General features: G+C 57.2%; 116 protein-coding genes, 1 tRNA gene and 1 riboswitch (2 of these 118 running past the window's edge). Of the genes, 35 read left to right on the top strand and 82 right to left on the bottom strand.

The genetic code is table 11. From position 1 onward, the window contains the following. The 3 genes in view from ACZ5D1_RS07210 to ACZ5D1_RS07200 are tightly spaced (at most 22 nt apart) and all read left to right on the top strand, a layout consistent with a single transcriptional unit that may run on beyond the window. Positions 1 to 148: the 3' portion of a FlgO family outer membrane protein gene (locus ACZ5D1_RS07210; protein WP_464556385.1), read on the top strand. It extends 695 nt beyond the left edge of the window; 148 of the gene's 843 nt are visible here — the last part of the coding sequence; its start codon lies off the left edge, out of view; its stop codon occupies positions 146 to 148. A 10-nt stretch (positions 149 to 158) separates the two neighbouring features. Beyond that, positions 159 to 464, top strand: a complete 306-nt coding sequence (locus tag ACZ5D1_RS07205) for a hypothetical protein (RefSeq protein ID WP_011368104.1) — start codon at positions 159 to 161, stop codon at positions 462 to 464. Positions 465 to 486: 22 nt separating this feature from the next. Then, positions 487 to 1,083, top strand: a complete 597-nt coding sequence (locus ACZ5D1_RS07200) for a FlgO family outer membrane protein (protein WP_464556383.1) — start codon at positions 487 to 489, stop codon at positions 1,081 to 1,083. Positions 1,084 to 1,147: 64 nt separating this feature from the next. Here ACZ5D1_RS07200 and ACZ5D1_RS07195 read toward each other — a convergent pair whose 3' ends face one another. The 8 genes from ACZ5D1_RS07195 to tig form a co-directional block, all read right to left on the bottom strand. Next, positions 1,148 to 2,464 carry a TRAP transporter large permease gene (locus ACZ5D1_RS07195; RefSeq protein ID WP_464556537.1) on the bottom strand — a complete coding sequence of 439 codons (1,317 nt, stop codon included), beginning with the start codon at positions 2,462 to 2,464 and terminating at the stop codon, positions 1,148 to 1,150. Continuing rightward, complete coding sequence (locus tag ACZ5D1_RS07190) at positions 2,464 to 2,943, bottom strand: TRAP transporter small permease (RefSeq protein WP_027181174.1); 480 nt, start codon at positions 2,941 to 2,943, stop codon at positions 2,464 to 2,466. The genes ACZ5D1_RS07195 and ACZ5D1_RS07190 overlap by 1 nt, the downstream gene beginning before the upstream one ends. A gap of 75 nt (positions 2,944 to 3,018) precedes the next feature. Then, on the bottom strand, positions 3,019 to 4,032 hold the full coding sequence (locus ACZ5D1_RS07185; RefSeq protein WP_464556381.1) for a TRAP transporter substrate-binding protein: 1,014 nt from the start codon (positions 4,030 to 4,032) through the stop codon (positions 3,019 to 3,021). Position 4,033: 1 nt separating this feature from the next. Beyond that, the gene (locus ACZ5D1_RS07180; RefSeq protein ID WP_464556379.1) at positions 4,034 to 4,666 is read right to left on the bottom strand and encodes a TetR/AcrR family transcriptional regulator; all 633 of its coding nucleotides are present in this window, start codon (positions 4,664 to 4,666) and stop codon (positions 4,034 to 4,036) included. A gap of 149 nt (positions 4,667 to 4,815) precedes the next feature. After that, positions 4,816 to 7,275: an endopeptidase La gene (lon, locus tag ACZ5D1_RS07175; RefSeq protein ID WP_011368110.1), complete on the bottom strand. Its 2,460-nt coding sequence runs from the start codon at positions 7,273 to 7,275 to the stop codon at positions 4,816 to 4,818. Positions 7,276 to 7,440: 165 nt separating this feature from the next. Beyond that, positions 7,441 to 8,694 carry an ATP-dependent Clp protease ATP-binding subunit ClpX gene (gene clpX / locus ACZ5D1_RS07170; RefSeq protein WP_011368111.1) on the bottom strand — a complete coding sequence of 418 codons (1,254 nt, stop codon included), beginning with the start codon at positions 8,692 to 8,694 and terminating at the stop codon, positions 7,441 to 7,443. Positions 8,695 to 8,706: 12 nt separating this feature from the next. Next, the gene (gene clpP, locus ACZ5D1_RS07165; RefSeq protein WP_011368112.1) at positions 8,707 to 9,309 is read right to left on the bottom strand and encodes an ATP-dependent Clp endopeptidase proteolytic subunit ClpP; all 603 of its coding nucleotides are present in this window, start codon (positions 9,307 to 9,309) and stop codon (positions 8,707 to 8,709) included. 343 nt (positions 9,310 to 9,652) lie between these two features. Next, positions 9,653 to 10,969 carry a trigger factor gene (gene tig, locus ACZ5D1_RS07160; protein WP_011368113.1) on the bottom strand — a complete coding sequence of 439 codons (1,317 nt, stop codon included), beginning with the start codon at positions 10,967 to 10,969 and terminating at the stop codon, positions 9,653 to 9,655. Positions 10,970 to 11,320: 351 nt separating this feature from the next. On the opposite strand from tig, the gene ACZ5D1_RS07155 reads away from it, so the two are divergent. Both ACZ5D1_RS07155 and ACZ5D1_RS07150 read left to right on the top strand, forming a co-directional pair. Then, complete coding sequence (locus ACZ5D1_RS07155) at positions 11,321 to 12,673, top strand: ISNCY family transposase (protein WP_011366651.1); 1,353 nt, start codon at positions 11,321 to 11,323, stop codon at positions 12,671 to 12,673. A 309-nt stretch (positions 12,674 to 12,982) separates the two neighbouring features. Continuing rightward, positions 12,983 to 13,252: a hypothetical protein gene (locus tag ACZ5D1_RS07150; RefSeq protein WP_011368114.1), complete on the top strand. Its 270-nt coding sequence runs from the start codon at positions 12,983 to 12,985 to the stop codon at positions 13,250 to 13,252. A 327-nt stretch (positions 13,253 to 13,579) separates the two neighbouring features. Here ACZ5D1_RS07150 and ACZ5D1_RS07145 read toward each other — a convergent pair. From ACZ5D1_RS07145 to rpsL, 35 genes are all read right to left on the bottom strand, one after another. Continuing rightward, positions 13,580 to 13,664: transfer RNA gene (locus ACZ5D1_RS07145), tRNA-Leu, on the bottom strand. A gap of 97 nt (positions 13,665 to 13,761) precedes the next feature. Further along, the gene (selD, locus tag ACZ5D1_RS07140; protein WP_464556376.1) at positions 13,762 to 14,814 is read right to left on the bottom strand and encodes a selenide, water dikinase SelD; all 1,053 of its coding nucleotides are present in this window, start codon (positions 14,812 to 14,814) and stop codon (positions 13,762 to 13,764) included. Between the two features lie 25 nt (positions 14,815 to 14,839). Further along, positions 14,840 to 15,733, bottom strand: coding sequence for a selenium metabolism-associated LysR family transcriptional regulator (locus ACZ5D1_RS07135; RefSeq protein ID WP_027181176.1), 894 nt, complete (start codon positions 15,731 to 15,733; stop codon positions 14,840 to 14,842). A gap of 1,404 nt (positions 15,734 to 17,137) precedes the next feature. Next, positions 17,138 to 17,626, bottom strand: a complete 489-nt coding sequence (rplQ, locus tag ACZ5D1_RS07130) for a 50S ribosomal protein L17 (protein ID WP_011368118.1) — start codon at positions 17,624 to 17,626, stop codon at positions 17,138 to 17,140. Continuing rightward, a complete protein-coding gene (locus ACZ5D1_RS07125; protein WP_011368119.1) occupies positions 17,616 to 18,662 on the bottom strand; it encodes a DNA-directed RNA polymerase subunit alpha in 1,047 nt (348 codons plus the stop codon). The genes rplQ and ACZ5D1_RS07125 overlap by 11 nt, the downstream gene beginning before the upstream one ends. A gap of 12 nt (positions 18,663 to 18,674) precedes the next feature. After that, the gene (gene rpsD / locus ACZ5D1_RS07120; protein WP_011368120.1) at positions 18,675 to 19,301 is read right to left on the bottom strand and encodes a 30S ribosomal protein S4; all 627 of its coding nucleotides are present in this window, start codon (positions 19,299 to 19,301) and stop codon (positions 18,675 to 18,677) included. 17 nt (positions 19,302 to 19,318) lie between these two features. Then, positions 19,319 to 19,708 (bottom strand): 30S ribosomal protein S11, encoded by a 390-nt coding sequence (gene rpsK / locus ACZ5D1_RS07115; RefSeq protein ID WP_011368121.1) that lies wholly within the window; start codon positions 19,706 to 19,708, stop codon positions 19,319 to 19,321. Between the two features lie 142 nt (positions 19,709 to 19,850). After that, a complete protein-coding gene (gene rpsM / locus ACZ5D1_RS07110) occupies positions 19,851 to 20,219 on the bottom strand; it encodes a 30S ribosomal protein S13 (protein ID WP_011368122.1) in 369 nt (122 codons plus the stop codon). An 18-nt stretch (positions 20,220 to 20,237) separates the two neighbouring features. Next, on the bottom strand, positions 20,238 to 20,351 hold the full coding sequence (gene rpmJ, locus ACZ5D1_RS07105) for a 50S ribosomal protein L36 (protein ID WP_011368123.1): 114 nt from the start codon (positions 20,349 to 20,351) through the stop codon (positions 20,238 to 20,240). Positions 20,352 to 20,472: 121 nt separating this feature from the next. Beyond that, on the bottom strand, positions 20,473 to 21,237 hold the full coding sequence (map, locus tag ACZ5D1_RS07100; RefSeq protein ID WP_011368124.1) for a type I methionyl aminopeptidase: 765 nt from the start codon (positions 21,235 to 21,237) through the stop codon (positions 20,473 to 20,475). 2 nt (positions 21,238 to 21,239) lie between these two features. Continuing rightward, on the bottom strand, positions 21,240 to 22,553 hold the full coding sequence (gene secY, locus ACZ5D1_RS07095) for a preprotein translocase subunit SecY (RefSeq protein ID WP_011368125.1): 1,314 nt from the start codon (positions 22,551 to 22,553) through the stop codon (positions 21,240 to 21,242). Between the two features lie 2 nt (positions 22,554 to 22,555). After that, positions 22,556 to 23,005 (bottom strand): 50S ribosomal protein L15, encoded by a 450-nt coding sequence (rplO, locus tag ACZ5D1_RS07090; protein ID WP_011368126.1) that lies wholly within the window; start codon positions 23,003 to 23,005, stop codon positions 22,556 to 22,558. Beyond that, entirely contained in the window at positions 23,005 to 23,175 is a 171-nt protein-coding gene (rpmD, locus tag ACZ5D1_RS07085; protein WP_011368127.1) for a 50S ribosomal protein L30, read from the bottom strand. Before rpmD ends, rplO begins: the two co-directional genes overlap by 1 nt. An 11-nt stretch (positions 23,176 to 23,186) precedes the next feature. After that, entirely contained in the window at positions 23,187 to 23,678 is a 492-nt protein-coding gene (gene rpsE, locus ACZ5D1_RS07080; RefSeq protein ID WP_011368128.1) for a 30S ribosomal protein S5, read from the bottom strand. Between the two features lie 18 nt (positions 23,679 to 23,696). Continuing rightward, complete coding sequence (rplR, locus tag ACZ5D1_RS07075; RefSeq protein WP_011368129.1) at positions 23,697 to 24,059, bottom strand: 50S ribosomal protein L18; 363 nt, start codon at positions 24,057 to 24,059, stop codon at positions 23,697 to 23,699. Between the two features lie 15 nt (positions 24,060 to 24,074). Beyond that, positions 24,075 to 24,614: a 50S ribosomal protein L6 gene (gene rplF / locus ACZ5D1_RS07070; protein ID WP_011368130.1), complete on the bottom strand. Its 540-nt coding sequence runs from the start codon at positions 24,612 to 24,614 to the stop codon at positions 24,075 to 24,077. Positions 24,615 to 24,625: 11 nt separating this feature from the next. Beyond that, positions 24,626 to 25,006, bottom strand: coding sequence for a 30S ribosomal protein S8 (gene rpsH / locus ACZ5D1_RS07065; protein WP_011368131.1), 381 nt, complete (start codon positions 25,004 to 25,006; stop codon positions 24,626 to 24,628). A gap of 18 nt (positions 25,007 to 25,024) precedes the next feature. Next, complete coding sequence (locus ACZ5D1_RS07060; protein WP_011368132.1) at positions 25,025 to 25,210, bottom strand: type Z 30S ribosomal protein S14; 186 nt, start codon at positions 25,208 to 25,210, stop codon at positions 25,025 to 25,027. Between the two features lie 12 nt (positions 25,211 to 25,222). Then, the gene (gene rplE / locus ACZ5D1_RS07055; protein WP_011368133.1) at positions 25,223 to 25,762 is read right to left on the bottom strand and encodes a 50S ribosomal protein L5; all 540 of its coding nucleotides are present in this window, start codon (positions 25,760 to 25,762) and stop codon (positions 25,223 to 25,225) included. Positions 25,763 to 25,773: 11 nt separating this feature from the next. Continuing rightward, the gene (gene rplX, locus ACZ5D1_RS07050; protein ID WP_011368134.1) at positions 25,774 to 26,097 is read right to left on the bottom strand and encodes a 50S ribosomal protein L24; all 324 of its coding nucleotides are present in this window, start codon (positions 26,095 to 26,097) and stop codon (positions 25,774 to 25,776) included. Between the two features lie 9 nt (positions 26,098 to 26,106). Beyond that, complete coding sequence (rplN, locus tag ACZ5D1_RS07045; protein WP_011368135.1) at positions 26,107 to 26,475, bottom strand: 50S ribosomal protein L14; 369 nt, start codon at positions 26,473 to 26,475, stop codon at positions 26,107 to 26,109. Positions 26,476 to 26,484: 9 nt separating this feature from the next. Next, a complete protein-coding gene (rpsQ, locus tag ACZ5D1_RS07040) occupies positions 26,485 to 26,751 on the bottom strand; it encodes a 30S ribosomal protein S17 (protein ID WP_011368136.1) in 267 nt (88 codons plus the stop codon). A 1-nt stretch (position 26,752) separates the two neighbouring features. Further along, entirely contained in the window at positions 26,753 to 26,941 is a 189-nt protein-coding gene (gene rpmC, locus ACZ5D1_RS07035) for a 50S ribosomal protein L29 (protein WP_011368137.1), read from the bottom strand. Position 26,942: 1 nt separating this feature from the next. Continuing rightward, positions 26,943 to 27,356, bottom strand: a complete 414-nt coding sequence (gene rplP / locus ACZ5D1_RS07030; protein ID WP_011368138.1) for a 50S ribosomal protein L16 — start codon at positions 27,354 to 27,356, stop codon at positions 26,943 to 26,945. Beyond that, the gene (rpsC, locus tag ACZ5D1_RS07025; protein ID WP_011368139.1) at positions 27,356 to 27,997 is read right to left on the bottom strand and encodes a 30S ribosomal protein S3; all 642 of its coding nucleotides are present in this window, start codon (positions 27,995 to 27,997) and stop codon (positions 27,356 to 27,358) included. The genes rplP and rpsC overlap by 1 nt, the downstream gene beginning before the upstream one ends. A gap of 8 nt (positions 27,998 to 28,005) precedes the next feature. Next, positions 28,006 to 28,338, bottom strand: a complete 333-nt coding sequence (gene rplV / locus ACZ5D1_RS07020; RefSeq protein ID WP_011368140.1) for a 50S ribosomal protein L22 — start codon at positions 28,336 to 28,338, stop codon at positions 28,006 to 28,008. Between the two features lie 14 nt (positions 28,339 to 28,352). Further along, positions 28,353 to 28,634 carry a 30S ribosomal protein S19 gene (rpsS, locus tag ACZ5D1_RS07015; RefSeq protein WP_011368141.1) on the bottom strand — a complete coding sequence of 94 codons (282 nt, stop codon included), beginning with the start codon at positions 28,632 to 28,634 and terminating at the stop codon, positions 28,353 to 28,355. 9 nt (positions 28,635 to 28,643) lie between these two features. Further along, on the bottom strand, positions 28,644 to 29,474 hold the full coding sequence (rplB, locus tag ACZ5D1_RS07010) for a 50S ribosomal protein L2 (RefSeq protein ID WP_011368142.1): 831 nt from the start codon (positions 29,472 to 29,474) through the stop codon (positions 28,644 to 28,646). A gap of 3 nt (positions 29,475 to 29,477) precedes the next feature. Next, positions 29,478 to 29,768: a 50S ribosomal protein L23 gene (rplW, locus tag ACZ5D1_RS07005; RefSeq protein WP_011368143.1), complete on the bottom strand. Its 291-nt coding sequence runs from the start codon at positions 29,766 to 29,768 to the stop codon at positions 29,478 to 29,480. Between the two features lie 13 nt (positions 29,769 to 29,781). Continuing rightward, entirely contained in the window at positions 29,782 to 30,402 is a 621-nt protein-coding gene (gene rplD, locus ACZ5D1_RS07000; protein WP_011368144.1) for a 50S ribosomal protein L4, read from the bottom strand. 16 nt (positions 30,403 to 30,418) lie between these two features. Beyond that, positions 30,419 to 31,048, bottom strand: coding sequence for a 50S ribosomal protein L3 (gene rplC, locus ACZ5D1_RS06995; protein WP_011368145.1), 630 nt, complete (start codon positions 31,046 to 31,048; stop codon positions 30,419 to 30,421). Between the two features lie 12 nt (positions 31,049 to 31,060). Beyond that, a complete protein-coding gene (gene rpsJ / locus ACZ5D1_RS06990; protein WP_010938597.1) occupies positions 31,061 to 31,378 on the bottom strand; it encodes a 30S ribosomal protein S10 in 318 nt (105 codons plus the stop codon). A gap of 723 nt (positions 31,379 to 32,101) precedes the next feature. Then, positions 32,102 to 34,183 carry an elongation factor G gene (gene fusA, locus ACZ5D1_RS06985; RefSeq protein ID WP_464556365.1) on the bottom strand — a complete coding sequence of 694 codons (2,082 nt, stop codon included), beginning with the start codon at positions 34,181 to 34,183 and terminating at the stop codon, positions 32,102 to 32,104. 18 nt (positions 34,184 to 34,201) lie between these two features. Next, positions 34,202 to 34,672 (bottom strand): 30S ribosomal protein S7, encoded by a 471-nt coding sequence (rpsG, locus tag ACZ5D1_RS06980; RefSeq protein WP_011368147.1) that lies wholly within the window; start codon positions 34,670 to 34,672, stop codon positions 34,202 to 34,204. 15 nt (positions 34,673 to 34,687) lie between these two features. Next, positions 34,688 to 35,059, bottom strand: coding sequence for a 30S ribosomal protein S12 (gene rpsL / locus ACZ5D1_RS06975; protein ID WP_011368148.1), 372 nt, complete (start codon positions 35,057 to 35,059; stop codon positions 34,688 to 34,690). A gap of 624 nt (positions 35,060 to 35,683) precedes the next feature. Between rpsL and sat the strand changes: the two genes are divergently transcribed. Continuing rightward, complete coding sequence (gene sat, locus ACZ5D1_RS06970) at positions 35,684 to 36,967, top strand: sulfate adenylyltransferase (RefSeq protein WP_011368149.1); 1,284 nt, start codon at positions 35,684 to 35,686, stop codon at positions 36,965 to 36,967. Between the two features lie 442 nt (positions 36,968 to 37,409). Here sat and ACZ5D1_RS06965 read toward each other — a convergent pair whose 3' ends face one another. After that, on the bottom strand, positions 37,410 to 38,063 hold the full coding sequence (locus ACZ5D1_RS06965) for a M48 family metallopeptidase (RefSeq protein WP_464556362.1): 654 nt from the start codon (positions 38,061 to 38,063) through the stop codon (positions 37,410 to 37,412). 149 nt (positions 38,064 to 38,212) lie between these two features. Between ACZ5D1_RS06965 and ACZ5D1_RS06960 the strand changes: the two genes are divergently transcribed. From ACZ5D1_RS06960 to dsrP, 7 genes are all read left to right on the top strand, one after another. Next, a complete protein-coding gene (locus ACZ5D1_RS06960; RefSeq protein ID WP_273195499.1) occupies positions 38,213 to 39,226 on the top strand; it encodes a hypothetical protein in 1,014 nt (337 codons plus the stop codon). Between the two features lie 217 nt (positions 39,227 to 39,443). After that, a complete protein-coding gene (locus tag ACZ5D1_RS06955; RefSeq protein ID WP_011368152.1) occupies positions 39,444 to 39,974 on the top strand; it encodes an RsbRD N-terminal domain-containing protein in 531 nt (176 codons plus the stop codon). Between the two features lie 30 nt (positions 39,975 to 40,004). Further along, positions 40,005 to 41,009 carry a sulfate reduction electron transfer complex DsrMKJOP subunit DsrM gene (gene dsrM, locus ACZ5D1_RS06950; RefSeq protein ID WP_464556359.1) on the top strand — a complete coding sequence of 335 codons (1,005 nt, stop codon included), beginning with the start codon at positions 40,005 to 40,007 and terminating at the stop codon, positions 41,007 to 41,009. A gap of 9 nt (positions 41,010 to 41,018) precedes the next feature. After that, positions 41,019 to 42,629 (top strand): sulfate reduction electron transfer complex DsrMKJOP subunit DsrK, encoded by a 1,611-nt coding sequence (dsrK, locus tag ACZ5D1_RS06945; RefSeq protein WP_011368154.1) that lies wholly within the window; start codon positions 41,019 to 41,021, stop codon positions 42,627 to 42,629. A gap of 2 nt (positions 42,630 to 42,631) precedes the next feature. Then, a complete protein-coding gene (gene dsrJ / locus ACZ5D1_RS06940; RefSeq protein WP_464556357.1) occupies positions 42,632 to 43,012 on the top strand; it encodes a sulfate reduction electron transfer complex DsrMKJOP subunit DsrJ in 381 nt (126 codons plus the stop codon). Beyond that, positions 43,012 to 43,788, top strand: a complete 777-nt coding sequence (gene dsrO, locus ACZ5D1_RS06935; RefSeq protein WP_011368156.1) for a sulfate reduction electron transfer complex DsrMKJOP subunit DsrO — start codon at positions 43,012 to 43,014, stop codon at positions 43,786 to 43,788. Before dsrJ ends, dsrO begins: the two co-directional genes overlap by 1 nt. Positions 43,789 to 43,799: 11 nt before the next feature. Continuing rightward, positions 43,800 to 44,963 carry a sulfate reduction electron transfer complex DsrMKJOP subunit DsrP gene (dsrP, locus tag ACZ5D1_RS06930; RefSeq protein ID WP_011368157.1) on the top strand — a complete coding sequence of 388 codons (1,164 nt, stop codon included), beginning with the start codon at positions 43,800 to 43,802 and terminating at the stop codon, positions 44,961 to 44,963. Positions 44,964 to 45,376: 413 nt separating this feature from the next. On the opposite strand, the gene hydF is transcribed toward dsrP, so the two are convergent. From hydF to ACZ5D1_RS06865, 13 genes are all read right to left on the bottom strand, one after another. Beyond that, positions 45,377 to 46,579, bottom strand: a complete 1,203-nt coding sequence (gene hydF / locus ACZ5D1_RS06925; protein ID WP_464556354.1) for a [FeFe] hydrogenase H-cluster maturation GTPase HydF — start codon at positions 46,577 to 46,579, stop codon at positions 45,377 to 45,379. Further along, entirely contained in the window at positions 46,572 to 47,585 is a 1,014-nt protein-coding gene (gene hydE, locus ACZ5D1_RS06920) for a [FeFe] hydrogenase H-cluster radical SAM maturase HydE (protein WP_011368159.1), read from the bottom strand. The genes hydF and hydE overlap by 8 nt, the downstream gene beginning before the upstream one ends. 100 nt (positions 47,586 to 47,685) lie before the next feature. After that, complete coding sequence (gene hydG / locus ACZ5D1_RS06915; RefSeq protein WP_011368160.1) at positions 47,686 to 49,095, bottom strand: [FeFe] hydrogenase H-cluster radical SAM maturase HydG; 1,410 nt, start codon at positions 49,093 to 49,095, stop codon at positions 47,686 to 47,688. Positions 49,096 to 49,108: 13 nt separating this feature from the next. Continuing rightward, a complete protein-coding gene (locus tag ACZ5D1_RS06910; protein ID WP_011368161.1) occupies positions 49,109 to 49,366 on the bottom strand; it encodes a TM1266 family iron-only hydrogenase system putative regulator in 258 nt (85 codons plus the stop codon). 101 nt (positions 49,367 to 49,467) lie between these two features. Further along, positions 49,468 to 49,809: an iron hydrogenase small subunit gene (locus tag ACZ5D1_RS06905; protein ID WP_011368162.1), complete on the bottom strand. Its 342-nt coding sequence runs from the start codon at positions 49,807 to 49,809 to the stop codon at positions 49,468 to 49,470. A gap of 9 nt (positions 49,810 to 49,818) precedes the next feature. Beyond that, a complete protein-coding gene (locus ACZ5D1_RS06900; RefSeq protein ID WP_011368163.1) occupies positions 49,819 to 51,138 on the bottom strand; it encodes a [FeFe] hydrogenase, group A in 1,320 nt (439 codons plus the stop codon). Positions 51,139 to 51,624: 486 nt separating this feature from the next. Next, a complete protein-coding gene (locus tag ACZ5D1_RS06895; RefSeq protein ID WP_464556350.1) occupies positions 51,625 to 53,277 on the bottom strand; it encodes a hydantoinase/oxoprolinase family protein in 1,653 nt (550 codons plus the stop codon). After that, positions 53,261 to 54,358 carry a 4-hydroxythreonine-4-phosphate dehydrogenase PdxA gene (gene pdxA, locus ACZ5D1_RS06890; protein ID WP_455696251.1) on the bottom strand — a complete coding sequence of 366 codons (1,098 nt, stop codon included), beginning with the start codon at positions 54,356 to 54,358 and terminating at the stop codon, positions 53,261 to 53,263. Before pdxA ends, ACZ5D1_RS06895 begins: the two co-directional genes overlap by 17 nt. A gap of 102 nt (positions 54,359 to 54,460) precedes the next feature. Then, positions 54,461 to 55,366, bottom strand: a complete 906-nt coding sequence (locus tag ACZ5D1_RS06885; RefSeq protein ID WP_011368166.1) for an isoaspartyl peptidase/L-asparaginase family protein — start codon at positions 55,364 to 55,366, stop codon at positions 54,461 to 54,463. A 305-nt stretch (positions 55,367 to 55,671) separates the two neighbouring features. Beyond that, positions 55,672 to 57,588, bottom strand: coding sequence for a 1,4-alpha-glucan branching protein GlgB (gene glgB, locus ACZ5D1_RS06880; RefSeq protein ID WP_027181185.1), 1,917 nt, complete (start codon positions 57,586 to 57,588; stop codon positions 55,672 to 55,674). Between the two features lies 1 nt (position 57,589). Continuing rightward, the gene (gene glgA / locus ACZ5D1_RS06875; protein WP_011368168.1) at positions 57,590 to 59,053 is read right to left on the bottom strand and encodes a glycogen synthase GlgA; all 1,464 of its coding nucleotides are present in this window, start codon (positions 59,051 to 59,053) and stop codon (positions 57,590 to 57,592) included. Between the two features lie 23 nt (positions 59,054 to 59,076). Beyond that, complete coding sequence (locus ACZ5D1_RS06870) at positions 59,077 to 59,547, bottom strand: NUDIX domain-containing protein (protein ID WP_011368169.1); 471 nt, start codon at positions 59,545 to 59,547, stop codon at positions 59,077 to 59,079. A gap of 365 nt (positions 59,548 to 59,912) precedes the next feature. After that, positions 59,913 to 60,548, bottom strand: coding sequence for an L-threonylcarbamoyladenylate synthase (locus ACZ5D1_RS06865; protein WP_464556346.1), 636 nt, complete (start codon positions 60,546 to 60,548; stop codon positions 59,913 to 59,915). A gap of 136 nt (positions 60,549 to 60,684) precedes the next feature. Between ACZ5D1_RS06865 and ACZ5D1_RS06860 the strand changes: the two genes are divergently transcribed. Both ACZ5D1_RS06860 and ACZ5D1_RS06855 read left to right on the top strand, forming a co-directional pair. After that, positions 60,685 to 61,152 (top strand): 23S rRNA (pseudouridine(1915)-N(3))-methyltransferase RlmH, encoded by a 468-nt coding sequence (locus ACZ5D1_RS06860; protein WP_011368171.1) that lies wholly within the window; start codon positions 60,685 to 60,687, stop codon positions 61,150 to 61,152. 53 nt (positions 61,153 to 61,205) lie between these two features. Then, on the top strand, positions 61,206 to 61,424 hold the full coding sequence (locus tag ACZ5D1_RS06855; protein ID WP_011368172.1) for a hypothetical protein: 219 nt from the start codon (positions 61,206 to 61,208) through the stop codon (positions 61,422 to 61,424). On the opposite strand, the gene ACZ5D1_RS06850 is transcribed toward ACZ5D1_RS06855, so the two are convergent. Further along, complete coding sequence (locus tag ACZ5D1_RS06850; RefSeq protein ID WP_011368173.1) at positions 61,385 to 62,074, bottom strand: 16S rRNA (guanine(527)-N(7))-methyltransferase RsmG; 690 nt, start codon at positions 62,072 to 62,074, stop codon at positions 61,385 to 61,387. The genes ACZ5D1_RS06855 and ACZ5D1_RS06850 overlap by 40 nt on opposite strands. Positions 62,075 to 62,291: 217 nt before the next feature. Between ACZ5D1_RS06850 and ACZ5D1_RS06845 the strand changes: the two genes are divergently transcribed. The 8 genes from ACZ5D1_RS06845 to ACZ5D1_RS06810 all read left to right on the top strand — a co-directional run bounded on the left by ACZ5D1_RS06845 (position 62,292) and on the right by ACZ5D1_RS06810 (position 69,523). Then, a complete protein-coding gene (locus ACZ5D1_RS06845) occupies positions 62,292 to 63,236 on the top strand; it encodes an ACP S-malonyltransferase (RefSeq protein ID WP_011368174.1) in 945 nt (314 codons plus the stop codon). A 152-nt stretch (positions 63,237 to 63,388) separates the two neighbouring features. Next, complete coding sequence (argS, locus tag ACZ5D1_RS06840) at positions 63,389 to 65,044, top strand: arginine--tRNA ligase (RefSeq protein WP_011368175.1); 1,656 nt, start codon at positions 63,389 to 63,391, stop codon at positions 65,042 to 65,044. 37 nt (positions 65,045 to 65,081) lie between these two features. After that, positions 65,082 to 65,780, top strand: a complete 699-nt coding sequence (locus ACZ5D1_RS06835) for an SPOR domain-containing protein (protein WP_464556343.1) — start codon at positions 65,082 to 65,084, stop codon at positions 65,778 to 65,780. 88 nt (positions 65,781 to 65,868) lie between these two features. After that, positions 65,869 to 66,678 (top strand): MlaE family ABC transporter permease, encoded by an 810-nt coding sequence (locus ACZ5D1_RS06830; RefSeq protein WP_464556341.1) that lies wholly within the window; start codon positions 65,869 to 65,871, stop codon positions 66,676 to 66,678. Positions 66,679 to 66,690: 12 nt separating this feature from the next. Beyond that, positions 66,691 to 67,512: an ABC transporter ATP-binding protein gene (locus ACZ5D1_RS06825; protein WP_464556339.1), complete on the top strand. Its 822-nt coding sequence runs from the start codon at positions 66,691 to 66,693 to the stop codon at positions 67,510 to 67,512. Between the two features lie 32 nt (positions 67,513 to 67,544). After that, positions 67,545 to 67,991 (top strand): outer membrane lipid asymmetry maintenance protein MlaD, encoded by a 447-nt coding sequence (gene mlaD, locus ACZ5D1_RS06820; protein ID WP_011368179.1) that lies wholly within the window; start codon positions 67,545 to 67,547, stop codon positions 67,989 to 67,991. Between the two features lies 1 nt (position 67,992). After that, positions 67,993 to 68,640 (top strand): Tgt2/MlaC family protein, encoded by a 648-nt coding sequence (locus tag ACZ5D1_RS06815; protein ID WP_027181189.1) that lies wholly within the window; start codon positions 67,993 to 67,995, stop codon positions 68,638 to 68,640. A 34-nt stretch (positions 68,641 to 68,674) separates the two neighbouring features. Continuing rightward, complete coding sequence (locus tag ACZ5D1_RS06810; RefSeq protein WP_011368181.1) at positions 68,675 to 69,523, top strand: MlaA family lipoprotein; 849 nt, start codon at positions 68,675 to 68,677, stop codon at positions 69,521 to 69,523. A gap of 805 nt (positions 69,524 to 70,328) precedes the next feature. Here the strand turns inward: ACZ5D1_RS06810 and ACZ5D1_RS06805 are convergent. Next, complete coding sequence (locus ACZ5D1_RS06805; protein ID WP_011368182.1) at positions 70,329 to 70,646, bottom strand: cupin domain-containing protein; 318 nt, start codon at positions 70,644 to 70,646, stop codon at positions 70,329 to 70,331. A 255-nt stretch (positions 70,647 to 70,901) separates the two neighbouring features. On the opposite strand from ACZ5D1_RS06805, the gene ACZ5D1_RS06800 reads away from it, so the two are divergent. The 5 genes from ACZ5D1_RS06800 to ACZ5D1_RS06780 all read left to right on the top strand — a co-directional run bounded on the left by ACZ5D1_RS06800 (position 70,902) and on the right by ACZ5D1_RS06780 (position 74,246). Next, entirely contained in the window at positions 70,902 to 71,186 is a 285-nt protein-coding gene (locus ACZ5D1_RS06800; protein ID WP_011368183.1) for a LysO family transporter, read from the top strand. Next, complete coding sequence (locus ACZ5D1_RS06795) at positions 71,176 to 71,778, top strand: LysO family transporter (protein ID WP_464556336.1); 603 nt, start codon at positions 71,176 to 71,178, stop codon at positions 71,776 to 71,778. The genes ACZ5D1_RS06800 and ACZ5D1_RS06795 overlap by 11 nt, the downstream gene beginning before the upstream one ends. A 136-nt stretch (positions 71,779 to 71,914) precedes the next feature. After that, on the top strand, positions 71,915 to 72,655 hold the full coding sequence (locus ACZ5D1_RS06790) for a basic amino acid ABC transporter substrate-binding protein (protein ID WP_011368185.1): 741 nt from the start codon (positions 71,915 to 71,917) through the stop codon (positions 72,653 to 72,655). 78 nt (positions 72,656 to 72,733) lie between these two features. Beyond that, positions 72,734 to 73,519, top strand: a complete 786-nt coding sequence (locus tag ACZ5D1_RS06785) for an amino acid ABC transporter permease (protein ID WP_027181192.1) — start codon at positions 72,734 to 72,736, stop codon at positions 73,517 to 73,519. Further along, the gene (locus ACZ5D1_RS06780) at positions 73,506 to 74,246 is read left to right on the top strand and encodes an amino acid ABC transporter ATP-binding protein (RefSeq protein WP_011368187.1); all 741 of its coding nucleotides are present in this window, start codon (positions 73,506 to 73,508) and stop codon (positions 74,244 to 74,246) included. Before ACZ5D1_RS06785 ends, ACZ5D1_RS06780 begins: the two co-directional genes overlap by 14 nt. A gap of 162 nt (positions 74,247 to 74,408) precedes the next feature. On the opposite strand, the gene ACZ5D1_RS06775 is transcribed toward ACZ5D1_RS06780, so the two are convergent. From ACZ5D1_RS06775 to ACZ5D1_RS06765, 3 genes are read right to left on the bottom strand one after another with little or no spacing between them, the layout of a single operon-like run. Next, the gene (locus tag ACZ5D1_RS06775) at positions 74,409 to 77,027 is read right to left on the bottom strand and encodes a bifunctional uridylyltransferase/uridylyl-removing protein GlnD (RefSeq protein ID WP_464556333.1); all 2,619 of its coding nucleotides are present in this window, start codon (positions 77,025 to 77,027) and stop codon (positions 74,409 to 74,411) included. 37 nt (positions 77,028 to 77,064) lie between these two features. Then, positions 77,065 to 77,403: a P-II family nitrogen regulator gene (locus tag ACZ5D1_RS06770; protein WP_011368189.1), complete on the bottom strand. Its 339-nt coding sequence runs from the start codon at positions 77,401 to 77,403 to the stop codon at positions 77,065 to 77,067. A gap of 15 nt (positions 77,404 to 77,418) precedes the next feature. Next, complete coding sequence (locus tag ACZ5D1_RS06765; protein ID WP_464556330.1) at positions 77,419 to 78,624, bottom strand: ammonium transporter; 1,206 nt, start codon at positions 78,622 to 78,624, stop codon at positions 77,419 to 77,421. 313 nt (positions 78,625 to 78,937) lie between these two features. Between ACZ5D1_RS06765 and tpx the strand changes: the two genes are divergently transcribed. Both tpx and ACZ5D1_RS06755 read left to right on the top strand, forming a co-directional pair. After that, positions 78,938 to 79,453, top strand: coding sequence for a thiol peroxidase (tpx, locus tag ACZ5D1_RS06760; RefSeq protein WP_011368191.1), 516 nt, complete (start codon positions 78,938 to 78,940; stop codon positions 79,451 to 79,453). A gap of 267 nt (positions 79,454 to 79,720) precedes the next feature. Next, complete coding sequence (locus ACZ5D1_RS06755) at positions 79,721 to 80,185, top strand: hypothetical protein (RefSeq protein ID WP_011368192.1); 465 nt, start codon at positions 79,721 to 79,723, stop codon at positions 80,183 to 80,185. Positions 80,186 to 80,279: 94 nt separating this feature from the next. Here the strand turns inward: ACZ5D1_RS06755 and ACZ5D1_RS06750 are convergent, their stop codons facing one another. Continuing rightward, complete coding sequence (locus ACZ5D1_RS06750; RefSeq protein WP_011368193.1) at positions 80,280 to 80,519, bottom strand: hypothetical protein; 240 nt, start codon at positions 80,517 to 80,519, stop codon at positions 80,280 to 80,282. Positions 80,520 to 80,685: 166 nt separating this feature from the next. On the opposite strand from ACZ5D1_RS06750, the gene ACZ5D1_RS06745 reads away from it, so the two are divergent. Continuing rightward, on the top strand, positions 80,686 to 82,866 hold the full coding sequence (locus tag ACZ5D1_RS06745) for a Tex family protein (protein WP_027181197.1): 2,181 nt from the start codon (positions 80,686 to 80,688) through the stop codon (positions 82,864 to 82,866). Positions 82,867 to 83,234: 368 nt separating this feature from the next. Here the strand turns inward: ACZ5D1_RS06745 and ACZ5D1_RS06740 are convergent, their stop codons facing one another. The 9 genes from ACZ5D1_RS06740 to ACZ5D1_RS06700 form a co-directional block, all read right to left on the bottom strand. After that, the gene (locus ACZ5D1_RS06740; protein WP_464556328.1) at positions 83,235 to 84,884 is read right to left on the bottom strand and encodes an AMP-binding protein; all 1,650 of its coding nucleotides are present in this window, start codon (positions 84,882 to 84,884) and stop codon (positions 83,235 to 83,237) included. 156 nt (positions 84,885 to 85,040) lie between these two features. Beyond that, positions 85,041 to 85,607: a helix-turn-helix domain-containing protein gene (locus ACZ5D1_RS06735; protein WP_027181199.1), complete on the bottom strand. Its 567-nt coding sequence runs from the start codon at positions 85,605 to 85,607 to the stop codon at positions 85,041 to 85,043. A gap of 241 nt (positions 85,608 to 85,848) precedes the next feature. Then, a complete protein-coding gene (gene dnaA, locus ACZ5D1_RS06730) occupies positions 85,849 to 87,234 on the bottom strand; it encodes a chromosomal replication initiator protein DnaA (RefSeq protein WP_011368197.1) in 1,386 nt (461 codons plus the stop codon). A gap of 329 nt (positions 87,235 to 87,563) precedes the next feature. Continuing rightward, positions 87,564 to 88,310 (bottom strand): FAD-dependent thymidylate synthase, encoded by a 747-nt coding sequence (gene thyX, locus ACZ5D1_RS06725; protein ID WP_011368198.1) that lies wholly within the window; start codon positions 88,308 to 88,310, stop codon positions 87,564 to 87,566. Between the two features lie 71 nt (positions 88,311 to 88,381). Continuing rightward, a complete protein-coding gene (gene ruvB, locus ACZ5D1_RS06720) occupies positions 88,382 to 89,344 on the bottom strand; it encodes a Holliday junction branch migration DNA helicase RuvB (protein ID WP_027181200.1) in 963 nt (320 codons plus the stop codon). After that, entirely contained in the window at positions 89,344 to 89,949 is a 606-nt protein-coding gene (gene ruvA / locus ACZ5D1_RS06715; RefSeq protein WP_011368200.1) for a Holliday junction branch migration protein RuvA, read from the bottom strand. Before ruvA ends, ruvB begins: the two co-directional genes overlap by 1 nt. Positions 89,950 to 90,044: 95 nt before the next feature. Continuing rightward, positions 90,045 to 90,545: a crossover junction endodeoxyribonuclease RuvC gene (gene ruvC / locus ACZ5D1_RS06710; RefSeq protein ID WP_011368201.1), complete on the bottom strand. Its 501-nt coding sequence runs from the start codon at positions 90,543 to 90,545 to the stop codon at positions 90,045 to 90,047. An 88-nt stretch (positions 90,546 to 90,633) separates the two neighbouring features. Further along, positions 90,634 to 91,380 carry a YebC/PmpR family DNA-binding transcriptional regulator gene (locus ACZ5D1_RS06705; RefSeq protein WP_011368202.1) on the bottom strand — a complete coding sequence of 249 codons (747 nt, stop codon included), beginning with the start codon at positions 91,378 to 91,380 and terminating at the stop codon, positions 90,634 to 90,636. A 130-nt stretch (positions 91,381 to 91,510) separates the two neighbouring features. Then, positions 91,511 to 92,134 (bottom strand): RlmE family RNA methyltransferase, encoded by a 624-nt coding sequence (locus tag ACZ5D1_RS06700; RefSeq protein WP_011368203.1) that lies wholly within the window; start codon positions 92,132 to 92,134, stop codon positions 91,511 to 91,513. A 53-nt stretch (positions 92,135 to 92,187) separates the two neighbouring features. Here ACZ5D1_RS06700 and ACZ5D1_RS06695 point away from each other — a divergent pair, with 53 nt between their 5' ends. Then, positions 92,188 to 93,891 (top strand): glycosyltransferase family protein, encoded by a 1,704-nt coding sequence (locus ACZ5D1_RS06695; RefSeq protein WP_464556326.1) that lies wholly within the window; start codon positions 92,188 to 92,190, stop codon positions 93,889 to 93,891. Positions 93,892 to 94,007: 116 nt separating this feature from the next. Here the strand turns inward: ACZ5D1_RS06695 and metE are convergent, their stop codons facing one another. From metE to ACZ5D1_RS06650, 9 genes are all read right to left on the bottom strand, one after another. Continuing rightward, a complete protein-coding gene (metE, locus tag ACZ5D1_RS06690; protein WP_464556324.1) occupies positions 94,008 to 96,284 on the bottom strand; it encodes a 5-methyltetrahydropteroyltriglutamate--homocysteine S-methyltransferase in 2,277 nt (758 codons plus the stop codon). A gap of 117 nt (positions 96,285 to 96,401) precedes the next feature. Beyond that, a riboswitch (cobalamin riboswitch) is annotated at positions 96,402 to 96,574 on the bottom strand. Positions 96,575 to 96,712: 138 nt separating this feature from the next. Beyond that, the gene (locus ACZ5D1_RS06685) at positions 96,713 to 97,924 is read right to left on the bottom strand and encodes a methyltransferase domain-containing protein (RefSeq protein ID WP_464556322.1); all 1,212 of its coding nucleotides are present in this window, start codon (positions 97,922 to 97,924) and stop codon (positions 96,713 to 96,715) included. A 112-nt stretch (positions 97,925 to 98,036) separates the two neighbouring features. Then, positions 98,037 to 99,704 carry an indolepyruvate/phenylpyruvate decarboxylase gene (ipdC, locus tag ACZ5D1_RS06680; RefSeq protein WP_011368207.1) on the bottom strand — a complete coding sequence of 556 codons (1,668 nt, stop codon included), beginning with the start codon at positions 99,702 to 99,704 and terminating at the stop codon, positions 98,037 to 98,039. 463 nt (positions 99,705 to 100,167) lie between these two features. Continuing rightward, the gene (gene sucD / locus ACZ5D1_RS06675; RefSeq protein WP_464556320.1) at positions 100,168 to 102,270 is read right to left on the bottom strand and encodes a succinate--CoA ligase subunit alpha; all 2,103 of its coding nucleotides are present in this window, start codon (positions 102,268 to 102,270) and stop codon (positions 100,168 to 100,170) included. A gap of 131 nt (positions 102,271 to 102,401) precedes the next feature. Continuing rightward, the gene (locus ACZ5D1_RS06670; protein WP_011368209.1) at positions 102,402 to 103,085 is read right to left on the bottom strand and encodes a lactate utilization protein; all 684 of its coding nucleotides are present in this window, start codon (positions 103,083 to 103,085) and stop codon (positions 102,402 to 102,404) included. 10 nt (positions 103,086 to 103,095) lie between these two features. Continuing rightward, positions 103,096 to 104,337 (bottom strand): tetratricopeptide repeat protein, encoded by a 1,242-nt coding sequence (locus tag ACZ5D1_RS06665; RefSeq protein ID WP_455696238.1) that lies wholly within the window; start codon positions 104,335 to 104,337, stop codon positions 103,096 to 103,098. 97 nt (positions 104,338 to 104,434) lie between these two features. After that, positions 104,435 to 105,754: a histone deacetylase family protein gene (locus ACZ5D1_RS06660; protein ID WP_027181208.1), complete on the bottom strand. Its 1,320-nt coding sequence runs from the start codon at positions 105,752 to 105,754 to the stop codon at positions 104,435 to 104,437. Between the two features lie 28 nt (positions 105,755 to 105,782). Then, a complete protein-coding gene (tmk, locus tag ACZ5D1_RS06655) occupies positions 105,783 to 106,421 on the bottom strand; it encodes a dTMP kinase (RefSeq protein WP_011368212.1) in 639 nt (212 codons plus the stop codon). Continuing rightward, entirely contained in the window at positions 106,397 to 107,434 is a 1,038-nt protein-coding gene (locus tag ACZ5D1_RS06650) for a 3'-5' exoribonuclease YhaM family protein (RefSeq protein WP_027181209.1), read from the bottom strand. Before ACZ5D1_RS06650 ends, tmk begins: the two co-directional genes overlap by 25 nt. A 294-nt stretch (positions 107,435 to 107,728) precedes the next feature. Between ACZ5D1_RS06650 and surE the strand changes: the two genes are divergently transcribed. The 3 genes from surE (at position 107,729) to gap (ending at position 110,658) form a co-directional block, all read left to right on the top strand. After that, the gene (gene surE / locus ACZ5D1_RS06645) at positions 107,729 to 108,508 is read left to right on the top strand and encodes a 5'/3'-nucleotidase SurE (protein ID WP_011368214.1); all 780 of its coding nucleotides are present in this window, start codon (positions 107,729 to 107,731) and stop codon (positions 108,506 to 108,508) included. Positions 108,509 to 108,720: 212 nt separating this feature from the next. After that, the gene (gene fba / locus ACZ5D1_RS06640; RefSeq protein ID WP_011368215.1) at positions 108,721 to 109,644 is read left to right on the top strand and encodes a class II fructose-1,6-bisphosphate aldolase; all 924 of its coding nucleotides are present in this window, start codon (positions 108,721 to 108,723) and stop codon (positions 109,642 to 109,644) included. 12 nt (positions 109,645 to 109,656) lie between these two features. Beyond that, positions 109,657 to 110,658, top strand: coding sequence for a type I glyceraldehyde-3-phosphate dehydrogenase (gap, locus tag ACZ5D1_RS06635; protein WP_464556317.1), 1,002 nt, complete (start codon positions 109,657 to 109,659; stop codon positions 110,656 to 110,658). A gap of 76 nt (positions 110,659 to 110,734) precedes the next feature. On the opposite strand, the gene ACZ5D1_RS06630 is transcribed toward gap, so the two are convergent. Beyond that, positions 110,735 to 111,822 carry the 3' portion of an EAL and HDOD domain-containing protein gene (locus tag ACZ5D1_RS06630; protein WP_464556315.1) on the bottom strand. 208 nt of this gene lie beyond the right edge of the window, so the window shows 1,088 of its 1,296 coding nt (coding positions 209–1,296); the start codon falls outside the window, past its right edge — the gene reads right to left on this strand; its stop codon occupies positions 110,735 to 110,737.

Genomic DNA, 111,822 nt, shown 5'->3' with positions numbered 1-111,822 from the left:
GGTGTTTCCGGTAACCGGTGTCACCAGACGCATGCTGGCATCCACGGATGTAAAGCTGGAATCCACCTATGTCGGCATGCAGGATTTTGAAATAATGACCCGCGCCACTGATCTGACAAGTATCGACCTTGGCGACGACATTCATTAACGGAGCAGCCATGCGCAACAGCAAAGTCGCAATCATCATGGCCCTGTGCACGGGTGCCGTCCTGCTGACGGCAGGGTGCTCCACCATGCCGGAACAGGCCCCGCCCCCTCCTCCGCCCGCACAGGTGGTGGTGGAATATGATTCACAGGCACTGGGCAGCTACCGGCAGGCGCGCCTTTTTATGGAACAGGGGCGCTACGAACTGGCACGGGAACAGTACCTTGTGGCACTCTCTCTTGCCCGCAATGAAGACCTGCGTGAACGCCTGCAGCATGAACTGCAGGCAGCCGACCGCATGGTACGCAGCATGCGCTGAAATCAGCGCGGGAGATACGGACATGCATGTCAGAACATATTCATTTCATATAGCCGTCGGCCTGCTGATGCTGGCGCTGCTGCTTCCTCTTGCCGCAGCCGCCCAAAGTCTGCCCCAGGCAGCTGACGCCGTGGCGCGCAGCATAGACAGCCAGCTGGCCGAACGTCTGGGCCTGTTTGAAACCCCCGTCAAAGGATACTCACTGATAGTGACCACCCCTGTGGATATAAACGATTTTGAAGCAGCCAACCCGCTGGCACGCCAGATGAGTGAAGAACTGGCGGCATGGTTCGCTCAGGCCGGTTACAAGGTGCAGGAAATCCGCAAAAGCCGCGGCGTGATGTTTGCACCGCGCAAAGGCGAAATAATGCTTACCCGCAAACAGCGGCTGCTTGCCAACGAAAACCTGCGCACCACCCTCATGCTGAGCGGAACCTACACGCGCACCCCGAAGCATGTCCGGTTCAACATACGACTGCTGCATGCCCCCAGCAACGAGGTGCTGGCCATGGCCAGCGGCACGCTGCCGCTTACCCGGGAGCTGCGTTCGCTGCTGGATTCGGGCCACATGTACCGCGCCACAGGATATTCACCCAGTGTAGGCACCTCGCTGCGTTGACAACCGGCCGTACAAAAACAGACCGCCCCGTGATGCCACGGGGCGGTTTTTTGCTGTACCGTTCTCAATACATCAGCGATGGCAACAGGGTGACAATCTGCGGAAAGCAAAGCAGCAGGGCAATGCCCGCAATCACCGCCACAAGAAAAGGCAGAACCCCCTTAAACACACTCTCGAGAGCTATACCGCCCGGAACAACCTGCTGGGCAATGCCGTACACAACATAAACATTTATACCCACCGGCGGAGTGATGACCCCCATTTCAGTTACCAGCACAATGATGATGCCGAACCAGACAGGGTCGTACCCCAGATTGAGCACCAGCGGATAGAACACCGGTATGGTCAGCATGACCAGCGCCAGTGAATCCATAAAGCAGCCGCCCACAAAGTACACGGCCACCACAAGTCCCATAACGGCAAAGGCCGGCAGATCAAAACCACCTACCCAGCCGGCAATGTCAAAAGGAATACGGGTCACGGCAAGAAATTTGCCGAACACGGTGGCACCGGCTATCAGCAGCATGACCATGCATGATGTGCGCAGGGTCTCATCCACGGCTTTGACAAAACCCCGCCATCCCAGATGCCCTCTGGATACGGCAAGCACAAACACCCCGAGCACGCCGATGGAAGCAGCCTCCGTGGGGGTGAACCAGCCGTAGAACATGCCGCCGATGACAAGCGCAAAAACAAGCAGAGTGTCCACCAGCCCCATAAGTGAACGCAGACGGCAACGCCATGACGAACGCCGGCCTGCCGGTCCGTGCTTCGGGTACAGCAGGCACTGCACCGCAACCGCCGCGATAAAAAGCAAGGTAAGCAGCAAGGCGGGCAGAATACCGGCCACGAACAGAGCGCCTATGGACTGCTCTGTGAGCACTCCGTAAACCAGCAGAACAACACTGGGCGGCATGATCATGCCCAGCCCGCCGCCGGAAGCCACGGCGCCGGCGGCCAGTTCGTCCGAATATCCGAAGCGCTTCATCTCGGGCAGGCCCACTGTGGCCATGGTGGCCGCCGTGGCCGGACTGGATCCGCAGACAGCGCCGAATGCCGTACAGGCGGAAACCGTGGCCATGGCCAGCCCGCCGCGCACATGGCCCAAAAAACAATACGCGGTGTCATAAAGCCGCCGGCTTATACCCGCGTTGAAAGCAATCTGCCCCATGAGAATGAACAAAGGGATGGTGCTCAGCTCGTGCGAGGCAAACGTGGAATATACCGACCGCCCCAGCATGTTCAGCCCGCCGGTGACGCTGGTAAGCATACTGAACCCGACAACCCCCACCAGCAGCATGGCATAAGCCACCGGCATGCGCAGCATGAAAAGCACCATCATGGCAGCAATGCCGCAAATACCCGCAATCGTGGGATCCATCATGCTTCTCCCCGTACGGCCCGCAGCACGTCGCACACCAGATGCAGCGCGAACACAACAACGCCCAGCCCCACCAGAGCGACTACCAGATATTCCGGCAGTTCCAGATTCATGGACAGTACGCCGGAACGGCGCATGGAAACGGCATAATCGAAAAGACGCCATGCCAGAACACTGAACAGCGCCAGACAGACTGCATCGACCAGCAACCTGATCACCCGCCGCACTTTCCGGCCGTACCGTCTGATAAAAATCTCCACCGCGATATGACTTTGCATCCTGTGCGCATACGGCAGTGAAAAGCCCGCCGTCAGCGCCGCCAGAAAGGCCACAAGCTCTTCTGTACCGAAAAGCGGCGAAGCAAAGGCCCTGCCTGCCACATCCGCAGCAGTAACCAGCACCATACCGCACAGGGAGCATCCTGCACCCGCCCGCATCAGGTTCTCTGTCCCCGACAGCATACCATCAAGCCATTTCACTTCTGTTTCCTCTTACGGACAAACAGGCACGGGATATCCCGTGCCTGTAATCACTGTTCAAGTAAGACACCGGCTTCAACGGCCGCTTGCAAGCTCATTGCGGATAAACTCCACCACGCCCTCTGCATCCACACCACGCTTTGCGGCCTGCCGCACATACTCCTGAACCACCGGCTCGACAGCCTGTTTCCAGCGTGCCATCTCGGCCTCTTCCAGCGTGATGAAGCTGTTGCCCTGCGCTGCAAAAAACGCCCTGCCTTCTGCGTCGCTCTCGTCCCACGCCGCACCATGGCGCGGTGCCCACTCGCGGCTTATCCGGGTGATGGTCTCCTGCACCTCACCGGGCAGAGATTCCCACCGGTCTTTATTCATCACCACAAAAAACGTTGTCGTATACGCCACGGGCACGGCCTCCGTGCAGTAATCAACAACTTCCGCCATTTTCCAGCCTTTGTTTGTTTCGGCAGGATACATGCCGCCGTCAACCACGCCGCGCTGAATGGACTGATATGATTCAGGCATCGACATGGCCACGGGCGTCCCGCCCAGTGCTTTGACCACACTGGCGGAATTTCCTGTGGCACGCAGCTTCAAGCCCTGCATATCTTCCAGCGAGCGCACCGCCTTTTGCCGCGTATGCAGCAGCCCGGGACCATGGGCATGAAAATACAGCACATGCACGTCCTGCAGTTCGCGCGGCACAAAGTGACTGTACACGCTGTTTGCAACCCGTGTGGCCTGCGCCCCGCTGGTATACCCCAGCGGCAGGTCCACGGCTTCCATAAGCGGAAAACGTCCTCTGGAATACGCCAGCGCGGAGAGCCCGATGTCAGAAATCCCCTGCACCACGCCGTCGTAGGCCTGCCTTGCCCCTGTCAGGGTTCCGGCAGGATAAAAATCAATGACGACAGCGCCTGCTGTTCTTTTTTCAACTTCCCGCGCCCACTCTTCCGCCAGTACGGACTGCACATGCGAGGGCGGAAAAAAGCTGCTGTATGTCAGCCTGTACGTCTGCCCCAGACATACAGAAGCAAAGCCGGACACTCCAAGCAAGACCGCACATACGGCCAGTAACATCAGACGTTTCACACTACCCTCCCGAACTGCTTTCTGTCGCGGTTGCCGGTTCCTGTTCAGAACCGTCCTTAAGCGCCAGGGCCAGAGCCCGCGCCGCCAGACGAACATCACGGGTCTGCAGCGTACCTGTGCCCAGAATGCTGTGAATAAGAAATCCCTCAAACAACGCGGTGTTAAGAGCACCCATTTTTTCCGCAGGATACCCCTGTGGCACATAGCCGCCCACAATATCGGCAAACATGGCGTCCGAAAGGCGGTATATGCGTTTAGCCAGCTCTGCCTTCAACCGTTCATCGCGTGAAGCGTGAATGGTGAATTCCAGAAAAACCCTCGACCAGTTGCGGTCGTCCACTATGCTGTCCAGAAAATCCCAGACAGCATCCAGCGCTTCTTCCAGCGAACGCGCGCTTTGCAGGCGCTCCGCCCTGCGGGCCCTGTAGGCAGCCAGCTTCTGCTCGATAAGCTGCAGGATCAGTTCGTCTTTACCCGCCCAGTGGCGGTAAAAGCTTCCTTTGGCGTAACCTGCCCGGGTAGTTATTTCTGCTATGGTTGTGGCAAAAAAACCTTTTTCTTCAAAAAGACGCTGCGCCGCGTCCAGCAGCTCGGTCTGGGTCTGCTGTGTTTTTTCCTGCTGTCTGCGTCTCATGGCACACCCTTGTGACCAGTGTTTACTTTGTGACCGATGGTCACTTTTTACGGTAACTACTCTTCTCGTAACGCAAAGTCAACGCACGTCATAAAAGAAACGCCCCGCTTTTCAGCGGGGCGTTTGATACAGTGCGCAAAAGCCTTCGGCTACTGCGGAGTGGAAGCCGGAACCTCCGCCCCTTTTCTCAAAGAACAGGAAAGCGGGGTATGGCCTTCCATACCGTTGAATATGGCATCGGCTTCCGCCAGCAGTGCATGGGGCAGCACATCATCCACATGATCAACAGGAACCACGGTAAGACCTTTCAGAATTTCATCAGGCACTTCCTTCAGATCCTTTTCGTTATCACGGGGAATGAGCACTTTTGTAATGTGCCCGCGGTGCGCAGCCAGCAGTTTTTCACGCAGTCCGCCGATGGGCAGCACCCTGCCCCGCAGCGTTATTTCACCGGTCATGGCCAGTTCGTCGCTTACCGGTACGCCCAGCAGCGCAGATACAAGCGACGTGGCAAGCGTGATACCCGCCGAAGGGCCGTCCTTGGGCGTGGCGCCCTCGGGAACGTGCACATGAATGTCTATTTCCTTATGAAAATCAGGACGCAGACCGAACATGTCGGAACGCGAGCGCACATAGGAAAGAGCCGCCTTGGCAGATTCCGTCATCACATCACCCAGCTTTCCGGTGATGGATACCTTGCCTGTTCCGGGCATGATGGCAGTTTCCACCAGCAGCAGTTCTCCGCCAAGCTCCGTCCATGCCAGCCCTGTGGAAACCCCGACCTGCGGCTGGTTTTCCTTTTCTCCGTACCGGTACTTTTTGACCCCGAGAAACGTTCCCAGATTCTGTCTGGAAACAGTCACTGCTCGGTCCATGTCATCTTTTTCCACAAGCTGCATGGCTGACTTGCGGCAGATGGTGGCGATTTCGCGCTCAAGGTTACGTACACCTGCTTCACGCGTGTAGGAACGGATAATGTCGAGCAGGGCATTGTCTGAAAGCCGGACATTTTCCGGTTTCAGGCCATGCTGCTCTATCTGCTTGGGCAGCAGAAAATCGCGTGCGATACGGCGCTTTTCCGTTTCTAGATAGCCGGGCAGCCGGATTATCTCCATGCGGTCCTGCAGCGGCAGCGGGATGGAATGCAGGCTGTTGGCCGTGGTTATAAAAAAGATCTGCGAAAGGTCGTAGTCCAGATCAAGATAATGGTCGCCAAACGTGCCGTTCTGCTCGGGGTCAAGCACTTCCAGCAGAGCCGAAGAAGGATCACCACGGAAGTCGGTGCTCATCTTGTCTATTTCGTCAAGGCAGAAAAGCGGGTTGTTGAACTTTACCCGCTTGAGCGACTGCAGAATCTTTCCGGGCAGTGCCCCCACATATGTACGGCGGTGCCCTCTGATTTCGGCTTCGTCACGCACGCCGCCCAGCGAAAGCCGCACAAACTCCCGTCCTGTGGCCGTGGCCACCGAACGGGCAAGCGATGTCTTGCCCACGCCGGGAGGCCCGACAAGACACAAAATAGGGCCTTTCAGCTTTTTCACAAGCTTTTGCACAGCCAGATATTCCAGAATACGCTCTTTGGGCTTTTCCAGACCGTAATGGTCATTATCCAGCGTGCGGCGGGCTTCTTCTATGTCGATGGTCGTTTCTTTCAGCGCATTCCAGGGAAGATCGATTATCCAGTCCACATAGTTGCGCACCACGGTGTATTCCGCGGAAGAAGGCGGCATCTGGCGCAGCTTTTTAAGTTCGCGTAAGGCTTTTTCACGCGCCTCATCAGGCATATCCTTGGCTTTGAGCTGCTCTTCAAGGTCGTTCACTTCGGCCTGCGGGTCGTCTTCGCGCCCCATTTCCTTGTGAATGGCCTTTATCTGTTCGTTCAGGTAGTACTCGCGCTGGTTGCGCTCCATCTGATTTTTCACACGGTTTTTGATGCGCTTTTCCATGGACGATATGGCAATCTCGCCCTGCAACATTTCAAACACGGCTTCCAGACGGCTAGCGGGGTCGGTGTTTTCCAGCACTTCCTGCTTTTTACGATACTCCACCTTAAGGTGCGGCATGACGGCATCTGCCAGTTTGCCGGGCGATGTCAGCGACAGAATGGCTGCCAGAGCCTCCTGCGCAAGCTTTTTGTTGGTCTTGCTGTATTCTTCCAGAGCCTCATGTGTGGCCCGCACCAAAGCATCCGCTTCAGGACCGGCATCGCCGTCGTCATCCAGCGGGTCCACCGTAACAACAGGGTACGCGGAATCACCAGATTCCACAGAAAGTTCGCCGCCTGTCCAGCGGGCGCGGTACAGACCTTCAAAAAGCACCTTTATGGTGCCGTCGGGCAAGCGGAGAATCTGAAGAATCTTACTGACGGTTCCCACAGGAAACACATCCTCGGGACCGGGCTTTTCCAGTTCAGGCTCGCGCTGCGCCACCAGAAAAATAGTCTTGCCATAATGCTCTATGGCGCTGTCGATGGCCTTGATAGACGCTTCACGTCCCACAAAAAGAGGAACGATGGAGCGCGGAAACATGACCACCTCTCGCAGAGACATAAGCGGAAGCTGGATTCCCTCAGGGTTTCCTGCGGAAAATTCTGCATCAAAATCTGTCATTTACTCCTCCTGAAGAAGGTCAACGTCCGGCACGTTGAAAAAGAAAGGGACGTCAGACCAAAAGCTAACGCCCCTGTCGGAATTGTCAATTCTCCGGCAGGCGTTTCCCTTTCGGGAACCCGGCCGGCGGGAGCCGTCGGAACGATGATTCCCGTCTGGCGGGCATCAGGTTCCGGTTTTGGCTTCCGTCTGGTACAGGAAAATAGGCTCCTTGCCTTCTTCGACCACCGCGGTGTTGATGACACACTCTTTAACGCCGGTCATGGAAGGCAGATTGAACATAATTTCAAGCATGACGGACTCAAGCACGTTGCGCAGCCCGCGGGCGCCGGTTTTGCGTTCTATGGCCTGACGGGCCACCGCGCGCAGTGCATTGCTGGTAAAGCGCAGCTTCACGTGATCCAGCTCGAACAACTTCTGGTACTGGCGCACCAGGGCATTTTTCGGCTCCTGCAGAATGCGCACAAGGTCATCTTCCGCAAGTTCATTCACATGCGTAATGACCGGAATACGACCGATGAATTCGGGAATAAGCCCGAACTTGACCAGATCGTTGGGATGCACGTTGCCAAGCAGGTCGGAAAGCGGGGTCTCCTTTTTCGAGGCTACCTTGACGCCAAAGCCCATGGCACCGCCATGCATCCGCTGCTCGATTATCTTGTCCAGCCCGATAAATGCCCCGCCCATGATGAACAGGATATTTGACGTATCAAGCCGGATGAATTCCTGCTGGGGATGCTTGCGCCCCCCCTTGGGCGGAATATTGGCTTCGGTGCCTTCGATGATTTTAAGCAGCGCCTGCTGCACGCCTTCGCCGGAAACATCGCGGGTGATGGAAGGACCGTCGCCCTTGCGGGAGATTTTGTCGATTTCATCAATATACACGATACCCTTGGAAGCGGCTTCGATGTCATAATCGGCATTCTGCAGCAGCTGCACCAGAATGTTTTCAACATCTTCGCCCACGTATCCGGCCTCTGTCAGAGTGGTGGCGTCGGCTATGGCAAACGGCACGTTAAGCACACGGGCCAGAGTTTTAGCCAGCAGGGTTTTACCGCTGCCCGAAGACCCTACAAGCAGGATGTTGCTTTTTTCCAGTTCCACTTCATCAGAAAGTGTTTCTGCAAAAAACACGCGCTTGTAGTGGTTGTGCACAGCAACTGACAGAATTTTCTTGGCCGTATGCTGGCCTATGACATACTCATCCAGCCTGGCCTTGATTTCCGCAGGGCTGAGCAGCTTGCCCGCATCCACTGATTCCTGCACATGCTCCTGCGCAATGATCTCATTGCACAGCTCTACGCATGCATCGCAAATATAAACATCAGGCCCTGAAATCAGGCGCTTTACGCTGTCCGGCCCTTTCTGGCAGAACGAGCATCTGGGCTCCTGTGCAGACCCGTCATTTTTTCTATCCATTAGCCCTTCCTGTTATTTGCCGTCTTTTTCCACATCTTTGCGCGATGTGAGAATACGGTCAATGATACCGAAGTTCTTTGCATTTTCAGGCCCCATGAAATAATCGCGATCGGTATGCTCAACAATTTTTTCAAGAGGCTGCCCCGTGTGACGGGACAGAATTTCGTTCAGTCTGTCCTTCAGACGCAGAATTTCCCGAGCCTGAATATCAATGTCTGTGGCCTGCCCCTGAGCACCGCCCATAGGCTGATGAATCATGATGCGGCTGTTGGGCAGCGCAAACCGCATGCCGGGCTGGCCTGCGGCCAGCAGAAAAGCCCCCATGCTGGCGGCCTGCCCCATGCACAACGTGGCCACAGGCGCGGAAATGTACTGCATGGTGTCGTATATGGCCAGCCCCGCTGTCACCACTCCGCCGGGCGAATTGATGTACAGATAAATTTCCTTTTCAGGGTTTTCCGATTCCAGAAACAACAGCTGGGCGCAGATAAGTGAAGCAACATTGTCATCCACGGGGGTGCCCAGCAGAATGATACGGTCTTTCAGCAGTCTGGAATAAATATCGTAGGCCCGTTCGGCACGGCCCGTCGACTCAATAACCATGGGGATGGGCATGATATGATAACTCCTGGGTGATGATGCGGCTGTTGCCCGTAAGCGAACGGCGGGACATCGGGATTTGTATGTATGTTCAAGTCAAAAAGACGGCAGGTCATACACGCCGCCGTGCATCCGCGTAAAAAAAGCGGATTATGGCGCTTTTTGCAACCTTCACTCTGCAGCGGCGGACACATCTGCATAGTAGCAGAAAGCGTGCCGACTGCTCAAGTGTGCTGGCGGCTCAAGACAATCGTTATCACGCGACGGGCCGCAGTCAATAGCGCCTGCCGCATTTTAGACAAAAACAGGGGAAGTGCGGTGCACTTCCCCTGCAAAACAACAACAGATACAGCAGAAACTATTCAGCGGCTTCGGCTGCTTCTTTCTTTGCGGGAACTTCTTTGATGGCCGCTTTTTCGTAGATGGCTTCCATGGCTTTGTCAGCCAGCATGCGGTCACGCAGGTTAAAAATCATGTTGGTACGGGTGTAGTGTTCCTTCATGGTCTGGAAATCCTGACCGCTGCGCATGGCAATCTGCTGCAGCTGACGATCCACTTCCTGCTCGGAAACAGTTACGCCTTCCTTCTGGGCTGCCTTTACCAGAAAAATCTGGGTACGGGCAATGTGCTCTGCCTCGGGGCGCACTTCGTCGCGCAGCTCTTCAGGAGACTTGCCCAGAGACTCAAGGCTTTTGCCCTGACGTTCAAGACGGTCTTTCTTTTCGGCAAGCAGGCTGTCCATGTACATTTCCAGCATGGATTCAGGTACAGGGAAGTCCAGCGTCTTCAGCAGGCTGTCCACCATGGTCTTCTGGGCCTGAGCCTTGCACAGCTGAGTGCGGCTTTCCAGATAGGACTGTTCCACGGTTTCACGCATTTTATCAAAAGACTCGAAGCCGCCGGCCTTTTTGGCCAGTTCGTCATCAAGTTCGGGCAGCTTGCGTTCTTTCACGGCGTGCACGGTCACTTTCATGGTGACGGTCTTGCCTGCAAACTCGGGGTTGATGAAATCTTCGGGGAAGGTGACATCGCCTTCGGTTGCTTCGCCGGGCACGGCGCGCTTCACCAGCTCTTCAAAATCGACCAGCGCCTGATTGCCGCCCAGATTCAGTTCAAAATTATCTGCGGCCACACCGGCAATGGGCTCACCGTTTTCATAAGCGGCAAAATCCAGCACGGCAATCTCGCCGTCTTTGGCGGGACGGTGTTCTGCCACGGTAACCACGTCGGCAAGGTTGGTACGAATGCGCTCCAGCACGGCGTTGACTTCGTTTTCGTCAACCTCGGGCTTTTCCTGCTCAACTTCCATGCCGTCATAATCAGGCATTTCAAACACGGGCATCACTTCAAAAGAAATGGTGTAGACAAATTCCTTGTCACGTTCCAGCTGCCCGCCATCAAAATCGATGCGCGAAGCAGGCTGGGTGTCGAGCGAACCCACAACTTCGTTGATATGCACGTTCACCAGATCCTGAGTGGCTTCGTTGTATACTTCCTTACGGAAGCGTCCTTCGATGATGCTGGCAGGCACTTTACCCTTGCGGAAACCGGAAAGGTTCACACTGGTCTGGTACACGGCGATGGTGGCAGCCAGAGCGGCATTCACTTCTTCAACGGGCACTGTGATAGTAATTTTCTTTTTAACCGGCGAAAGGTCTTCGACATTATATTCCATGGGTTCGCTCCTTACACGCCAGAGGCGTCTGTGCTGGCTCAGGGTCTCCGGCTTTCCGGCGGACGCCCGGCGGGATTTTTAACGGCATGGTCCGCTGAGGGACACGACATGATATACCGCTTGAATATTCACCTGAAAAAGCGGCAACCGCTCTTTCTTTCAATACAGATGGCATACCAGCGGCATCATGCAGAGACTCGCTGGTAAAGGCATCGTTTCGATACAAAAAATGTACGGATGCAAATCGGGTTTTGCTACGCGTAATTTATGCCGGAGTCAATCCCTGCGGGCACGCCTGTTACCGGACAATGATATTGTCACCCCTGTCTGGGACAATAGAAATGTCATCCCATGAAGACACGTGGTGACGTACTCATGAAGGCAGAGGAAGCGCGGCGAGCGTTTGTGATCAAGCAGGCAGTGGCCGGAGCGTTCACGGTTCGGGAGGCGGGAGAAGTCCTTGGTTTGAGCTACCGGCAGGTGATTCGACTGAAAAATCGGTATCGTAAGGAGGGAGCCGTGGGCCTTGTCCACAAAGGACGGGGCAAAGCGTCGAATCGGAGAATTGCCCAGGAAATCCGTAAGTTCGTTGCCGAGAAGGCGAAAAGTGACTTTGAAGGGGCGAGCTGTCAGCATATGGAAGAACTTTTCGCTTCCAGGTACGGGCTTGAGCTCAGCGCCAAAAGTATCGGCAGGATACTCAAGGAACAGGGCGTGGCGTGTGCGCATCGTCACCGAAGTCCGAAGGGGCGCAGATGCCGGGAGCGGAGCCGTCGGAGGGGAGATTTGGTGCAGATGGACGCATCTCCGTTTGATTGGCTCGGGGACGGCGTTATGCGCTCGCTGCATGGAGCCATCGACGACGCCACCGGAGAGGTCGTGGGGCTTTGGATAGAGAAAAACGAATGTTTGTCGGGCTACTTGCGTGTTCTGAGACAGATGCTTGAGCGCCACGGCGTCCCCCGGGCGATCTACGCGGATCGGCATACGATCTTCGTTTCCCCGAAGACGGGCAAGCTGACGATCGAAGAGGAGCTCCAAGGCAAAGTCGCGCCCCAGACCCAGTTTGGCCGCGTGCTGGAGACCTTGGGGGTGCGCTTCATTGCTGCCCGGTCGCCGCAGGCCAAGGGACGCATCGAGCGACTGTGGAGGACGCTGCAGAGCCGTCTCGTGATTGCTTTTCGCTTGGCAGGGATCCGTACCGTGGAGGCGGCGAACGACTTTCTGGGCACGTATGCGGAGCAGATGCACAATCCCAAGTTTGCCGGAGCTCCGGCCGAAGCGCAAAACGCTTTTCTGCCTGTTGTGGAAGGAACGAATCTCGATCTGCTGCTGGCGCGCCACGAGCAGCGCAAGGCCTGTGGAGATTCCACCGTAGCTTTCGGCGGGCAGAAGTACCGTCTTCAGGATAGTCGGGGCCGCACAAGACTGCTTCGGCGCGGCAAGGCGGTCACCGTGGTCGAAAAGCTTGATGACGAGCTCATGGCGCTGGCGGACGGAGAGGCCTTTGTCCTTGTCCCCGTTGTCACGGGAAAATCTTCGGAAGAACCGGCTTCTGAGGAAAAATCGTTGGCAAGAGGGGCCCAGGAACGGGAGCAGACCTCCCCTGCGGCAGAATCCTCATGGCACTGGTATCTTCACCCTCGTGAACCCATAGCGAGGGCGATTCATAACCCCCAGGAGACAACTCCGGGGACTTGGTAGGGGAACAACAACCATTGGTGGAAACCATGACATTTTTATTGTCCCAAACCGTCCCAAAAAGGTGACATTTTCATTGGCTGTTTACATCCCTGCGGGCACGCCCCGGCCGCGACGGTCTGAGGTCCGGCACTGCGCAGAAATCAACAGGGGCATACCAGTGCCGGAGCATATGAGCTCATCGGCACCGCGCTGCAACTCATTCAAAAACTTCTACAATTACAAAAACTTGCTTTTACTGACAGGTATGCCTATAAGAATATATCATTCACATTGTCTGGCTTTTTGCACCGGACCAAACAGGAGGACGACATGAACAAGTACACGGTCATTGTGAGGCGCCATTTTTTCACCGGAACCATGGATGCAGATCAGAGATGGCAGCTTTACCGTGACTCGGACAACTCTCCCGTTTCCGGCACACGGGAAGAGGCAGAGGCTGCCATCCGCAGACTCGAATCAGCCGACTATGTATACGGCCACGGTGAATGCAGGCGCCCCGAGTACAAGGTTGTTCAGATGGAATCGCCGCTTGCACGGCGGATTATAGCCCGCGACCTGTGCGAATGTGAAGCCGTGTAGCCAGTCATCCGACTAACAGTCATCCGGCAAACAGTCATCTGCAGCCGGCACAATGAAGCCCACCCCCGTTTCCGCGCCTGCGACGGCGGGGGTGGAACTGCCCCACTCTCCCGGCGAAGCCAGCCCGGCACCGTACGACAAAGCACACGACAGCCCGTACCTGCTGCACTGCAACACCCGACCGCAGCCGACACGGACTACGGCCACCTATGCACCGAACTCCGGTCGCACAGTGCATGCACCGGACACAACCGGACGACAAAACCAAGAAAGCCCGCGCCAGCCGTAGCTCTTGCGGACTTTCCAGTACCTCTGAAGAAGTGCTTGTGGTGCGAGAGAGGAGACTCGAACTCCTACGCACAAAGGCGCTGGATCCTAAGTCCAGTGCGTCTACCAATTCCGCCACTCTCGCACAAAAAAAGAAATGTGAGATGAGCACTCACGTATCGAAGGCGCGCACCTATACCACCGCAGCAGCCGGATGGCAAGTATTGCGTATACAGCTGCCCCTACACAGCGGCCAGATGCAGGGAAGCGGACTGCCGGTCAGTCACTTCACCAATGTGGGCAACAAACTCGCCTGCATCATGCAGTCTGGAAACAGCCTCATCCAGACGGCTGCCCGGCACGGCAAGCACCAGTCCGCCGGAAGTCTGGGCATCAAAAACCAGATCAGCCGTTATTGTAGGCACACCGGCATCAATGGTGACTTTGGATTCACAGTAATGCTTATTGGCGTAGCTGCCCGCCGGAACAAGCCCCATAGAGGCCAGCTCCGCGGCACGTTCGATGACAGGAACCCGCTGCGCCCACAACCGCACTGTGCGTGAAGACGCCAGAGCCATTTCCAGCAGGTGTCCTCCGAGCCCGAAACCGGTCACGTCCGTAGCCGCTTTCAGCCGCATGGCGCGCAGTACCGAACCGGCAGCGGCATTAAGGTGCCCTGCCCACCTGAAAACCAGTTCCTCAATCTCGTCCGCACCGTCCCAGCGTGCCTTCAGTGCAGTGGCAAGCACGCCGGTGCCCAAAGGCTTTGTAAGCAACAGCTGGTCACCGGTCTGCAGTGCGGCATTGGAAGTAAAGCCGTCGGGGTCTACCACACCGGTTACGGAAAGGCCGAACTTGATCTCATCGTCTTCAACACTGTGGCCGCCGGCAAGTGAAGCCCGGGCATCACACAATGTGTCGTATCCCCCATGGATAATGGCCTGCAGAATATCCCGCGGCAAATCTTTGATGGGGAAACAAACAAGGTTCATGGCACACCACGGCTCTCCACCCATGGCGTAGACGTCTGAAAGCGCATTGGCAGCTGCTATCCTGCCGAATTTGTAGGGATCATTCACAATGGGAGTGAAAAAATCCACTGTCTGCACAAGTGCTTTTCCCGCAGGAAAATGCAGAATCGCCGCGTCCTCATTATGTTCTCTGCCAACAATCAGCCGGTCGTCATGCTGGGCGCGTCCGGGCAGAGAAGCAAGAATCTGCTCCAGGTCCCCCGGAGCTATCTTTGCTGCTCAGCCTGCAGCTTTTACTTTATCAACCAGCGTGATGCGGGACATTGAAGCTTCCTTCAGCCTGTCGTGTTCAACGGCATTTTTTTGTCAAAAACTCGATAAAATGGCGTGCCGCCGGAAACAGCTGCCGCCGTGAGTGATAAATACAGAAAAACTCGCGGCGGACATCCAGTCCGTCCACTGTAATTTCAACCAGTTCGCCGCGTGAAAGAAATTCCGCAACAGCGATGCGGGAGGTGACACTAACCCCCAGTCCGGCGCGGACACATTGAATGACAGACTGCGAGCTGTCAACACAGGCCACTGGACGAAAACTCCGGCAATCGATGCCATGCGTTCCCAACGCTGCGGAAAAAATCTTCCATGTTCCGGAACCTGCTTCGCGCACGACCCAGGGCATATCCGCCAGCGATTCGCAAGAAACACTACCGCTGCGGGGAGCAAAATCCGGTGCGCCGATAATGATAAGCTCATCATCGATAATGGGAGTAAACACGATATCCGGCTGCTGGTCATGAGCACCTACCACCCCGAGCGTAAGCTCACCTGCCCCGACTTTACGGATTATCTCGCCGGTATCTCCTGTACGCAGTTGTAACTGAACCTCAGGAAACGAACGCATATAAGCGGCCATAACCGGTGGCAACAGGTACTGGGCTGGAATGGTGCTGGCACCGACCGGAACTTCACCGGTAATGATATCCTGCAACTGGCTTATCTCCAGATGAGCAGTTTCAAGGCTGGCAAACGCGGTCATTGCATGCCGGTACAGGATTTCTCCGGCAGGCGTAGGCAAAACACCGCGGCCCATTCTGTCCAGCAGCCTGACATCCAGTTCCTTTTCCAGCGCAGAAACATGTGCGCTGATGGTGGGCTGAGACAAAAAAAGCTCATCGCCGGCTCGTGAAAAGCTGCGCAACTCATACACCTTGCAAAATGCTTCTAGCCTTCTGAAATCAATCATGTCTATGCAGTACATCGGCAAGACGGATAACGCAAGAGCATTGGGCCAATTGGGCTTTACACACATTACTGGCGCACAAAAAAATACCGGCCGCGCGCGCACCTGCAAGCCGGACATACGAGAGCTGAAGCAGGCTATCTCCCCGTAGACAAATATTCCGCACGGCCTATGCGTCTGCGCCACTCCAAAAAGTTCTGTTTGCTGCGAACGACATTACGGTAAATACAAGATGAAAAAGCAGGCTGGCTATTACGAAAAAGCGCAATGCGTAACGCCGAGTGAGGGGCTGGCCTTCAGCCATCATCTGCGGGCGAACATCTTTTGCAGAAAAATCCCGGAACCACAGAAACAACCTATTAAGCGTATGTAGTGCAAAACAGCAAAGTTTGCCGAAGGCCCGAGAGGTTACGACAAAGCAATGAAGCGCAACCGCACTGCAGAAACGTGCCACAACTGCAACGGGCTGTAGATTAAGCAGAGTCCATGGGACAAAAAGGACTGAAGAAAAGCACAGTTCATACAAGACGAGGCACTGACACGGCCAATCGAGTTGCCCGCCTTGAAGCCGGACATGGCAGCGGCTTTCTGGACACATACAAGACTCTGGTACCAACAGCGCCATAGCAAAGCAATCAGCACCCGTTTAAGCGCCTCTGCGCTTGCAGCGGTGGACAGCTTTCAGGAATCGGCAACGACAGTTTATCGCTCGGCTTATCACGGAAAAACGAGGCCTGCGAGGCTCATGTCCGCTGGCTGCTCTCCCCTGCGGTATCCGCATAAGAACCTCGGCGCCGGACTATGATTGCAAGATGTACACTTCAGATCGCCGGCTGGTTACAGAGCCCAAACTGCACGAGCTCTTCGGACAGTCTGTAACACTCGAAAAATTCATCTATTATAAAATTTCAAAGAGCATCTGAACAGGCCCGGGGAGCAAACGACTTTAAACACCTGCCCTCTTTTCATTCACAGAATTTACGCAACAAACTTCCAGTACACGCCTTCTCTCGCTGCAAAGGCGTAAGGGGTACTCCGGCACTACCACCACAGCCTACTTGCAGGTCCATGCTCTGTCAGCCCCGCGCTTAGCTTCCCGGCAATGGTCCACCGGAGGCGCCGGGCCAAGTTTACGATCTTGACCTTATAACTTTCCTTAGCACCAAGTCTGGACATGCCTCCGGCACCACCTACTAAAGGGACCGGCGCGTCCGATAAAGCCGGAGGCTACTCCAATCATCAGTCCTATGCTCTATCGCCTGCAGTTGCAGCCTCTTTAAAACAATGAACAAAACATCATCTGTTACTGATTTTCTAAAACGTTAAACAGCCAACCTTGTCGGAGTCTGCATACAAAAAGGGCGAACCTTACGGTTCGCCCTGAATAAGCTATACAAAAGCAAGTGACTACGCTTCAGCAGCGTCTTCAGCTTCCTCTTTTTCTGCTTTCTTGGGAGCTGCCTTCTTAGCAGGCTTTGCAGCCTTCTCTTCAGCAACTTCCTTGGCGGGAGCTTCCTTTGCGGCAGCCTCAGCATCACCCAGACGGGTCAGCTCGATAACAGCCATAGGAGCATTGTCGCCGGGACGGGGAGCACCAAGCTTCAATACGCGGGTGTAACCACCGGGAACACCAACAAACTTGGGACCGATCTCGTCGAAAAGCCGCTTAACCAGCTGGTGGCTACCCAGAACTTTGTAAGCCTGACGACGGGCGTGCAGGTCGTTACGCAGTGCGAGGGTAATCAGCGGCTCGACAACTCCGCGCAATTCCTTGGCCTTAGCTTCGGTCGTGCGGATTTTACCGTACGTCAAAAGAGATTTGGCCATGTTGCGGAACAGAGCAGACCGATGCGAGGAACTCCTGTTCAGCTTTCTGCCGGATTTTCTATGCCTCATTTTGCTGCTTCCTCTTCAACCATTCCTGATATTTCTTCTCGAAGCCATCGACCTTCATGCCGAAATCGAGAGACATTTCGCCCAGTACCCGACGGATTTCGTCAAGCGACTTACGGCCAAAGTTCTTGGTTTTCAGCATTTCACCTTCGGACTTCTGCACCAGCTCGCCGACCAGCGAAATGTTGGCCGACTTCAGGCAGTTGGTGGCGCGAACAGAAAGTTCGAGCTCGTCAATGCCCTTGAACAGGTTTTCATTGACGTCAGAAGCAGAGCTTCTGCCTTCGTTTTCCTGTTCGGAAATACGCTCGTCAAAGTTGATGAAGACCGAAATCTGATCCTTGATGATCTTGGCACTGTACGCAATCGCATCCTCGGGGGATATGGAGCCGTCGGTCCACACTTCAAGGATGAGCTTGTCGTAGTTGGTCATCTGGCCAACGCGAGCCTGCTCCACCGTGTAGGCGACCTTGCGTACCGGCGAAAAGCTGGCATCAAGGGCAATAAGGCCGATCTCGTCGCTCAGCCCTTCGTGCATATCGGCAGGAACATAGCCCTTACCCATACGAACTTCGAGTTCGAAGGTCAGCTCAACGTCCTCAGTCAGCGTCATAAGATGCTGATCTGCATTCAGAACCATCACGTGCTGATTGCACTTGATGTCGCCGGCCTTAACTTCGCCGCTCTTGTTGACATGGAGCTCAAGGTGCTGAGGCTCCTCGGTATCCATGGCAAGACGGACCTGTTTAAGGTTGAGTACGATATCGGTAACGTCTTCAAGCACACCGGGAATGGTGGTGAACTCGTGCTGAACTCCAGAGATCTTTACGGCCACAAACGCGGCGCCCTGCAGGGACGCCAGCAGGACGCGACGCATGGCATTGCCGATGGTCGTTCCGTAGCCGCGCTCCAGAGGTTCGCAGACGAACTTGCCGTACATGGTGTCGGCGGATTCACTAGCCCGGGAGATTTGATCGGGCTTGACCAGCTCGGACCAGTTACGCGTGTTGATAAGCCTGTCGCCTTGTTTGATGAGCATGCTCGAACCTGCTTATTTGGAGTAAAGTTCGACGATAAGCTGTTCGCTCATCGGGAACTGGATGTCCTCGCGCTGCGGCAGGGCCTTGACTACACCACGGAAGTTGGGGCCGTCAGCTTCGAGCCAGGACGGGCAACCGCGACGTGCGATTACTTCCTGAGCCTCAGCGATAACCGGCATTTTGCGATTCTTTTCACGCACTTCAATCACGTCACCAACCTTAACCTGAATGGAAGGAATGGTAGCCTTGCGGCCATTGACGGTGAAGATGCCGTGACGAACCATCTGGCGTGCCTGACTACGGGAGTTGGCAAAGCCCAGACGGTAAATCACGTTGTCCAACCGGCGCTCCAGAATGGAGAGCAGGTTGCTACCGGTAACGCCCTTGGACATGTCCGCTTTCACGAAGTAGCTGTGGAACTGCTTTTCCAGCAGCCCGTACATACGACGCACTTTCTGCTTTTCTCGCAGCTGCACGGCGTAGTCGCTGTTCTTCTTGCGGGCGCGGCCATGCTGGCCGGGAGCGTAAGGTCTGCGATCGAATGCGCACTTGTCAGTGTAGCAGCGATCACCTTTCAAAAAAAGCTTGCCACCTTCACGCCGGCATATGCGGCACTTGGAATCATTATATTTAGCCAAGACTGATTCCTCCTCAACTAAACGCGGCGCCGTTTGGGAGGACGGCAGCCGTTGTGGGGAATGGGGGTGATATCACGGATGAATGCCACCTTGAAACCGGCGGCATTGATAGCGCGCATAGCGGACTCACGTCCGGAACCGGGGCCCTTAACAAAGATACCCACTGTGCGCATTCCGTTTTCCTGTGCACGACGGGCTGCCTGATCGGCAGCTATCTGTGCGGCAAAGGGAGTGCTCTTACGCGATCCCTTGAAGCCGCTCTGTCCTGCACTGGCCCAACTCACCGTGTTACCCCTGGTATCAGTGAAGGTAATGATGGTGTTATTGAACGTCGCCTGAATATGGGCAACCCCGACGGGGATGGACTTTTTCTCTTTCTTCTTGCCCACGCGCTTAGGTCTTGCCATAACTTCACTCTCTGTGATGGTTTTCTGATTAGGCTGGGGGAACCTCTAACGAGCTCAGTTATGAAAAGAGCCGTGCACGCTGACGACAGAGTTTACTGCAGCCAGGTGAAGTTCCACGCCGATATTGATGCCTAAAAGCTGACTATTTGCGCTTACCAGCCACACCGCGACGCGGTCCCTTACGGGTACGTGCGTTGGTCTTGGTACGCTGACCTCTAGCAGGCAACCCGCGACGATGACGCAGGCCGCGGTGGCAGCCGATGTCCATCAGACGCTTGATGTTGCTAGATATTTCACGGCGGAGATCGCCTTCAACCTTGTGATTCTGTTCGATTTCCTTTCGGATTTCGTTCACTTCGTCGGCAGACAGGTCGTCAATGTTACGAGTCCAGTCAACACCGGTGGTATCAAGAATCTCCAGGGCAGTAGCGCGACCGACGCCATAGATGTAGGTCAGCGCGATATCAACCCTCTTGCCACGGGGCAGATCAACTCCAGCAATTCTGGCCACAGTCGAACTCCTGTTCGATTATCCCTGGCGCTGCTTGTGCCTGGGGTTTTCGCAGATCACTCTCAAAACGCCCTTGCGTCGGATGACCTTGCATTTGGGGCATACTTTCTTCACAGAAGGCCTGACTTTCATTTTAGTCTCCGTATTTGGACCTTTAGTGCAACAACGTGCCTGGGTAAAAACAGACCCAGAACGCGGTTAAGTATCACTGCGTCCTGTCTGAGTCAACCCTTATACTTACAAACGTATCCGGTTACGCCTGACTCAGGATTACCGGGCCGTCGGAGGTAATGGCAACGCTATGCTCGAAATGCGCCGAAAGCTTCCTGTCCTTTGTCACCGCTGTCCAGTTGTCGGACAACACCTCCACTTCATACGTTCCCGCCGTCACCATGGGCTCGATAGCAAGCACCATGCCGGGGCGCAAAGGTACGCCGGGAAGGCCGAACGGTACAAAGTTCGGAATTTCGGGCTTTTCATGCAGCTTGCGTCCAATTCCGTGCCCTACAAAGCGCCGGACCACCTGAAAACCGGCATTTTCCACATGCTGCTGAACAGCGGCGGAAATGTCGTACAGGTTGTTACCCGACAAGGCCTTTTCAATGCCTTTCATCAGCGACTCCTGAGTCACCTTGAGAAGACGGGCCGTTTCGTCCGGAACCTCGCCTACGGCATACGTTCTGGCCGAATCTCCGTAGAAGCCTTCGTAAATGACACCCATGTCAAAGCTGACAATATCGCCCTCTTTCAATACCCGCTCGGAAGGAAAGCCGTGAACGACCTCTTCGTTGACCGAGCAGCAAAGAGCAAAGGGAAAACCCCCGTACCCCTGAAATGCAGGACGGACATTGTGCTTACGGCACAGGTCCTGAGCAAGCTCTTCAAAGTACAAAGTCTTGACGCCTGGGCGAACATTCTCGCCCAGGACATCAAGAATTGTAGCCACAATCCGGTTGGCTTCACGCATGAAGCCTATCTCTTTCTCGTTTTTGAGAAAGATACCGCGATACTTTTTCACCGTCAGCGCCTTCCCTTGATACGGGCCTTGTTCATGAGGCCTTCGTACTGTCGGGAGATCAGATGGGATTCCACCTGGGACATGAAGTCCATGGCAACCCCGACGACAATCAGCAGCCCGGTTCCGCCAAAATAGAACGGAACGTTCATATTGGCGATAAGAACCATGGGCAGAACACATATTGCGGCAATATACAGTGCACCCCACACCGTGATGCGGGTAAGCACTTTGTCAATGTATTCTCTGGTCTTTACGCCGGGACGTATCCCGGGAACAAAGCCGCCCTGATTTTTCAGGTTTTCCGCGATATCTTTGGGATCAAAAATGATCGCAGTATAGAAAAACGCAAAGAAAATAATCAGAGCCACAAAGACTACATTGTACAGCAACGTGTGAGGAGCAAAATACGCAGCAGCCGTCTGCAGCCACTCAACCGAGGAAAAACTGGCCACGGTGGCGGGAAAAAGCAGAAGACTGGATGCGAAAATGGGCGGAATGACACCGGCGGTATTGACCCGCAAAGGAAGATGCGAAGTCTGGCCGCCATACATCTTACGGCCCATCTGGCGCTTGGCGTAATGGATGGGAATCCTGCGCTGGCCACGCTCCATAAACACGATGAAAGCAAGAACAGCCGCCATGAACACAAGCAGTATGAGCACCATGAAAATGCTCAGATCTCCCGTGCCGATCAGGCGGATGGTCTTCATCAGGCCGCCGGGCAGTCCGGCGACGATGCCCGAAAAGATGACCAGCGATATACCGTTGCCAAGTCCCTTTTCGGTTATTTGCTCACCCAGCCACATGATAAGCACAGTGCCTGTGGTGAGAGTTAGAATGGTGGTGAGTCGGAAACCCCAGCCGGGCGCCAGTACCAGAGACGCCCCTGTCGGGCTCTGCATGCTCTCAAGGCTCATGGCAATGCCGAAGCCCTGAATCACGGCGATCAGTACGGTACCGTAACGGGTGTACTGCGTGATTTTCTTGCGTCCCGCAGCGCCCTCCTCCTTGGCCATCCGCTTCAGCTCAGGGCTTACGACCTGCAGAAGCTGGATGATGATGGAGGCGGAGATGTAGGGCATGATGCCGAGGGCGAAAATCGACAGATTGCGAAGTCCGCCCCCGGAGAACATGTCAAAGAGGCCGAAAAGGGTGTTCTGAACACTGGCAAAGAAGTCTGCCAAAGCTGCAGAGTCCACCCCGGGCACAGGAACGTGAATTCCGATGCGGTATGCGGCCAGCAACAAGAAGGTCCACAAAAGCTTTTTCTTAAGCTCAGGCAGACGCGCCAGATTTTCTACACCACTCAAAGCCACGGCTAACCTTCCAGTGCCTTGGCTTCGCCACCGGCTTTTTGGATCTTTTCAACAGCAGAAGCACTGAACTTGTGCGCTTCCACTTTTACGGCGACATTGCATTCGCCGTTGCCCAGAACCTTGACAGCTGCGCCGGCACGGGCAAGCCCGCGTGCGTAGATGTCGTCCAGGGTGATTTCAGTCTTGCCTTCAAAGGCGCCAACGAGCTGACCGAGATTGATCACTTCGTAACGAGCCTTGAAAAGGTAGTTTTTGAAACCGCGCTTGGGCAGTCTGCGCTGCAGGGGCATCTGGCCGCCTTCGAAACCGGGGCGGACACCACCACCAGAGCGAGCGTTCTGGCCCTTGTTACCTTTGCCGGAGGTACATCCCCAGCCGGAACCGGAGCCACGGCCCACGCGTTTCCTCTGTTTACGTTCTTCATCGAACGGATACAGTTCGTGGAGTCTCATTATTCCGTTACCTCGACGAGATGCACAACCTTGGCGATCATGCCGCGTACAACGGCATTGTCCTCAAACGTCTTTTCCTGACGGATCTTGCGCAGCCCCAGAGCGTCGAGGGTACGACGCTGGTTGGGGTTGCAGCCGATCCGGCTGCGGACGAGTTTTACCTTGATCATGAGCCGATTCCTTACTTTCTGGGCGCTTCCAGTTTCTTTCCGCGCAGCTGGCTCACATATTCCGCACTGCGCAGCGAGGTCAGACCTGCCATGGTAGCGCGGAGCACATTGTGCGGGTTGTTGGTGCCGATGGCCTTGGCAAGCACGTCGTGAATGCCGACAGCTTCCATGATGGCGCGCACTGCGCCACCGGCGATGATACCGGTACCCTTGGAAGCGGGCTTCAGAAGCACCCGTCCGGCGCCGAAGGCACCAAGCACTTCATACGGCAGGGTGCCGTCCACCAGGGGAACCTGCACCATACCTTTTTTAGCGCGTTCGGTCGCCTTGCGCAGAGCCTCGGGCACTTCCTGGGCTTTACCCATGCCGAAGCCTACGGACCCGTTGCCGTCACCAACGACTACCAGGGCGCTGAAGCTGAAACGACGGCCGCCCTTCACAACCTTGGCAACTCGGTTGAGATCGACGATCTTCTCAATCAAGCCGAATTCGTTCTGTTCCATGCCAGTTCCTACTACCTGTTAGAATTCCAGGCCAGCTTCACGGGCGCCGTCGGCGACAGCCTTGATGCGGCCGTGATAGATGTAGCCGTTGCGGTCAAATACGACGCGCTCGATGTTCTTCTCCTTGGCCAGCTTGGCAATTTCCTTACCGACCAGCGAAGCGTTATCGACGGTCAGGCGCAAGGCGTTGCCGTTCTGCTTGCCAAGAGCCAGGGTAGAAGTGGCGGCAAGGGTGGTTCCGGTCTGGTCGTCAACCAGCTGGGCGTAGATATGCAGGTTGGACCTGTAAACCACCAGACGGGGACGAGCGCCGTTACCGGAAACCTTTTTGCGGATGCGGATTTTACGGCGCATTCTGGATTCATTCTTGGTCAACTTCATGGTCTTACCTGCCTACTACTTTTTGCCGCCGGACTTGCCGGCCTTACGGCGAATCTGCTCGTGTTCATATTTAACACCCTTGCCCTTGTAGGGTTCGGGCGGACGTACACGGCGAATGTTGGCAGCAACTTCACCAACGAGCTGCTTGTCGAAACCGCTGATGGTCAGCTTGTTTCCTGCGGCTGCGGCTTCGATACCCTTGGGCAGTTCAATGACCACCGGGTGGGAGAAACCGAGAGCAAGCTCGATGTTGTTGCCTTTAACGGCGACCTTGTAACCGACACCGTTGACTTCAAGGACTTTGCTGAATCCCTTGGAGACACCTTCGATGCAGTTTGCAAGAAGGGTACGGCGAAGGCCGTGCTGGGCGGATGCCTTTTTGGTTTCTTCGACTCTGGTGATAACCACAGAGCCGTCCTGAATCTCATATTTGAGCAGGGGCGAAACCGGCGTGGTCAGGCTGCCTTTGGGGCCCTTAACCTCTACAACGTCTGCTCCCAGCTTCACTTCCACGCCGGAAGGAACGGGGATAGGCTGTTTTCCGATTCGAGACATGACTGCACCTGCTACCAGATTTCACACAAAAGTTCGCCGCCCACATTCTTGCTGCGAGCGTTGGTGCCTTCAAGGACTCCACTGGAAGTGGAGAGAATGCATATGCCAAGACCATTCTGCACGCGGGGAATGTCGGTGGAACCGACATAAACGCGGCGGCCGGACTTGCTGATACGCTTCAGGCCGGAGATAACCGGCTTGCCCTTGAAGTATTTCAGTTCAATAACGATGGAGGATTCTTCCATCTTGAAGTCGGTGATGTAACCTTCTTCTTTGAGGATGGCTGCAAGAGCCTCCTTCATCTTCGAGCGCGGCACACTCACTTCCTTATGCAGGGCCAAGTGTGCGTTGCGGATACGCGTAAGCATATCTGCAATAGGATCAGTCAGCATTATTAACTCCTTGGCGACTTACCAGCTCGATTTACGGACACCGGGCAGTTCGCCGCGCAGCGACATATTGCGGAAGCAGATACGGCAAATGCCGAACTTACGCATGTAGCCGCGCGGACGGCCGCAGATGGGACAACGGTTGTAAGCACGAGCGCTGAATTTGGGCTTGCGCTTAGCCTTTACTTCCAGACTAGTACGAGACACTGCCGTAACTCCTTACTTCTTGAAGGGCATGCCCAGCTTATCAAGCAGGAACTTGCCTTCTTTGTCAGTCTTGGCACTGGTCACGATGGTGATGTTCATGCCCTTGGGGTTGTCAACACGGTCAACTTCCAGCTCGGGGAAGATGGTGTGTTCCTTAATTCCAAGGGTGAAGTTACCACGGCCGTCGAAGCCACGGTCAGCAATCCCCCGGAAGTCACGCACGCGCGGAAGCGCGAAGTTCATGAGCTTGTCAAGGAAGTCCCACATGGAATCACCGCGAAGAGTCACGCGGCAGCCGATGGGCATGCCTTCACGCAGCTTGAACGAAGCGATGGACTTTTTGGCGCGAGTGATCACGGCCTTCTGCCCAGCGATTGCGGTCAGTTCTTTCACGGCCTCTTCCAGAAGCTTCTGGTTCTGGCTGGCTTCGCCAAGGCCGATGTTAAGGGAGATCTTCTCCAGTTTCGGCAACTGCATAGAGCTCTTGTAGTTGAACTCTTTCTGCAGCACCGGCGCCACTTGTTCACGATATATATTTTGGAGACGCGTCATCGTTATCCACCTTAATCGATGATTTCGTTGCACTTTTTACAAAAGCGAACTTTTTTACCGTCTTCGGTGTACCGATAGCCGACCGTTGTGGCCTTGGCGCACGCGTCGCACATCACCTTTACATTGGAGATGTGGATGGGCATCTCCTTGTCGACGATGCCACCGGGCTGCTGCAGGTAAGGATTAGCCCGCATGTGCCTTTTGGCAACGTTCACCTTCTCGACCAGGACGCGGTCCTTCTTGCGAAGAACTTTCAAGACCTTGCCGATCTTGCCCTTATCCTTGCCGGAGATGACCATCACTTTATCGTCTTTACGAATACGAAACTGTTTCATTGGTATCTCCTACAGAACTTCAGGGGCCAGAGACACAATCTTCATGTAGTTCCGTGCACGCAGTTCACGTGCAACGGGACCGAAGATACGGGTGCCGACGGGCTCGCCCTGCTTGTTCAGCAGTACGGCAGCGTTGGTATCGAACTTGATGTAGGAGCCGTCGTTACGACGGATTTCCTTGGCAGTACGAACGACAACCGCCTTCATGACATCGCCCTTTTTCACCTTGGAGTGAGGCAGGGCCTCCTTCACGGATACGACGATGACGTCGCCGACGGAAGCGTAACGGCGCTTAGAGCCGCCCAGCACCTTGATGCAGGCAACTTTTTTGGCACCGGAGTTATCCGCCACTTGCAGAGCAGATTCTACCTGGATCATGGCTTACCCCTAAACCGCCTTTTCAAGGATGGAGACCAGATGCCACCGTTTGTTCCGGCTAACCGGACGAAACTCGATGATCTTCACCTTGTCGCCAACTTTGCATTCATTGTTGGGATCGTGAGCGGTGAATTTCTTCCTGCGACGAATGTACTTCTTCAGCAGGGGATGCTTCACCAAGGTTTCGACGCGAACAACAATGGTCTTATCGTTCTTGTCGCTTACAACCACACCGACGAGAGCTCTGCCGTTTCTGTTTTCAATAGCTTCGGACATGTTATGCTCCCTTTTCCTTCAGAATCGTGAGGATGCGAGCAACGTTGTGCTTTGCCGCAGGGATTTCGGCAGTCTTTTCCAGCTGCGCCGTTGCATGCTTGAAACGCAGATCGAACAGTTCCTTTCTGGTTTCGGCAAGCTTGTCCTTCAGCTCGTCAATGCTCAGCTTTCTCAGTTCAGCGGCCTTCATTCTAGAGGCCCTCCCTAACTACGATCGTGGTCTTCACGGGGAGCTTATGAGCGGCGCGGGTCAGAGCCTCGCGAGCCAGCTCAAGGTTTACCCCTTTGATTTCGTAAAGTACACGGCCGGGCTTCACAGGAGCGTACCAACCCACCGGAGCGCCTTTACCTTTACCCTGACGGGTTTCAAGAGGCTTGGCGGTGTAAGGCTGGTCGGGGAAGATGCGAATCCACATCTTTCCGCCACGCTTGATGTGACGCATGGCAGCCACACGAGCAGCTTCAATCTGCTGGCTGGTCAGCTTGCCGTGCTCCAGAACCTTAAGGCCGATTTCTCCGAAAGCAACATTGTTACCCTTGAGGGCGTCACCCTTAAGCCGTCCTTTCTGACGCTTACGGAATTTAACCTTTTTAGGAGTCAACATTACTGTTCTACCTCGTTGTCCAGGATTTCACCCTTGAAGATCCATACCTTGACGCCGATAATGCCGTAGGTCGTATGCGCTTCGGCATAACCGTAGTCAATGTCGGCACGGAGGGTCTGCAAAGGCACACGGCCATCGCGGTACCATTCCGAACGGGCAATTTCAGCCCCGGCCAGACGGCCGGCACAGGCAACCTTGATGCCTTCGGCACCAAACTTGCGAGACATGCTCACCGTGCGCTTCATGGCGCGACGGAAAGCAACGCGACGTTCGAGCTGCATGGCGATGTTTTCTGCCACAAGCTGTGCGTCAGTTTCGGGGCGACGGATTTCGTTTACCTCGATGGAGAATTCGCGGCTGAACTTACGACGAAGATCTGCGCGAAGTTTCTCAATCTCAACGCCCTTGCGGCCGATAACGATACCGGGGCGGGCCGTGCTGAGGATAAGGCGAACCTTGCCACCGGCGCGTTCAATTTCAATTTTGGACAGGCCGGCGTGGTACAGGGTCTTCTTAACATACTTGCGGATGTTATGATCCTCAAACACGAAGGAAGCGTATTCCTTCTTGCTGAACCAGCGGGACTGCCAGTTCTTGTTGTACCCCAGCCGGAAACCGAAGGGATGTACTTTCTGTCCCATAACGTATCCTAACTTTCCTCAAGAATGACCGTGATGTGGCTGGTACGCTTCAAAATGCGGTTAGCCCGGCCCATAGAACGGGGCAGGAAGCGCTTCCAGGTAGGGCCTTCGTTGATGATCACCTGCTTTACCACCATTGCGTCAACATCGATGCCGGGCAGCTGCTCGGCGTTGGCAAGAGCGGAATGCATCACCTTGAAAATAAGGCCACCGGCCTTCTGAGGGGTGAAACGCAGGATGTTCATAGCGTCTTCTACAGGTTTGCCCTTCACGTTCTGGGCAACCAGGCGCGCTTTGCGCGGAGACACGCGAACGAATTTAGCAGTTGCTTTAGCTTGCATATCTATTCACCTACCTAGCGCTTGGCCTTGCTCTTCTTGTCGGCAGCATGGCCGTAGTAGGTACGGGTGGGCGAAAACTCGCCAAGCTTATGGCCGACCATGTTTTCGGTAACAAACACGGGAATGAACTTACGCCCGTTATGCACCGCAAAGGTCAGACCAACCATTTCGGGAGAGATCGTGGAACGGCGGGACCAGGTTTTGATAACACGACGGTCACCGGATTCCTGCGCCTTCTCCACTTTCTTCATCACGTGGTCGTCAATAAACGGACCTTTTTTCAGAGATCTAGGCATTCTCTACTCCTACTTCTGGCCACGACGCTTGATGATAAGCTTGGAAGAGGCCTTCTTCTTGTCGCGGGTCTTGAAGCCCTTGGTGGGAATACCCCACGGAGTCACAGGATGACGTCCGCCGGAGCTTCTGCCCTCACCACCGCCAAGCGGGTGATCGATCGGGTTCATGGCAACACCGCGAACCTTGGGACGGCGACCCAGCCAGCGGCTGCGACCTGCCTTACCGTACGAGATCTTCTCGTGATCAAGATTGCCAACCTGGCCGATGGTGGCGCAGCAGGTGACCAGCACCTTGCGCACTTCGCCGGAGGGCATACGCAGCAGTGCGTAGTTGCCTTCCTTGGCGACCAGCTGGGCATAGGTTCCGGCGGCACGGCAGAACTGTCCGCCCTTGCCGGGGTACAGTTCGATGTTGTGCACGATGGTACCCACAGGAACACGGGACAGAGCCATTGCGTTACCGGGCTTGATATCCACGGAATCGCCGGCCACAACCACGTCACCCTGCTTCACACCGAGAGGAGCCAGAATGTAGCGCTTTTCACCATCCGAGTAGTGCAGCAGTGCAATACGTGCGGAACGGTTGGGATCGTATTCGACATGAGCCACTTTAGCCGGCACGCCGACCTTGTCGCGACGGAAGTCGATGATACGGTAAAGACGCTTGTGCCCGCCACCGCGACGACGAGAAGTCACGCGGCCGTAGCAGTTTCTACCGCTCTTTTTGGTCAGGCCTTCAGTAAGGCTGCGCTCGGGCGTGCTACGGGTAATCTCCTCGAAAGAGGAAACGGTCTGAAAGCGGCGCCCAGGAGAAGTAGGTTTAAGCTTGCGAACAGCCATTGTTTACACTCCCTCGAAGAAATCGATCTTTTCGCCGGGTGCGAGGGTAACATACGCCTTCTTGTAACCGGCAGTCTGCCCCGTCACACGTCCGTGTTTGGTGCGGGCCTGCGGCTTGCGGGTAACAACATTGACACCCGCCACTTTGACGTTGAAAACCGACTCGACGGCTTTTTTGATCTCTATCTTGTTGGCCCGGGGATTCACAAAGAAGACAACCTGCTCGGAAGATTCCTTCACAAAGGTGGCCTTTTCGGAAACCAGAGGCTTAATAAGAATCTGCGTATAATCCATGACACCCTTCCTCTTACTTCAGTCGTTCCTGAACAGGCTCAACAGCCCCTTCAAGAAGAACCAGCTGGGCGTGCTTCAGAATTTCGAAAACGCTGAGCTGCTCGGGGGTCATCAGGGTGATCCCGGGGATGTTGCGGGCGCTGAGCACCAGCTTGTCATCCATTTCGGGGGTGACGACGAGAGCCTTACCCAGGCCCAGTGCGCCGGCAACCTTCACCATGTGCTTGGTCTTCACTTCAGGAAGCTCAATGCCCTTGACAACCATCAGGTTTTCTTCAGCCAGACGGGAGCTCAGAGCCATCTTCAGAGCCAGCTTGCGAACCTTCTTGTTAACCTTGAAGGAATAGTCGCGGGGCTGGGGACCGAAGACAACCGCACCACCACGCCAGACCGGAGAACGGTTGCTGCCCGAACGGGCGCGACCGGTACCTTTCTGACGCCAGGGCTTGGCACCGCCGCCGGAAATGGTCGAACGCGTCTTCACCGAATGAGTTCCGGCGCGCTTTGCCGCGCGCTGTGCGCGTACAACAAGGTTCAGGATCTCCGGCCGGACCTCGACCTCGAACACCTCGGGAGCCAGAGTGAGTTCACCCGTCTCCTTCTTGTCCTGATCGTATACTTTAACCACAGCCATGTGATTATCCTCTTTTTTACTGCTTGCGGACCATGACCAGGCCGTTCTTGGGACCGGGCACGGGGCCTTTGACCAGGATCAGGTTGTCTTCCGCGCGGACTTCGATGATCTGCAGGCTCTTTACAGTAACCTGACGGGCACCCATATGGCCGGCCATCTTCTTGTTCTTCCAAACCTTGCCGGGGAAGGTGGCGTGACCGATGGAACCGGGCGAGCGGTGCACAGCCTCGTGACCGTGGCTTGCAGGCATGCCGCCGAAGTTCCAGCGCTTCATCACGCCGGCGAAACCTTTACCAATGCTGGTGCCGGTCACCTTCACAAATTCGCCGGGGGTAAAAAGACCCACGGTCAAGTCGTCGCCGACTTTTTGCTCAGCAGGAGCTTCGAGACGAATCTCGCGCAGCACGCGGAACAAACCGCGACCAGCCTTGTCCATGTGACCACGGGCGGGCTTGTTTACGTGCTTTTCTTTGGCCTCTTCAAAACCGATCTGAACGGCGTTATATCCATCCTTGGCCGCATCCTTGACCTGAATTACAGGACAGGGACCAGCTTGAATCACGGTCACAGCCACCGCACTGCCATCATTGGCGAAAATGCGGGTCATGCCGATCTTGCGACCCAGGATTCCCATCTTCTCAGCCATGACTACCTCTCGCTAGAGTTTGATTTCCACGTCCACGCCTGCGGGGAGACTCAGTTTCCCCAAAGCGTCCACGGTCTGCTGAGTAGGCTCGAGGATATCCATGAGCCGCTTGTGGATGCGCATTTCAAACTGTTCGCGGGACTTTTTGTCCACATGGACGCTTCGGTTTACCGTAAACTTGTGGATGTTGGTGGGCAGCGGAATCGGTCCGGCCACACCAGCGCCCGTGTTGCGCGCCGTATCTACGATTTCAGCCACAGCCTTATCCAGGATGCGGTAATCGTAAGCTTTAAGCTTAATCCTGATACGATCACTGCTAACTGTCGTCATTGTTAACTACTCCATGATCTGGGAATCGACACCCTTGCCTCTGAGGAGCCCGGGACCATCCGGTGCCTCATACCGCGGCGAGCGCGGTGCGGCGACAGAGTTCCTCACTTACGGTGGCGCTTTGTCCGGATTTACAAGACATGCAGCGGGGAAAAAGCATGCGCTGTAAACACAGGACAAACACGTAGGTCGACAACGCTCTCTTTACGCAGAGAACGGAGTCGTGAACTTTCTTCGCGGAACAGTATATATGGGAGAGAGATAAAACGGTGGGCCAGACTGGCACCTCTGTTGCTCTACTCCGCCGCTTTCGCGCGAAGATCGCCCACGTTGTCGCCAGCCTGTTTTCCATCTGCTTGCGCAGACGGACAGGTGGTCCGCAGGGTTACTAAACAGGAACCATAAGGCTCCGGAAAAATTTTATGTACAGTACCTTACAGCCGAATACCGCATCGGCTGGAACGGCAAGACATTTAATTAGGCATTCAGTAACGCCTGCAAATGTCAAGCTTCAGTCCGCAGACTGAATGAGCAGCAGGACGGACTCAATCCGCCCTTTAAACCCCTTGCGGGGAAGTCTACTGCCTGTGCGGTGAAAACAACCACATCAAGCGAGGTGTTCTTATATAGAGGTGTGCCCTTCCCGTCAACCTTCTTTTTTTATTTTCTGCAAAAAAAAGCGCCCCGCAAAAGCGGGGCGCCGGATAAGCATATTCAGCCAGCTTATTCGCCGGACTTACTCTTGGTAAGTTCTTCGGCAAGGTTGGCGGGAACGCGCTCATAATGGTCGAACTGCATGGTGAAGTTGGCACGCCCCTGAGTGCGCGAACGCAGGTCGGTAGCATAACCGAACATTTCGCTCAGCGGCACGTGACAGCGGATAACCTGTGCACCAGCGCGGGAATCCATGCTCTGGATCTTGCCGCGGCGGCCGTTCAGGTCGCCCATGACGTCGCCGAGGTATTCTTCGGGAGTCACAACTTCAACGTCCATGACAGGCTCGAGCAGCACGGGCGAAGCCTTGCGTGCAGCTTCTTTCACTGCCATGGATCCGGCCACGTAGAAGGCCTGTTCCGACGAGTCGACTTCGTGGTACGAGCCGAACACCAGAGCAACCTTGACGTCCACCATGGGGTAGCCGGCCAGAACGCCGCTTTTCAGCGCATCCTGAATACCCTTGTCAACAGCAGGGATGTATTCCTTGGGAATAACACCGCCGGTGATCTTGTTCTCGAACAGGTAGCCCTTTTCAGGGTTGGGTTCGACCTCGATCACGACATGGCCGTACTGTCCACGTCCGCCGGACTGCTTGGCGTACTTGTGGTCGACCTTGGTTTCCTTGCTGATGGTTTCGCGGTAGGCAACCTGCGGCTTGCCGACGTTGGCGTTGACGCTGAACTCACGGGTGAGACGGTCAACGATGATGTCGAGGTGCAGTTCGCCCATACCGGCGATCAGGGTCTGGTTGGTTTCATCATCGCCCTTCACGCGGAAGGACGGGTCTTCCTTTGCCAGCTTGGCCAGAGCTGCGGAAAGCGCATCGCGGTCAGCTTTGGTCTTGGGCTCGATGGCAACCTCGATAACAGGCTCGGGGATGTCAAGAGACTCAAGAACGACCGGACGGTTTATCTCGCAGATGGTGTCACCGGTGGAAACCTGCTTGAGACCCACAGCGGCAACGATATCGCCGGCGCCGGCCCACTTGATTTCTTCACGCTTGTTGGCGTGCATCTTCAGCAGGCGGCCGATGCGTTCTTTCTTGCCGGTGTTGGCATTATACACGGTCATACCGGCTTCAATGAAACCGGAGTAGATGCGGATAAAGGAAAGGTGACCGATGTAGGGGTCAGATGCCAGCTTGAACACCAGGGCGGCAAGCGGCTCTTCGTCTTTGCAGGGGCAGACGATCTTTTCCTCTTCGTTGTCAGGGTTGGCACCGACCATCTGTTCGATGTCAACAGGCGAAGGCAGGTACTCCACCACCGCATCAAGCAGGGGCTGAACGCCCATGTTGCGGAAAGCGGAGCCGCACAGAACCGGCACTGCGGTTCTGGCGATGGTGGCCCTGCGGATGGCGCTGTGGATTTCTTCTTCGGTCAGCTCTTCGCCGCCGAGGTATTTTTCCATCAGCGCTTCATCTTCTTCAGCCACTGCCTCGATCAGTTCAAGACGCATAACGTCGAACTGGTCCTGAAGCTCGGCAGGAACGCCGGTCACGGCGAACTCGGCACCCTTGGAGGCTTTGTCGAAAACAACAGCCTTTCCGGTGACGAGATCGACGATGCCCTGGAATTCGTCTTCACTGCCGATGGGAACCTGAAGCGCAAGGGGCTTTGCCTTCAGCCGGTCGCGGATCATATCCACGCAACGGAAGAAGTTGGCACCCATGCGGTCCATCTTGTTGACGAAGCAGATGCGCGGAACCTTGTAGCGGTCAGCCTGACGCCAAACGGTTTCAGACTGAGGCTCGACACCGGCAACGGCGTCGAACACGGCTACAGCGCCGTCCAGAACGCGCAGCGCGCGCTCGACTTCAATGGTGAAGTCCACGTGACCGGGGGTGTCGATGATGTTGATTCGACAATCCTTCCAGAAGCAGGTGGTAGCTGCGGAGGTGATGGTGATACCACGCTCCTGCTCCTGCTCCATCCAGTCCATGGTTGCCTGACCTTCGTGCGTTTCACCTATTTTGTGAGACACACCGGTGTAGAAAAGGATGCGCTCGGTAGTCGTGGTTTTTCCCGCATCAATGTGGGCCATGATACCGATATTGCGCTGCTGGGGTATGGCTACTTTTCTGGACACGTGACTAATCCTCGGACGTTACCAACGGAAATGAGCGAAAGCCTTGTTGGCTTCAGCCATACGATGGGTGTCGTCCTTCTTCTTCACGGCACCGCCGCGGTTGTTGAAAGCATCAAGCAGTTCGCCGGACAGGCGTCCTACCATGCCTTTTTCTCCACGTGCGCGTGCGTAGGTGATGAGCCAGCGGATAGCCAGAGACACCTGACGGTCGGAACGCACTTCGACGGGCACCTGATAGGTGGCACCGCCGACGCGGCGGGATTTGACTTCGACGAAGGGCTTTACGTTATCAACAGCCTTTTCAAAGGCCTTGATTGCATCTTCGCCGGTCTTTTCCTGCAGCACTTCAAGAGATTTATAAAAAATCTTTTCTGCAGCGCCCTTTTTGCCGTCAACCATCATGCGGTTGACGAAGCGGGCAGCGAGCCGGCTGTTATACACCGGATCGGGCAGAACTTCACGTCTGGGGATAGGTCCTTTACGAGGCATGAAAAACTCCCTTCGCTACTTCGGACGCTTGGCGCCGTACTTGGAACGTCCCTGGCGGCGATCCTGCACGCCGGCAGTATCCAGAGTACCACGAACAATATGGTAACGTACACCGGGCAAGTCTTTTACACGACCGCCGCGGATCATAACAACAGAGTGCTCCTGCAGGTTGTGACCTTCACCGGGAATGTAGGCGGTCACTTCAATAGCATTGGTCAGGCGCACACGGGCGACTTTACGCAAAGCCGAGTTCGGCTTCTTAGGCGTTGTGGTATACACGCGGGTGCAAACCCCACGGCGCTGCGGGCAAGCCTGAAGCGCGGGAGTCTTCTTCCGCTTAGCAACCTTTTTACGCTCTTTTCTGATGAGCTGGTTGATAGTGGGCATCAGTTTCCTCCGTGGAAATGGATCGATGTCATTCGCTAAAGACGCAAGGCAATACGCCATTGCCGACACACTGTCAACAACGGCGGTCCGAGGAGAACTCCGATCACCTATGAAGCCATCCTTAAAATTACCTGTACGCTTCGCTTGGGGACTTCGACTGAAAAGCCCAGCAGCCTTGCTTTCAATCGTATTCTCACCCTGCAAGCAAACTTGAACATGACCCGATACGCCAATTAGCCGCAGGAGACAAGCAGTTTCTCTGTCTGCCCTGCAAAAAAATCATTCCCTGTACACCTTGTTACAATTATCACATCTACACCGACAACAAAAAGTCGCTTTTCCGCCAGCCGGTAGCCACCGGTGCGGCCACGTGCTGCTAAAAAGCCGGCAAAACCCAACCGTGCAGCCCTTCATGTGCTTACGCTATCACCCCATGTTTATGTCTTTTTTTTATTCTGATTTTGCCGCTTGACATTTTGCTAAAAATTTCACAAGACGTTGTCACGTGCTCACGATCGTTGCTTCATTGCATCGGCACGATCTTTAATGCATGGAATTTTTTGGCTCGCATCCGCCGGATGCGTCCTACATTGCAAAAACTATAATTTTCGGAGGATGGAAGCTATGTCCAATTTGGTCCCCCCTCATGGCGGTAAAGGTCTTGTCTGCTGCCTGCTCGAAGGTGCTGAAAAGGAAGCTGAACTGAAGAAGGCCGCCGGCCTCAAGCAGATCGAGATCAGCTCCCGCGCCAAGGGCGACCTGATCATGATGGGCACCGGCGGTTTCTCCCCGCTGAGCGGCTTCATGAAAAAGGCTGACTGGAAGAGCGTCTGCGAAAAGATGACTCTGGCTGACGGCACCTTCTGGCCTGTGCCTGTGACTCTGGACGTTTCCAAGGAAGAAGCAGCTTCCATGAAGGAAGGCGACGAAATCGCCCTCGTTCGCGGCGGTGAAGTGTTCGCCACCATGAAGGTGGAAGAACTCTACGAAATGACCGATGCCGACAAAAAGTGGGAATGCGAGCTGGTGTTCAAGGGTGAAGGCCCCGACTCTGAAAAGTTCTGGGACATCGCTGAAGAAGACCACCCCGGCGTGAAGATGGTCATGGCTCAGAAAGAGTTCAACGTGGCCGGTCCCGTCAAGGTTCTTTCCGAAGGCGACTTCCCCACCAAGTTTGCCGGTGTGTACAAGCGCCCCGCAGAACTGCGTGCAGAACTCGAAGAACGCGGCTGGTCCAACGTTGCCGCTCTGCAGCTGCGTAACCCCATGCACCGTTCGCACGAATACCTTGCCAAAATCGCTGTTGAAGTGTGTGACGGCGTGGTTATCCACTCCCTCGTGGGCTCCCTGAAGCCCGGCGACATTCCTGCCGAAGTCCGCGTGAAGTGCATCGACACGCTGGTTGAAAAGTACTTCGTGAAGGAAAACGTCATTCAGGCCGGTTACCCCCTCGACATGCGTTACGCCGGTCCCCGCGAAGGCCTGCTGCACGCAACCTTCCGCCAGAACTACGGCGTAAGCCGCATGATCATCGGTCGTGACCACGCCGGTGTGGGTGACTTCTACGGTATGTTCGAAGCCCAGACCATCTTCGACAAGATTCCTTACGCCAAGGAAGCCTGCCCCGAACCCGGCAAGGCTCTGCTTTGCGAACCCCTGAAGATTGACTGGACCTTCTACTGCTTCAAGTGCGACGGCATGGCTTCTCTGCGCACCTGCCCCCACAGCAAGGAAGACCGCGTCCTGCTGTCCGGCACCAAGCTGCGTAAAGCCCTGTCCGAAGGCTCCGATGTTCCGGATCACTTCGGTCGTGAAGAAGTACTCGACATCCTGCGCGAGTACTACGGCGGCCTGACCGAAAAGGTTGAAGTGAAAATGCAGCGCGCTGCTTCCGGTTCCCAGATGTAGCCTCCGGCTGCATCCGCTTTGCAAGTACAGAGGGGGAGACATATGTCTCCCCCTTTTTTATATGCACAGGCGGTCACCGGCCTGCCGGTTTAAAGTCCCGTTGCCCCGCCCTTACGGGCGTCTGCCTGCTGACCACGTCCGGCTCGGAACGTATCCGCACCTGAGGCCCGAAGCACTGCGTAACCTCAGGTATGGTACGGCCCTGCCGCCGGTGCAGGAAGCAACGGAAGGCATTGCCGACAGGCAACACCCTGATCGCGGACATATAATTCCCTGCAGTCGGCCTGCCGTCGGCCCGCAAACCGCCGAAAACCGCCGCTAACTTCACGCAAACCGCACGCAGACGCGGGCACCTGCAAACAGGCGGAAGAACGCAGCCGCACTCCCCCGTCGGACAGCCACCGCGCAAACAGGCTGCAGACCAGATAAAGAACACAGAGTCTCAACGCATGGCAGCCCAGCCGGGCAGATAGCGTCCGGCTTCCTTCAAAGCGGTGTCATGAGTGACAGCATCGGGCTGAAGTTGCACAAGATATCGCCAGAATTTTTGGGAATGATCCAGAAAGGCAAGGTGCGCCAGTTCATGATAAATCACCGCATCGCACAGCGCCGGCGGCAGAAAAAGCAGTCTGGCGTTCAGCATGACGGTTCCCCGCGCCGAGCAGCTGCCCCAGCGCCTGCCCGGTACGGCTATGCGCACTGCAGCCGGTTCCAGACCGTGACGTTCAGCCAGCTCTCGACACCGCGGAACAAGAAAAGCATGTCCCTTTCGCTTCAGCCAGCCGAACAGCATCGTCACAGCCGCATCCGAGCCAGTGCCGGCAACCGCCACGCACAGCTCACTGCGGTTCACAGACAGGCTGGATTTTCCCGTTGCAGCGGTCACGCGCAGCCGGAATGTCTCACCCGTTGCGCGCAGCTGCAGTTCTTCGGGAAACAAGGGGCGACACAGAACCGGCTCCAGACGTGCGCGGTTGCGCTTCACGGCCTCTGCTATCCAGTCGTGGTGTTCACGGACGAACACAGAAGCCAGGGCTGGGTCTGCTCCTGCCGGAAGTACAACCTCAAGACCTGAAGATATCAGGCGCAGAGACATGCGTCTGGCTCTGCTGCTGTGCCTGACTGTATAATGCGCAAGCACATGCGCTATCAAATTTTCCGTATGCTGACTCATGACGGGTCTTTACCCTTGCTCAAACGCGAAGTACAGTGCCTGCACCCAGTCCGTTGCCAACCGGAGGATACATGTTCGAGACCCGTAGAAAAGCCCATCTGAGCGGAACACTCATAGCGCTTGCCGGCCTTGCCCTCTGTCTTTACGGCGGCATTTTTCAGGCCGAAGCCCTGTGCTTCACCAGCGGCTGCGCCCTGTTCCGTGATATCACCATCGCCGGCATCTCCCCCTGGTGGGCAGGGGCGGGCGCCTTCGGCATCACTGCCCTGCTGTGTATGATCGGCCGTACGCGGATGGCACGCGGCGTTGCCATGCTCATGCTGCTGGGCGACCTGTTGTTCTTATTTATAATGATATTCACCGCCCCCTGCATACCCTGCCTGTGTGCGGCACTGATAATCATCTGGCTGTACTGGACGCTGACTGCAGACAGCAAGCGGCCGCAACGGATGCGTACGGCACTGGCTCTAGTATGGCTCTCGCTCTTTACGCCCAACATTTTCGCGACGGCAGGAGAAATGACCGGCGGCTGGATAATTCACGGACCGGAACAGGCTGCCCTGCAGATATATTTTTCCCCGAGCTGCCCCGCCTGCAAAGAGGCCGTGCTGGCCATCAGCCAGAATAACCCGCAGCAGGTGGCGTACTTTCCCGTTGCAGAATCAACATCAGACCTGCTGCGCATAAAAAAAATGCAGGAGGAGCTGAAGGCGGGGCGAAGTGTATACGCCGCATTCCGCACCAGCATAACCGCCGCTGTACCGCTGCAGAACGGCGTTCCCCCGGCCGAAGTGGCAATGCTGCAGTGGCGCACTCTGCAAAACAAAGCCCGCCTTGCGCGGATGGGCATAACCACGATTCCGGCCATTGTTACAGCCGGCAAACCCGCCCGGCTGGGCGGTGCTGAACAAGGCATGTCCTTTATTCCTGATCCTGCGGGCGGTTTTGCAGGCTGCAGCGAACAGACAGATCAGGACTGCGACGACACCGGCAGGCAGCCCGCCCCTTTGCTGCGCAGTCCGTCTCCCAGCGACAGTCAGCTTGATGAACTGTTCGACAATGTTCCTGAAGATGTTTCAAACTGATTAGCCGCTCAAAAACGTGCTGTTTCATTGACCTTTCATGCGAATCCTACTATGTGAAAAAAATAATTATCTTTACGTACCGGATTGCAGGTCGGAAAGGACAGAAGCGGCGCTCTCAGTCCGTTGAAATTACTTGGACAAGCGCGGCAAAACCCTTTATAGGGGTTGCGCTGTTCCAGCCGGGCACAAACCTGCAACCATCATCAGGTAAGGGCAAATGACTATCTACGATTTGCTGAAAGCGAACAGAGAAACACTGGTCGGCCAATGGATTGCGCAGATACAGGAAACGTATCCCATAGATACTGTTGGCTTTTTGCGCAGCCGTAAAGACCAGTTTCACAACCCCGTAGGTGACAAGACCGAAAAAGCAGTCGCCGCCCTTTTCGATATGCTGGCAGAAGACGGCATAGATCCGGAAAAAGCGGCACAACCTCTGGATGATATCATCCGCATACGCGCCATCCAGAGCTTTACTCCCGAACAGGCCGTCGCCGTCATTTACTTTTTAAAAACCATCGTGCGCAATGCGCTTGGTGCACAGATTGCGGAACACCGGCTTTATCCGCAGCTGCTCGCACTGGAAAGCCAGATAGACACCATGGTGCTCATTTCCTTTGGCATATACGCCAAGTGCCGTGAAAAACTGCACATAATGCGTGCCGAAGAGTACAAGCGTCGCTACGCACAGCTCATACGCAGAGCTGAACGTATATTGGATACGCCGGCAGGGGAACCGGACATATAACAACCGATAGCCTAGCAGCGAGGTAACGGAATGATTATTTCACTCTTGGCGGTCATTGCGCTCGGGTGTATCGCCTGGCTGGGAGCCGCATCTGGCTTTCAGCAATTATTCGGGGTGATTATACCATTAGCCGCAGTGCTCGTGTTCCTGGCGGGATTCGTGTACAGAATCATGGATTGGGCAAAATCGCCCGTTCCTTTCCGCATCCCGACAACGAGTGGACAGCAGAAATCTTTGCCCTGGATCAAGCCCAGTCCTCTGGACAACCCTTCCTCCAACGCCGGAGTGTGGGGCCGCATGATCCTTGAGGTGTTGACGTTCAGATCTCTGTTCCGCAACACCGAAGTGTCTCTGGAGAAAGGCCCGCGTGTGGTCTATTACTCCTCCAAGTGGCTGTGGCTTTTTGCCCTTCTTTTCCACTACTGTTTTCTGACCATTTTCATCCGCCACTTCCGGTTCTTCATGGAACCTGTGCCCTTTGCCGTGGGCGGACTGGAACTGCTGGACGGAATGATGCAGGTTGGCGTTCCGCGCCTGTTCATGACCGATGTCATCATTATGGCTGCGGTGCTCTACCTTATCGGCCGCCGGCTGTTCAATGACAAAATCCGCTACATTTCGCTTCCCAACGACTACTTCCCCCTGTTCCTTATTCTCGGTCTGGTGGGCAGCGGTATCTCCATGCGGTACTTCACCAAGGTCGACATTGCCTCGGTAAAGGTTCTTACCATGGGTCTTGTGACGTTGAACCCCGTTGTCCCCGAAGGCATCGGCGCAATGTTCTATGTGCACCTGTTCCTGCTGAGCGTACTGCTTATGTACTTCCCTTTCAGCAAGCTGATGCACATGGGCGGCGTTTTCCTGAGTCCTACCAGGAACCTGCCCAACAACAGCCGCGCCGTGCGCCACGTGAACCCCTGGAACCCGCCCAAGAAGTACCGCACTTACGAAGAGTACGAGGACGATTTCAGGGAACCCATGTTTGAAGCGGGCCTCCCTCTCATGAAGAAACCTGACGAAGCTTCCAAGGAGTAAGGAGTAGCCATGCCTAAGGTGCCAACCCCTGAAGAACTGGTCAAAGTAGATTACAGCATGCCTGCAGGCTCTTGGATGGACACCAAACCGGAGTTCGTCGACGGCAGCTTCTGCTACCCTGCCAAAGCTGAAATCATGGAAGGGCTGGGCATGCCCAACCCGCACACATGGAACCCCGCCGAAGAAGACTGGGGCCTGCCCGAAAACTGGGAAGAGATTATCTATAACGCCATGCAGGAGCGGCTGGAAAAATACCGTTCCTTCAAGGTCTTCATGGATATCTGCGTGCGCTGCGGCGCATGCGCCGACAAGTGTCACTTTTTCATCGGCACCGGCGACCCCAAAAACATGCCCGTGCTGCGCGCCGAACTGCTGCGCTCGGTCTACCGCCGCGATTTCACCACCGCCGGTAAAATTCTGGGCAAGCTGGCAGGTGCCAGAAAGCTTGATAAAGACGTGATCAAGGAGTGGTTCTACTACTTCTATCAGTGCACTGAATGCCGCCGTTGCTCGGTATACTGCCCCTACGGCATCGACACCGCCGAAATAACCATGATGGCGCGTGAGCTGCTGCATGAACTCGGCCTCGGCATCAACTGGATCATGGAGCCGGTGTCCAACTGTAACCGCACAGGCAACCACCTCGGCATCCAGCCGCATGCCTTCAAGGAAATCGTGGAATTCCTGTGTGACGACATCGAAGACATCACAGGCATCCGCATCAATCCCCCGTTCAACGAACCGGGCCACGAGGTGCTGTTCATCACCCCCTCCGGCGACGTTTTCGCCGATCCGGGTATTTACACCTTCATGGGATATCTGATGCTCTTCCACGAGATAGGGCTGGACTATACCCTGTCCACCTACGCATCAGAAGGCGGCAACTTCGGTCTGTTCACGTCAGCTGACATGATGAAAAAGCTGAACGCCAAAATGTACGCCGAAGCCGAGCGTCTGGGTTCCAAATGGATTCTGGGCGGCGAATGCGGTCACATGTGGCGTGTGATCAACCAGTACATGGGCACCATGAACGGTTCCACGCCCTCCTGCATGGAAACTCCCGTCAACCCCATCACCGGCACCGTGTTCCATAACGCAGCCGATACAAAGATGGTGCACATCACCGAGTTTACTGCAGACCTGATAAAGCACAACAAGCTGCGTCTTGACCCCAGCCGTAACGACCACCTGCGCGTCACGTTCCACGACTCGTGCAACCCTGCACGTGCCATGGGTCTTTTTGAAGAACCGCGCGAAGTCATCAAAGCGGTGTGCAACAACTACTTTGAAATGCCCGAAGGAACCACCCGCGAGCAGACCTTCTGCTGCGGTGCCGGCTCCGGTCTGAATACGGATGAAATAATGGAACTGCGCATGCGCGGCGCACTGCCCCGCGGCAATGCCCTGCGGTATGTGCAGCAGAAGCATGACGTAAACGCCATGGCCTGCATCTGCGCCATCGACCGTGCCACCCTGATTCCCCTGGCCGACTACTGGGCTCCGGGCGTTTCCATATACGGCACGCACGAACTGGTGGCCAACGCACTGGTCATGAAGGGCGAACAGAAGCGTACCGTTGACCTGAGGCAGGAAGATCTGCCGGGCATGGAGGATGAATAACCATGTATAACAGCAAATACATCATCCCCGGACTGCTCATCTTCGTGGGTCTGGTGACCTTCCCCTTCTGGGTGAATCTGGTTTCCGCCGAATACAAGCGTCCTGAACTGGCTCTGCCCGCAGACCAGAAAGAATGCATCGAGCCTGTGGAATACATGCGCACCGAGCACATGAACCTGCTTGATACATGGCGCGACGAAGCGCTGCGCGAAGGCAAACGCACTTACACCGCATCCAACGGCAAAGTGTGGGAAACAAGCCTGCAGAATACCTGCATGCAGTGCCACACCAACAAGGCCGAATTCTGCGATAAGTGTCACGAAACCAACAGTGTCGTTCCCTACTGCTGGGATTGCCACGTAGCCCCCAGGGGGAACCAGTAATGTTCGACAGAAGAAGATTCCTCAAGATTGCTGGTCTGTCGGCCCTCGGTCTTGGCGCTGGTTCCGCGATTGGAGTGGCAGAAGCGCTGGCTGCGCCTAAAAAGGATCCTTACAGCGCCAATGCCCATGCGCTGCATGCCGGTCGCTGGGCCATGGTTATCGATACCCGCAAGTTCGAGACTCCCGAAGACTTCCAGAAGCTCATCACGGCCTGCCACAAGCAGCACAATGTGCCCGACATTCCCAATGATCAGCACATTATGTGGCTGTGGACGGACAAGTACGAGCACACCTTCCCCGAACAGGCCAACAACCATCTGTCCGATGAAGTGAAGGAGCGGGACTTTCTGCTGCTGTGCAACCACTGCGAAAACCCGCCGTGCGTCCGTGTGTGCCCCACAAAGGCCACTTACAAACGCCCCGACGGCATTGTTGCCATGGACTACCACCGCTGCATCGGCTGCCGGTTCTGCATGGCAGGCTGCCCCTACGGCGCGCGTAGCTTCAACTACGGCAACCCCAGAGAATACCTGAAGGATATCACCAACCCCGCTTTCCCCACACGTATGCGCGGCGTTGTTGAAAAATGCAACTTCTGCGTCGAACGTCTGGCTCAGGGGCTGATGCCCTCCTGCGTTGAAGCGTCTGAAGGTGCCATTGTCTTTGGCGATCTCAACGATCCGGATTCCGAAGTGCGTCAGGTTCTGGCCGAAAACTTCACCATCCGCCGTAAACCATCTCTGGGCACGCAGCCCGGTGTATACTACATCATCTAAGGGGAGATGCCATGATCGAAAAAGCGCTCAAAGGCTCTCCGGGTTATTACATCTGGCTGGCCTTCCTCGGTTCACTTATCGGCCTCGGCTTGTTTACGTACACCTTCCAGATGAAGCACGGGCTTGCCATTACCGGTATGAGCCGTGACGTTTCCTGGGGATTTTACATTGCCCAGTTCACGTATCTGGTCGGGGTGGCCGCATCCGCTGTTATGCTGGTGCTGCCTGCGTACTTCCACCACTACAAAAAATTCAAGAAGATAATCATCTTCGGTGAATTCATGGCCATCGGCGCGGTGCTGATGTGCATGCTGTTCATCATGGCCGACCTCGGCCAGCCGCAGCGTGCTCTCAACGTGATGCTGCACCCCACGCCTAACTCCGTCATGTTCTATGACATGATGGTTCTTGTGGGCTACCTCATCCTCAATGCCGTCATTGGCTGGGTGACTCTGGAAGCCGAACGTCACGACGTGGAACCGCCTTCGTGGGTGAAACCGCTGATTTACCTGTCCATTGTCTGGGCTTTCAGCATTCACACCGTTACGGCTTTCCTGTACGCCGGTATTCCCGGCCGCCATTACTGGCTTACCGCCATCATGGGGGCCCGCTTCCTGGCTTCGGCGTTTTGCTCCGGTCCGGCAATACTGCTGCTTCTGCTGTTCACACTGCGCAAGTTCACCAGACTGACTCTGGAGACGGAAGCCGTGCAGACCCTGACGAAGATCATCACGTACGCCATGTGCATCAACGTGTTCTTCTTCCTGCTGGAAGTCTTCACCGCGTTCTACAGCGGCATTCCCGGTCACGCACACCCCATCGCCTACATGTTTGCCGGTCACAACGGCCATGTGGACTGGATCACCCCGTGGATGTGGGCAGGCGCCATCATGGCTATCCTGTCTCTTGTGCTGCTCATTCCGCCGCACATCCGCGACAATACCCGCGTGCTGCCTTTTGCGCTGGCTCTGCTGGTTGCCGCAAGCTGGATTGACAAGGGTCTCGGCCTGATCATCGCCGGCTTTACCCCCAACGTCTTTGACAAGGTGACAGTATACGCACCGACAGTTCCCGAGCTGCTCATTTCGCTGGGCATCTTCTCTGTGGGAGCTCTGGTGGTATCCATCCTCTGGAAAGTTGCGCTGGGCGTGAAGGAGGAACGGGGCACACTGTAGCCGCGTTCTGTCCCGACAGATAATACAAGAGCCTGCCCGTTTTCGGGCAGGCTCTTTTCTTTTTATTCCCGTCTTGCCGGAAGAGAACAAAGACCGGCGTGATATGGCCGGTATCTCGGGTCAACGTGCCTGCAGGCTGTTCGGAACACCGCACAAAGCAGATGAGCCCGCAATGCAAGTATGTAAGTTACCGGAGCCTGCAGCCTTGCCGCCGCGGTAATAAGCATGCGCATTGCTGCGTTGCCGCAATAAAATCCATGTACGGCAACCGGAACCGGCAGCATCAGAAGAAGAAACCGAGAAACAGCATACAGGCCGGATGCTGACGGCACACCGCTGCACCGGCGGCAACACAAATCAGCCCTGCAACGGCATTACGGACAGGTTCCGCCGGAAAAGCCGAAACAGCCCCGTTACAACCCGAAAGGAGCGATGACCCGCTCCAGAACGCCCTGCACCTTTGAAATGGCCACGCCGTAATTTGTGACGGGCACCCCTCTGCGTGTACATTCGCGTATGCGCCGCATCATTTCGGCGCGGTTGGTCATGCAGCCGCCGCAGTGCACAGCCAGTGCGTATCTTTCAAGATCTTCGGGGAAATCATGCCCCGCATACATTTCGAATGAAAGCTCTCTGCCGGTGTACTGTGTGATCCAGCGGGGTATCTTCACCCTGCCGATATCATCGGCAACGGCATGGTGCGAACAGGCTTCGCACATCAGCACTGTGTCGCCGTCGCGCAGGGAGTCGATGGCGCGGGCACCTCGGACAAGCAGCTCAAGGTCACCCTTATAGCGGGCAAACAATGTGGAAAAAGTGGTCATGGGAATGTCATCGTCAACGTCACCGGCCACTTTGAGCACCACCTGCGAATCAGTGATCACCAGCGCCGGCGGCGATACAAGCTTGTCCAGAGCAGCTTCCAGTTCGCGCTCCTTCACCACCATCCCCATGGCGTCCGCGTCCAGAACATCGCGCAGCACCTGCACCTGCGGCAGGATCAGACGCCCCTTCGGGGCAGCCAGATCAATGGGGACTACACAGAGAACTGTATCACCTTCGGAAATAAGATCGGAAACAAGCACAGGATCCGCTTTCAGCTCTTCGGGCACCATTTCGACAATGGCCGACTTCAGCTCGCTGATACCCTTTTGCGCCACGGAAGAAACCTGTACATGGCGGACTCCTGCCTCGTGGCAAAAACGAGCATCTTCGGGCCGCACATCTGCTATATCCTGTTTGTTAAAAACAACCAGCGCGGCAATTTCCATTGCCTGCAGATCGGCCAGCATCCGCTTTTCCGCCTCTTCCATACCGGCTTCACTGACAACCAGCAGCGCGACATCCGTACGGGCCAGCACCTTTCTGGCCGAACGGACCCGCATTTCGCCCAGCTCACCGGAATCGTCCAGCCCGGCCGTGTCATAAAAAGTAACCGGTCCCAGCGGCAGCAGCTCATAGGGCTTTGCCACCGGATCCGTCGTTGTGCCGGGAACATCGGAAACTATGGCTATCTGCTGACCGGCAAGGGCATTGATAAGCGAAGACTTACCGGCATTACGCCGTCCCACAAGAGTAATCACCAGCCGTTCGCCGCGTGGCGCTTTGTCAGACATCAGCATTTCCTCCGCATGCCCCGGCAATCCGGCTGAAGCCTTTGTCAGCAACAGGGGTGTACCCGGCATTTCTCAGACGTTCAAAAAGACCGTGCACGGCATCGCGCACATCACGCCCTGCAGCGTTTTTTCCCGGATATATGGAGTAGCCGCCGCGCACCGCGTCGGGAGTGACCGAAGGCATGACAACGTTGGCCCCGGCATCCAGCCCGCGGGTGCGTCCATCGGCTGCCAGTGCATCCAGAGCACTTGTGGCGGGAATATTGGCCCCGGGATTCAAAAGCCGCAGAACTGCTGTCACCAGCAGGCTTTTTTCAATGGCATGATCCACAGGGGCAGCCAGAGGGGTGCTCGGGTGAGGAATGAACGGACCGGCGGCAATCATTTCAAGGCCGAGCTGTGAAAGTCTGTGTATATCCTCCGCCAGTATGGCGTCGGTCATACCCGGAAGACCTACGATGATGCCCGATCCCGTTTCATACCCCAACGACTGCAGCATCTCCACGCGGGCAAGCCGGTCAGCAACCGTACAGCCGGGGCGCAAACGCGCATGCAGAGCTTCATCAAAAGTTTCCATTTTGAGAAGATACCTGTCCGCACCGCAGTCACGCCAGTAGGCATATGTGTCCCGGTCAAAATCCCCCAGCGAAAGAGTCACCGCCACATCCAGCGTATCCCTGATGCGCCGGACAAGATCGCCGATAACCCGCCTGTCGTAGCGCAGGTCTTCGCCCGACTGGAGCACCACGGTACCCGCCCCCAGCTCGCGCGCCAATGCCGCTGCCGCCAGAATGCCTTCCGGCTCCAGCCGGAAACGTTCAAGCCCTGTGTTGGCAACGCGCAGTCCGCAGTAATGGCAGTTTTTTCTGCAATGGTTTGAAAACTCGACAACACCGCGGACATATACGCCGCGCCCGAAAAACCTGTCAGCAACGGTGCGCGCCTCTGCGTACACGGGGCCGCCGCCGGTGGCAGCCAGCATTTCCAAAATATCTCTGGATGTCATAACCCGCCCGGGAAAAGAGAAATTTCAGCTATAGAGCACGTAATGGTAAAGCGGCCGGAAGCCGGAGCTTCCGGCCGCTGTATATGCCTGAAAGAACGGATCAGATGTACAAATCGCGCTCGCCGCCGTCTATGCGCTGCAGACGCGAAGCAACAAGCTCGCGCCTGTTTTCCGGACAGCCTGCCGCCTCTTTTTCAATAAGCTTTCTGCCCGCTTCGCGTGTCGATTCAGAAGCGTAGTCATGCAGATATTCATTGAAGGTAAGCAGCGCGTTGGGATGGCAGAATTCCTGAATGAAGCCTTTTTTTGCCAGCTCCATAAAGTGTTCGCCGGTACGGCCCAGACGGTAACAGGCCGTGCACCACGAGGGCAGGTATCCCAAAGAGACAAGCTCTGCTATGACCTCGTCCAGACTGCGGCTGTCGCCTACGCAGAACTGCTGCACATCGGGCCGGTCGTAGCTCGGGTCGCTGTAGGCACCCGGATAGGTGCGCGAACCCGCACTGATCTGCGAAACGCCCAGCTCAAGCAGTTCACGCCGCATGGCTGCATTTTCGCGCGTGCTGAGAATAAGCCCTGTATACGGCACTGCCAGCCGGAGCACGGCAACCATGCGTTTAAACTGGGAATCGGTAAGCGGGTGCGGCGGATTGAATGCCATATCGGCATTGAGGGCCGGTTCCAGCCTGGGGAAAGAGATGGTATGCGGGCCTACGCCGAAATGTTTTTCCAGATCGGCGGCATGCTGCATCAGTGCAAGAATCTCAAACCGGTAGTCATACAGACCGAGCAGGGGGCCCATGCCCACGTCGTCGATGCCGGCCTCCATGGCGCGGTGCATGGCATACAACCGCCACAGGTAATCCTTTTTGGGACCGCCCAGATGCGCCTTGTCATACGTCGCCTTGTGGTAGGTTTCCTGAAAGCACTGGTAGGTACCTATGCCCACATCGTGCAGCTTTCTGAAGCCGTCCACGGTCTGCGGGGCACAGTTGATGTTCACACGGCGGATTTCACCGCTTTTTTCAGAAACAGTATCATACACCACCTGAATGGTGCGTGCCATCCAGTCGGCATCAAGGCGCGGGTGCTCTCCGTACACAAGCAGCAGGCGCTTATGCCCCAGACGTTCCAGCACTTCCACTTCGGCCCGGATTTCATCTTCCGAGAGAGTCCGGCGCTTCAGATCGCTGTTTGTGGCGTTAAATCCGCAATAGGCACACCGGTTATAGCATTCGTTGGTAATATAAAGAGGAGCAAAAAGAACAAGCCGGTTACCGTAGATGGTCTGTTTAACCTTTTTGGCTGTGGCAAACAGCTCCGCATCCAGTTCTTCGTTATCGAGTTGCAGCAGGGTTGCGGTCTCTTCGGCATCAAGGCCCTTTGCTTCACGTGCCTTGGCGAGAATTTCGCGCACACGCACAGCGTCAGGTTTGGCCGTTGCGGCAATCACAGATTCGATTTTTTCTTCGTCTATGAAGCCTGGCAGGGAACGGGAATCAAAAGACATACGTACTCCGGCATCAGACTAGAGACGCTTTCACCGTTACACTTTCCAGCCGTCCCAGCCTGCCCGTCAACGAACCTATCTCGTCCGTGGAGGCTTCGACGATCAGGGCAATGACGGCAAGCCCCCGCTCGGGACACGGCAACCCCATGCGGGCCAGAATCAGCTCTCCGTGGGTTGTTAGTATCTCATTTACAGCAGTGGCATCGCGCTTTCTGTCGCTGATGATAATGCTGACAACCCCCATTCTTTTGCGGGTCGTAGCGTTGTTCATGGATGTATACCCCGATCCGGTGCTACCTGCGCACCGGACACAGTAGAGGGCAGGCCTCTGGGTCAGTGTAATACCTTCCCGCAGACTGCCCGTTGATGCTTTTACAGGCTCAGCTTCACGCCTTTGGCGCGCAGAGCCTCAAGAGCTGCACTTCTGTCCACATAGTGGGTATGCAGCAGTTCGTGCGATTTATGACCGCAGGGGCCATCATGCAAAAAACCGTCTTTGGCATACAGTTTCTGCACCATGGGGTTGTCCTGCGATTTACGGATGGCGTAGACATTGCGGTCCGTCGCATAGACGGATTTCTGCCGGATTCCGATGAATTCAAGCGTGGCGGCGCATGCCTGCCGTGCCATATTAAAGCCGAAAACGGCATAACCGGCCGCAAAGCCGGCGAGCTTGATAAATCCGCGACGGGATACCGTACCTAATCTGCTCATGCCATCCTCCTATGCCACAGACCGTCTGGTAAACCGACGGTTGATCTTGGTGATAGTGCTCTTGAAAAGGGAAGACTGCAGCATGCCCGGTTCAAGCGGTTGCCCGCCGCCGTTTACGCAGCCGCCGGGACACGTCATCACCTCGATGAAGTGGTAAGGCGATTTGCCTGCGCGCACTTCCTCGCACAGCTTGGCGGCATTGTCCAGACCGCTTGCCACGGCCACTTTCACGGTGCCGAAGTTGGGTACGGGCACTTCTGCCGTATTTATACCCTCATGCGTGCGCACCACCTTGATGTCGGGGTCGGCAAGGGTGCCGCCGGACAGCGCTTCATACGCCAGACGCAGGGCAGCTTCCATTACACCGCCGCTGGTGCAGAAAATGGTGGCAGCACCAGTGGACATGCCCAGCGCGGGATCCGGTTCTTCGGAAGGCAGCGAAGTGAAGTCGATGCCCGCTTTTTTAATCATCCATGCCAGCTCACGCGTGGTGATGGTGGCGTCGATGTCTCTGTACCCGCTGGCATTCATTTCAGGCCGCATACCTTCAAACTTTTTGGCTATGCAGGGCATGATGGACACGGTGTACATTTTTTTGGCGGGTACCCCGGCCTCCTGCGCGCCATACGTTTTGGCAAGCGGGCCGATCATGGCAATGGGGGATTTACAGGTGGAAAGGTGCTTTTCCAGATCGGGGTAGAACGTTTCGGCAAACTTGATCCACCCGGGGCAGCAGGAAGTGAACTGCGGCAGCGGCATATTGCCGTGCTTCACGCGTTCCAGCAGTTCGGTGCCCTCTTCCATGATGGTCACGTCAGCCGTCCATTCCGTATCCCACACCAGATTAAAGCCCAGACGGCGCAGGGCGGCATGCATCTGCCCGCCCACATACGTACCCGTAGGCAGCCCGAAGCATTCACCCAGCGCATAGCGCACGGCGGGAGCAGGCATGGATACGACAACCGTGTCAGGATCCTTGAGTTTTTCGTATAATTCGCCTACAAACGACACCTCTTCATGGATGGCGCCGAAGGGACAGTTTGCAAGACACTGCCCGCAGTTGACGCACGCCACGGGGTCCACGACACCGCGATAGCCGTCTTCGGTCACTTCCTGCATGACGCCTGTGGGACAGTGATACTCACACTCGCCGCACGCCATGCACTTGTCGTGGTCGACCTCCACAAACCGGATGGTTGCGGGGTCTACATCCTTGGGGGCGTTCATTTTATAACGAACACCTTCCATGGTTACCTCGGAGCCTGCGGCAGGTACTTCCAACCCTGCCAAATAGGCTGCGGGCGGGTGCTGTGCTTTGCATCCAGCCATAACCTTCTCCTTGCTTCAGTGTTGCCTGCTCTTATAGACAAGAGCAATGGGAAAAGTGTTACTAAATTGACATTAGTAATACTTGCACTGCTTCAGTGCTATTCTGCGGATATGGCTACCACATCTATGATATCCGCCGCAACACCTGAAATGGAGAATCACTTGAAGAACATCCCGTCCATACTCATTTTTTGCTACCAGCCCAAACGACAACCCGGAGCAGAAGTAACGACTGGTGCACACTCCCGCGCCGGTGGCAAGCAAAAAAGCAAAGACAGGTAGCACGAATAATAAAGCTGGTGCACCAGAACAGCACACCTTGTGACTGAGGGATATATCTTTACCCCGCCGCGCTGCCGGAGTCACCCCCCGGAGGCCCGTGTGCCATATTGAAACACTGCGGCGGTCGCTTTTACACGCAAAAGGCGCGCCCCGTTGCCGGAACGCGCCCCGTGAATACAAAGGCCATATGAGACCCGCGGTGCATCAAAGCGAAATGCCGGGCCGTACCTGACACTTCACACGGATATTACGCCCCTTGCCGCCGTACATATCCACCATGTTGAAAGAACCGGCCTCAAGGACATCCACATCTTCCGGACGGATATGTATTCCCATGCCGGCCAGTGATTCCGTCAGGTACCTGCCGGCATCGGCCACAGCGTCATCCAGATTGTATCCCAGCGGTGTCTCGCGGCGCAGCCCGAGCGTGGGCACAAAAACAAGGCCCTTTTCAGTATCGGCAAAAAGCTCCAGCTCAGCCGTGGTGCGTGTGAGCGCAGCCCCCACGGCGTTGGCCACCGCATGGTCACGGGGTACATCTATGCGTCTGTTCATGACATTACGCAAAAGCGGGGCAAACGCGGCGGCGGGACCTCCCATCACAAACACCCTGCCGGGATTCAGCTTCACACCGTCAAGCAGTTCGATGATGGTATACACAGGCTGCGCATTGACTTCGTCAAGCAACCTGTCCACGGCGGCGCAGATGGTGTTTACCGCTGTGTCCAGCGCTTCGCGGGCCAGTTTTTCCGGATACATGTCCCACAGAGAGGCCAGCTGCCGCACAGCCTCGCGCGAGGCTTCCACGTCGCCCACGGCAGCCACTTCCAGATAATTCATGGCATCCATCAGCGCCACATGTGTTCCGCCGTTGGCAACACAGGGTCCGGACCTGTCCGGCCCCACCCGCACAGCACCCGCGGCAATGCGCAGGCGAGAATCACCGCCCACGCCTATGGAAAGCGTACGCAGCGCCCTGACCAGTGTAGGATAACTGCCGACAGAGATACCGTCATTTTCGATAACCGGAGAACCGGAGGCAAAAAGCGCAATATCTGTCGTTGTCCCGCCGATATCCAGAATCACAGCGTCTTCTCTGATATCGTAAAGAGCCACAATGCCCATAACGCTGGCCGCAGGGCCTGAAAGAATGGACTCGACGGGCATACGCCGTGAAACAGCCAGCGGCATGGTGCCGCCGTCGGCTTTGAGAATATGCACAGGCGCGGTTACGCCCTTGGCACGGGCAGAAGACTCCACGGCATCGGCAAAGCTGTTGTAAAGCCGCCACACAGCTGAATTGTAATACGCAGTTGCCACCCTGCGCGGAAAACTGAGCTGACCTGAAAGCCGGTGTCCCATGGACACAAAGTCGCCGCACTGCATGGCTTCATGCGCCATGGTTTCTTCATGATCGGGGTTACGCGTGGAAAATTTACCCACCGCCGCATAGACACGTATGCCGGAATCGCAGCACCGGCGCACCGCAGCGGCCAGTTCGTCCTGCTCCATGGCGGCTATTACTTTACCGCGGTGGTCGATGGAACCGGAAAGAGGAAAAAAGAATCCGCCCTGCCGGAAATTTTCAGGATCAATGCCCGGACCGGACGAAACAAGCACTCCGACATCCTCGGTCTTGCTTTCCACAATGGCATTGGTAGACAGCGTGGTGCTCAGATTCAGCCGTACTATATCCTGCGCCGCAACTGACTGCAGAACACTGTCAAGCGCCTGTGTAACGGAAGACAGCAGGTCGTGGTGCAGTGTGGGCACCTTGGCCCATGCCTGAATCCGCTTCTGTGCATCCAGCACCACTGCATCGGTATGGGTTCCGCCCACATCAATTCCCAGATACATTGACGCACCTCCGTGCACACATATCCGCCGCAAGACGCAGTGCGCTTTCAAAACTGCCGGTGTCCGCCGTATTTCTGCCTGCTATGTCAAAGCCTGTTCCATGATCGACGGACGTACGGACAAAAGGAAGACCCAGCGTCACATTCACGGCATCGGAAAAATGCAGCAGTTTGAGAGGGGCCAGCCCCTGATCGTGGTACATGGCCAGCACCGCGGCAAATTCGCCCTGCGCGGCCCTGTAAAAGACCGTATCGGCGGGATACGGACCTTCGGCATTCAGGCCCATACGCTTTGCCTCGCGCACGGCCGGCGCGATGATGCTTTCGTCTTCGGCACCTATTTTACCCGATTCACCGGCGTGCGGGTTGAGGCCACATACGGCCACGGGTTTGTGACCGGCTCCCAGCGCCCGGACAAACTCCACAGTAAGCGCGATGCAGCGGGCCACGCGCTGGCGGGTCACAAGGCGGGGAACATCACGCAGCGCGGGGTGCGTGGTCACAAGGCTGACCCGCAGCACGTCACCGCACAGGTGCATGCAGACATCTTCATCACGCAGCCCTGCGTGCCGCGCCAGAAACTCGGTATGGCCCGGAAAATCAAAACCGGCCTGCTGCAGCATGGCTTTGTGAAGCGGCAGTGTGACAACACCCGTGGCAGCTCCGTCATTAAGCATGCTGCAAGCCTCCTGCAGAGCCAGTCCGGCAGCGCGCCCGCCGTCGGCTGTGGCTTTGCCGGGGGTCACAGTCACAGTCTCCATCCCCGGGGGTTCGTACAGCAGTACCTGCCCCGGCCGGGCCTTTTCCAGCAGCGCGGCCAGCTGCTGCCTGTCAGCGGCCGCAGTCCAGAACCGGCCGTTTATGCCGCACAGCGTCATAAACGTATCCAGAGCTTTTCCGCTGCCCAGAAGCACCACCGGAGACGCGACTCCGTAACGGAGCGCGCCTCTGCCGCCGTCAGCGCCCAGCACCCGGCAGGCCAGCTCCGGCCCCAGCCCGTTGACGTCGCCCATGGTCACCAGCAAAGGGCAGCGGGCGGCCGCAACATCCTTCAGAGGATCCTGTTTTCTTATTCCAAGCATCCGGTAAAACTATTCCCTTTCGCCGCTGCTGTCCACACTGCACCCGCACGACCGGATAGTGCGGCAGCACACCCGCCCGCATAAAACGGAGCATGCCGCGAATCATTCCGCCATATGCACCGAAGCATGTACGCTGCCGTCGTGGCGGGCATAGGCAAATGCCATATGATCCGTGTTGTGATAAAAACCGTATTCTCCGCGGTTATCCAGCATTATCAGGCCGGCATGGCCCTGCACACGCCTGTGCAGCAGTTCTATGCCCATGCGGGCCGCCTGCATGGCGTCATGCCCGCGCAGACAGTCGCAGGCGCTGCGGGTCATCAGCGTCCGGATGATTCCTTCACCGAATCCGGTGGCGGAGGCTCCTCCGGTTTCGTTGTCGGCATAGGTGCCTGCTCCGCACAGCGGAGAATCACCCACCCTTCCCGGTTTTTTACACGGAGTCCCCCCCGTGGACGTGGCAGCGGCAATATTGCCCCGCACATCCATGGCCACAGCGCCCACGGTACCCTGCGGTACAGGCTTGAAGGCGTCATGCGTGCAGTATCCTTCGCGGCTGCACAGCTTCTGATACAGCTCCAGTTCCCTGTCGGTCAGCAGCTCGCGGGGATCAACCTCCGGCAGCCCGCATTCGCGGGCGAAACGCTCCGCACCGTCGGCAATCAGCAGGCAGAATTCCGTTTCGAGCACCTTACGCGCAATGTCGACCGGTGTCATAAAACGCCGCACTCCGGCTACTCCGCCATAATTCAAAGTACGACCGTCCATTATGGCCGCATCCAGCTCTATCTGGCCGTCTGCATTGAGCACCGCTCCCCGGCCGGCATCAAACGTAGGGTCAGCTTCCATCACGTTGACGGCCGCCTGAACGGCGTCAAGCGCATCAGCTCCCTGCTCCAGCAACGGCCAAGCGGCCTCCACCGCAGCGCGCACACCGTCCAGATGTTCCTGCCGCCGCTCCGCGGGTATGGTCCATGCCCCGCCGTGCACTATTATTCTGGGTCTCATCCTGACATCCCCTGTATCGGTACGAAATGTTGTGCAGTTCACGGCGTACAGTACAGCCGTTTTCAGGCAGCCGTACACTCAGGTACGGGAACGCCGCAACATAAAAAACGGCACGCGCCGCAAAAATGCAGCCGTGCCCGATGCCGCGGTCTCCGTTGCGGCAGGTCTGCCCTGCCGGCGGACAAAACACACACATAAATACCCTCTGCCTGACTGCAGGAGCCGAGGCTCCGGCACTGACAACCGAAAGCCTCTGCGCCGGTCGTATCCGGCCATGCCCTGACTGCATTCCTTTACCGGCAGAATCACACAGGTTTTAACGCCACGGCCGCCAGCGGAGGCAGAGTCAGCTCCATAAAATGCCCGCCGTGCCAGTTGTCGGTGCAGGCTACCGCACCGCCCCCGTTGCCCACGTTGCTGCCGCCGTAGTAACCGCTGTCCGTATTCAGCACTTCCTGCCATTCTCCGGCTCTGGGGCATGGAACACGGTACCAGCGACGGACTACCGGCGTAAAATTGAACACCCACATCACAGGCGGACTATCTTCCGCAAAACGGGCAAAACTGATGACGGAGCATCCGTAATCGCTGAAATCGAGCCAGCGGAACCCCGACCAGTCGTGGTCGTGGCGGTGCATGGCCGGTTCCTGTGCATATATGCCGTTAAGGTCGCGCACCAGATTGCGTATGCCTTCGTGGGCAGGAAATTCACGCAGGCACCAGTCCGGTTCACGGCTTTCGCTCCACTCGTTCCACTGACCTATCTCACCGCCCATAAACAGCAGTTTTTTACCCGGATGCGCCCACATGTATGCGTACATCAACCGCAAATTGGCCTGCTGCTGCCACATGTCGCCGGGCATTTTAGAAAGCAGCGCCCCTTTGCCGTGCACAACTTCATCATGCGAAAGCGGCAGGACAAAGTTTTCGGAAAAAGCATACAGCATGGAAAATGTCAGGCTGCTGTGCTGATATGCCCTGAACACAGGGTCCTGCCGCATATAATTCAGCGTATCGTGCATCCAGCCCATGTTCCATTTAAACGTGAACCCCAGCCCCCCCGTGTACAACGGCCGCGACACCCCGGGCCATGAGGTGGATTCTTCCGCTATCATCATCACACCGGGGTACTGCTCGTGCACCACTCTGTTCAGTTCGCGCAGAAAATCAATGGCTTCCAGATTTTCATTGCCGCCGTGCACATTGGGCAGCCACTCCCCTTCCTTGCGGGAATAGTCAAGATACAGCATGGATGCCACTGCATCTATGCGCAAACCGTCCACGTGAAATTCCTTGAACCAGTAGAGCGCGTTGGCAAACAGAAAGTTGCGCACCTCATGCCGCCCGTAATTGAACACATAGGTACCCCAGTCCGGATGCTCGCCGAGACGCGGGTCCAGATGCTCGTACAGGGCTGTGCCGTCAAACCGCCCCAGACTCCAGTCATCCTTGGGAAAATGCGCGGGCACCCAGTCCAGAATCACCCCTATGCCCTGCTGGTGGCAAAGGTCTACAAACCGTCTCAAATCATCGGGCGTTCCAAAGCGCGAAGTGGGCGCATAGTAGGCGCCGGTCTGGTATCCCCACGACTGGTCCAGCGGATGCTCAGCCACGGGCATAAGCTCGATATGAGTAAAGCCTGCGTCGCGGACATAGGGTATCAGTGTACCGGCCAGTTCATCCCAGTTTACAAAAGGATGCCCTTCACCATGGCGGCGCATCCACGAACCGGCATGGAGTTCATATATGCTGACCGGCTGCTGCAAAGGCGGACCGGCTTCACGTCTACGCTGCATCCATGCAGCGTCGTTCCACGCATAGCTGTCAAGCGACCAAGTAAATGACGCCGTGCCGGGCCGCATTTCGCAATACAAGGCATAGGGGTCTGTTTTCAAACGCACAGTGCCGTCGGCACCCTGCACGGCAAACTTGTACAGCCGCCCGTGTTCCATGCCGGCGACAAATCCGGCCCAGATGCCGGATGTTCCGACAGGAAACAAAGGAAAATCGCCGGAACGCCAGTCATTGAACGGCCCAACCAGACTTACCGCATGCGCATTGGGCGCCCATACCGCAAACCGGTATCCGGTTTCACCGTCCTGAGCATGGGCATGCGCGCCCAGCACTCTGTATATATCCCAATGCTCTCCGCGACCGAAAAGATACACGTCAAACGGTTCCAGACTGCACGGCACGGTTCCGGACTCGACAGGTGTTGCCACGTCATTCTCCCGCGGGGACAAACCCCAGCTGCTGATAAATGTCCAGATACTGCACTGCGGCTTTTTCCCATGTGAATGAAACTTCCATGGCTCTTCTGACCATACCCGCCCATGCGGTGTGATCATTCTCCCACAGGTTGACTGCCTGCATGATGGCATTCAGAAAACCCGCCGGGCTGACATCGTCGAAAGTGAATCCGGTGGCATCGGGAGCAGGCCAGGGCGTGATGGTATCACGCAGCCCCCCCAGCGAAGACGCCACCGGCGGCGTGCCGAAACGCAATGCGTATATCTGTGTCAGGCCGCACGGCTCGTACCGCGATGGCATCAGAAAGATATCCGCTCCGGCCTGTATGCGGTGGGCCAGGTCTTCTGTGTATTCAACGCGCGCGCACAGCCTGCCTTTGTATTCTTCCATCAGGTGCAGCACCTGCGCTTCATATTCCAGACTGCCCTCACCCAGAATAACAACGCCCACCTGCCGCTCCATCAACTGCGCAATATTGTCTATCAGCAGGTCAATGCCTTTCTGGTCCCTCAGGCGCCCGATGAAACCCAGTACCGGACGCTCCATCAGGGAACTGTCCAGCCCCAGTTCATCCAGCAGGGCGCGTTTGCAGCGCTGTTTGCCCGCAAGTCTGTCCGGACTATAGGTACAGGGCAAAAAACGGTCGTCCTCCGGCTTCCAGATGTCGTAGTCAGCCCCGTTCAGAATTCCGTGCAGGGCATGCGTACGCCTGCGCAGAATTCCTTCCAGACCGCACCCGAATTCCGGTGTGGTAATCTCCCGCGCATAGCTGGGACTGACAGTGGTCACTTTGTCGGCATAGGCAATGCCGCCCTTGAGCAGGTTGAAATCGCCGTAGAATTCCACACCGTCCATGGACCATGCCTGCGGCGGCAGCCCGCAGTTTTCGAACAGGCGCGAAGAAAAGCGCCCCTGAAAGGCCAGGTTGTGAATGGTCATGACAGTGCGCGTGTCTTCCCAGAAGGAATCATACCGGCGCCAGTGATACAATAAGGCAGGAAGCAGCGCCGTCTGCCAGTCATGGGCATGCACCACGGCCGGAGCTTCGCCGAGACGACGGCACATGGACGCCGCGGCGCGGCAGAAAAAAACAAACCGCTCGCAGTTGTCAAAATAGTCGCCCTTGTAGTCGTTGTAATAAAAACGCCTGTCAAAATATTCGCCGCGGCTGATGAAATAGACGGGCATGCCGTGAAAGTCGGCTTCGTACACGTCTGCGGTAATGGGGCCCCATGGGTACCCGACAGGAATATCGCTCATGGTCAGGTGAATGCCGTATTCCGCAGTCTTCAGACGCCCGTAAAAGGGCGTGACCACGGCGGTGCGCACCCCCATGCGGTGCAGGGTCAGCGGCAGGGCACCCAGAACATCGCCCAGTCCGCCGCTTTTAGAAAAAGGGTACATCTCGGAAGTGGCAAAAAGGACCAACGGTTGCATCCGCCGCATCCCTCCTTCGGATATTATCCGCACTTTCTGTCCGCAGGCTGTGCATACCTTGCGGAAAAATCAGCAATTATTACGGCATGGTCAAAAGCAATATTCCGGGGCAGAGCGTCCAGAGGAAAAAAAACGGCCTCGGCGGCATCATCACCCGCGGCCAGAGCATCCGCATCCAATGCAGCACCGCAGAATACCACACTCATGGTGTGCTGTCTCGGGTCACGGTCAGGTGCGGAATATACCCCGAGCAAACCTGTCAGCTCCACGTCCAGCCCTGTTTCTTCCTTCATTTCCCGCACGGCAGCGTGTTCCACTGTTTCACCGTAGTCCACAAAACCGCCGGGCAGCGCCCAGCCAAGCGGAGGATTAGTCCGCCGCACAAGCACAATGCCCCGTTCCGGTTCGTACACCACCACATCCACCGTGGGCACCGGATTTCTGTATACGGTAACAGGCGCTCCGCATGCGGGGCAGGGGATGGTACGGGTCATGCTGCTGTCCTCCACAGGTTCCGTTCAACGACCTCATGCGGCACGGCGATACTATCAATACCGTATCGCAGAGGTTCCTTTCGCAGTACATCGAAAACGCGGGCAACGCCACCCTGCGCGCGACTGAAGCAGAAAAAAACACAGACGGCAGGCCCCAATGAAAAACGGTCTGCCGACCGATTCGACAGACCGCTATTCGCAAAACAAGGAAGGTACACTCCACATAGCATCAAGCGTGCCATTTACGTAACACGCTGAAACCATGGATATGACGCATGAAAGCCCCCCAAAAAACCACGCAGAGTGTACAAAGATTTTAACCCGCACGCCCGTATGCCACGACCGGTAAAAGTTGTTGAACGCCGTCAGACCACAACGCTGATACCCGCTGCCTGCAGAGCATCTTCCGTCACAACCCCGGGGCGCACTATCCGCACATGGGCGGGGCCGGCAACTTCCACAAGAGTGGAAGGTTTGCCCCCTGCGGGAGCCGGCGGCATATCAACCACGGCCGCCACCTGTCCGACCAGTTCAGGGTCAAGACCGGACGCAGCGGTCACTGCCTGCCTGCCGCTGATGTTGGCACTGGTTGAAACCAGCGCGCCTCCGCATGCGGTGCACAGAGCGGCAGCCGCAGGATGGGGAGTAACCCGCACCGCCACCCTGCCGGTTTCACCGGTCAGAATGGCAGGTATTCTGTCTGACGCGGTTACCAGCACCGAAAGCGGCCCCGGCCAGAAAAGTTCTGCCAGACGTGTAACAAGCGGCGAAGACACGGCGGTAACCAGCCCCAGCTGACCGGCACTGCCGATGATCACCGGCAAAGGCATGCCCGAAGGACGGCGCTTGATGCGGTACACCGCATCCACGGCGCGCACGTCTGTGGCCAGACACCCCACGGCAAAAAACGTCTCGGTGGGGTACACCACCACTTTACCTTCCTGCAGCAGAACTGCCGCCTCGTTCACGTCCGTCACGGGGATGTTCTGTTGCGTCATCATGCAACCTCCGTTAATTCAATCACCTGCAACCAGTTATGCCCGCCACCGGTGAACGGCTTGAGGCTTTCGGTCTTGCAGTATACAAAGCGCCCATGCGCATTAACAACACAGCATCATATTTCTGCCGGAGCGGCATATGAGAAGCATACGCATCATAGCCGTGGGCAGGTTGAAAACAGCACACTGGAAGACGGCTGCGGAACACTATCTTACCCGTCTTACCAGAGCATTCAAGGTTGAAGAAACTATTATCAAGGACGGAAACGCCGCCCTGCCGCCGCTGGAGCGTAACGCGCAGGAAGGCGCACGCATTGTTGCGGCGCTGACGCCCGCCGATCTGGCTGTCTGCATGGATGAAACCGGCAGGCAGTTCACTTCGCAGCAGTTTTCGGCCTTTCTGACTCCCATGTGGGAAAACGCCAACCTGCGCCCGTGCTTTATCATCGGAGGAGCCTACGGCCTTTCGGATGAAGTACGCGGCAAAGCGCGGCACACCATGGCCCTTTCCGCCATGACCTTTCCGCACGAGATGGCGCGCGTGGTGCTGTACGAACAGCTGTACAGGGCAGACGCCATACTGCGGGGCACTCCCTACCATCACTAGCTGCGCAGGGCGGCGCCGCCGCACCGGCCAACCGCAACCGCAAAGGATCAACCATGCTTGAATTCAGCTATCTGGAAAAACTGGAAGAATACATGAAGTCCGGCAGAATGGCCGAAGACTTCGAATACTCCCCCGAAGAACGCCGGTATGAAATCCTCGAATTTCTGGAGCGTTTCATGGATGTGGCGGAACTTGCCGACAAAACCGCCACCAAGCTGATCTTCAAAAATTCTCAGCTGGGCGCTTTTTTTGAAGATAACGCCCAGAAATAACGGGCAGAGCCTTCCACTTCGTAGACATACTGCGCGGTCAGGTCCCAGCCGGACGGCAGGGGCCTGCCGTGTGCGGCATCGGGGCGGTCATGGTCCGGTGCAGGCTCGTTGGCAAGCACAATGACATGCCCGCCCTGACGGATCCGGCCCTCAAGCAGTGAAAGCAGCTCCGGCCACGGCATGAACGCCCTGCTGACCAGCATGTCAGCCGGTGCCCTGTCCGCCATGAAATCCTCCACACGGGCGCGGTGCACAAAGGTTCCTGACAACGGGTGTCTGGCCAGTACCATCTGCATGAACATGGTGCGTTTTTCGCGCACGTCCACCATATGGTACTCCCCGTGCTGCCAGACCATGCGCAGCGGAATGCCCGGCAGACCGGCCCCCGCCCCGAAATCCCATATCTGCGGGCCGCACTGGGGCACTGCATCGCGCAGAAATCTGTCAAGATGCAGACTGTCCACTATCAGAGTCCGCACCATGGGCTGCCATGTGCGCGGCCCCACCAGATTCATCACCGCGCTCCATTTCTGCAGCATGTTAAGATAAACTGTCAGTCCGGTAACGGCGGCGGGCGGCAACCGGAAGCCCAGTTCGCAACACAGGGCTTCCACCTGAGGTTCTTCAGCGGGTTTTGCGGGTCTGGCCATATAGCACAATCCTCATGTTCTCATTGAATAGCGGCATAAAACCGTGCGCACACCTACCCCAGCACGGGCCGGCAATCAACCCCGCACTTGCCAGCGCCGCCGTCTTGCACTATGCAGCGTACCACATACTGTTCCACCCCGCTGCCCTGTCTGCATCAGACATGCGGCAGAGGAACCGCATACGGCGGCGGGTACGGAAACCGAGGAGTGAAGCGATATGACAACAGCGAAAACAGCGATACTGTTTCCCGGACAGGGCGCCCAGCAGACCGGCATGGGCCGCGATGTGGCCGAGGCCGACAAAGACGTGATGGATCTCTGGAAAAAAGCCGAATCCATCAGCGGGCTGCCCCTGCGTGAAATATACTGGGACGGCGACGCACAGGCAATGGCCGACACCCGCAATCTGCAGCCCGCCCTGACGGTGGTCAACATTTCCCTGTGGATGCAGGTGGCGGGGCGCATGCAGCCTGCCGCCGCGGCAGGACACAGCCTGGGCGAATACGCGGCTGTTGCGGCCTCCGGCGCTCTTTCCGCCGCGGACACCATAGAACTGGTTTCCCTGCGGGGGCGCCTGATGGCCGAAGCGGACCCCGAAGGCCGAGGCACCATGGCGGCCGTGCTCAAACTGCCGCTGACCGACGTGGAAAGCGTGGTGCGCGAAACAGCCGAAGCCACTGGCGAAATGATTCTGATTGCCAACTACAACACCCCTGCCCAGTTTGTGCTGAGCGGCACCGCTGCCGCCATAGCCGACGCTGCCGCGCGGGTGAAGGAACGACGCGGACGAGCCATGCCGCTGGCTGTCAGCGGCGCCTTTCACAGCCCCATGATGCAGCAAGCCGCAGACGAGCTGGCCCGTGTCATGGACAAACGCCACTGGAATAACATGAAGTTTCCCGTATACTGCAACGCCACCGGACTGCCCGTGCAAAACGGCGACAGCCTGCGGTCGGTGATGAAAGGCCAGATGGCCGGCAGCGTGCGCTGGATAGAAACCATCGGCAATCAGTGGAACGACGGCGTACGCCGCTGGGTGGAACTGGGCCCCAAAAACATACTGGGCAAAATGCTGCAGCCCATTCTGACGCAGTGCGGCGCCGCCGACGGCGAGTGGTCAACCAGCACGGCTTCGACCCGGGAAGAAACCGGCACCCTGTAAAACAGCGGCCCCTTTTCAGCTGTGCCGAAAAAAGGTATAGCAACTGAGAAAGGAAGACGGAGGCGACCCAGTGCGGTCGCCTTTCCACGTCCAGACAACCGACGGAATCCGCCTCTTGCAGGCACATCATACTTAACAACAACGGTGGTACAATGCGCGCAAAAAACCATCTGCAGACGGCACTGAAAGCCGTCGTGGCCGATCTGGAACTCCCGTGGCCCGATAAAGTTTCCATCGAGCCGCCCAAGGACAAAAAATTCGGCGATCTTGCCGCCAATATCGCACTGGTGCTGGCCAAGCCGGCGGCGATGCCCCCCCGCGAGCTTGCAGCACGCATCACGGAACGCCTGCAACAGAAATATCCCGAAATATCGGGAGTGGAGATAGCAGGTCCGGGGTTCATCAACGTGACCTATGCGCCTGACTTCTGGCACAGGACAGTGCACATGGTGGAACAGGCAGGCGGACGTTTCGGCAGTGTGAACGTGGGCAACGGGCGCAAAGTGCAGATCGAATATGTTTCCGCAAACCCCACAGGTCCTCTGCACATCGGCCACGGCCGCGGAGCCGCCATAGGCGACAGTCTGGCGCGCATGATGCGCTTTGCCGGTTTTGAAACCAGCACCGAATACTACATCAACGATGCAGGACGCCAGATGCTGCTGCTGGGGGCCTCTGTCTACTACCGGGCAAAGCAGATCAAAGGTCTGGATGTGGCGGAACCGGAAGAATATTACCGCGGTGACTACATACGCGACATTGCGTCGGAAGTGCTCGGCTTTACTCCCGACCTGCTGGAAAAACCCGAAGAAGAAGCGCTTGCCGTCTGCCAGAAATACGCCGTCGACACCATAATGGCCGGTATCCGGCAGGATCTTGCCGACTTTTCCGTCAGCCACGATGTCTGGTTTTCCGAAAAATCGCTGGTGGAAACAGGTGCCGTGGACAAGACATTCGACAGGCTGCGCCGGTCCGGTCTTGCCTATGAAGAAGACGGAGCCCTGTGGTTCCGGACCACTGATTTCGGCGATGACAAAAACCGAGTCCTGAAGAAATCCAACGGCTATCTGACGTACTTTGCGTCCGACATCGCCTACCACGACAACAAATATGACCGCGGATTCGACCTGTGCGTCGACATATGGGGCGCCGACCACCACGGCTATGTTCCGCGCATGCGCGCCGCCGTACAGGCGCTGGGCAAACCGGCAGACAGCTTCGATGTCATTCTGGTGCAGCTTGTCAACCTGCTGCGCAACGGTGAACAGGTGGCCATGTCCACCCGCGCCGGTGAGTTCGAAACCCTTGCCGATGTGGTCAAGGAAGTGGGCGCCGATGCCGCGCGCTTCATGTTTCTGTCGCGCAAAAGCGACAGCTCGCTGGACTTTGACCTTGAACTGGTCAAACAGCGCTCCATGGACAACCCCGTGTACTACGTCCAGTATGCGCACGCCCGCATATGTTCCGTGCTGCGCAAAGCCGCAGAAAGGGGCACCACGCCTGAGACGCATTCGGACGAAGAACTGCTGAAGCCCCTCGTGCATGCCGACGAAATCGACATGCTGCGTCTGGTCGACCGGTTCGAAGATACGGTGGAGGCTGCCGCAACCAGTCTGAGCGTGCACCATATCAGCTACTATCTGCAGGAGCTTGCAAGCGCGCTGCACCGCTTTTACGCCAACCATCCGGTGCTCAACGCTCCGGATGAACAGATTCTCAAAGCACGGCTTGCTCTGCTGCGTGCTGTGGCACAGGTTCTGCGCAACGGGCTGGACCTGCTTGGTGTCAGCGCGCCCGAGGCAATGTAGCCGCTACCGGCATTATCCGTAACCTTCAGGCATCCGCATGAGCTTCAGCATCCGCAGTGAAAAAGGGTCCGCCGGCGCACGCCGGTTCATTATAGAAATGACCGCAGGCAAATTTGCGCTTGTCTGTTTTCTGCTGCTGTTCGGCTTCAGCTGGATGTTCACTTTCGGCGTCATGCTCGGGCGCGGGTTCAACCCCGAAGAATCCGTGCCCGCGCTGGCGCGTGTCATGCCTTCGCCGGATACGGCCGATGTATTGCCCGCCACACTGGATAACGAAGATGATGCAGATAAGGATGCGGCGGACAACGGCATTATAAAAACAGAAGAGCTGAACCTTCTGCGCTCGTTACGCAGCAGGGACGAGCACCAGCCGGCGCAGCGGCGGACGCCTCCGCGTCCTGCGGCGCCGGAACAGGCTTCCGCTGCGCCTGTGGCACCCCGGAAGGTACCGGCTACCGCCGTACGCAGCGTACCGCCGGACAGCATCCGCTACCGGTATCTGTATCAGGTGGCATCGCTGCAGGACGCTGCGGCGGCGCACCGTTTTGCCGAACATCTGCAGGAGTCGGGCATCAGCGCCGGTGTGGAGCGCGTAAACACCAGCAAAGGGGTCTGGCACAGAATTAATGTGACACTGAGCGGCACCACTGAAGAAGCTCAGGCACTCAGACGCAGACTGGCCACTCTGGGTATCAGGCAACCTCTTTTGAAAGAACAGGAAACCATTTCTGATTAACAAGCAATCTGAACCCGTTATCAGGTTGACGTAAGAGCGCACTTACATGTAGTTCTATCAACTCCATCTTTCAGTGAGCGAGAGACATATGCAAACAGGCACTTCTGCATCAGGACTGACCGCCCCCTTACAACAGCTCGGGCGCAATACTCTCCGGTTTATCGGAGAGCTTGGCGCGGTGCTGCTTTTTCTTGATGCAGTCCGTCATATATTCATAGCTTCCCGCCTGTTCCGCAAGGTTGTCCAGCAGGTGTATTTCATCGGCTCCAAGTCGCTGTTTGTCATTGCCCTTATCGGCATTTTCACCGGCATGGTTCTGGGGCTGCAGGGCTACTACACTCTGGTCAAATTCGGCTCTGAAGGCTTGCTGGGGGCGGCTGTGGCGCTTACGCTCATCCGTGAACTGGGGCCGGTGCTTACGGCAATCATGGTCACAGGTCGCGCAGGTTCTGCCATGGCGGCCGAAATCGGCGTCATGCGCATATCCGACCAGATAGATGCGCTGGAGGTCATGGACGTCCCGCCCATGGGATACCTTGTCACTCCGCGGCTTCTCGCCTCACTCATCGTGTTTCCCATGCTTACGGCGCTGTTCAACACCATAGGCATCATAGGCGGATATCTGACCGGCGTTGTGCTGCTGGGCATCAACTCCGGTGTCTACTTTTACCGCATAGACAGCAGTGTGGGCTGGTCAGATGTGAGCGGCGGCTTTTTAAAAACCATGGTTTTCGCGGTGATAGTGTCCATTATAAGCTGTTATCAGGGCTATTTCACGCATATGCGTAAAGACGGCATGGGGCCGGAGGGCGTCAGCAACTCCACCACATCGGCCGTGGTGATGTCCTGTGTGCTCGTTCTGGTTTCAGACTATGTCCTGACCTCATTCCTGCTGTAGGATATGCATACCATGAAACAGACACAGAGATGGGACATCGGTCTGCACGACCTGACGCTGGGCTACGGGGACTCCATGGTGCTCGACAAGCTGAACGCCACCCTGCCAGCCGGAAAGATATCCGTCATACTGGGGGGTTCCGGCTGCGGCAAATCGACATTGCTGCGACACATTCTGGGCCTGAACAAACCCAAGAAAGGCAATGTGCTGCTGGGCGGCAAAGACCTGTTCAGCCTGAGCGGCAAAGAGTTCCGCAGACTGCGCAGACGCATGGGCGTGCTTTTTCAGGACGGTGCCCTGCTGGGGTCACTGACTCTGGGCGACAATGTGGCGCTGCCGCTTGCAGAGCACACAGCGCTGGACAAGGACACCATAAACACCATTGTCCGGCACAAACTTTCACTGGTCGGGCTGGCTGACTTTGCCCATTATTACCCCAGCCAGCTTTCAGGCGGCATGCGCAAACGTGCAGGTCTGGCGCGGGCCATAGTAATGGATCCGCCCATATTGCTGTGCGACGAGCCCACTTCGGGGCTGGACCCGATCAATGCCGCGCAGATGGACGCCCTGTTGCTGGAAATGAAAAAACGCTTTCCCGACATGACAATTGTCGTGGTAAGCCATGATCTGCAAAGTCTCGACTCCATTGCCGACTATGTGCTTGTACTCAACGAAAAACACGCTGTGTACGAAGGCGACCTGCAGACATTACGCCAGAGCGAAGACCCTTTTCTCCGGCAGTTTCTTGACCGGAAGGCCGGAGCGCCGCAAAGCGTTGACGCTCCTCTGGGCGAAACAGTACGTAAAGCGCTGGCCGACTGGCTGGACAGCTAACCGCAACCTTTTGTGAAGCGCACGGGAAAAGTATGAACAAGTACACAAAAGAAACCTCCGTCGGCATTTTTGTGCTCATCGGCCTTCTGTGCCTCGGGTACGTCACCGTCAAGCTGGGAAAAATGGAAGTATTTTCCAGTGAAGGATATACCGTTCAGGCCCGCTTCACGTCCGTGACCGGTCTGCGGGTAGGAGCCGACGTTGAAATTTCCGGCGTGCCTGTCGGCAAGGTCAGCGGCATCAATCTTGACCAGATGGACAACGTGGCGGTGGTCAGTCTGAGGCTGCGCCCCGATGTTGAATTATCGGAAGACACCATCGCATCCGTCAAGACCAGCGGACTTATCGGCGACAAGTATGTAAAGCTGTCACCCGGCGGTGCCATGGACCTGCTGAAAGAGGGTGACGAGATACTGGAAACCGAATCGGCTCTGGATATTGAAGAATTAATCAGCAAATACGTGTTCGGAAAGGTGTAACATGCTTGCAATGCGTTCCGTTTTCACCAGAAGCCTTCTGGCGTTTGTTTTCTGTACCGGGCTGCTTTGCACCGCCCCGCAGGCGCAGGCGGCAGACCCCGGCGAAGAAGCGCGGGAAGCTCTCAGACACAACGTTGACGGTATCATAACGTTGCTGTCCTCGGCGGAGTTCAAAGACCCGCAGACCAGGCCTCAAGTTCGCGGCGAAATTGAGGCGCTTATCCGCCAGAGCTTTGATTATGAAGAATTCGCCATGCGGACCGTCGGACCGCGCTGGCGGTCTTTCAATGACGACCAGCGTCACCGCTTTGCAGAAGCCTTCGCCGCACTGCTCCGGTCGTCATACATGGATCAGCTGGAAAGCTACAACGGCGAGAAGGTGGAATATGCGGACGAAAGGGCTTCTTCTGACGGAAGCCGCGTAGAGGTGCAGACATTCATTGTACAGCCCGATAAAAAAATTCCCGTGGCATACCGCATGTTGCATAAAGACCGCTGGGTAGTATACGATGTTCTTGTGGAAGGCATCAGTCTGGTAAAAAACTACCGGACACAGTTTCAGGAACTGCTGCGCAAGGAATCTCCTGACGAACTTATAACGCGTATCATTGCCAAGGCCGAAGAAGTCGGCAGGGCAAACGGCAACTGATACTGCGTCACCAGAAACGAGCAAAGAGGCATATATGAAAAGGGGAGTTTTTACCGGTCTTGCAGCAATAATGCTGCTTGCCGCGGTCTGCACGGCACAGGCGGCACCGGTATCACAGGGGGAACTGGTGACGCCTGAGCGCCTTGAAAAAGCGCAGATGGCTCCCGATGCCCGGGATGCGGCTCTTGCACAGCAAGAAGAAGAATTTCTGCTTGTTCTCAACAGAGACAATATCGACCCTGAATTCGAAGACTACGGAACAGAGACATCTTCTGTTCATGTGGCCGACCCCATTGAAGGCTGGAACCGTTTCTGGTTCGGCTTCAATGACTGGTTCTATAATAATCTCGCCGATCCGGTCTGGCGCGGGTACGCTTATGTCACCCCCAGCGAACTGAGAACCGGTGCCGACAACTTTTTCCGCAACCTCGCCTACCCTGTCCGGTTCATCAACTGCATCCTGCAGGGCAAATTTGTGGCTGCCGGAGTGGAAACATCGCGATTCATTGTCGACAGCACCATCGGCGTGGGCGGTCTCATGCAGCCCTCACGCGCCAAGAAGCCCCTTGTGGAACCCGACAGAGAAGACTTCGGGCAAACCTTGGGATATTGGGGAGTCGGTGAAGGTTTCTACATCGTATGGCCATTTCTGGGACCATCGACGCTGCGAGACAGTGGCGGTCTGGTGGCCGATGCCGTCACTCACCCGCTGTACTATGTTACGCCCATGTGGCACGGATTTGCTCTGGCAGGGTACGATCAGCTGAACAAGTTCGGCGGCGTATATGACAACTACATGGCCATCAAGGCACCTGCGCTGGAACCCTACACCGCCATACGCGATGCATATATCCAGACGCGGCGAAGCCGCATTGCGCGGTAAAAAACAGCATCACAGGGGCGCTCAGGCGCCCCTTTTTCATGACCTGTTTTTTTTCCGGCCGCGCAACGCGGGCTTGTCCGAATGCGCCGTAAACCTGTCTGCCCTGCTGTCCCTACCGTACCCGTACCTGAAAAAACGCTCCGCAGCCGGACAACCGGCTGCGGGGCAATACAAAAAATCGCAGGGGCACTGCCCCTGCGAACCTGCCCTGCGCTTTTCTCTTCCCCGCCGGTGCACACGGCCTCAATGTAAAATTTTCCTGCACACTTCCGGTCCCGTATTGTCCCGCAAACAGAGAGAACGCGAGGCACATCTGTCAGGCCCTGCCGGCAAGCTGCCCCGCACCGCCCCCGCGCGCACCCGCTGCTGCCGGAACATCACAAATATTTCGTTTCCGCAGCCGGTCCACAGCGCACGGGCACACAGGGATTACCGGTCCGGACACTACCGCAAACGTACTTGCTGCTGTGGTGTTTTCTTCTCGCCCGATGTCCGGTGCTGCGGCGTGTTGCGGCAAAAAGCCATGCGGTCAGAGCCATAACGCCATGAAAAGCACACCCAAGCCCTGCCTGGCACAGAACACCTCCTGTGCCGGAATTGCGCAAAAAACAGACCGGCAGATCAAAGACATAACAATGCGGGCTGACCGCAGTCAGCCCGCCAATACGCGTCCTGGGCCATCCATTATCTGATGCAGGCGGCCGCGCACCTGTCTGCAGGCGGAATGAACAACGCACCAAACGGCTGCCCCGTCATAAGACACCTGCATCACCGGTGCCCCCGCTATTCCGGTTGCCCTTTCCCGCTAGATGGGCGGGGCAATAGTTACAAGCACCTTCATGTCCGTGACAGCGCGCACGCCGTGCGGAGTACTTATAGGTGCCACCAGCACCGCTCCGCGTGGTGCGGGAATCACTGCATCGCCGTCGCCCACAAACTCGCCTTCACCTTCAAGGACCACGATATTCAGTTCGCCCTCGATATTATGGCTGTGCACGGGCAGTTCCTGTCCGGCCTTGAACGTAAAGCTGACTATCTTGAAATTTTCCGACTCGTGGACCAGTTCCATGACAAACCGCTGATCGTCAAAGCGGACAGCTTCAAGCAGATTGTGACTCTTCATATGTGCCTCCATGGCTCTGCCGGCTCCGGCAGCTGGCAGAATGTCCTGCTGCAGCAGACCGGCATCTGTCTGTACCTGAACAATAGTCCCTGCCGCTGAAGACCGGCGTGACCCACGTCAAAAAAGAGCCTGCTTTATGCGGCAACCGCAAAAAAACACCGTGAAACACCGGAACATCCTGTTATTACAGAATTGACAATTCATGTCCGCCCAGATACCGCTTTGTTTTTATCACCTTTAACCTACGGACAAGACATGCTGACAGAAGTAGGCTTCATCGCCCTTGGCATTCCGCTGGGGCTTGTGCTGCGCAAGCGCGAAGCCGTGGTAAAGGCCGTGGACAAACTGACAATGTGGGCCATCTACACCCTGCTGTTTCTGCTGGGAGTATCGCTGGGCACCGACCAGAACATAGTCTCGCAGGCGGCGGGAATCGGTGCCAAAGCCCTGCTGATAAGCACCGGTTGCGTTGCAGGCAGTGCCGCGGCCGCGTGGTTTCTGGGCAGGTTCATCCTGCGCGGAGGCTTTGATGAAAGGTAGCCTGATTATTCTGGCTTTTTTTATAGCCGGTGCTCTGCTGGGATATTCCGGTATCACACCGGAAGTTCTCTCCAGCGATACCGTTTCCGCGTACGCGCTGTATTTTCTGCTTTTCATCGTGGGGGTGGGCATAGGGTTCGACACCCGCTGCTGGCGCATACTACGCGAGATGCACATAAAGGTACTTCTGGTGCCCGTGTTCATCATGCTCGGCACATTTGCCGGAGCGCTGGCCACGGCCCCTTTCATTCCCGGCCACAGCATCCGCGATGTGCTGGCTGTGGGGGCGGGGTTCGGCTATTACAGCCTGTCCAGCATCATGATTTCACAAATGGGTGACACAGTTCTCGGGTCCATCGCACTGCTTTCAAATATCATCAGAGAACTGATAACACTGCTTGCCGCGCCGCTTTTTGTAAGGTATTTCGGCAAATTAGGCCCGCTTGCCAGCGGCGGAGCCACAGCCATGGACACCACCCTGCCGATAATCACCCGCTTCTCCGGCGAACGATACGGCATCATTGCAGTATTCAGCGGCATGTTTCTTACCGTTGCAGTGCCATTTATGGTATCCGCCATAATGAGCTGGTAACCGCAGCGTATGTCCCGTGGTGTTTTCCGGCTTGATTGCAGCCGTACTCCTGCCCGTGCACATTGACAACCGGCTGCAAAATGAGCCATTATACATTTTTGTCTACTCCGGCAGAACACACAAAAGGAGAATGAGGATGCTGAAAAAAATTTGTCTGGCCATGCTCGCCGTCATGATGACAGCCAACGTGGCACTTGCGGAACGGACCATTGTTTTTGCCCATGACGCCACCTGGCCGCCCATGGAATACATGAGCGCCGACAAAAAGGTTGTGGGCTATGCCGTTGACTACATGGACGCGGTAGCCAAGGAAGCCGGCTTTACGGCCGAGCACCGCAATGTGGCGTGGGACGGCATTTTTGCCGGTCTTGCCAACGGCGAATATGATGCCATCGCCTCTTCCGTTTCAATCACCGAACAGCGCAAACGCGCCATGGACTTCAGCATCCCCTACTTTGAAGTCAAACAGGCAGTGGTACTGAACAAGTCTGTCGAAGCCAAATCGTTTGCCGACCTCAAGGGCAAAACCCTCGGCGCGCAGATTGGCACCACCGGCTACTTTGCCATCAAAAAAGCAGAAGGCGTCACCCCCCGCTCTTTTGACGAAATCGGCCTTGCCATGGAAGCGCTGTACAACGGCAACATAGACGGTGTGGTCTGCGATGACCCTGTGGCCGCCAACTACGCCCTGCAGCAGGAAGAATACGCCAAGCGCCTGAAAATCGCCTTCATCGTTGAAGCCGAAGAAAAAGAATACTACGGCGTGGCTGTAAACAAAGGAAACTCCGAAGTGCTGGCCCTCATCGACAAGGGCATAAAAGCCGTGAAGGAAAAAGGCATAGAAGACCAGCTGCGCAAAAAGTGGATAGGTCAATAGCCGTACGGAAGTCGAATCAACGGGACTGGTGCATCCTGCACCGGTCCTTTCATTTTGCAAGCACACGGATACACTATCATGGCTGATAAAAAAGTCCGCATTGAAGTAACGGACGGCATGCTGATTCCCGACCCGAAAGACCGCAATTTTTTCAATGCGTGGTCCATCAGCTTCATCGGCGCCATCGGCATCATCATATACCTGTGCGCCAGCCGTCCCGATGTTTACTGGCGGCTGCTGCAGTATCTGCCCGACGGCATCGCAGTCACGTTCAAAGTCACCATTCTGTCCATTCTCTGCTCCATACCTCTGGGGCTGCTTACCGGACTGGGCCGCCTGTCACGCAACAAACTCATCAACACCATAGCATCCACATATGTCGAAGTTGTCCGCGGCATTCCCCTGCTTGTCCAGCTTTTCTACATATATTATGCACTCGGACGCTTTCTGCAGGTACCCAGCATGGTTGCCGCCGTCATTGCCATGAGTGTATGCTACGGCGCATACATGGGCGAGGTTTTCCGCGCGGGCATTGATTCCATAGACAAAGGTCAGACCGAGGCATCGCGTTCTCTGGGATTCAACAACGTGCAGACCATGTTTCTTGTCATTCTGCCGCAGGCATGGCGCACCATTCTGCCTCCTGTGGGTAACGAATTCATTGCCATGCTCAAGGACACCTCGCTCGTCTCCATTCTGGCCGTGGCCGACGTGCTGCGGCGTGGACGCGAGTTTGCAGCGGAGTCCTTTCTGTACTTTGAAACCTACACCATGGTGGCCCTTATCTATCTTGTAATAACCCTGCTGCTTTCCAAAGCCGTCAGCATCATGGAAGCGAGGCTGAATTATTATGACCGCGACTGAGCCAATCATCAGCATTAAAAACATCTACAAATTCTTCGGTGAACTGACGGCCCTCAATGATGTATCGCTGGACGTGCAGCCGGGAGAAAAGGTTGTGGTCATCGGCCCTTCCGGTTCGGGAAAATCAACCATGCTGCGTTCCATCAACAAGCTGGAAACCATCGACAAGGGCAGCATCCGTGTGGACGGCATGGACATAAATTCGCCGGAGAACGACATAAACGCCATCCGGCAGGAACTGGGAATGGTCTTCCAGAGTTTCAACCTTTTTCCGCACAAGACGGTCATGGGCAACCTGACCATGGCTCCTGTGCGGCTGAAAAAGGTACCTCTGGAAGAAGCGGAAGCCCGTGCTCTCATGCTGCTGAAAAAAGTAGGCATCAGCGACAAAGCCAATGTCTTCCCTTCCAACCTGTCGGGCGGACAGCAGCAGCGCGTTGCCATAGCGCGCGCTCTGGCCATGAACCCCAAAATCATGCTGTTTGACGAGCCCACATCGGCACTTGACCCCGAAATGATCGGAGAAGTGCTGGACGTCATGGTGGCCCTTGCCAAAGAGGGTATGACCATGGTGGTGGTTACGCATGAAATGGGCTTCGCCCGGGAAGTTGCGGACCGCGTGGTCTTTATGGATCACGGCCAGATTCTGGAAGAAGGCACACCGGACAGGCTGTTTGATTCGCCGGAACATCCCCGTCTGCAGAAGTTTCTCAAACAGATTCTCTGATTGTACTGCACCAGAACAGGCGGCACGGTACTGACAACAACGGGGAGCTCCATCAGGGGCTCCCCGTTTTACTGTATGCACAGGTTACTGTATGCACAGGTACGTAAACTGCCGCGGGGCGCAACGCCACACCGCGCAGGCAACAGAAGCATCAGGCCGAAATCAGGCCACGGCATGCAGCAGGGCCTGCCGTACCTCCTCGCACTGCTGTTCTTCAAGCAGCTTGTTGCCAAAGACATCGCGCACCGAAAAAGAATCAGACGTCTGCATTCCGTGGGTGGTTATGCGGGCAAACTGGATATCAAGCCGCATGGCCTGCATGGTGCGGGCAATGTCGTACAGCAGCACGGGCCTGTCTGGTGCAGTGATATCTATGACAGAATAGAAATCGGAAATGGCATTGTCGATGGTTACTTCCGTACGCCCGCCTCCTGCCTTCTGCACAGGGCTCAGCGACCGGCTGCGCATTTCTTCCAACCGGAAATCAAGCGACAGCTTGCCCGTAAGGGCAAAATGGACAGAACCTCTGACCTTTGCCCAGAAATCTCTGGCATACAGCGGGTCAGGAGGAGGCGATACCCGGAAGACATCCAGCACCACGCCGCCCCCCCAGACAAAAGCATCGGCAGAAAACACATCCAGCCCGTGCAGGGCCAGTACGCCGGTCAGCACCGAAAAAAGTCCCGGCTGGTCCTTGGCGGCAAAAACAAGCTCCCACACGTCACCGGCGTCCCGCGCCTCCAGCAGAACAACCCCGTTGGCACCCCGCTTTTCGCCCAGACGCCTGCGGGCGTCCTCAATGTCTCTTTCCAGCCGCAGCATAAGTGCGATATGGCGCAGTACGTCCTCAGGCTCGGTAGACAGCATGTACCGCGAAGGCACTCTTTCCAGCCAGCTTTCCGCCTGTTCCGGCGTATAGGGCAGCCTGCGTCCGTTTCTGCCCACAAGCTCGCGCACCATATCGTAATGACTCAGCATATCAGAAACAGCCTGCGGCGTTCCCAGTTCGCTGTCACTAAGCATATTGCGCACTTTACGGTACAGTTCTTCAAGCAGGCCGCTTATCCAGCTGTTCCACGCACGCGGGCCGGTGGCCCGCGCATCGGCACAGGCAAGCAGAAAGAGCAGATCAAGGCGCCGCATGCTTCCCGCCGTGCCTGCACAGCGGGCCACCACCGATTCGTCAGCAAGATCACGGCGCAACGCTGTACGGGAAAGCAGCAGGTGATTACGCACCAGAAACACTATTTCCTCGCGCTGCGCATCGCCCAGTTCCCACCGGCGCAGCAGGTTGTCCGCCACTGCGGCACCCGTTACCGAATGATCGGCAGAGCCGGTTTTGCCAAGATCGTGCAGCAGCGCCCCGAACATCACCGAAACCCTGCCCGACGTATCAAGCGAGTTCCAGAGCTCTGCCGCCACGCTGCCGGCAGAAGCGGAATCTTCCAGATGGCGCAGAGTAACAAGCGTGTGCAGCCCTACCGGGTAGGTATGAAACCCGTCAAACTGCACACGGTCGCGCACCACTCCGTACTCCGGCACCAGAGCACTCAACAGGCCGGTGTCGTCCAGACGTCCGAAAACATCCCAGGCATTGCCCCCGCTGAGCAAGTCGGCAAACGCAGGCCCCAGATCGGGCAGTGCCGCCAGTTCAGCAGCCCGCTCCGTAGCCAGCCGGACAAGAGAACGACGCATGCGCCACCCTGCCAGCGCTTTTTCCGGCTGCGCTGCGCTCTGCTTCATAAGGCTGAGCACCGTACGCGGTGTGGCTTCCTGCATTACCTGCTCCGCCGACAACCCGGCGGACGTGTTCATGGCCAAAGCTTCGCGGCAGGCCAGCGCCAGCGCCTTGACAGACCCCATACAGCGGTGCAGTTCGCCCAGAAAATGCTCCACTGCCAACAGCCCGCCACCGTCGGCATACCCCATCCGGCGTGCCACATCCGGCTGCAGGTCAAGCGGCAGCAGATCGCTGCGCCTGCCGGTCAGGGCGTGCAGCCTGCACCGCACATCGTGCAAAAAGTCCACGTTGGTACGCAGCAGTGCTTCATCTTCTGCAGAAAAACCCACACGCCGCAGCGCCGCGTGCAGCCCGCAGCCGATGCCAAACCGGCACATGAGCATCCAGCGGATCAGGTGATAATCCCGCAGTCCGCCAAGCCCCTCCTTCAGGTTGGGCTCCAGCAGCAGTGCTCCGTCGCCATGCGATGCCAGCCGGCGTTCATGCTCCGTGTCCAGCCAGTCCGCAAAAGCTTTACCGCGCCGCGGGAGCACCTTTTCCTCCAGACGCTCCATCATTTCAGCAAATACAGCCTCGCTGCCGGTAACAAAGCGCGCATCAAGCAAAGAGGCCAGTACCTTATGGTCCTTTGCTGCCAGTTTCAGGCAATCTCCCACAGTGCGGAACCCGTGGCCGAGTGCATACCCTGCATCCCACAAAGGCAGAAACAGCGGCTGCGCAAGGTCGATGGCCTGCGGCGGTATGGAGCGGCGACAGAGAATGAGGATATCAATATCTGAGCCGGGGCACAGTTCGCCCCGCCCGTATCCGCCTGTGGCCACCAAAGCCACTTTGCCGCCGGCGGCTCCCGTTGAAGAAAGGCGCGAGACAAAATACCTGTCCAGCAGGGCGCTCAGTTCGCGCTCGTAGCGGGGCAGCCTTCCGTCGGGCGGTCCCCCGAGCTGCGAGTCAAAGACCGCACGTCCGGCCATGAGCACGGCACAGGAATCAGCGGCTTCATATGCGTCATGGCCGGACGGCGTCATTTTTTCCACAGGCATCAACTCTCCACAGGTTGCTTTTCAGGATGCAGACAGATCAGACAGCGCCGGTTCCGGTCTCTCCCGTCCGGATGCGCACCACGTCATCCACGGGAATGATGAATATCTTGCCGTCACCGACTTTCCCCGTCCGTGCGGCTTTCATTACTGTTTCCACCACACTCTGCACCTGATCGTCTTCCACCACGACCTCAATCTTGGCCTTGGGCATGAAATCAACCTGATACTCCGCACCGCGGTAAACTTCCTTGTGGCCGCGCTGCCTGCCGAAGCCTTTGACCTCGGAAACGGTCATGCCTTTTATATCAAGCTCGGTAAGACTTTCTTTCACCTCATCCAGCTTGAAGGGCCTGATGATGATTTCAACTTTTTTCATACTGAGTCCCTGCCTTTACATCTGGTAGGCGGTTTCGTTGTGTTCACTCACATCAAGACCGGCAAGCTCGGCTTCACCGGAGACCCTGAGTCCCATGACCGCATCGACAGCCTTGAAAAGCAACCAGCTGGCAACATAGCAAAACAGCCATGTAGCCACAACCGAGACAAACTGCACCCAGAGCTGATATGCGTTGCCGTGCAGCAGACCGTCTGCCCCGCCCACGGCGGCATCGGCAAAAATTCCGGTTGCCAGCGCGCCCCACGTGCCCCCAACACCATGAATCCCCACCACATCAAGAGCGTCATCATAACGCAGCTTGTGCTTGAGAAACACACCGCCGTAGCACAGCACTCCGCCGGCCAGCCCGATGAACACCGCTGAAGCCGGTGTGACAAACCCTGCCGCGGGAGTAATGGCAACCAGTCCCGCCACGGCTCCCGAAGCCGCACCAAGAGTTGTTGCTCTGCCGCCATGCAGTTTTTCCACGGCAAGCCAGCCCACCAGAGCCGCAGCCGCGGCAAGATGTGTGGTTACAAATGCATTGGCTGCCGCGCCGTTGGCCGCCAGCGCGCTTCCGGCGTTAAAACCGAACCAGCCGAACCACAGAATACCTGCTCCCAGTACTGTCATGGGCAGATTGTGCGGAATAAATGCCTCGCGCCCATATCCGCGGCGCAGTCCCAGCACATTGGCAGCCGCCAGCGCAGCAGCGGCAGAGCTCATATGCACCACGGCCCCCCCGGCAAAATCAAGCGCACCCATCCGGGCCATCCATCCGCCGCCCCAAACCCAGTGCGCCATGGGCGCATACACCAGCACAAGCCATAAAACAGAAAACAGCACCATCGCCCCGAAACGGATACGTTCGGCATAGGCACCCGAAATCAGCGCCGGTGTGATAACGGCAAACATGCACTGAAAAACCATGAACAGCAGATGCGGCAGATTATCGACCGGACCCGGTTCCGTGCCTACGTTTTGCAGAAAAAGATACTCCAACCCGCCGATAATGCCCCCGTGGTCACTGCCGAACGCCAGAGAATACCCCACTGCCCACCAGACAAGCGAGGCAATGCCGAGCAACGCCACGCTGTGCATGGTGGTGCTGAGCACATTGCGCGATCTGACAAGCCCCCCGTAAAACAACGCCAGCCCCGGTGTCATAAACATCACCAGAGCCGAACAGACAAGAATGAAAGCGGTATCTGCCGCGTTCATAGACTCCTCCTGAAGTAAAAACAAAAAATTGCAATCCCCTGCCGGTAGCCGGAAGAAAGCAAGCAGCAGGCCAGAAGAAGTTTTTTTCGCAATCATTGCCGGTTACGAAAGACAGCTCATCCGGGCGGCATGGCAAAAGCACATTTTTATACATATTTGTTATTTTTTACAAATCAATAAACACAATTTTGTTAAAACAAGAAAAGATGCTGCCGAGGTAAGTTTTTTGTCTGCGCCCATTCCCATAGCAGCACTCGTGTGTTATGAGAGTAGTTCCTAATAATTCAAGACCTCTCTCCAAAGGAGATCAGCTATGAACGAACGTACCGGAATCATCACGTTTAAAGGCAACGGCCTCACCCTGCAGGGAACCCCTGTGGAAAAAGGCGGCAAAGCCCCCGACTTTACAGTGCTTGCCAATGATCTTTCGCCCCGCACACTGGCAGACTATAAAGGAAAGGTACTTATCCTCAGTTCGGTGCCTTCGCTCGACACCCCCGTATGCGATGTGGAAACCCGCAGGTTCAATCAGGAGGCAGCCAACCTCGGCGATGACGTGAAGGTGCTGACGGTGAGCGCCGACCTGCCCTTTGCGCAGGCCCGCTGGTGCGGCGCCGCCGGCATTGATGCCGTGGAAACGCTTTCCGACCACAAAGATCTTGCTTTCGGTAATGCATACGGCGTGGTCATAAAAGAACTGCGCCTGCTGGCAAGAGCAGTTTTCGTCGTCAACCGCGATGGCGTCATCACCTATCAGCAGATAGTGCCTGAAGTCACTTCGGAACCCGACTACGAAGCTGCCATTGCAGCCGCCAAAGCGGCATTGTAACCGGACCATGAAAGGGCGGCCTGCAGGCCGCCCTTTTTTTCAATACGTCCACACCTGACATTTGTCGCCTCAGAACCCATGCCACCACGGTATGCCCCGCAAGCATCTCGCCCTGCAGCCGCATGAAAACAGCATCCGGCCCCTCTGACTGAAAAAACGCCGCCGCCCGCAGCACGGCCGCGCAGCGCGTCCTTCTGTCACACTTGCCCGCCGCCCTCTCCTGCGCTAGGTTGCGGACTGCACATAGTCAGCCCAAAGGAGCCGCCCGTGACCACGGAACATATACGAACGCATATCATTACCACGGTGCTCAGCCGTCTTGACCGCGACCACAGCAGCCGTCAGGAGGCGCTGGAAGAATTCATGAGCGTAACTCTGCCCGCAGTGGATCAGCGTGCGGCACGGCAGGTATCGGGGCTGGTGCCCACCATTCCCGACACTATTTATGAAAAATGGGCCGCCATGTTTGCAGACCGCCTGCTGGAAACAGTTGAAGAAAAACAGCTCCAGATGCTGTGTGACGGCAAAAAAGACAATGAGGCCACCCTGTGCCTTGTCTATCTGATGTTTATGGAATCGGAAAAAATGGAAAAGCAGATAGCGGAAGACCTGCACGCGCTGGGCATGCAGTCATCCGCCTCTGACGCGGTGGGCAACATGCTGGGGGTTTATTTCCGCAGCAGGCTGGAACAAAGACAGCAGACAACACAAGAGGCATCTGCACGCCAGTAACAGCAACACGGATTCCGGCGTACACAGCAGGCAAGGGCCGCCGTGGCTGCGGCGGCCCGTACAGTTCAGTCACGCAGCCGCGCTGCCGGCACGGTTATCTTTTTTCAACCCGCAGGCCGGCTTCCTCGGCAATTACACCGTATGTACAGCCCCCGCACTCCAGTTCCCAGTCCATTCCGGGAAACAGACTGGCTCTGGCTGACCATTCATCGTTTACAAAGATGTCCTTGGCTCCGCCGTTTTCTTCATACCGCAGTTGCGTGTCACCGGCCAGCCGGGCAAGCTCCCCCTCTATAAGGAGCAGCGGCAGGGTCGTTGCGCTTTGCGTCGACATGGTAAGCACCTCCTTGGACATGGACTGCAGACACCGCGCACAATCAGACCCGATCCGGACCTGCACGGCGGTTCTGCCCGAAAAAAAGTAAACACACACTTACATAATAGACATCAGCGGCGCCATGTCCAGCACCCAGATACAACCCGTAACCACAGAGAAATTCATGTCGCAGCATATACAAATCCTCTCCGCGGAACTCGGCGTTCCGCGCTCCGGCATCACCGCCGCCGCAGCCCTGCTGGACGAAGGAGCCACAGTGCCCTTCATCAGCCGCTACCGCAAGGAAGCCACCGGCGGGCTGGATGAAACCGTCATCACCGCCATACGCGACGGCATGACCAGACTGCGCGCTCTGGACAAACGTCGCGAAGCGGTCATTGCCTCGTTGCAGGAACGCGACCTGCTGACTGCCGAACTGCACGGTGCGGTTATGCAGGCAGCCACCATGACCGCGCTGGAAGACGTATACCTGCCGTACAAGCCCAAACGCCGCACCCGTGCACAGATGGCGCGGGAACGCGGACTGGAACCGCTGGCAGACCTGCTGATGCAGCAGCGCGGACGCAGAGTGCACGACGATGCACTTGCATTTATCACTCCGGACGGCACCCCCAAAGAGACAGCAGTGCCCGATTCCGCATCCGCCCTGGCAGGAGCCAGAGACATAGTGGCCGAACGGATAAGCGAAGATACTGCAGCGCGGCAGGCCCTCCGGCAGCTGTTCCGCGAAAAAGGCATAATAAGCTCCGCCGTAAGCAAAGGGAAAGAAGAGGAAGGCGCCAAATTCCGTGACTGGTTTGCCTGGTCGGAACCTGCGGCCAAGGCTGCGGGCCACCGCATTCTGGCCCTGCTGCGCGGTGAGCGTGAAGGTGTGCTGACGGTACGGCTGCGCCCTGACGACACGGCTGCGCTGACCCTGCTCAAACGCCGTTTTCTGAAAAAACAGGTTCCGCTGCACATGCAGGGATCTGAGGAAACCGACAGCGGCAATGTGGTACTGGCTGTTGAAGACGCATGGAAGCGTCTGCTGATTCCCGCGCTGGAAACGGAAACCATGCATTTTTTCCGTGAACAGGCTGAAGATCAGGCCATCAGGGTATTCGCCGCCAACTTGCGGGACCTGATGCTGGCACCACCGCTGGGGCAAAAACGTGTGCTGGCCATGGACCCGGGCTTCCGCACAGGGGTCAAAACCGTGTGTCTGGATGAGCAGGGCGCCCTGCTGCATCACCAGACAATTTATCCGCATACCGGAACGGGTAAAGCGCAGGAAGCCGCGTCGGCTGTACGGCGCATGGCGGAACAGTTCGGCATAGAGGCCATTGCCATAGGCAACGGTACAGCCGGACGCGAAACAGAGACTTTTGTCAAGGGACTGGGGCTGGCAGACCATATTGCCGTTGTCATGGTGGACGAGGCAGGCGCCTCTGTCTACTCCGCCTCGGAAACGGCCCGCAGGGAATTTCCCGACCACGATGTCACAGTCCGCGGAGCGGTTTCAATCGGGCGCAGGCTCATGGACCCGCTGGCCGAACTGGTAAAAATCGACCCCAAAGCCATCGGCGTGGGGCAGTATCAACATGATGTGAACCAGACCGCGCTGAAACAGGCTCTGGATGATACCGTCATGTCCTGCGTGAACCATGTCGGCGTGGAACTCAATACAGCAAGCGCGGAACTGCTTGCCTATGTGTCCGGTCTCGGGCCGGCTCTTGCCAGCGGCATTGTGGCTTACCGCACTCAGAACGGTCCGTTCAAAAGCCGCAGCCAGCTGCTGAAAGTGCCCCGGCTGGGACCGAAGGCATTTGAACAGGCAGCGGGTTTTCTGCGCATAGGCACGGCCCTGCACGACGGCAACCCGCTGGACGCCACAGCCGTGCACCCCGAAAGCTACCCCGTTGTGGAACGCATGGCTGCAGACGCCGGCACCACCGTCGCCAGCCTCATTGCCGATGCGGGGCTGCGCGGGGCCATCCGCCCCGAAGCGTATGTCACAGACACCACGGGGCTGCCCACATTGCTGGATATTGTGAACGAACTGGCAAAACCCGGACGTGACCCCAGACCGGCCTTCGAGCTGTTCCGCTACGCCGATGTGCATACACTGGATGATCTGCAGGAAGGCATGGTGCTGCCGGGCGTGGTCACCAATGTGACCGCTTTCGGTGCGTTTGTGGATATAGGCGTACATCAGGACGGACTGGTGCATATAAGCCAGCTGGCAGACAAGTTTGTCCGTGATCCTGCAGAGGTTGTCAGGGTGCGTCAGCAGGTGCAGGTGCGGGTGCTTGAAGTTGATCATAAGCGCAGACGTATCAGCCTGAGCATGAAACAGTCCGTCTGACAGCAGACTGCAGCGGCATAACACAACTGCGCCCCGCGGCTTTTCTGCCGCGGGGCGCTTTTTGTTATGCATACCTTGTGCAGGTTGTCAGCGGAGTGACGCACCCGCGGGCTGTACCGTCTGCACCGGTCATACGCCGCAGTCAGCGGATGCAGGTGCCGTATCAATCCATATTGCGCACATCCGGCGGCATTCCCCGCCGCAGGCAGACACGCTGGGCTGCACCGGTCCCGGAAACAACAGCACGCCGCTCCGGTAGACAGCAACACGCCGCTCCGGTAGACAGCAGCACGCCGCTCCGGATAGACAGCGGCACGCCCCTCCGATAAACAGCGGCACGCCGCTTCAGGCCCAGCCCTGCAGCGGTATCAGGCCTGTTCGTCACGCTGGCGTATTTCAGCCCGCTTGATCTTGCCGCTTATGGTTTTGGGCAATTCGTCCACATAATCTATGATACGCGGATACTTATACGGTGCAGTCACCTTTTTAACATGGTTCTGCAACTCTTTAGTCAGGGCTTCACCGGCTTCATAACCGCCGGCCAGCACCACTGTGGCTTTAACCGCCTGCCCGCGCAGAGGGTCGGGCACGCCGGTAACCGCAGCTTCAATAACTGCAGGATGGGAAACAAGCGCCGACTCAACTTCGAACGGGCCGATACGGTAGCCGGAGCTCTTTATGAGGTCATCCACGCGGCCCAGAAACCACAGATATCCGTCCTCGTCCATCCATGCCTTGTCGCCGGTATGGTAGTAGCCGTCAAACATCACCGACGCCGTTTTTTCCGGCTCGTCCAGATACCCCTTGAAAAGCCCCACAGGAGCGCCGTCGGCCACGCGGACACATATTTCGCCCTCTTCACCGGCAGGACACACATTACCGCCGGCATCCATCAGCACCACATCCCAGCCGGGCACCGGTCTGCCGATGGAGCCGGGCTTGGGCTGCATGTTGCGGAACGTGGCCACCTGCAGAGTGGTTTCCGTCTGTCCGTAGCCTTCATAAATGGGCAGTCCGGTGGCTGCCAGCCAGTCGGCATAAACGCTTTCGTTCAGCAATTCACCGGCTGTGGTGCAGTGGCGCAGGCAGGAAAGGTCGTACTGCGAAAGGTCTTCGCGCACCAGAAAACGATACACCGTGGGCGGTGCGCAGAAGGTGGTTATCCTGTTTTCGGCCATGATGCGCAAAAGCTCTGCCGGCACAAACTTGCCGCGAAAATCATAAACGAAAACAGCGGCACCGGCCATCCACTGGCCGTAGAACTTGCCCCACAGCGCCTTGCCCCAGCCTGTGTCGGCAAGAGTCAGGTGCAGGTCTCCGGGTTCCAGGTCGTGCCAGTAGGCACCGGTCATATAATGTCCCAGCGGGTACAGATGGTTGTGTTCCACCATCTTGGGCATTCCGGTGGTGCCGGATGAAAAGAAAATCAGCAGCGGATCATCGCCTCCGGCATTTTCAGCCGGAGCGGCAGGTCGGGGAAAATCAGCCGATGCCTGCTGCACCATATCATGGAAGTCGCTCCAGCCCGCGGGCAGACAGCCTTTGCCGGACTGCACCAACACATCAAGCGTTTCCGTCTGAGGACGGGCTTCTTCTATACGGCCTGTCAGCGATGATTCAACTATCATACCGCGGATGTTGGCGCGGTTGACACGAAAAACAATATCCTTGGGCATCAGCTGCGCGGGCGAAGGCACGGGCACGGCGCCCAGACGATGTAACGCCAGCATGCTTACCCAGAACTCGATGCTGCGGTACAGGATAAGCATCACACGGTCGCCCTTGCGCAGACCGCGCTGTTTCAGCGCATTGGCCATGCGGCAGGACTGACCGTGCAACCACCCGAAGGTGTAGTCGCGCCGGACGCCGGCATCATCCACATGCACCACGGCAACATCATCACCCCGTTCAGAGGCCAGTCTGTCCAGCACATCAAACGCAAAGTTGAAATTTGCGGGCACATTCAGGGTAAAATCTCTGCAAAAACCTTCGTAGCTGGCACTGACTATCTTCTTCATCGCCTGATTTCCTCTGTTCTCTTATACTGTTCTGTTGTGACTGCCTGCTCTGCAGGCCGGTTGCCTGTACTATGAGCCTTGCGGCCTGTTTCCATTCGCAGCGGCATCCCGCACCGGACAGCAGCACACACGGCACTGATTCCGGCCGAATGGAAACTAGCTAATCACATCCAGAAACACGGCGTCGGCGCCGTCAAGAGCACGCAGAGCATGCGGAATCCTCGACTCGAAATAGATGGAATCGCCCGGTTCCAGCACGTTGCGTTTGGACTCAAGCCATATTTCAAGCCTGCCTTCCAGCATATAGATGAATTCCTGACCGCTGTGTTCATTCCACGAAAGGTCGCTTTCGGCTTTAGGCGGCACCCGTACCATAAAAGGCTCCATACGGCGGCCTGTCATACGCGAAGCAAGATTACGGTAGTCGTAGTCCTTGCGGCGTTCCACAGCCAGCCCTTCCCCTTTGCGCACCAGCGTAAAATCGTGCAGGTGAGCGTCGCCGCCCGACACAAGCGCCGTCAGATCAACTCCGCAGGCTCTTGCGACATCGGTAAGATAACTGACAGGAATCTCAACCTCTCCGCTTTCGTAGCGCTCAACAACCTGCGACGTCACACCCACTTTCTGCGCAAGCTCCTCTGCAGAAAAGCCTACAGCATCCCTGAGTCCCAGCAGGCGCGGGGCAATTTCCCTGTACGGCTGAGAAAAAGCATCGCTGCTCATTCTTTTCTCCTTTTTTCAAGTCTGCAGCGCTACACGGCGCCAGCAGCACATTCATTATCGAAACAAACGCTCTACCGCGGATTCACCCGCAGGCGCAAGCGCCAAATTACCGGCGTATTCACAGTTGCAGCAGCGGCCCTGCGCAGGATGCAAAAAAGGCACGAACCGGAGCGGTTCGTGCCTTGAAGCTGCTTGTTATCTGCAACCGGCGCCGCATAAAGCGGCCACGCCCCGACTCTGGTCAGGGGTGAATAATTCGTCCGTTGCGTTCCACCATATTTACTGCGTTCACCACCTGTCTGCCCAGCGGTGTTTCCTTATTCATTTCACGCTCTATGTTGGCTATACCTTTGATAACCGTGGAATGCTTGCGGTTGAAACGCTTACCGATTTCTTCCAGCGAAAGGTCGGTATGCTTGCGGGCAAGAAAGAACGCCGTGTTGCGCGCTATGACAAGCTCGCGGCGGCGGCTTCTGGACTGCAGCTGCTCTTTGGAAATATCAAACCCGCTGCATATCTGACGCACGATGGCATCAATATCAAGCACCGCTTCGCGCTTGGCGTAGTGGCCGATAATCTCCCACGCCATGTCCATGGTTATCTGCTGGTTGAGCAACCGCGCCTTGAGCAGCAGGTTACGCAGGCAGCTTTCTATCTGACGCACATCGGCGCGGATATTGTCTGCCAGCAGATCAGCCACCTGTTCGGGCAGCTGCACATGGTGCAGGCGGGCTTTTTCGCGCAGAATCTGTTTGCGGGTTTCAAATGTCGGCTTTTCAATGACGGCCAGCAATCCTGAACAGAAACGCGAGGTGAGCTGCGAATCAAGGTCATTCAGGTCTTTGGGTGCAAACGAGCTGGAAAACAGCACCTTGGCCCCGCGCGACTGCAAAGCCTTCACGGTGGAAAGCACTTCGTCCTGCATGCGCTGTTTGCCCTGAAGAAAGTGGACATCTTCAAGCAGCAGCACATCCACATCGCGGTAACGGGCTTTAAAGCGGTCCACTTCCTTTGCTTTCAGCGCACAGATAAGCCGCGTGGCAAATTCTTCCGCTGTCAGATACTCCACACGGGGCAGGGTACGGTTGCTGATATTGCAAAGCTGCTGCCCCACGGCATGCAGAAGGTGTGTTTTTCCGAGCCCGGGGTCGGAGCTGAGAAAAAGAGTGTCGCTGCGGAAAGACTGCTGGCAGATATCCTGTGACGCCGCAAAGGCCATCTGGTTGCTTGGCCCCACAACAAATTCATCAAAACTGTGCATCCATTTGATGCTGTCCGCAGAACGGGACGCATAATGCAGGGGCAGCCCCATCTGCTCGGCACCGCTGGTTCTGGCAGCTGCCGGACGCTTCTGCGCGGGCACCTGCACCGGTCTGGGGGCGGCGGCGGGCTCTTCACCGGATACAACGGTAATGGTGGGCACACTGCCAAGCACAGAGGCAGCGGCTTTTTCGATTTCGTTCATTAGCCTGTCGCGGACCCAGCTGGCAACGAAGGCATTGGGCGCGACAAGACGAAGAGAGTCACCGGCCTGCTCTGCAGCAAGCGGTTTGATCCAGACCTTAAAAAGGCCCGGATTCAGATTGTCGCGGAGAGTATGTTCAATTTGCGCCCAAGCGTTTATCATGACGGGTTGATTACGTTCTATCTAAGGTTGCTGCAAGGATCGAAAACCGGACATCGGCACGAGTCCGGCGACGAGTTTTTCCCAAGTGACGGTACGCCTCAACACACTGTAGTTCCGGACAAAAACAGAAACATGGCGGATGACGCTGATCCCTGCGAGGCTATGCCCAGCAAGCATTTCCACACGGCTTCCACACCACAATCCACAGCTTGTGGAAAAAGTTTTCCACAACACACAGAGTTATTTTCTGCGTTTTGCTTAATAAAACTTCTTATTTTGGCGTTTTTGAGAACTGGCGAAAAGAAATCGCCATGTACGACAGTTCGGAATCAGGGCTGACCGCGCCCCGCATCACGCAGCGGATACCTGCCGCAGGTGAAGCGTTCTCCTTCGGGACAATAGCCCAGACGCACACATTTGGCTCCGGCATGGCGGAAAATGACCGGAAGCGCGCCACGGCAGCGCTCCAGCATCATATCGGCCATATGGCGGATTTCCCACTGCGCGCGGGAACAGCAGCGCTCTTCAAAAAAGTGGAGAAGCACTCTGCAGTTCATGGTCAGCACTATTTTGCTCTCGGCAGCCTGCGGCAGAACAAAGCGGGCGTCCTCATTGGCCTTGGCCCCTTTGCGTCCGTCCTGCTCCAGAATCTGCTTCAAATCGCGGTAGGCACTGCCCACTTCGGCCATAAAGGCCTCGAAACGTGCCCGTGCTGCCTGATTACGGGCAATGGCGGGCGGCAGTATATACTCGAAGTTACTTCCATCCACATACCGCTGGCTCTGCTGCGAATAAGAGGCAAGCCGGTGACGCACCAGCTGGTGCGTCAAAGCGCGGGAAACGCCCTCTACAGCAAAGGTAAAGCTGACATGCTCAATGGGGCTCGCGTGGCCGGATTCAAGCACCTGAGAAATGAAATCGGCCTGTTTCTGCCTGTCAATGTCGCCGGCCACCAGCCGCTGCCACATATCGCCTGCAAAACCGGCATGATAACATTGTCTGAATGCCGCATAGATGAGCGACAGAGGTTCGGGGGTATGGGCCAACAGCTCCACTCGGCATTCTTTACTGGGCATACTACATCCATCCGGTCTGGCTTCCCGCGGGGGAAATCAGTGCACCCGCCCGGAGGCGGGTGGTCTTGTTATTACGCAAGCAGATTCATATGGCGATACGCTTTGGCCGTGGCCATGCGTCCGCGGGGCGTGCGTTTAAGAAAGCCGCACTGGATAAGATACGGCTCATAAATATCTTCAATGGTGCGAACCTCTTCGGAACAGGCCACGGCAAGCGTTTTAACGCCCACAGGCCCCCCTGCAAAGTGTTCGATAAGCACCGAAAGCAGCTTGCGGTCCATCTGATCCAGCCCCAGCTCGTCCACATCCATGCGTGCCAGAGCGTCAGAGGCAAGCGCGGCGGTGACTGCGGCAGAATTCTGCACCGAAGCGAAATCGCGCACCCTGCGCAGCAGCCTGTTGGCTATGCGGGGGGTGCCCCGCGATCTGCGCCCTATTTCCACCGCGCCGTCTTCTGTAAGGGATACACCCATTATGCCTGCCGTACGTTTGACTATGCAGGCCAGCTCCGCCGGAGTGTAAAATTCAAGCCGGCTGATGATTCCGAAACGGTCGCGCAGCGGAGAGGAGAGCAGTCCGATGCGGGTTGTGGCTCCTACCAGAGTAAAGGGCTCAAGGTCAATCTTGACGGTGCGTGCACCCGGCCCCTGTCCGATGACCAGATCAAGCTTGAAGTCCTCCATGGCCGGATACAGAACCTCTTCCACGGCCACGGGCATTCTGTGAATTTCATCCACAAAAAGCAGATCACCTTTGCCCAGATTGGTCAGAATGGCTGCCAGATCGCCGCTGCGCTCAAGCACCGGTCCGGAAGTGCACACCATATTGACGCCCATCTCGGAGGCCATGATCTGGGCCAGAGTTGTTTTGCCCAGACCGGGGTTGCCGTAGAACAGCGTATGGTCCATGGCCTGCCCGCGGCCCCGGGCCGCCTGCAGATACACCCGCAGGTTGGCGCGCAGGTCTTCCTGCCCGATAAAATCATCCAGCGTTCTCGGGCGGATCGAATCATCAACACATTCCTGTTCCATCATCATCTCGCCTTTGCAAGCGCTTTAAGCGCCGCACGCAACGCTTCGCTCACATCCAGATCGGGATCCTGCTTCAGAATGTTTTTCAGCACGGGGGCGGCCTCTTCTTCGGCATAACCGAGATTGCCCAGTGCCTGAACGGCATCGCGCAGCACACTGCCCGGCACACCGGCGGCCAGACCGGCCGAAGCAGGCAGCGATTCCACTTTAAGCTTGTATTTCAGTTCCAGCAGAATGTGCTGGGCGCTTTTTTTGCCGATGCCGGAAACCCGCGTAAGCGCCGTCACATCATCGTCGGCAACAATGCGCCGCAGGTCGTCGGGCCGGTACAGAGAAAGCACGGCAAGAGCCGTCTTGGCCCCCACTTTGGAAATGGAAATAAGCACAAGAAACGTCTGCCGCTCATCCCATCCGGAAAATCCGTACAGTTCCAGCGCGTCTTCGCGCACCACCGTGTGGATGTAAAAAGAAACCGCCGCGCCCTGTTCAGGCAGCCGCGCAAGCAGATGCGAAGGCAGATGCACTTCGTACCCCACCCCGCCCTGCGTAACCACCACACAGCTCTGCTCGGTCACTTCGGCCACTCGCCCTTCAATATATGCAATCATGGCAGATTTCCTGAAGTAGGGTTGTACATCAACGGAACAGAGAATAAAAGGCCGCTGTCCGCATTGCGCGCCGGGTTCACAGCGGCAGGCAGAAGTTACCCCGCGGCCAGCCTGCGCAATCTGCGCATATTCAGATGACAGATGGCCGCGGCCAGCGCGTCGCCCGTATCCGGACCCCAGTCGCCTTTCACACCCAGCAGGCGGGCCACCATAAAGCTGACCTGCTCTTTTTCGGCACGGCCCACTCCCACAATTGTTTTTTTTATTTCTGTGGGAGCATAGCTTGCTACAGGCAGGTGATGTGCAGCGCAGGCAGCCACTGCCGCACCCCGCGCCTGTCCCAGTTTAAGAGCAGAAGCGGCATTTTTGGCGGTAAAGACATTTTCAACCGATGCTTCGTCCGGCATATGCCGGGCAATCACCTCATGCAGCCCGTGATAAATAGCGCCGAGTCTGTCAGAAAATTCATCGCCCCGGGGGCGCACCGCACCGCAATCCACCAGCGTCAGCACGCCGGAAACCTCGCGCACGATACCCCAGCCTGTTGTTCTCGACCCCGGGTCTATGCCCAGCACCGTTATACCCTGCGTAGTCATTGCGCTCCGGCCGCCTTGTATGTCTGCCCTGCCCCGCCATGCCGGCGGAACAAGCCGGCCGGAACAGAGTTCCGGCCGGCCGTAAAGGCTAGTCTTCCATTTCGGCCAGCACTTCGTCAGGCAGGTCGAAGTTGGCAAACACGTTCTGTACGTCGTCGTTCTCTTCCAGCGCATCCACCAGGCGCAGCAGTTTCTTGCCGGTTTCCGCATCCACTTCGATGGTGTTCTGCGGCACGCTGGCCAGTTCCACCGATTCCGCGGTCACTCCGGCCTGCTCAAAAGCGGCCTTCACATCTTCAAAAGAAGAAGGATCCACATGCACCGCCCAGCTGTCGCCTTCATCGATGACGTCATCGCAACCGGCTTCCAGCCCGATTTCCATCAGCTGGTCTTCGGAATAGGCTTCCTTGGGAAAAGTCAGCACGCCCTTTTTGTCAAACATCCAGCCCACACAGCCGGCCTCGCCCATGGAGCCGCCGGATTTGGTCAGGATGTGGCGCACTTCAGCCACGGTACGGTTTTTATTGTCGGTGGCCACTTCAATCAGAAAAGCAATGCCGCCGGGGCCGTAGCCTTCGTACACCAGTTCAAAAATATCTCCGCCGGCCAGTTCGCCGGTACCCTTCTTGATGGCGGTCTCAATTTTGTCCTTGGGCAGGTTCACCGCTTTAGCCGCGGCAATGGCCGCACGCAGACGGCTGTTGGCCACCGGATCACCCCCGCCTTTGGCGGCGATGATTATTTCTTTGGCAACCTTGGTGAACGCCTTGGATTTTTTGGCGTCCTGACGTCCCTTGCGGTGCTGGATGTTTTTCCATTTACTATGTCCGGCCATACTTCCTCCTTAAAAAGGCAATGCCGGCAGCCACCGGAGCACCCCGCCGTGTCAGGCACAGCGGCAGCCCCCAGTCAGCGCGCCGCAGCGCGCTCCGGTCATTGCAAAACTGTTCTGCGAAAAAGACCTTTCAGTCTTCGCCCTCTTGTTCAGAAAACTCCGGCAGCCCTTTAAACCCCAGTCCGATATAAAAGGTTTCCTTACTCTCGGAGCGCGAGCTTTTGGGCTTGAACGACTTAACAGCGGTAAACAGCGTACGCATCTGCTTCACGTACGCTTCTACATCCGGTCCCATGAAAATCTTGACCACAAAGCTGCCGCCTTCTACGAGATGAAGTGAGGCAACCGCAAGCGCTTCAAAGCACAGATTGGACGATCTGGCCTGATCGGTGAACTTGTGGCCCGTGGTTTTAGGAGCCATATCACTTATGACGACGTCAAAAGGACCGGTCTCGGACAGCGCCTGCTCGAATTCTGCAGAACGCTCGAAGACATCTTCCTGCATAAACGTGACATTGGGCGGAAAAACAGTCTCTGTGGTCTGGATGTCGGCAGCCAGCACCCTGCCCGAAGGTCCGATTTTTTCCGCCGCGCCAAGCGACCATGACCCGGGAGCCGCGCCAAGATCGAGCACACGCATGCCTTGCTTCAAGATGCCGAAGCGTTTATCTATTTCTTTCAGCTTATAGACAGACCGCGCGGGATAATTCTCCCGTTTGGCCTTCAGAAAATAATGGTCACGATATTTTTTCATTGCTTCACCTGCGGCACTTGTATCCGAAAGTGCCCCGAACGCCAAGGCCGCTCATGACTGTACGCCGCACAACCAGCTTTCGTCCGCCCCGCATTACCGTGCGCAACTGGAACGGCACGACGCAGACCCTGCCCGACGGCGGGCAGTCGTATGAAACACTCACCGGCACAAAAAATGTTCTGGTGCTGGGCCTGGGCCCTTTTCCGGCTCAGGCGGCCGCGCTGGCTGACGCACTGGCGCGCCGGCAGACCAGCGCCACCGGCGGTCATGACAGCGGGGGGTATGTTTCCTATGTCGAATGCGCGGATTTCGCAAGTCAAATGCCCGCATCGTGGCACGAGGCCATACCGCGTCACTGGCAAAACAGCACACCGGATGCCCCGCCGCCATACGACGACACGGGCTGCGGCTCCGATGACTCTGCGCCTGCCGCAGAAAGTGACAGACTGGCACAGCTGGTGCGGAATCACGTGCGGCAGGGCGGCAGCATTGTCGCCTACAGGCAAAACGCACGCCTTTTTCCCGGTTACTGGGGCAAAGCCCTTGCAGCGGCACGGCTGGAGCATATGCGGCGCGCATCCAGTACATCCGCCCGCTGTGAAAAAGATACCGTGCTGCTGGCCGGATCGCGCAGCGACCTGCTTGTACTTGAACTGCACCACGCCCTTACCGGTGCCGGACTGCAGGTTCAATGCATATCCCCGGACGACGGGCACGCTCTGCCCGCGGCCCTGCGCCACTGCAGCCCGGCTCTTTTTCTGTGCGTCAACTTCAAGGGGCTGGACACATGGGGCGAGCGGTTCAACCTGCTGGATGCGGCAGGCGTACCGGTGGCAGTCTGGTGCGTTGACAATCCGTGGCACCTTGTGTCCGGCATCCGGAGCCCTTTCTGGAAGCAGGTCAGACTGTTTGTGACCGACAGTTCTTTCTGCCGTCCTCTGCAGGAGCACGGGGCGCGCCATGTACAGCACCTGCCGCTGGCAACCATGGCAGAACTGTTTGACCCGGCACGGGAACAGGCGGCGCAGCTGCCGCCTGCAAAGTCGTGCGGCGCTCTACCGGACGGTCTGGAGCATATGCTCATCTTTGCCGGACGATCCGCCTTTCCCGACAGGGAACGCTTTTTTGCCGGATGCCGGTACCCGCACGCAGCCATGCAGCAGGCGGATGAAATGCTGCGCCACGGCGAGCGCCCCGACTTTGACTGGTGGTGCGCAACACTGCGCACAAGCCCGTTGTGGCCCTCGCATGAAGTACGCTCCGCCGGACTTGCCGCCGAGGAATGCGCCCGCCGCTGGCGTACCGCCTGTCTGACGACCTGCGCGGCCATACCCGGCTCAACGTTGACAGTTTTCGGCGATGACGGCTGGCAGAGCCTGCTGCCGCAGGGCACCGCCGTGCATCCGCCCGTGGATTACTATACCGTTCTGCCGCATCTGTATGCCCGTGCCGCCGCCACACTCAACCTGACCAGCATGCTGCTGCCCGCAGGGCTTACCCAGCGCAACTTCGACGTATGGGCTGCGGGCGGTTTCTGCCTGACAGACAACACCCCCGGTCTGGAAATTTTTCCGCGGGAACTTGTATGCGAATCCTCCTTCCGCACTGCCGGAGAAATTCCAGAACTGTTCGGCCGGGTGCTGCATGACCACGCATGGCGTCGTCAGGTTGCACGGGCGTGGCACAGCCACATACTGGCCCGTCACACATACCATCACCGCATTGCCGCGCTTCTGGAAGCCTGCGGCTGCCGGTGACAGCTGTGCACCGTTTACAGCATGCAGGAACAACCGGACCGTAAAAATCCGGCAGACCCGCGGGTCTGCCGGGTTGCATTTTATACACAACGCACTGCAAAACCGTCAGGCGGCTGTCAGGCGGCAAACATGGTACGCAGCCTGCGTGCTGCTTCCACCATATTTTCCAGCGCGGCCACGGTCTCGGGCCATGCTCTGGTCTTCAGCCCGCAATCAGGGTTTACCCACAGGCGCTGAGGGGGAATGCGGCGGGCGGCTTTGCACAGCAATTCCACCATCGATTCCACATCAGGCACGTTGGGCGAATGAATGTCATACACCCCCGGACCTATTTCGTTGGGGTAGCTGAAATGCTCGAAAACATCGAGCAGCCCCATATCCGAACGCGAAGTCTCGATGGTGATGACATCAGCATCCATGGCGGCGATGGATTCGATGATATCGTTGAACTGCGAATAGCACATGTGCGTATGCACCTGCGTCCGCGCCTCCACGCCGTTGGCCGCCAGACGGAAGGACTCCACGGCCCAGCGCAGATATTCCGCCCATTCCGGGCGGCGCAGGGGCATTCCTTCGCGCAGAGCCGCTTCATCTATCTGAATGATGCCCACACCTGCCTTCTCAAGATCAAGCACTTCATCGCGGATGGCCGCGGCAAGCTGACGGCAGGTATCCTCGCGGGGCTGATCATCGCGCACGAACGACCAGTTAAGCATGGTCACCGGCCCTGTCAGCATACCCTTCACCGGCTTTCCGGTCAGCGAAGCGGCATAGGTTATCCATTTCACCGTCATGGGAGCAGGCCGCTCGATATCACCGTACAGGATGGGCGGCTTGACGCAGCGTGAGCCGTAGGACTGCACCCAGCCGAAACGGCTGAAGACGTATCCGGAAAGCTGCTCGCCGAAATATTCCACCATGTCGTTGCGTTCGGCCTCGCCATGAACAAGCACATCCAGCCCAAGCTCTTCCTGCCGCGCCACCACATGTCTGATGTTGGCACGCATGGCTTCTTCATATTCCTGAAGTGAAAGCTCGCCCTTGCGGTATTGCTGTCTTACGGCACGAATCTCCGCCGTCTGCGGAAACGAGCCTATGGTCGTTGTGGGAAAAAGCGGCAGTTGCAGCATCCGGCGCTGCACAAGAGAGCGCTGCTCATAGGGCTGGCTGCGGTCTCCCGCCTGACCGGACAACGATGCCACCCTGGCGCGTACAGCTTCATTGCGCACCCGCTCCGAACCGCGGCGGGAAGCGATGCTGCGCGCGTTACGGGCCAGCTCTTCGGCAACGGCGTTTCTTCCGCTGCGCAGGGCTGTTCCCAGCGTGTGCAGTTCTTCCAGCTTTTGCAGCGCAAACGCCAGCCATGAACGCACTTCACTGTCCATTGCGTCTTCTGCGGCAAGGTCTACCGGCACATGCAGCAGCGAACACGAAGGAGCCAGCCAGAGCCTGTCCTTAAGCTGCCCTGCCACAGGTTCCAGCCAGTCCAGCAGCGCCGCAAGATCGGTCTTCCAGACGTTTCTGCCGTCAATGACACCAAGCGAAACAACAGTTTCACCGGGCAGTGCGGCCACAAGACGCTCTACTTCATCCCTGCCGCGCACGGCATCCACATGGACTCCGGCCACGGGCAGCGCGGCAAGGGTTTCGAGATTGCCCTGCAATGTGCCGAAATAGGTGGCCAGCAAAATACTGACCGGCGTGCCGGCAAGATAGCGGTAGGCATCAGTCAGCGCATCAAGCCACGGCTTTTCCAGCTCGGTCACCAGCACAGGTTCATCCACCTGCACCCATCCGGCACCGTTCTGCGCCAGAGTTTCAAGCAGCTCTCTGTAAACCGGCAGCAACTTTTCCAGCAGCGCCAGCCGGTCCGAACCGTCTTTGGACTTGCCCAGCCACAGGTACGTCACAGGCCCGATAATCACGGGCTTGGCCTGCACCCCGCTGCGGGCAGCTTCTTTCAGCTGGCCGGTCAGCCGGTCTGCATCCAGCCGGAAACGGCTCTGCGCGGTGAATTCCGGTACAATGTAGTGGTAGTTGGTATCAAACCATTTGGTCATCTCGCCCGCATGTACAGTGTGCGTGTCTCCGGCCGAAGCCCGACCGCGGGCCACCCTGAAATACGCCTCCGTATCGCCGCCGGGCAGATTTTTTACACGCTCAGGCACATTGCCGAGGGTAAAACTCATATCCAGCACCTGATCATACAGCGAAAAATCGCCCACAGGCACATAGTCCAGCTTGTGCTGCCACTGCAGGTTCCGCTGCCGCAAACCGGCGGCCACGGACTGCAGCGCATCTTCACCGGTGCGTTCTGCCCAGTACGACTCCAGCGCGAACTTGAGCTCACGCGAAGCGCCTATGCGGGGAAATCCCAGGTTGTGAATAATCATGCTCTGTCACTCCTTTTATGGTGTTGAATCAAAGGAGCAACGACATTCAAGCTCTGGATGCATCAGCGGTCAGGCAAGCAACCTGCCGCCGGTACGTGTCAGCCCAATCGCGAGACTGCCGTGCTCTTGTGCATGGTCGTCTCCTGGCTTCCGGCCCCATATGACCTAGTCTTCCCGCCTCTGCGGCAGTGACGTCGGCCGGGCTTGCCGGTTACAGTGGCGCGTCCGCTGCGGATTTGCACCGCATTCCGTTTCCATACACAAAACATCACAATATCAAGATTCATCAATATTCAAATATAAAGATAAACGCAACCAGTTTATTGTGCTGCGTGTACAATGCCGCAAAAAAGCCCGCCGTTACGGCGGGCTGAAAAACAACCGGAAAACATAGAAAGTTAATTATACTGGATCGTTGCACATGCAGATCACGCCGTGCGCACTGCCGAAACAACGTGCACAGGATCGCTGAGCGCCATCCGGCCTGCATGCCGGTCATCGGCCGGACGCGGCCAGTTGCGTACACTCACCGTGCGGAACGATTCCAGACCGCCCGCCGCCTGCAGCAAGTCCACCATCAACCCCGCCCGCTCAAACTCATGCAACTCCGGCCAGATGCGTATTGTTCTGCCGGGGAACCACCTGTCAGAAACTGCCAGCACCATGATGCCGCCGGGCCTGAGCACCCGCACGGCTTCGCGCAATACGGCCACGGGCTGCAAAAGGTACTCGACCGAAAGTGTGCAGATGACGGCATCATAAGACGCTGACGGCAAAGGCAGCTGCGGATCGGCATTAAGGTCATGCATAATGCGCTCATCCAGCACGGGGTTGTCATTTATTTCCGCCTCGCCCAGTCCCAGTCCTGTCACATGAGCGGCATGCCCTGCGGGCAGATGGGTACGCCATCCCGTCATGAGGTCCAGCACGCGGCCCCCACGCGGAACAACGCGGGCTATTTCATCGCGCAGATGGGCGCAAGCCTGCGCGTCTATATGGTCCACACTGCGCGGCACATTGTAAAAAGCGCGGTCGTCCACCTGATCGCAACGCATGAACGCATGCGGGTCGGACAGCACCTCAACAGGTTCACCGCTGATGCGCGCCTGAATACCCGGACCGCCGTCCGCCACAGCTTCCAGCCAGTGTGTCAGGCGCCCGCCTGTTTCCCCTGTCTTTTCAGCAAGATCAAGAATACGCGCCTCCATGCTGAAGGCTCTTCCGGCCAGCGGATGGTTGGCATCGACCACCATGCAGCGCGAATCCATGCGCACAATACGGGCAGGGCGCATGTCTCCTCCGAAAACACCCGGCAGACAGGCAAAAAACATCAGCGGGAAATAGCGTCCGGCACGGGGAACCGGATGATATCCGGGTACGCACCGGGAACGGAAAGAATTGTGCGGAACAGAATAGACGTAGGCGGGGTTATATGACGGCAGTGCCTCTCCGGGAGCGTATTTCAGCAATATGCTGTCTCCGGTGCGGCAGCCCTCCAGAGCCTCACGCATGCGGGGCGGAAAAATATCGCGCCAGAAGTTGACCCTGCGTGCCCAATAGCGCTCGGTGTGGCAGGCAAGGTCGCAGTTCCAGCAAAGGGTGAATTCAATGGTTGCCAGCGTGTTATCCGTTACATGCATATACTCCTTCTTTGCTCACCCTGAGTTGGGTTCAAGGTTGAAACCGCATACAGGCGGTTTGACAAAGCGGCTCCGCACGGGCGCGGAGCCGCCATCTGATAATTACAACAGCTTATTGCCCCGAACTGAATCTGCGCACACCTTCCACAAAACGGGCCAGCGTGGGGGACAGACTATGCGGAGCCAGACGGGCGTCAATCAGCTGAAAACGTCCGCGTTCGGCATGGGCCTGTGTCAGCGCACGTGCAAGCTCGGCACGGGTGGCGGCCCTGTGCCCCCGTCCACCCAGACCGTCAGCCACCGCGGCAAAATCCCATTCGCCCAGATTGCTGTATGCTGTCTCGGGCTGGAAGACATGCAGCATTTCCCACGACGAATTATTAAACACCAGCACGATGGGATCAATACCCAGCCGCGTGCAGTTGCCCAGTTCCATACCGGTCATCTGAAAAGCGCCGTCGCCCACCAGAATGAGCGAACGCTCCTTTGTCGTTATCTGCAGCCCCATGCCCGCCGGCACCCCGAAGCCCATGCTGGCATAATACCCCGGTGCCACCATGGGAATGGCATCCACGCTCAGCATGGTGAACAGGCAGTCGCCTATATCGCTGGCAACGGGCATTGCTCCGTGCGAGGCAAAAAAATCATTAAGCAGCGCGGCTATATCCGTGGGAGTGATATCTGCGGCATCTGCCATGAAACCCCGCGGATTCACAGCGAGTCCCGCCCCCTGCAATGCCCTGTCGTCAGAAGAACCGCCGCAGCCCGAAAGAGCCATGTCAGCTTCCTGTCCGTCATCCAGCAATGCCAGCAGACGGTCCACCAGCGCTCCCAGCGGAATGTCATGATACACATGGTAGCCGACACGCACCTGTCTGTCCTCCGCATGCATCACACGCCTGCGGTCCAGCTGGCTTCCGGACACGCCGAAATTGGTATCCGACATGATAACACCCAGCAGCAGAAGCCCGTCGGAAGATTCCACAGCCTCGCTGAGTGTCTCGTCACCGGCCATGCCCAGATAGGTTCCTTCCAGACAGCTGGCCGAAGCTAGCAACCCGCGTCCCATAAAGCTGGTCACCACAGGCACCCCCAGCCGCTCGGCCAGCAGAGCCACTTTGTCTTCTATGCCGTAACGCCGCACCTCAACCCCCACCATCATCATGGGCAGCGCGGCGCTCTGCACGCGCTGCAGCACGTCGCGGGCGCAGGCGTCCACGGCGTCCGCATCCGTGCCGGAAGCAGCAAAAGCAGGCACAGGCGCACACGGTGCCGCAGGCAGATCACGCGGAATCTCAAGATACACAGGGCGGGAATGTTCAATACAGCTCTGCAGCACACGGGCTATGGTTTCAGGCGCAGTGGCCGGATCGTCCAGCACCGCCTGATCGCAGGTGACTTCTTTGTACATGCGGTACTGCGAGTCAAGATGCTTCGCCTGATGGTGCAGCAGCAGCCCATGTCCGCCTTCGTGGGTTCCCGGCGCGCCGGAAATGACAACCACAGGCGACTTTTCCGCATATGCCTGCGCTATGGCGTTAACCATGTTCAATGCGCCGGCTCCGTATGTCACTGCGGCCACCCCCAGACCGCCTCTGAAGCGGGCGGATGCGTCGGCGGCAAACCCCACGGCGGGCTCGTGGCTCAGCGTGACAAGCGGCAGAATACCCGTGGATTCGATTATCTTGAAATACGGCAGGGCAAAGTCGCCCGGAATGCCGTACACTTCTTTGGCGCCACGCTCTTTGAGAGCATGCAGCAACGCTTCGGTCAGATTCATATGATTTGCTCCTCGGTACGCATTCGGTGCGCAGGTTCGGTACGCAGATATAAGCAGGCGGACACCCTGTGCAAAAAGAAGTCACATCCGGCAGCGCCGCAGCACCGCACACCGGCGGTCACGCATAGAGCGGAGCCTCTGCCCGCAGCGGCATACCACATGCCGCACAGCTGACGGAATGCGGAGAAAGAAAGAACGCGCCTGCACCGGAAAAACCGGCACCTGACGAATCCGCCCGCATACACCCCACAGGCACAACCGGCAGCCCCGATTACCCGAGGCGGCCGGACAACCATCTTTTTGCAGTGTCACACACCTTCCTGCATAAAGCATAGCGCGTGCGCGCCCGCTCTACAATCCCCCTGCGGCGTGCTTTTTTCAGCGCAAAAAATCCGGTGCGGTCATTTCCGCTCCTGCGGAGCGGCAACCTGCCGTCAGCAGATTGCACACCTGCTGCACACCGTCATGCCCTGTCAAGAACAGCGCGCATAATGCGCGGCAGACTTGCCAGATCAGGGCAGATGGTAAAACCGGCCTCGCGCATGGCCTGCAGTTTAGCCTCCACTCCGCCGGTGGTTTCGTCCAGAATGGCTCCGGCATGCCCCAGCCTGCGGCCGGGAGGAGCAGTACGCGCCGCCACAAATGAAACCACCGGTTTGGAAAAACCTGTCCTGCGTACGTATTCTGCCAGTTCCTCTTCGGCCCTGCCGCCCACTTCGCCCAGCACCAGCACCGCACGGGTGGCGGCATCGTGGCGCACTCTTTCGCACAGGTCCACAAAGCCGGTGCCCACAAACGAATCTCCGCCCACCCCCACGCATACGGATTGCCCTATGCCCGCGGCGGAAAGGCGCGAAGCTGCCTCATAGGTAAGCGTGCCCGAACGCGAAAACACTGCCACGGGGCCGGGGCTGAACACATAACCCGGCATGATACCTATTTTAAGCTGATGCGGAACCACTATGCCCGGAGTATTCGGCCCCACCACACAAGTGGGCGACGGCTGGATATTTTTCAGAGCCGACAGCATGGCCGCCTGAGGTATTCCTTCAGTAATGCACACAACCCACGGAATTTCTTCCGCCGCGGCCTCCAGCACGGCATCGGGAGCAAATGCGGCCGGTACAAAAATGATGGAAGCATCAATACGGTGATGCCTGCACGCCTCATGCACGGAATCATACACCGGAATCCCCATTACCTCCTGCCCGCCTTTAAAGGGAGTGACCCCCGCCACCACCCGCGTGCCGTATTCCATCATCAAGGCGGCATGCCGCTGGGCAACGCGGCCTGTGAGCCCCTGCACCAGCACGCCGGAGCTGCTGTCCAGCCCCATGACGTTATACACCGGCACACAGGCGGCAGCTTCCTGCCCGTTATGCTGCGGCACCGGATCAGGTTCCTGCGGCAACGGAAATTCAATACGGGGGACATCTGCGGGTTTCATGGACCGCAGCGCGTCCAGCGCTTCGTGCATTTCCTGTGCTATGGTTACCGAAGGATGAGCAAAATCATGCAGCAGCGCCCGCCCTTCTGCGGATTCGTGGCCTGCCATACGCACCACAATGGGCTTTGGCGCATCACCGCCCTCCAGTGCATCCACAAGCGCGCGGGCCACATCGGCGCACGAAACAATACCCCCGAACAGGTTGATGAACACCGTGCGCACATTGCGGTTTTCAAACAGCAGATCAAGTGCGCGGCGCATACGCGACGCATCGGCCGCACCGCCCAGATCCATGAAATTTGCCGCCGACAGACCGGAAAAATTAAGAAGGTCCATTGTGGCCATGGCCAGCCCGGCCCCGTTGACCAGAATCCCCACCCAGCCTTTAAGCTCCACATAGCTGAGTCCGGCTTCGCGGGCCAGATTCTCTTCACGCGAATGATGTTCCGGCGTATAGAACCGTTCGAGATCGGGCTGCAGGTCCACCACACTGTCGTCCAGCTCAACCTTGCCGTCCAGTGCCACCCAGCGGCCGTCGCAGGTAAGCACAAGAGGGTTGATCTCGGCCAGCAGCAGACCGTACTCTCTTACCGCCCTGTACAGTTTTTCCGCCATGGCCTTGAAACCGGCCCAGTGCTCCTTTTCAACTCCCATTTCAAAAAAAGCCGCACGCAGATGATGCTCGCGCAGGCCGCTGTCCAGCGGAACCCGCTGCACAAGCGGCTTCTGCTGACCGGTGGAACTCTCCACATGAATACCGCCCGCTCTGCTGGTGGTAAGCAGCAGGTCGCGCCGTTCGCGCGAAAGTACAAAAGAAAGATAGCATTCTCTGCGTATGTCCGTGGCGGATTCGATACGCAGAAAGGGCACCTTGTGTCCTTTGATTTCCATGGCGAACATGTCCTGAGCCGTCTCTCTGAGCTCCTTCAGGGTGGCGGCACAGCGTATGCCTCCGGCCTTGCCTCTTCCGCCGGTAAGCACCTGCGCCTTGAGAAACCACGGGGCGGACACGGCAGGAGTATATTCCGCCAGCTGGCCGGGCGTCAGCAAGTCGCCCGCAGGGGTATCTATTCCGGCTTCGGCAAACAGCACCTTGCTCATATGCTCATTCAGAAACATGCATCCTCCTTCACTGGCGCCGGTGCGGCGGCAATTCGGCAGCATCCGGCCCGCCGGAAGCTGCAAAAAAAGGCCGTCCCGCAATGGCGGACACGGCCTGAATGTCGTCGGTTTACATCCTGTGACAGCTCCTACAACCCGCAGTCTTCATTTATCAGCACCACACGGATGCGTCCCTTGGGAAACGATTTTTCCGTAATGGTCCAGACATTACATATTCTGTCAGGACTGCTGCAGTCGGTACAGTGCGAAGTCATCCTGCACGGAGTCTTTTTTTCAAGCCGCATGGTGTTGGTGGGCGAAGCGTAATCCTTTATTCTGTCCATGGCCGCGGGCACATCCTCAACCAGCTTGTTGCGGCCTATGAACAGCACCACATGACGGGGACCGAAGTTGATGGCCCCCACACGGTTGCCGATCATATCAAGGTTCACCAGCTTGCCGCAGGCGGTCACGGCGTTGGTTCCCGTAAGAAAAAGGTCACTCAGCAGTGCCTGTCTGCGGCGCTCCAGCGCTTCTTCGGCAGAAACGGACTTGTCAAAAGTATCAATGACCTCAAGCGAGGGATTCTGCCGTACGGCGTCCACTATGCCGGTGGCCGCCAGCGTCATGGAACCGCCGAAACTGACTGTGGAAGCACCGGTGGCGGGCAGAATTTCACGGAGAAAAACCTCTCCCGCCTCGTGGCAGTCGGCAGCCACGAAAACTTCAAAATTATTCCCCTGCAGACTTTCCGCCGCCTCGGCCAGACGCAGAGCCCACCATTTTTCAACCGGAGTGTCAGCCTTCGGTGTCACGGAAAAGGTATTCTTCACTTTCTGCTCCTTACTTCCCACTGCTGTAGGGTTGCTTGTTCCGGTACAACTCAAGCCGCTGACGCCACTTGCCCAGCACCGTTTCCGGATAGGCGCGGTCCATGGCCATCAGCAGCGCGCGCTCCTGTGCGGGCACGGCCATGTCAAACCGGCCCTGAGCTGCATAAGCCGCCGCCAGCGTATCAAAATATGATGCCACGGGCACAGGACTGAGGTCCAGCGCTTCGCGGGCATAGCGCACGGCACGCCCGCCGTCCCGCAGGGCGGCATCAGGCACTGTGGCAAGAAACCACGCAAACTCGTTCAGCAGATATGTATCCAGACTGTTCACGCTGTAAGCCGCTTCCAGATCAGCCAGTCCAGCAGGATACTGCTGCAGAGCCACATGGGTGTACATGCGGGCCACAAGCATTCTGACGTTGCGGGGATGCAGACGCACACCGTTATCCAGATCGTGCAGCGAACGGTGCAGATCAAGCCGCTCACGCCAGAGGTTTCCCCTGTTGAGCAAAGCGCCCGCATGTTCCGGATCAAGCCGCAGAGCCTTGTCAAAGTCAGCCATGGCTTTCTGCGCGTCACCCTGTGCAAGATACATCATGCCCCTGTTGTTCCAGACATCGGGATTTTCCGGGGCAAGCATGGCAACCACTTCCATATCGCGCCGGGCACGCGCCACCAGACCGGCTTCGTGCTCCAGAATGGCACGCTCCATACGCAACAGCGGCCTGTCGGGCTGCAGAGGCACCAGTCTGTCGTACCACTCCAGCGCAGCAGTCGTATCACCGGCGGTACGCGCCACCAGCGCCATGCCGTGCATGGCGCGCCACGACTCGGCATCGCTCGTCAGCGCGGCATGGTAATCTTCCGCCGCACGCTGCGGATACCCCAGAGCCAGCTGGGCATCCCCGCGCAAGGCCAGCAGAACGGCATTGTCCGGCTCCAGCGCCAGCCCGCGTGCGGCCAGAGTCAGAGCTTCACCGGCACGATCCAGCGCCAGCAGAGCCTCCGCACGGTAACGCACAATGCGCACATCCGCCGACGGCAGGCTGAGGGACGGAGCCACTCCGCCTGTAGCTTTCAGAACTTCTTCCCACTGCCCGGTACGGGCCAGTGTCTGCACTTCGTCCGCCACGGCCGGCGGGGTTCCGGCTGCGGAAGAAGATGCGTTGTGCGCAGGAACGGCGGCATACGCCGCACACGGCCCCGCCACAAGCACGGCAGCCAGCGCCAGCAGGCAGCCCCCACGGCGCATAAGACCACCGCACAGGCGACGGGAAGCACAAAACACACCTGCTTGCGGACTCCGGCCGGTTGCGGCGCCGGAGCGGCCTGCACCGGCAAAAAAGCGGTTAAAAACCATATTGCACATACTGCTTGTCTTTACGGTTGATCAGCTGAATATAGCGGTAGTTACCCTTGACATGCGCCTCCTCAACGGTGCGTATGCCGATGCCTCTGCATTTTTCACAGGCATTCTGCGGTACCTGCACACCAAGACTGAGGGGATTGGCCGTGGACCATGTTTCAATTTTCATCACGCCCGCACAATCAGGGCATATCCGCACCGACTCCACCTGACTTTCATTGATGCCGTCGGTATCGTAAAAGATGTCTTTTGTACGCACCCACCATTCGCCCGACTTCTCGCCCTGCCGCGGCTGCGAAGGCGGATTGAAATAAACCTTGAGCATCTCTTCGCAGAGGCGTTCCACATACTCGGTGATGCGCGGCGACTGTTCAATGGCGGCAGGGTCGAAATCCGGCTCGCGTACAGAGCTGTAATCAAGTCCGGCCATGGCCAGCGCAATGCCCAGATTCACATACGGCAGTGCCCCCTGAATGGCGTAGCCGCCCTCCAGCACAGCGATGTCAGGGTTCAGCCTGCTGTTGAGCGCGGCATATCCCTGTGCGGAAAAACGCATGTCAGTGATGGGGTCTGAAAAGTGGTTGTCCTGTCCGGCGGAGTTGATGACGATATCCGGTTTGAAGTGCTCCAGCACCGGCAGCACCAGATGGTCGATGACATGCAGGAACCCTCTGTCTGAGGTTCTGGGCGGCAGCGGGATGTTGAGTGTGCGACCGAGCGCATTGACCCCGCCCAGTTCAGCGGGGAATCCCGTTCCGGGAAAAATGGTGCGCCCGTCCTGATGCAGCGAGATGAACAGCGTGTCGGGGTCGTTCCAGTATATATCCTGCGTGCCGTCGCCGTGGTGACAGTCGGTATCAATGACAGCCACCCGCAACGGGCCGAAATGTTCCCGTATGTGCTCAATCATCAGGGCTTCAATGTTGACGTTGCAAAACCCTCTGTTGCCGTGCACCACTTTCATGGCGTGATGCCCCGGAGGACGCACCAGCGCAAACGCCTTGTCCTCTTTGCCTTCCATCACCAGGCGTGCCGCCTGTATGGCCCCGCCCGCAGAGACAAGATGCGATTTTGTGCACACCCTTTCTATGTCGGGAATGCAGAAATGCACCCGCTCCACATCTTCGCGGCCGGCCACCAGCGGTTTGTATTCCGTTATGCCGGGAATATCGAAGAGTCCCTCTTCACGCAGCTGGTCCTGTGTGTACAGCAGGCGCTCTTCCCGCTCGGGATGCGTGGGGCTGATGGCCCAGTCATACGCGGGAAAAAAAATGATGCCCAGTTTATTGGCGGCTTCAAGCATGGGTACTCTCCCTGTGGCGGTAAGCAGTTCAGCCGATGGTAAACACATCGGCCACGGCGCTGCGGACCTGTTCAAAAACCTCATCGGGCGAAGCGGCCGCATCAATGATTCTGAATCGTTCCTTATTCAGAGCCGCCCACGTCAGATATCCTTCGCGCACTCTGGTGTGAAAGGCCAGACTCTCCGCCTCGAAACGGCCTTCCGTTGCGCCTGTGCCTTCCCGCAGGTTGCGGGTGGTGGCCCGCTTGAGACCGATTTCCGGCTCCAGATCAAACAGCAGCGTCAAATCAGGCCACAGCCCGCGCACGGCCACGTCGTTGAGCCGGTGCAGCAAAGCAGGGTCCAGCCCTCTGCCGTAGCCCTGATAGACCACGGTGGAATCGGCGTATCTGTCGCTTATCACAGCAACACCTTCTGCCAGCGCCGGCCGGATGACCTGATGCACATGCTGCGACCTGTCGGCAAGATACAGAAAAAGCTCGGTTTCCCCTGTCAGATCGTCATTGCCTATATCCAGCAGAATGGAACGCAGAATACCACCCAGACGGCTGCCTCCCGGCTCGCGGGTCAGCGTCGCACCGTGGCCGTGCTCCTGCAGCCAGTCCTTCAGGCGGGCAAGAGCCGTACTTTTGCCTGAACCTTCTATGCCTTCGAAAGTAATGAACATTGTTCTTCCCGTGGAGTTTCAGGACGCTTCCGTCTGACGGTTTCCGTTTCCGGAGTGCGCACAGGGTTGTACAAAAAGCGCTGCAATGTGGGCTGAAACGGCGTCCAGCCGGTCTCACCGTCCTCAAATCCTTTGAACAGACTGTTCAGCTGGGCCATTTTGGCATCCAGATTGTCGGCGTAATGAAGCACCATTGCCTCGCGCGTTTTGGGTCGGCGCGGCGAGCCGAACTCATATTCGCCGTGGTGGCTGAGAATCAGATGCTTGAAATGCACGGCAAGTTCGTGCTCAAGACCGGACCTGCGCAAAAACGGCTCCAGCTGTTCAAGGCCTATATGGATATGCCCCAGCAGGCGGCCTTCGTCTGTGTAGTCGTTGACCAGCCCGCCGGACAGTTCCCACGCCTTGCCTATATCATGAAAAATCGCGCCTGCCAGCAGTACCTGCCTGTCAATTTCGGGATAGTGGTCGGCAATGCGCATGCACAGCCCCGAAACAGAAAGGATATGCTCAAGCAGACCGCCTCTGTAGGCGTGGTGCACGCTTTTGGCTGCAGGTGCCGCCTTGAGCGCCTCTGCAAGTTCTTCGTTGCGCAGCACGCCGGTGACAAACTTGCGCCACGGCCGGTGGGTGAACACCTCCCGGCACAGCTCCAGCAGTTCGGTCAGCATCTCGGCGGGGTCACGCTCGCTGGAAACCAGAAACTGCCCCATATCAAGGGCTTCCAGTTCGTAGGGGGCAAGCACGCGCATGCGGTCCACGCTGATGTCTATCCTGTCGCGGAAAAGCCCTGCCCGGCCTTCCAGATGCACCACATCGCCGGGGGTAAGGGTTTCAAACGAGGCACTGAGCGGGCTCCATATTTTGGCATTAAGCGTGCCGGAAGCGTCGCAGATTTCAAGACGCCAGAAAGGGCCGTTCTTTGCCTGCATCTGGTTGGCGGAAGCAATGAGGAACAGCCCGTTCACGTCGCCATTAACAGCAATATCTTTGATGAATTGTCTTTTTTCCATGTACATCGTATGCAAAACGTCAGCCGTCCGACGCGGCTGTCTCCTGATGAGCGGGGTTGCGTTATCGATTCACGGACCATTATCAATTTTCAGTCCGGCTTGCCAGCCGTGCCGCCCTGCGGCAAAAACAGCTTCGGAAGGCAGACCATAACGCAAGCCCCCGCAAGCAGAAAGAACTTTTCTTTTCCGCTTTCCGCCCGGCGCAACAACCGGAAGCCATCCGCCGGCGGGGCACTCCGGCGTTGTGCGCACCGCAAAGCGGACAGTCATCATACCACCCCGTAGGGAGAATACATGTTCATTGCACTTACCAACGACGACGGCATTCAGGCGCCCGGACTGCGCGCCATGTACAAGGCACTGAAAGAAGCCGGACACACCGTGCAGGTGGTGGCCCCGGTCACCGAACAGTCGGCCGTGGGACACGCCGTGACCATAGCCCTGCCGCTGAGGGTAAAAATATTTGCAGAAAACGGCTTTCAGGGCATGGGAGTATACGGCACCCCCACGGACTGCGTTAAACTGGGGCTGAACGCACTGCTGGACAAAAAACCCGACATTGTCGTTTCCGGCATAAACGCAGGTGCCAACGTGGGACCGGACATTCTCTATTCCGGCACGGTATCGGCCGCCACCGAGGCGGCGCACATGGGCTATCCTTCGCTGGCAGTCTCGTACGACAACTTCAAACCGGACGACATCGCAGCCCATGCCCGCTTCGCTGTCGAAATAATGGAATCCATGCCGTGGCAATCGCTGCCGCCGCGCTGCGTGCTTAACCTGAACCTGCCCGATGTCCCCATGCAGCAATGCAAAGGGCTTACCCTGTGTCCGCAGACAAGAGCTGTCTGGAAAGACTGGTACGATCACCGAACCGACCCGCGGGGCAATTCCTACTGGTGGTTAAACGGTATCATACCTCCGGAAACAGTGGCCGAAGGCACCGACAGAGACATGCTGACCCGCGGATACGCCACGCTGACCCCCCTGCGTTTCGACTTCACCGACAGGGAAACACTGGCCCGGCTGCAGCAGAATATGGACAGGCAGCGGCAGGGGTCTGAAGACCTTTGATTTTCTGCGGCTTGTCGTTTAAAGTGCCCGCGCTTTCATTGACAGGATGGTGTATCCCTCACTAGTGTGAAAGGGATAGAGGCAGATTCGTGGAGTGTCGGCCGCGCCATCCTCAATGCCTGGCTGACAAGTACCGGAGCCTTGCCGCTCCTTGTCATAACCGTCATTTGCGACCGGCGCAGCACAGCGCCGGTTTCGCCGAGGAGGACACCATGCCGCTAACAGGCCCAAAAGAAATGTTCGCCCGCGCCTACAAAGAAGGCTATGCCATAGGCGCCTTCAACGTGAACAACATGGAAATCATTCAGGGTATCATGCAGGCGGGCGCCGAAGAAAAGGCTCCGCTCATCCTGCAGGTTTCCGCCGGGGCGCGCAAGTACGCCGGCCAGACGTACATCGTCAAACTCATCGAGGCCGCACTTTCCGAATCCGACCTGCCCGTGGTGCTGCATCTGGACCACGGTTCCGGTTTCGATATCTGCAAAGACTGCATTGACGGCGGCTTTACCTCTGTCATGATCGACGGCTCCCACCTGCCCTATGAAGAAAACATAGCCGTTACCAGACGCGTGGTGGAATATGCCCACGACAAAGGCGTATGGGTAGAAGCTGAACTGGGACAGCTGGCCGGAGTGGAAGAAGACGTATCCGCCGAACATTCCGTTTACACCGACCCTGATCAGGCCGTGGAATTTGTGGAGCGCACCGGATGCGATTCGCTTGCCATCGCCATAGGCACCAGCCACGGCGCCTACAAATTCACGGGCAAAGCCACTCTGGATTTTGACCGGCTGTCCACCATCACTGACAAGCTGCCCGGATTCCCGCTGGTGCTGCACGGAGCCTCATCGGTACCGCAGGAGTTTGTGGCCATGGCCAACCAGTACGGCGGCGAAATAGGCGGTGCTCAGGGCGTACCCGAAGACCTGCTGCGCAAATCCGCCTCTTACGGCGTATGCAAAATCAACATTGATACCGATATCCGTCTGGCCATGACAGCGTGCATCCGCAAACACTTTGCAGAAAATCCCGCAGACTTTGACCCGCGGGCCTATCTCAAGCCCGCCCGCGAAGCTGTGAAAAACATGGTTCAACATAAAATCCGCAACGTACTGGGTTGCTCCAACAAGGCATAAAGGAACGCTAGCATGGCTGTTACGCTTGGCATCAACGGGTTCGGCCGCATCGGCCGCTATCTTGTGCGCCTTCTGGCAAATGATCCCGAACTGAATACTGCAGTGGTCAACGCCCGCGCCGACAACGAATCGCTGGCACGGCTTTTCAAATACGATTCGTGCCACGGCACCTACCCCGCAGAGGTAAAAGCCAACAGCGACGGCTTTACCGTGAACGGCAAGCAGATTGCCGTAACCCGTTACGGGCACAATGAATGGAAATGGGCTGACTACGGCGTTGATATCGCCGTGGAAAGCACGGGGACGGTAAAAGACAGGGCCGGACTTGCCCTGCATATGGAACGGGGCGCAAAAAAGACGGTTATCAGCGCTCCCTGCGCCGATGCCGACCTGACCGTGGTAATGGGGGTCAACGATCATCTGTACGATCCCGCGCAGCACGATGTCATTTCCAACGCATCCTGCACCACCAACTGTCTGGCCCCCGTGGTCAAAGTGCTTAACGACACGTTCGGCGTGCGCCACGGCCTGATGACCACCGTGCACTCATACACCATGAGCCAGCGGCTGCTGGACGGCACGCACAAAGACCCCCGCCGCGGCAGAGCCGCCGCCATGTCCATGATTCCCACATCCACAGGCGCAGCCAAGGCAGTGGGGCTGGTCATTCCCGAACTGGCGGGCAAGCTCAACGGCATGGCCATCCGCGTGCCCACGCCCAACGTATCGCTGGTGGACCTCACCTGCGAGCTGGGCAAGTCCGCCACGGCGGAAGAAATCAACGCCGCTCTGCACGAAGCCGCAGCCACCACGCTGAAAGGCAATATGGGCTATACCGAAGAGCCGCTGGTATCCTGCGACTACATGGGCAGCACATTCGGCGGAGTTGTTGACGGGCCGTGCACATCTGTCATGGAAGGCAACATGGCCAAGCTGATTATCTGGTACGACAACGAAGCAGGTTTCACCAACCAGCTCGTGCGTCTGCTGCGCAAGGTCGGCAACAGCCTGTAGGCCTTTTTTCGTACATATATGCCAAAAGCCCGCCGCACACATGTGCGACGGGCTTTTTTCACATCTGCTGTCAGCGTCAGGCAAACATGACTGCAGCCCAGCTTATGGCCTCGCTGTAACAGCGGCTCACCTCTTCGCCACTTACCCCAAGCCTGCGCGCCAGCTCCGCAGCCTGCTGCCAGTCACCTTTCTCGTATGCCGCGGCAAACCGCAGCCACGGCAGCAGCGGGCCCGGCCGCCCCAAAAGGGCGTCTGTCAGCTGCTCATCCAGAGGCATGCCCGCAATGACGGACTCCATGGAGACAGCCAGCAATCCGTCAAGCATGGAGAGCAATCCGAGCATAAACATTTCCGATGCGGGGCGTCCGCAGCCTGTACCGCAGACCAGCTCAAGAAATTTTCCGCGCTGCGCGGCCTGAACAGCCACATGACGCGACAGCGGCGAAGACTCCATATCTGACAGTATGGCAACGCAGAGCCACCGGCGCAGCTTTTCCTGCCCGAGCAGCCCCGCAGCCTGCGAAACGGAAACCACCGGCGAAGGCAGAGCGAAAAATGCAGAATTGAGATAGCGCAGAAGCCGTGTGCTGAGAGCGGCGTCAATCCTGATGATGTCTCCCAGTTCGGCCATATCGTATTCGCCGGAAGCCATACGGGCCAGAAGCCGGGTCTTGACCGTTTCCGAGGATGTCAGCTTTTTTCCCGCCACCAGCTGCGGTCTGCTGAAAAAAAAACCCTGAAACAGGTCAAAGCCCAACTCCGCACACAGATCAAACATCTGCCGGTCTTCCACTTTTTCTGCCAGCAGAGTGCATCCGTACGGTCTGATTCGGGCGACATCGCGGGCAATGGCTTCACGCTCACGCCCCAGCACGTCAACCTTGACGATATCGGCAAGAGGCATAAGCGTTTCTGCAGCCTCCTGCCCTATATAGTCATCCAGCGCCACCATGTACCCGGCCTGCCGCAACCGCAGCAGTGCGGCCAGCACCTCCTGCGTCGGCTGCACGTCTTCCAGCACTTCAACCACGCATATATCGGGAGGCAGCATGGCAGGCACACCGTCCACCAGCATTTCGCCACTGTAGTTGATCAGCAGACGTTCTCCGGCGGCAAGTGCCGGTGCCACCATCTCTACGCCGTCGAACACCACGGACGATGTGG

This window comes from Oleidesulfovibrio vietnamensis (assembly GCF_055388115.1).
This window is presented reverse-complemented; position numbering and strand designations above follow the sequence as displayed.

Excerpts from the sequence above, each read along its gene's own strand:
- ACZ5D1_RS07205 (WP_011368104.1), top strand. The coding sequence starts at position 159 with ATGCGCAACAGCAAAGTCGCAATCATCATGGCCCTGTGCACGGGTGCC.
- ACZ5D1_RS07200 (WP_464556383.1), top strand. The coding sequence starts at position 487 with ATGCATGTCAGAACATATTCATTTCATATAGCCGTCGGCCTGCTGATG.
- ACZ5D1_RS07195 (WP_464556537.1), bottom strand. The coding sequence starts at position 2,464 with ATGGATCCCACGATTGCGGGTATTTGCGGCATTGCTGCCATGATGGTG.
- ACZ5D1_RS07180 (WP_464556379.1), bottom strand. The coding sequence starts at position 4,666 with ATGAGACGCAGACAGCAGGAAAAAACACAGCAGACCCAGACCGAGCTG.
- lon (WP_011368110.1), bottom strand. The coding sequence starts at position 7,275 with ATGACAGATTTTGATGCAGAATTTTCCGCAGGAAACCCTGAGGGAATC.
- clpX (WP_011368111.1), bottom strand. The coding sequence starts at position 8,694 with ATGGATAGAAAAAATGACGGGTCTGCACAGGAGCCCAGATGCTCGTTC.
- clpP (WP_011368112.1), bottom strand. The coding sequence starts at position 9,309 with ATGCCCATCCCCATGGTTATTGAGTCGACGGGCCGTGCCGAACGGGCC.
- tig (WP_011368113.1), bottom strand. The coding sequence starts at position 10,969 with ATGGAATATAATGTCGAAGACCTTTCGCCGGTTAAAAAGAAAATTACT.
- ACZ5D1_RS07155 (WP_011366651.1), top strand. The coding sequence starts at position 11,321 with ATGAAGACACGTGGTGACGTACTCATGAAGGCAGAGGAAGCGCGGCGA.
- ACZ5D1_RS07150 (WP_011368114.1), top strand. The coding sequence starts at position 12,983 with ATGAACAAGTACACGGTCATTGTGAGGCGCCATTTTTTCACCGGAACC.
- ACZ5D1_RS07135 (WP_027181176.1), bottom strand. The coding sequence starts at position 15,733 with ATGATTGATTTCAGAAGGCTAGAAGCATTTTGCAAGGTGTATGAGTTG.
- rplQ (WP_011368118.1), bottom strand. The coding sequence starts at position 17,626 with ATGAGGCATAGAAAATCCGGCAGAAAGCTGAACAGGAGTTCCTCGCAT.
- ACZ5D1_RS07125 (WP_011368119.1), bottom strand. The coding sequence starts at position 18,662 with ATGCTCATCAAACAAGGCGACAGGCTTATCAACACGCGTAACTGGTCC.
- rpsK (WP_011368121.1), bottom strand. The coding sequence starts at position 19,708 with ATGGCAAGACCTAAGCGCGTGGGCAAGAAGAAAGAGAAAAAGTCCATC.
- rpmJ (WP_011368123.1), bottom strand. The coding sequence starts at position 20,351 with ATGAAAGTCAGGCCTTCTGTGAAGAAAGTATGCCCCAAATGCAAGGTC.
- rplO (WP_011368126.1), bottom strand. The coding sequence starts at position 23,005 with ATGAGACTCCACGAACTGTATCCGTTCGATGAAGAACGTAAACAGAGG.
- rpmD (WP_011368127.1), bottom strand. The coding sequence starts at position 23,175 with ATGATCAAGGTAAAACTCGTCCGCAGCCGGATCGGCTGCAACCCCAAC.
- rpsE (WP_011368128.1), bottom strand. The coding sequence starts at position 23,678 with ATGGAACAGAACGAATTCGGCTTGATTGAGAAGATCGTCGATCTCAAC.
- rplR (WP_011368129.1), bottom strand. The coding sequence starts at position 24,059 with ATGAAGTTGACCAAGAATGAATCCAGAATGCGCCGTAAAATCCGCATC.
- rplF (WP_011368130.1), bottom strand. The coding sequence starts at position 24,614 with ATGTCTCGAATCGGAAAACAGCCTATCCCCGTTCCTTCCGGCGTGGAA.
- rpsH (WP_011368131.1), bottom strand. The coding sequence starts at position 25,006 with ATGCTGACTGATCCTATTGCAGATATGCTTACGCGTATCCGCAACGCA.
- rplE (WP_011368133.1), bottom strand. The coding sequence starts at position 25,762 with ATGACGCGTCTCCAAAATATATATCGTGAACAAGTGGCGCCGGTGCTG.
- rplX (WP_011368134.1), bottom strand. The coding sequence starts at position 26,097 with ATGAAACAGTTTCGTATTCGTAAAGACGATAAAGTGATGGTCATCTCC.
- rplN (WP_011368135.1), bottom strand. The coding sequence starts at position 26,475 with ATGATCCAGGTAGAATCTGCTCTGCAAGTGGCGGATAACTCCGGTGCC.
- rpsQ (WP_011368136.1), bottom strand. The coding sequence starts at position 26,751 with ATGTCCGAAGCTATTGAAAACAGAAACGGCAGAGCTCTCGTCGGTGTG.
- rpmC (WP_011368137.1), bottom strand. The coding sequence starts at position 26,941 with ATGAAGGCCGCTGAACTGAGAAAGCTGAGCATTGACGAGCTGAAGGAC.
- rplP (WP_011368138.1), bottom strand. The coding sequence starts at position 27,356 with ATGTTGACTCCTAAAAAGGTTAAATTCCGTAAGCGTCAGAAAGGACGG.
- rpsC (WP_011368139.1), bottom strand. The coding sequence starts at position 27,997 with ATGGGACAGAAAGTACATCCCTTCGGTTTCCGGCTGGGGTACAACAAG.
- rplV (WP_011368140.1), bottom strand. The coding sequence starts at position 28,338 with ATGCAAGCTAAAGCAACTGCTAAATTCGTTCGCGTGTCTCCGCGCAAA.
- rpsS (WP_011368141.1), bottom strand. The coding sequence starts at position 28,634 with ATGCCTAGATCTCTGAAAAAAGGTCCGTTTATTGACGACCACGTGATG.
- rplB (WP_011368142.1), bottom strand. The coding sequence starts at position 29,474 with ATGGCTGTTCGCAAGCTTAAACCTACTTCTCCTGGGCGCCGCTTTCAG.
- rplW (WP_011368143.1), bottom strand. The coding sequence starts at position 29,768 with ATGGATTATACGCAGATTCTTATTAAGCCTCTGGTTTCCGAAAAGGCC.
- rplD (WP_011368144.1), bottom strand. The coding sequence starts at position 30,402 with ATGGCTGTGGTTAAAGTATACGATCAGGACAAGAAGGAGACGGGTGAA.
- rplC (WP_011368145.1), bottom strand. The coding sequence starts at position 31,048 with ATGGCTGAGAAGATGGGAATCCTGGGTCGCAAGATCGGCATGACCCGC.
- rpsJ (WP_010938597.1), bottom strand. The coding sequence starts at position 31,378 with ATGACGACAGTTAGCAGTGATCGTATCAGGATTAAGCTTAAAGCTTAC.
- rpsG (WP_011368147.1), bottom strand. The coding sequence starts at position 34,672 with ATGCCTCGTAAAGGACCTATCCCCAGACGTGAAGTTCTGCCCGATCCG.
- rpsL (WP_011368148.1), bottom strand. The coding sequence starts at position 35,059 with ATGCCCACTATCAACCAGCTCATCAGAAAAGAGCGTAAAAAGGTTGCT.
- sat (WP_011368149.1), top strand. The coding sequence starts at position 35,684 with ATGTCCAATTTGGTCCCCCCTCATGGCGGTAAAGGTCTTGTCTGCTGC.
- ACZ5D1_RS06965 (WP_464556362.1), bottom strand. The coding sequence starts at position 38,063 with ATGTCTCTGCGCCTGATATCTTCAGGTCTTGAGGTTGTACTTCCGGCA.
- ACZ5D1_RS06960 (WP_273195499.1), top strand. The coding sequence starts at position 38,213 with ATGTTCGAGACCCGTAGAAAAGCCCATCTGAGCGGAACACTCATAGCG.
- ACZ5D1_RS06955 (WP_011368152.1), top strand. The coding sequence starts at position 39,444 with ATGACTATCTACGATTTGCTGAAAGCGAACAGAGAAACACTGGTCGGC.
- dsrM (WP_464556359.1), top strand. The coding sequence starts at position 40,005 with ATGATTATTTCACTCTTGGCGGTCATTGCGCTCGGGTGTATCGCCTGG.
- dsrK (WP_011368154.1), top strand. The coding sequence starts at position 41,019 with ATGCCTAAGGTGCCAACCCCTGAAGAACTGGTCAAAGTAGATTACAGC.
- dsrJ (WP_464556357.1), top strand. The coding sequence starts at position 42,632 with ATGTATAACAGCAAATACATCATCCCCGGACTGCTCATCTTCGTGGGT.
- dsrO (WP_011368156.1), top strand. The coding sequence starts at position 43,012 with ATGTTCGACAGAAGAAGATTCCTCAAGATTGCTGGTCTGTCGGCCCTC.
- dsrP (WP_011368157.1), top strand. The coding sequence starts at position 43,800 with ATGATCGAAAAAGCGCTCAAAGGCTCTCCGGGTTATTACATCTGGCTG.
- hydF (WP_464556354.1), bottom strand. The coding sequence starts at position 46,579 with ATGTCTGACAAAGCGCCACGCGGCGAACGGCTGGTGATTACTCTTGTG.
- hydE (WP_011368159.1), bottom strand. The coding sequence starts at position 47,585 with ATGACATCCAGAGATATTTTGGAAATGCTGGCTGCCACCGGCGGCGGC.
- hydG (WP_011368160.1), bottom strand. The coding sequence starts at position 49,095 with ATGTCTTTTGATTCCCGTTCCCTGCCAGGCTTCATAGACGAAGAAAAA.
- ACZ5D1_RS06910 (WP_011368161.1), bottom strand. The coding sequence starts at position 49,366 with ATGAACAACGCTACGACCCGCAAAAGAATGGGGGTTGTCAGCATTATC.
- ACZ5D1_RS06905 (WP_011368162.1), bottom strand. The coding sequence starts at position 49,809 with ATGAGCAGATTAGGTACGGTATCCCGTCGCGGATTTATCAAGCTCGCC.
- ACZ5D1_RS06900 (WP_011368163.1), bottom strand. The coding sequence starts at position 51,138 with ATGGCTGGATGCAAAGCACAGCACCCGCCCGCAGCCTATTTGGCAGGG.
- ACZ5D1_RS06895 (WP_464556350.1), bottom strand. The coding sequence starts at position 53,277 with ATGTATCTGGGAATTGATGTGGGCGGAACCCATACCGATGCAGTGGTG.
- pdxA (WP_455696251.1), bottom strand. The coding sequence starts at position 54,358 with ATGCTTGGAATAAGAAAACAGGATCCTCTGAAGGATGTTGCGGCCGCC.
- ACZ5D1_RS06885 (WP_011368166.1), bottom strand. The coding sequence starts at position 55,366 with ATGAGACCCAGAATAATAGTGCACGGCGGGGCATGGACCATACCCGCG.
- glgA (WP_011368168.1), bottom strand. The coding sequence starts at position 59,053 with ATGCAACCGTTGGTCCTTTTTGCCACTTCCGAGATGTACCCTTTTTCT.
- ACZ5D1_RS06870 (WP_011368169.1), bottom strand. The coding sequence starts at position 59,547 with ATGACCCGTACCATCCCCTGCCCCGCATGCGGAGCGCCTGTTACCGTA.
- ACZ5D1_RS06865 (WP_464556346.1), bottom strand. The coding sequence starts at position 60,548 with ATGATGACGCAACAGAACATCCCCGTGACGGACGTGAACGAGGCGGCA.
- ACZ5D1_RS06860 (WP_011368171.1), top strand. The coding sequence starts at position 60,685 with ATGAGAAGCATACGCATCATAGCCGTGGGCAGGTTGAAAACAGCACAC.
- ACZ5D1_RS06855 (WP_011368172.1), top strand. The coding sequence starts at position 61,206 with ATGCTTGAATTCAGCTATCTGGAAAAACTGGAAGAATACATGAAGTCC.
- ACZ5D1_RS06850 (WP_011368173.1), bottom strand. The coding sequence starts at position 62,074 with ATGGCCAGACCCGCAAAACCCGCTGAAGAACCTCAGGTGGAAGCCCTG.
- ACZ5D1_RS06845 (WP_011368174.1), top strand. The coding sequence starts at position 62,292 with ATGACAACAGCGAAAACAGCGATACTGTTTCCCGGACAGGGCGCCCAG.
- argS (WP_011368175.1), top strand. The coding sequence starts at position 63,389 with ATGCGCGCAAAAAACCATCTGCAGACGGCACTGAAAGCCGTCGTGGCC.
- ACZ5D1_RS06835 (WP_464556343.1), top strand. The coding sequence starts at position 65,082 with ATGAGCTTCAGCATCCGCAGTGAAAAAGGGTCCGCCGGCGCACGCCGG.
- ACZ5D1_RS06830 (WP_464556341.1), top strand. The coding sequence starts at position 65,869 with ATGCAAACAGGCACTTCTGCATCAGGACTGACCGCCCCCTTACAACAG.
- ACZ5D1_RS06825 (WP_464556339.1), top strand. The coding sequence starts at position 66,691 with ATGAAACAGACACAGAGATGGGACATCGGTCTGCACGACCTGACGCTG.
- mlaD (WP_011368179.1), top strand. The coding sequence starts at position 67,545 with ATGAACAAGTACACAAAAGAAACCTCCGTCGGCATTTTTGTGCTCATC.
- ACZ5D1_RS06815 (WP_027181189.1), top strand. The coding sequence starts at position 67,993 with ATGCTTGCAATGCGTTCCGTTTTCACCAGAAGCCTTCTGGCGTTTGTT.
- ACZ5D1_RS06810 (WP_011368181.1), top strand. The coding sequence starts at position 68,675 with ATGAAAAGGGGAGTTTTTACCGGTCTTGCAGCAATAATGCTGCTTGCC.
- ACZ5D1_RS06805 (WP_011368182.1), bottom strand. The coding sequence starts at position 70,646 with ATGAAGAGTCACAATCTGCTTGAAGCTGTCCGCTTTGACGATCAGCGG.
- ACZ5D1_RS06800 (WP_011368183.1), top strand. The coding sequence starts at position 70,902 with ATGCTGACAGAAGTAGGCTTCATCGCCCTTGGCATTCCGCTGGGGCTT.
- ACZ5D1_RS06795 (WP_464556336.1), top strand. The coding sequence starts at position 71,176 with ATGAAAGGTAGCCTGATTATTCTGGCTTTTTTTATAGCCGGTGCTCTG.
- ACZ5D1_RS06790 (WP_011368185.1), top strand. The coding sequence starts at position 71,915 with ATGCTGAAAAAAATTTGTCTGGCCATGCTCGCCGTCATGATGACAGCC.
- ACZ5D1_RS06785 (WP_027181192.1), top strand. The coding sequence starts at position 72,734 with ATGGCTGATAAAAAAGTCCGCATTGAAGTAACGGACGGCATGCTGATT.
- ACZ5D1_RS06780 (WP_011368187.1), top strand. The coding sequence starts at position 73,506 with ATGACCGCGACTGAGCCAATCATCAGCATTAAAAACATCTACAAATTC.
- ACZ5D1_RS06775 (WP_464556333.1), bottom strand. The coding sequence starts at position 77,027 with ATGCCTGTGGAAAAAATGACGCCGTCCGGCCATGACGCATATGAAGCC.
- ACZ5D1_RS06770 (WP_011368189.1), bottom strand. The coding sequence starts at position 77,403 with ATGAAAAAAGTTGAAATCATCATCAGGCCCTTCAAGCTGGATGAGGTG.
- ACZ5D1_RS06765 (WP_464556330.1), bottom strand. The coding sequence starts at position 78,624 with ATGAACGCGGCAGATACCGCTTTCATTCTTGTCTGTTCGGCTCTGGTG.
- tpx (WP_011368191.1), top strand. The coding sequence starts at position 78,938 with ATGAACGAACGTACCGGAATCATCACGTTTAAAGGCAACGGCCTCACC.
- ACZ5D1_RS06750 (WP_011368193.1), bottom strand. The coding sequence starts at position 80,519 with ATGTCGACGCAAAGCGCAACGACCCTGCCGCTGCTCCTTATAGAGGGG.
- ACZ5D1_RS06745 (WP_027181197.1), top strand. The coding sequence starts at position 80,686 with ATGTCGCAGCATATACAAATCCTCTCCGCGGAACTCGGCGTTCCGCGC.
- ACZ5D1_RS06740 (WP_464556328.1), bottom strand. The coding sequence starts at position 84,884 with ATGAAGAAGATAGTCAGTGCCAGCTACGAAGGTTTTTGCAGAGATTTT.
- ACZ5D1_RS06735 (WP_027181199.1), bottom strand. The coding sequence starts at position 85,607 with ATGAGCAGCGATGCTTTTTCTCAGCCGTACAGGGAAATTGCCCCGCGC.
- dnaA (WP_011368197.1), bottom strand. The coding sequence starts at position 87,234 with ATGATAAACGCTTGGGCGCAAATTGAACATACTCTCCGCGACAATCTG.
- thyX (WP_011368198.1), bottom strand. The coding sequence starts at position 88,310 with ATGCCCAGTAAAGAATGCCGAGTGGAGCTGTTGGCCCATACCCCCGAA.
- ruvB (WP_027181200.1), bottom strand. The coding sequence starts at position 89,344 with ATGATGGAACAGGAATGTGTTGATGATTCGATCCGCCCGAGAACGCTG.
- ruvA (WP_011368200.1), bottom strand. The coding sequence starts at position 89,949 with ATGATTGCATATATTGAAGGGCGAGTGGCCGAAGTGACCGAGCAGAGC.
- ruvC (WP_011368201.1), bottom strand. The coding sequence starts at position 90,545 with ATGACTACGCAGGGTATAACGGTGCTGGGCATAGACCCGGGGTCGAGA.
- ACZ5D1_RS06705 (WP_011368202.1), bottom strand. The coding sequence starts at position 91,380 with ATGGCCGGACATAGTAAATGGAAAAACATCCAGCACCGCAAGGGACGT.
- ACZ5D1_RS06700 (WP_011368203.1), bottom strand. The coding sequence starts at position 92,134 with ATGAAAAAATATCGTGACCATTATTTTCTGAAGGCCAAACGGGAGAAT.
- ACZ5D1_RS06695 (WP_464556326.1), top strand. The coding sequence starts at position 92,188 with ATGACTGTACGCCGCACAACCAGCTTTCGTCCGCCCCGCATTACCGTG.
- metE (WP_464556324.1), bottom strand. The coding sequence starts at position 96,284 with ATGATTATTCACAACCTGGGATTTCCCCGCATAGGCGCTTCGCGTGAG.
- ACZ5D1_RS06685 (WP_464556322.1), bottom strand. The coding sequence starts at position 97,924 with ATGCATGTAACGGATAACACGCTGGCAACCATTGAATTCACCCTTTGC.
- ipdC (WP_011368207.1), bottom strand. The coding sequence starts at position 99,704 with ATGAATCTGACCGAAGCGTTGCTGCATGCTCTCAAAGAGCGTGGCGCC.
- sucD (WP_464556320.1), bottom strand. The coding sequence starts at position 102,270 with ATGTTTCTGAATGAGCATATGAGCAAGGTGCTGTTTGCCGAAGCCGGA.
- ACZ5D1_RS06665 (WP_455696238.1), bottom strand. The coding sequence starts at position 104,337 with ATGCGCCGTGGGGGCTGCCTGCTGGCGCTGGCTGCCGTGCTTGTGGCG.
- ACZ5D1_RS06660 (WP_027181208.1), bottom strand. The coding sequence starts at position 105,754 with ATGCTTGAAGCCGCCAATAAACTGGGCATCATTTTTTTTCCCGCGTAT.
- tmk (WP_011368212.1), bottom strand. The coding sequence starts at position 106,421 with ATGTTCATTACTTTCGAAGGCATAGAAGGTTCAGGCAAAAGTACGGCT.
- ACZ5D1_RS06650 (WP_027181209.1), bottom strand. The coding sequence starts at position 107,434 with ATGGAAAAAAGACAATTCATCAAAGATATTGCTGTTAATGGCGACGTG.
- surE (WP_011368214.1), top strand. The coding sequence starts at position 107,729 with ATGTTCATTGCACTTACCAACGACGACGGCATTCAGGCGCCCGGACTG.
- fba (WP_011368215.1), top strand. The coding sequence starts at position 108,721 with ATGCCGCTAACAGGCCCAAAAGAAATGTTCGCCCGCGCCTACAAAGAA.
- gap (WP_464556317.1), top strand. The coding sequence starts at position 109,657 with ATGGCTGTTACGCTTGGCATCAACGGGTTCGGCCGCATCGGCCGCTAT.